This is a genomic window from Nitrobacter sp. MLSD-S21 (genome assembly GCF_058809865.1).
In genome coordinates, this window is the sequence record NZ_JBXASZ010000001.1 from 57672 (window position 1) to 173014 (window position 115343).

At 60.4% G+C, this 115343-nt stretch carries 105 protein-coding genes, 2 pseudogenes and 1 riboswitch (1 of these 108 only partly in view); of the genes and pseudogenes, 64 read left to right on the top strand and 43 right to left on the bottom strand.

What is annotated here, in order from left to right; translation table 11 throughout:
- The first annotated feature begins 193 nt into the window (after nt 1–193).
- The 10 genes from AC1RT6_RS00265 (at nt 194) to AC1RT6_RS00310 (ending at nt 17383) form a co-directional block, all read left to right on the top strand.
- Nucleotides 194–1453, top strand: coding sequence for a Glu/Leu/Phe/Val family dehydrogenase (locus AC1RT6_RS00265; RefSeq protein ID WP_079447312.1), 1260 nt, complete (start codon nt 194–196; stop codon nt 1451–1453).
- Between the two features lie 139 nt (nt 1454–1592).
- Nucleotides 1593–2294, top strand: coding sequence for a TetR/AcrR family transcriptional regulator (locus AC1RT6_RS00270; RefSeq protein WP_472790272.1), 702 nt, complete (start codon nt 1593–1595; stop codon nt 2292–2294).
- Between the two features lies 1 nt (nt 2295).
- Nucleotides 2296–3507 (top strand): efflux RND transporter periplasmic adaptor subunit, encoded by a 1212-nt coding sequence (locus AC1RT6_RS00275; protein ID WP_079447310.1) that lies wholly within the window; start codon nt 2296–2298, stop codon nt 3505–3507.
- 98 nt (nt 3508–3605) lie between these two features.
- A complete protein-coding gene (locus tag AC1RT6_RS00280) occupies nt 3606–6701 on the top strand; it encodes a multidrug efflux RND transporter permease subunit (RefSeq protein ID WP_079447309.1) in 3096 nt (1031 codons plus the stop codon).
- Nucleotides 6702–6895: 194 nt separating this feature from the next.
- Nucleotides 6896–8149, top strand: coding sequence for an NAD(P)/FAD-dependent oxidoreductase (locus AC1RT6_RS00285; RefSeq protein WP_079447308.1), 1254 nt, complete (start codon nt 6896–6898; stop codon nt 8147–8149).
- Between the two features lie 97 nt (nt 8150–8246).
- The gene (locus tag AC1RT6_RS00290) at nt 8247–8495 is read left to right on the top strand and encodes a DUF6489 family protein (RefSeq protein ID WP_079447350.1); all 249 of its coding nucleotides are present in this window, start codon (nt 8247–8249) and stop codon (nt 8493–8495) included.
- 199 nt (nt 8496–8694) lie between these two features.
- A complete protein-coding gene (ppc, locus tag AC1RT6_RS00295; protein ID WP_079447307.1) occupies nt 8695–11481 on the top strand; it encodes a phosphoenolpyruvate carboxylase in 2787 nt (928 codons plus the stop codon).
- A gap of 34 nt (nt 11482–11515) precedes the next feature.
- Nucleotides 11516–12865 carry an amidase gene (locus AC1RT6_RS00300; RefSeq protein WP_472790269.1) on the top strand — a complete coding sequence of 450 codons (1350 nt, stop codon included), beginning with the start codon at nt 11516–11518 and terminating at the stop codon, nt 12863–12865.
- 243 nt (nt 12866–13108) lie between these two features.
- Nucleotides 13109–14692 carry a B12-binding domain-containing radical SAM protein gene (locus AC1RT6_RS00305; RefSeq protein WP_472790267.1) on the top strand — a complete coding sequence of 528 codons (1584 nt, stop codon included), beginning with the start codon at nt 13109–13111 and terminating at the stop codon, nt 14690–14692.
- A gap of 324 nt (nt 14693–15016) precedes the next feature.
- On the top strand, nt 15017–17383 hold the full coding sequence (locus AC1RT6_RS00310; protein WP_079447305.1) for an efflux RND transporter permease subunit: 2367 nt from the start codon (nt 15017–15019) through the stop codon (nt 17381–17383).
- A gap of 41 nt (nt 17384–17424) precedes the next feature.
- Here AC1RT6_RS00310 and AC1RT6_RS00315 read toward each other — a convergent pair whose 3' ends face one another.
- Nucleotides 17425–17925 (bottom strand): hypothetical protein, encoded by a 501-nt coding sequence (locus tag AC1RT6_RS00315; protein ID WP_079447304.1) that lies wholly within the window; start codon nt 17923–17925, stop codon nt 17425–17427.
- A 609-nt stretch (nt 17926–18534) separates the two neighbouring features.
- Here AC1RT6_RS00315 and AC1RT6_RS00320 point away from each other — a divergent pair.
- The 6 genes from AC1RT6_RS00320 to AC1RT6_RS00345 all read left to right on the top strand — a co-directional run bounded on the left by AC1RT6_RS00320 (nt 18535) and on the right by AC1RT6_RS00345 (nt 24811).
- Nucleotides 18535–18804: a hypothetical protein gene (locus AC1RT6_RS00320; RefSeq protein WP_374708853.1), complete on the top strand. Its 270-nt coding sequence runs from the start codon at nt 18535–18537 to the stop codon at nt 18802–18804.
- A 183-nt stretch (nt 18805–18987) separates the two neighbouring features.
- Nucleotides 18988–19866 carry a squalene synthase HpnC gene (gene hpnC / locus AC1RT6_RS00325; protein WP_079447303.1) on the top strand — a complete coding sequence of 293 codons (879 nt, stop codon included), beginning with the start codon at nt 18988–18990 and terminating at the stop codon, nt 19864–19866.
- Nucleotides 19863–20696 (top strand): presqualene diphosphate synthase HpnD, encoded by an 834-nt coding sequence (gene hpnD / locus AC1RT6_RS00330; RefSeq protein ID WP_079447302.1) that lies wholly within the window; start codon nt 19863–19865, stop codon nt 20694–20696. The genes hpnC and hpnD overlap by 4 nt, the downstream gene beginning before the upstream one ends.
- Nucleotides 20696–21949 (top strand): hydroxysqualene dehydroxylase HpnE, encoded by a 1254-nt coding sequence (gene hpnE, locus AC1RT6_RS00335; RefSeq protein WP_079447301.1) that lies wholly within the window; start codon nt 20696–20698, stop codon nt 21947–21949. Before hpnD ends, hpnE begins: the two co-directional genes overlap by 1 nt.
- Before the next feature lie 13 nt (nt 21950–21962).
- Nucleotides 21963–23927 carry a squalene--hopene cyclase gene (gene shc, locus AC1RT6_RS00340; RefSeq protein ID WP_079447300.1) on the top strand — a complete coding sequence of 655 codons (1965 nt, stop codon included), beginning with the start codon at nt 21963–21965 and terminating at the stop codon, nt 23925–23927.
- On the top strand, nt 23924–24811 hold the full coding sequence (locus AC1RT6_RS00345; protein WP_079447299.1) for a phosphorylase: 888 nt from the start codon (nt 23924–23926) through the stop codon (nt 24809–24811). Before shc ends, AC1RT6_RS00345 begins: the two co-directional genes overlap by 4 nt.
- A gap of 168 nt (nt 24812–24979) precedes the next feature.
- Here AC1RT6_RS00345 and hpnH read toward each other — a convergent pair whose 3' ends face one another.
- Entirely contained in the window at nt 24980–26149 is a 1170-nt protein-coding gene (gene hpnH / locus AC1RT6_RS00350; protein ID WP_079447298.1) for an adenosyl-hopene transferase HpnH, read from the bottom strand.
- 45 nt (nt 26150–26194) lie between these two features.
- The gene (gene ispH, locus AC1RT6_RS00355; protein WP_173815992.1) at nt 26195–27121 is read right to left on the bottom strand and encodes a 4-hydroxy-3-methylbut-2-enyl diphosphate reductase; all 927 of its coding nucleotides are present in this window, start codon (nt 27119–27121) and stop codon (nt 26195–26197) included.
- Between the two features lie 467 nt (nt 27122–27588).
- On the opposite strand from ispH, the gene hpnN reads away from it, so the two are divergent.
- Nucleotides 27589–30177: a hopanoid transporter HpnN gene (gene hpnN, locus AC1RT6_RS00360; RefSeq protein WP_079447347.1), complete on the top strand. Its 2589-nt coding sequence runs from the start codon at nt 27589–27591 to the stop codon at nt 30175–30177.
- Here hpnN and AC1RT6_RS00365 read toward each other — a convergent pair.
- Complete coding sequence (locus AC1RT6_RS00365) at nt 30145–30774, bottom strand: DUF2147 domain-containing protein (RefSeq protein ID WP_244553505.1); 630 nt, start codon at nt 30772–30774, stop codon at nt 30145–30147. The genes hpnN and AC1RT6_RS00365 overlap by 33 nt on opposite strands.
- A gap of 133 nt (nt 30775–30907) precedes the next feature.
- Here AC1RT6_RS00365 and hpnO point away from each other — a divergent pair, with 133 nt between their 5' ends.
- Together hpnO and AC1RT6_RS00375 are read left to right on the top strand one after the other, a co-directional pair.
- On the top strand, nt 30908–32299 hold the full coding sequence (gene hpnO / locus AC1RT6_RS00370) for an aminobacteriohopanetriol synthase HpnO (RefSeq protein WP_079447295.1): 1392 nt from the start codon (nt 30908–30910) through the stop codon (nt 32297–32299).
- 60 nt (nt 32300–32359) lie between these two features.
- The gene (locus tag AC1RT6_RS00375; RefSeq protein WP_079447294.1) at nt 32360–33529 is read left to right on the top strand and encodes a M20 aminoacylase family protein; all 1170 of its coding nucleotides are present in this window, start codon (nt 32360–32362) and stop codon (nt 33527–33529) included.
- A gap of 44 nt (nt 33530–33573) precedes the next feature.
- Here AC1RT6_RS00375 and AC1RT6_RS00380 read toward each other — a convergent pair.
- Nucleotides 33574–34060, bottom strand: a pseudogene (locus AC1RT6_RS00380) (UdgX family uracil-DNA binding protein); the annotation flags it as partial.
- A 118-nt stretch (nt 34061–34178) separates the two neighbouring features.
- Between AC1RT6_RS00380 and AC1RT6_RS00385 the strand changes: the two are divergent.
- Genes AC1RT6_RS00385 through AC1RT6_RS00395 form a run of 3 tightly spaced genes read left to right on the top strand, consistent with a single transcriptional unit; the run spans nt 34179 to nt 39866 of the window.
- Complete coding sequence (locus AC1RT6_RS00385; RefSeq protein WP_087881174.1) at nt 34179–34991, top strand: ImuA family protein; 813 nt, start codon at nt 34179–34181, stop codon at nt 34989–34991.
- The gene (locus AC1RT6_RS00390; RefSeq protein WP_087881173.1) at nt 34900–36507 is read left to right on the top strand and encodes a Y-family DNA polymerase; all 1608 of its coding nucleotides are present in this window, start codon (nt 34900–34902) and stop codon (nt 36505–36507) included. Before AC1RT6_RS00385 ends, AC1RT6_RS00390 begins: the two co-directional genes overlap by 92 nt.
- Nucleotides 36504–39866, top strand: a complete 3363-nt coding sequence (locus AC1RT6_RS00395; protein WP_079447292.1) for an error-prone DNA polymerase — start codon at nt 36504–36506, stop codon at nt 39864–39866. The genes AC1RT6_RS00390 and AC1RT6_RS00395 overlap by 4 nt, the downstream gene beginning before the upstream one ends.
- A 139-nt stretch (nt 39867–40005) precedes the next feature.
- Here AC1RT6_RS00395 and AC1RT6_RS00400 read toward each other — a convergent pair whose 3' ends face one another.
- Complete coding sequence (locus AC1RT6_RS00400) at nt 40006–40293, bottom strand: hypothetical protein (protein ID WP_079447291.1); 288 nt, start codon at nt 40291–40293, stop codon at nt 40006–40008.
- 258 nt (nt 40294–40551) lie between these two features.
- On the opposite strand from AC1RT6_RS00400, the gene AC1RT6_RS00405 reads away from it, so the two are divergent.
- Nucleotides 40552–41799, top strand: coding sequence for a threonine ammonia-lyase (locus tag AC1RT6_RS00405; protein WP_079447290.1), 1248 nt, complete (start codon nt 40552–40554; stop codon nt 41797–41799).
- 93 nt (nt 41800–41892) lie between these two features.
- Nucleotides 41893–43740, top strand: a complete 1848-nt coding sequence (locus tag AC1RT6_RS00410; RefSeq protein ID WP_079447289.1) for an acetyl-CoA hydrolase/transferase C-terminal domain-containing protein — start codon at nt 41893–41895, stop codon at nt 43738–43740.
- 42 nt (nt 43741–43782) lie between these two features.
- Here the strand turns inward: AC1RT6_RS00410 and AC1RT6_RS00415 are convergent, their stop codons facing one another.
- The 3 genes from AC1RT6_RS00415 to AC1RT6_RS00425 form a co-directional block, all read right to left on the bottom strand.
- Complete coding sequence (locus AC1RT6_RS00415; RefSeq protein WP_079447288.1) at nt 43783–44562, bottom strand: enoyl-CoA hydratase; 780 nt, start codon at nt 44560–44562, stop codon at nt 43783–43785.
- 213 nt (nt 44563–44775) lie between these two features.
- Entirely contained in the window at nt 44776–45495 is a 720-nt protein-coding gene (locus AC1RT6_RS00420; RefSeq protein WP_079447346.1) for a hypothetical protein, read from the bottom strand.
- A 299-nt stretch (nt 45496–45794) separates the two neighbouring features.
- Nucleotides 45795–46904, bottom strand: coding sequence for a DUF2336 domain-containing protein (locus AC1RT6_RS00425; RefSeq protein ID WP_079447287.1), 1110 nt, complete (start codon nt 46902–46904; stop codon nt 45795–45797).
- Nucleotides 46905–47272: 368 nt separating this feature from the next.
- Between AC1RT6_RS00425 and AC1RT6_RS00430 the strand changes: the two genes are divergently transcribed.
- From AC1RT6_RS00430 to AC1RT6_RS00445, 4 genes are all read left to right on the top strand, one after another.
- Nucleotides 47273–47842 (top strand): sigma-70 family RNA polymerase sigma factor, encoded by a 570-nt coding sequence (locus tag AC1RT6_RS00430; RefSeq protein ID WP_079447286.1) that lies wholly within the window; start codon nt 47273–47275, stop codon nt 47840–47842.
- On the top strand, nt 47839–48531 hold the full coding sequence (locus AC1RT6_RS00435) for a hypothetical protein (RefSeq protein WP_079447285.1): 693 nt from the start codon (nt 47839–47841) through the stop codon (nt 48529–48531). Before AC1RT6_RS00430 ends, AC1RT6_RS00435 begins: the two co-directional genes overlap by 4 nt.
- Nucleotides 48532–48606: 75 nt before the next feature.
- On the top strand, nt 48607–50442 hold the full coding sequence (locus tag AC1RT6_RS00440) for a S8 family serine peptidase (protein WP_079447345.1): 1836 nt from the start codon (nt 48607–48609) through the stop codon (nt 50440–50442).
- 382 nt (nt 50443–50824) lie between these two features.
- The gene (locus AC1RT6_RS00445) at nt 50825–51028 is read left to right on the top strand and encodes a CsbD family protein (RefSeq protein WP_079447284.1); all 204 of its coding nucleotides are present in this window, start codon (nt 50825–50827) and stop codon (nt 51026–51028) included.
- A 3-nt stretch (nt 51029–51031) separates the two neighbouring features.
- On the opposite strand, the gene AC1RT6_RS00450 is transcribed toward AC1RT6_RS00445, so the two are convergent.
- Nucleotides 51032–51475 (bottom strand): hypothetical protein, encoded by a 444-nt coding sequence (locus AC1RT6_RS00450; RefSeq protein WP_244553507.1) that lies wholly within the window; start codon nt 51473–51475, stop codon nt 51032–51034.
- Here AC1RT6_RS00450 and AC1RT6_RS00455 point away from each other — a divergent pair.
- A complete protein-coding gene (locus tag AC1RT6_RS00455; RefSeq protein ID WP_493029245.1) occupies nt 51437–51739 on the top strand; it encodes a TIGR03809 family protein in 303 nt (100 codons plus the stop codon). The genes AC1RT6_RS00450 and AC1RT6_RS00455 overlap by 39 nt on opposite strands.
- Nucleotides 51740–51844: 105 nt before the next feature.
- On the opposite strand, the gene AC1RT6_RS00460 is transcribed toward AC1RT6_RS00455, so the two are convergent.
- The 14 genes from AC1RT6_RS00460 to AC1RT6_RS00525 all read right to left on the bottom strand — a co-directional run bounded on the left by AC1RT6_RS00460 (nt 51845) and on the right by AC1RT6_RS00525 (nt 64251).
- Nucleotides 51845–53212 (bottom strand): TIGR03808 family TAT-translocated repetitive protein, encoded by a 1368-nt coding sequence (locus AC1RT6_RS00460; protein WP_079447282.1) that lies wholly within the window; start codon nt 53210–53212, stop codon nt 51845–51847.
- Nucleotides 53213–53323: 111 nt separating this feature from the next.
- Nucleotides 53324–54586, bottom strand: coding sequence for a multidrug effflux MFS transporter (locus tag AC1RT6_RS00465; RefSeq protein ID WP_079447281.1), 1263 nt, complete (start codon nt 54584–54586; stop codon nt 53324–53326).
- Between the two features lie 117 nt (nt 54587–54703).
- Nucleotides 54704–55339 carry a pyroglutamyl-peptidase I gene (locus AC1RT6_RS00470; protein ID WP_079447280.1) on the bottom strand — a complete coding sequence of 212 codons (636 nt, stop codon included), beginning with the start codon at nt 55337–55339 and terminating at the stop codon, nt 54704–54706.
- A gap of 55 nt (nt 55340–55394) precedes the next feature.
- Entirely contained in the window at nt 55395–56375 is a 981-nt protein-coding gene (meaB, locus tag AC1RT6_RS00475) for a methylmalonyl Co-A mutase-associated GTPase MeaB (RefSeq protein ID WP_079447279.1), read from the bottom strand.
- 58 nt (nt 56376–56433) lie between these two features.
- Entirely contained in the window at nt 56434–56784 is a 351-nt protein-coding gene (locus tag AC1RT6_RS00480) for a HepT-like ribonuclease domain-containing protein (protein WP_079447278.1), read from the bottom strand.
- Nucleotides 56777–57082, bottom strand: coding sequence for a nucleotidyltransferase family protein (locus AC1RT6_RS00485; protein ID WP_079447277.1), 306 nt, complete (start codon nt 57080–57082; stop codon nt 56777–56779). Before AC1RT6_RS00485 ends, AC1RT6_RS00480 begins: the two co-directional genes overlap by 8 nt.
- A 37-nt stretch (nt 57083–57119) precedes the next feature.
- Entirely contained in the window at nt 57120–59285 is a 2166-nt protein-coding gene (scpA, locus tag AC1RT6_RS00490; RefSeq protein ID WP_079447344.1) for a methylmalonyl-CoA mutase, read from the bottom strand.
- A gap of 6 nt (nt 59286–59291) precedes the next feature.
- Complete coding sequence (locus AC1RT6_RS00495) at nt 59292–59756, bottom strand: GFA family protein (RefSeq protein ID WP_079447276.1); 465 nt, start codon at nt 59754–59756, stop codon at nt 59292–59294.
- Nucleotides 59741–61645, bottom strand: a complete 1905-nt coding sequence (locus tag AC1RT6_RS00500) for a methylmalonyl-CoA mutase family protein (protein ID WP_079447275.1) — start codon at nt 61643–61645, stop codon at nt 59741–59743. Before AC1RT6_RS00500 ends, AC1RT6_RS00495 begins: the two co-directional genes overlap by 16 nt.
- Before the next feature lie 150 nt (nt 61646–61795).
- Nucleotides 61796–62287, bottom strand: a complete 492-nt coding sequence (gene folK / locus AC1RT6_RS00505; protein WP_079447274.1) for a 2-amino-4-hydroxy-6-hydroxymethyldihydropteridine diphosphokinase — start codon at nt 62285–62287, stop codon at nt 61796–61798.
- A gap of 8 nt (nt 62288–62295) precedes the next feature.
- Nucleotides 62296–62661, bottom strand: a complete 366-nt coding sequence (gene folB / locus AC1RT6_RS00510) for a dihydroneopterin aldolase (protein WP_079447273.1) — start codon at nt 62659–62661, stop codon at nt 62296–62298.
- Entirely contained in the window at nt 62658–63515 is an 858-nt protein-coding gene (gene folP / locus AC1RT6_RS00515; RefSeq protein ID WP_420799314.1) for a dihydropteroate synthase, read from the bottom strand. The genes folB and folP overlap by 4 nt, the downstream gene beginning before the upstream one ends.
- Nucleotides 63516–63616: 101 nt before the next feature.
- Nucleotides 63617–64024 carry a DUF4332 domain-containing protein gene (locus AC1RT6_RS00520; RefSeq protein ID WP_079447272.1) on the bottom strand — a complete coding sequence of 136 codons (408 nt, stop codon included), beginning with the start codon at nt 64022–64024 and terminating at the stop codon, nt 63617–63619.
- On the bottom strand, nt 64021–64251 hold the full coding sequence (locus tag AC1RT6_RS00525) for a hypothetical protein (protein WP_079447271.1): 231 nt from the start codon (nt 64249–64251) through the stop codon (nt 64021–64023). Before AC1RT6_RS00525 ends, AC1RT6_RS00520 begins: the two co-directional genes overlap by 4 nt.
- Before the next feature lie 313 nt (nt 64252–64564).
- On the opposite strand from AC1RT6_RS00525, the gene AC1RT6_RS00530 reads away from it, so the two are divergent.
- The 7 genes from AC1RT6_RS00530 to AC1RT6_RS00560 all read left to right on the top strand — a co-directional run bounded on the left by AC1RT6_RS00530 (nt 64565) and on the right by AC1RT6_RS00560 (nt 72362).
- Nucleotides 64565–66130, top strand: coding sequence for a helicase HerA-like C-terminal domain-containing protein (locus AC1RT6_RS00530; protein ID WP_079447342.1), 1566 nt, complete (start codon nt 64565–64567; stop codon nt 66128–66130).
- Nucleotides 66131–66252: 122 nt separating this feature from the next.
- Nucleotides 66253–67560 carry a glycosyltransferase family 87 protein gene (locus AC1RT6_RS00535; RefSeq protein ID WP_079447341.1) on the top strand — a complete coding sequence of 436 codons (1308 nt, stop codon included), beginning with the start codon at nt 66253–66255 and terminating at the stop codon, nt 67558–67560.
- 24 nt (nt 67561–67584) lie between these two features.
- Nucleotides 67585–68991 carry a M20/M25/M40 family metallo-hydrolase gene (locus AC1RT6_RS00540; protein WP_472790244.1) on the top strand — a complete coding sequence of 469 codons (1407 nt, stop codon included), beginning with the start codon at nt 67585–67587 and terminating at the stop codon, nt 68989–68991.
- Between the two features lie 294 nt (nt 68992–69285).
- Nucleotides 69286–70071 carry a hypothetical protein gene (locus tag AC1RT6_RS00545; RefSeq protein ID WP_079447269.1) on the top strand — a complete coding sequence of 262 codons (786 nt, stop codon included), beginning with the start codon at nt 69286–69288 and terminating at the stop codon, nt 70069–70071.
- Between the two features lie 129 nt (nt 70072–70200).
- Nucleotides 70201–70614 (top strand): Ros/MucR family transcriptional regulator, encoded by a 414-nt coding sequence (locus AC1RT6_RS00550; protein ID WP_079447268.1) that lies wholly within the window; start codon nt 70201–70203, stop codon nt 70612–70614.
- Between the two features lie 66 nt (nt 70615–70680).
- Nucleotides 70681–71112: a hypothetical protein gene (locus tag AC1RT6_RS00555; RefSeq protein WP_079447267.1), complete on the top strand. Its 432-nt coding sequence runs from the start codon at nt 70681–70683 to the stop codon at nt 71110–71112.
- Between the two features lie 431 nt (nt 71113–71543).
- On the top strand, nt 71544–72362 hold the full coding sequence (locus AC1RT6_RS00560) for a hypothetical protein (protein ID WP_139372896.1): 819 nt from the start codon (nt 71544–71546) through the stop codon (nt 72360–72362).
- Here AC1RT6_RS00560 and AC1RT6_RS00565 read toward each other — a convergent pair.
- A complete protein-coding gene (locus AC1RT6_RS00565) occupies nt 72346–72531 on the bottom strand; it encodes a hypothetical protein (protein WP_139372895.1) in 186 nt (61 codons plus the stop codon). The two genes, AC1RT6_RS00560 and AC1RT6_RS00565, sit on opposite strands and share 17 nt — an antisense overlap.
- A gap of 12 nt (nt 72532–72543) precedes the next feature.
- Complete coding sequence (locus tag AC1RT6_RS00570) at nt 72544–73491, bottom strand: IS1595 family transposase (protein WP_079447265.1); 948 nt, start codon at nt 73489–73491, stop codon at nt 72544–72546.
- Nucleotides 73492–73679: 188 nt separating this feature from the next.
- Between AC1RT6_RS00570 and AC1RT6_RS00575 the strand changes: the two genes are divergently transcribed.
- Both AC1RT6_RS00575 and AC1RT6_RS00580 read left to right on the top strand, forming a co-directional pair.
- A complete protein-coding gene (locus AC1RT6_RS00575; RefSeq protein WP_472790240.1) occupies nt 73680–74063 on the top strand; it encodes a helix-turn-helix domain-containing protein in 384 nt (127 codons plus the stop codon).
- A complete protein-coding gene (locus AC1RT6_RS00580; RefSeq protein WP_079447263.1) occupies nt 74050–74667 on the top strand; it encodes a DUF6456 domain-containing protein in 618 nt (205 codons plus the stop codon). The genes AC1RT6_RS00575 and AC1RT6_RS00580 overlap by 14 nt, the downstream gene beginning before the upstream one ends.
- 85 nt (nt 74668–74752) lie before the next feature.
- On the opposite strand, the gene AC1RT6_RS00585 is transcribed toward AC1RT6_RS00580, so the two are convergent.
- On the bottom strand, nt 74753–75184 hold the full coding sequence (locus AC1RT6_RS00585) for a SufE family protein (protein WP_079447262.1): 432 nt from the start codon (nt 75182–75184) through the stop codon (nt 74753–74755).
- A 76-nt stretch (nt 75185–75260) separates the two neighbouring features.
- Entirely contained in the window at nt 75261–75677 is a 417-nt protein-coding gene (locus AC1RT6_RS00590; RefSeq protein ID WP_079447261.1) for a DUF5330 domain-containing protein, read from the bottom strand.
- A 426-nt stretch (nt 75678–76103) separates the two neighbouring features.
- On the opposite strand from AC1RT6_RS00590, the gene AC1RT6_RS00595 reads away from it, so the two are divergent.
- Together AC1RT6_RS00595 and AC1RT6_RS00600 are read left to right on the top strand one after the other, a co-directional pair.
- Nucleotides 76104–77924 carry a sensor histidine kinase gene (locus AC1RT6_RS00595; RefSeq protein ID WP_493029246.1) on the top strand — a complete coding sequence of 607 codons (1821 nt, stop codon included), beginning with the start codon at nt 76104–76106 and terminating at the stop codon, nt 77922–77924.
- A gap of 22 nt (nt 77925–77946) precedes the next feature.
- On the top strand, nt 77947–78510 hold the full coding sequence (locus tag AC1RT6_RS00600; RefSeq protein WP_079447258.1) for a peptidoglycan-binding domain-containing protein: 564 nt from the start codon (nt 77947–77949) through the stop codon (nt 78508–78510).
- 198 nt (nt 78511–78708) lie between these two features.
- On the opposite strand, the gene AC1RT6_RS00605 is transcribed toward AC1RT6_RS00600, so the two are convergent.
- The 3 genes from AC1RT6_RS00605 to AC1RT6_RS00615 form a co-directional block, all read right to left on the bottom strand.
- Nucleotides 78709–80793, bottom strand: coding sequence for a TonB-dependent receptor plug domain-containing protein (locus AC1RT6_RS00605; RefSeq protein ID WP_079447257.1), 2085 nt, complete (start codon nt 80791–80793; stop codon nt 78709–78711).
- A 113-nt stretch (nt 80794–80906) separates the two neighbouring features.
- A riboswitch (cobalamin riboswitch) is annotated at nt 80907–81101 on the bottom strand.
- A gap of 225 nt (nt 81102–81326) precedes the next feature.
- Nucleotides 81327–82028 (bottom strand): ribulose-phosphate 3-epimerase, encoded by a 702-nt coding sequence (rpe, locus tag AC1RT6_RS00610; protein WP_079447256.1) that lies wholly within the window; start codon nt 82026–82028, stop codon nt 81327–81329.
- Nucleotides 82029–82331: 303 nt separating this feature from the next.
- Nucleotides 82332–83330 carry a P1 family peptidase gene (locus tag AC1RT6_RS00615; RefSeq protein WP_079447255.1) on the bottom strand — a complete coding sequence of 333 codons (999 nt, stop codon included), beginning with the start codon at nt 83328–83330 and terminating at the stop codon, nt 82332–82334.
- 149 nt (nt 83331–83479) lie between these two features.
- Here AC1RT6_RS00615 and AC1RT6_RS00620 point away from each other — a divergent pair, with 149 nt between their 5' ends.
- Complete coding sequence (locus AC1RT6_RS00620) at nt 83480–84214, top strand: cytochrome c biogenesis CcdA family protein (RefSeq protein WP_079447254.1); 735 nt, start codon at nt 83480–83482, stop codon at nt 84212–84214.
- A gap of 101 nt (nt 84215–84315) precedes the next feature.
- Here the strand turns inward: AC1RT6_RS00620 and AC1RT6_RS00625 are convergent, their stop codons facing one another.
- From AC1RT6_RS00625 to AC1RT6_RS00645, 5 genes are all read right to left on the bottom strand, one after another.
- The gene (locus AC1RT6_RS00625; protein ID WP_079447253.1) at nt 84316–85431 is read right to left on the bottom strand and encodes a branched-chain amino acid ABC transporter substrate-binding protein; all 1116 of its coding nucleotides are present in this window, start codon (nt 85429–85431) and stop codon (nt 84316–84318) included.
- Nucleotides 85432–85612: 181 nt separating this feature from the next.
- Entirely contained in the window at nt 85613–86356 is a 744-nt protein-coding gene (locus AC1RT6_RS00630; RefSeq protein ID WP_079447252.1) for an ABC transporter ATP-binding protein, read from the bottom strand.
- Nucleotides 86353–87189, bottom strand: a complete 837-nt coding sequence (locus AC1RT6_RS00635; protein WP_079447251.1) for an ABC transporter ATP-binding protein — start codon at nt 87187–87189, stop codon at nt 86353–86355. The genes AC1RT6_RS00630 and AC1RT6_RS00635 overlap by 4 nt, the downstream gene beginning before the upstream one ends.
- Complete coding sequence (gene livM, locus AC1RT6_RS00640) at nt 87186–88511, bottom strand: high-affinity branched-chain amino acid ABC transporter permease LivM (protein ID WP_173815991.1); 1326 nt, start codon at nt 88509–88511, stop codon at nt 87186–87188. The genes AC1RT6_RS00635 and livM overlap by 4 nt, the downstream gene beginning before the upstream one ends.
- A gap of 70 nt (nt 88512–88581) precedes the next feature.
- Nucleotides 88582–89496: an ABC transporter permease subunit gene (locus AC1RT6_RS00645; RefSeq protein WP_079447250.1), complete on the bottom strand. Its 915-nt coding sequence runs from the start codon at nt 89494–89496 to the stop codon at nt 88582–88584.
- Nucleotides 89497–89952: 456 nt separating this feature from the next.
- Between AC1RT6_RS00645 and AC1RT6_RS00650 the strand changes: the two genes are divergently transcribed.
- Nucleotides 89953–90480: a hypothetical protein gene (locus AC1RT6_RS00650; RefSeq protein WP_087881175.1), complete on the top strand. Its 528-nt coding sequence runs from the start codon at nt 89953–89955 to the stop codon at nt 90478–90480.
- A gap of 53 nt (nt 90481–90533) precedes the next feature.
- Here AC1RT6_RS00650 and pcaD read toward each other — a convergent pair whose 3' ends face one another.
- On the bottom strand, nt 90534–91316 hold the full coding sequence (gene pcaD, locus AC1RT6_RS00655) for a 3-oxoadipate enol-lactonase (RefSeq protein WP_079447249.1): 783 nt from the start codon (nt 91314–91316) through the stop codon (nt 90534–90536).
- Nucleotides 91317–91495: 179 nt separating this feature from the next.
- Here pcaD and AC1RT6_RS00660 point away from each other — a divergent pair, with 179 nt between their 5' ends.
- From AC1RT6_RS00660 to AC1RT6_RS00715, 12 genes are all read left to right on the top strand, one after another.
- On the top strand, nt 91496–91942 hold the full coding sequence (locus AC1RT6_RS00660) for an SRPBCC family protein (RefSeq protein WP_079447339.1): 447 nt from the start codon (nt 91496–91498) through the stop codon (nt 91940–91942).
- 133 nt (nt 91943–92075) lie between these two features.
- Nucleotides 92076–92561 (top strand): (2Fe-2S)-binding protein, encoded by a 486-nt coding sequence (locus AC1RT6_RS00665; protein ID WP_079447248.1) that lies wholly within the window; start codon nt 92076–92078, stop codon nt 92559–92561.
- A gap of 44 nt (nt 92562–92605) precedes the next feature.
- The gene (locus tag AC1RT6_RS00670; RefSeq protein ID WP_079447247.1) at nt 92606–93412 is read left to right on the top strand and encodes an FAD binding domain-containing protein; all 807 of its coding nucleotides are present in this window, start codon (nt 92606–92608) and stop codon (nt 93410–93412) included.
- Nucleotides 93413–93445: 33 nt separating this feature from the next.
- Nucleotides 93446–94351: an AAA family ATPase gene (locus AC1RT6_RS00675; RefSeq protein WP_079447246.1), complete on the top strand. Its 906-nt coding sequence runs from the start codon at nt 93446–93448 to the stop codon at nt 94349–94351.
- Between the two features lie 13 nt (nt 94352–94364).
- Complete coding sequence (locus tag AC1RT6_RS00680) at nt 94365–95594, top strand: vWA domain-containing protein (protein WP_079447245.1); 1230 nt, start codon at nt 94365–94367, stop codon at nt 95592–95594.
- Complete coding sequence (locus AC1RT6_RS00685; RefSeq protein WP_079447244.1) at nt 95578–95901, top strand: XdhC family protein; 324 nt, start codon at nt 95578–95580, stop codon at nt 95899–95901. Before AC1RT6_RS00680 ends, AC1RT6_RS00685 begins: the two co-directional genes overlap by 17 nt.
- Before the next feature lie 235 nt (nt 95902–96136).
- A complete protein-coding gene (locus AC1RT6_RS00690) occupies nt 96137–96829 on the top strand; it encodes an XdhC family protein (protein ID WP_079447243.1) in 693 nt (230 codons plus the stop codon).
- Complete coding sequence (locus AC1RT6_RS00695) at nt 96826–98430, top strand: NTP transferase domain-containing protein (RefSeq protein WP_079447242.1); 1605 nt, start codon at nt 96826–96828, stop codon at nt 98428–98430. Before AC1RT6_RS00690 ends, AC1RT6_RS00695 begins: the two co-directional genes overlap by 4 nt.
- Before the next feature lie 307 nt (nt 98431–98737).
- Nucleotides 98738–99457, top strand: a complete 720-nt coding sequence (locus AC1RT6_RS00700; protein ID WP_087881171.1) for a TetR/AcrR family transcriptional regulator — start codon at nt 98738–98740, stop codon at nt 99455–99457.
- Nucleotides 99454–100242, top strand: coding sequence for an HlyD family secretion protein (locus AC1RT6_RS00705; RefSeq protein ID WP_079447240.1), 789 nt, complete (start codon nt 99454–99456; stop codon nt 100240–100242). Before AC1RT6_RS00700 ends, AC1RT6_RS00705 begins: the two co-directional genes overlap by 4 nt.
- On the top strand, nt 100239–101183 hold the full coding sequence (locus tag AC1RT6_RS00710) for an ABC transporter ATP-binding protein (RefSeq protein ID WP_079447239.1): 945 nt from the start codon (nt 100239–100241) through the stop codon (nt 101181–101183). Before AC1RT6_RS00705 ends, AC1RT6_RS00710 begins: the two co-directional genes overlap by 4 nt.
- Nucleotides 101180–102337 (top strand): ABC transporter permease, encoded by a 1158-nt coding sequence (locus AC1RT6_RS00715; RefSeq protein WP_079447238.1) that lies wholly within the window; start codon nt 101180–101182, stop codon nt 102335–102337. The genes AC1RT6_RS00710 and AC1RT6_RS00715 overlap by 4 nt, the downstream gene beginning before the upstream one ends.
- Before the next feature lie 18 nt (nt 102338–102355).
- Here AC1RT6_RS00715 and bcsS read toward each other — a convergent pair whose 3' ends face one another.
- Nucleotides 102356–103081 (bottom strand): cellulose biosynthesis protein BcsS, encoded by a 726-nt coding sequence (gene bcsS, locus AC1RT6_RS00720; RefSeq protein WP_079447237.1) that lies wholly within the window; start codon nt 103079–103081, stop codon nt 102356–102358.
- A 148-nt stretch (nt 103082–103229) separates the two neighbouring features.
- Nucleotides 103230–104033 carry a DUF72 domain-containing protein gene (locus AC1RT6_RS00725; RefSeq protein ID WP_079447236.1) on the bottom strand — a complete coding sequence of 268 codons (804 nt, stop codon included), beginning with the start codon at nt 104031–104033 and terminating at the stop codon, nt 103230–103232.
- Nucleotides 104034–104305: 272 nt separating this feature from the next.
- Here AC1RT6_RS00725 and AC1RT6_RS00730 point away from each other — a divergent pair, with 272 nt between their 5' ends.
- From AC1RT6_RS00730 to AC1RT6_RS00745, 4 genes are all read left to right on the top strand, one after another.
- On the top strand, nt 104306–105436 hold the full coding sequence (locus AC1RT6_RS00730) for a glycosyltransferase (protein WP_079447235.1): 1131 nt from the start codon (nt 104306–104308) through the stop codon (nt 105434–105436).
- 7 nt (nt 105437–105443) lie between these two features.
- On the top strand, nt 105444–106940 hold the full coding sequence (locus AC1RT6_RS00735) for a glycosyltransferase family 39 protein (protein WP_079447234.1): 1497 nt from the start codon (nt 105444–105446) through the stop codon (nt 106938–106940).
- A gap of 196 nt (nt 106941–107136) precedes the next feature.
- Nucleotides 107137–107730 (top strand): DUF4142 domain-containing protein, encoded by a 594-nt coding sequence (locus AC1RT6_RS00740; RefSeq protein WP_079447233.1) that lies wholly within the window; start codon nt 107137–107139, stop codon nt 107728–107730.
- A gap of 462 nt (nt 107731–108192) precedes the next feature.
- Nucleotides 108193–108840: a VOC family protein gene (locus AC1RT6_RS00745; RefSeq protein WP_079447338.1), complete on the top strand. Its 648-nt coding sequence runs from the start codon at nt 108193–108195 to the stop codon at nt 108838–108840.
- Nucleotides 108841–108874: 34 nt separating this feature from the next.
- On the opposite strand, the gene AC1RT6_RS00750 is transcribed toward AC1RT6_RS00745, so the two are convergent.
- Nucleotides 108875–109108, bottom strand: a complete 234-nt coding sequence (locus AC1RT6_RS00750; RefSeq protein ID WP_139372894.1) for a hypothetical protein — start codon at nt 109106–109108, stop codon at nt 108875–108877.
- A gap of 117 nt (nt 109109–109225) precedes the next feature.
- Here AC1RT6_RS00750 and AC1RT6_RS00755 point away from each other — a divergent pair, with 117 nt between their 5' ends.
- Complete coding sequence (locus tag AC1RT6_RS00755) at nt 109226–109609, top strand: hypothetical protein (RefSeq protein WP_472790223.1); 384 nt, start codon at nt 109226–109228, stop codon at nt 109607–109609.
- Between the two features lie 210 nt (nt 109610–109819).
- On the opposite strand, the gene groL is transcribed toward AC1RT6_RS00755, so the two are convergent.
- A complete protein-coding gene (gene groL, locus AC1RT6_RS00760) occupies nt 109820–111463 on the bottom strand; it encodes a chaperonin GroEL (protein WP_079447229.1) in 1644 nt (547 codons plus the stop codon).
- 40 nt (nt 111464–111503) lie between these two features.
- Nucleotides 111504–111821: a co-chaperone GroES gene (groES, locus tag AC1RT6_RS00765; protein WP_079447228.1), complete on the bottom strand. Its 318-nt coding sequence runs from the start codon at nt 111819–111821 to the stop codon at nt 111504–111506.
- A gap of 400 nt (nt 111822–112221) precedes the next feature.
- Here groES and AC1RT6_RS00770 point away from each other — a divergent pair, with 400 nt between their 5' ends.
- From AC1RT6_RS00770 to AC1RT6_RS00790, 5 genes and pseudogenes are all read left to right on the top strand, one after another.
- Nucleotides 112222–112521 carry an usg protein gene (locus AC1RT6_RS00770; protein WP_079447227.1) on the top strand — a complete coding sequence of 100 codons (300 nt, stop codon included), beginning with the start codon at nt 112222–112224 and terminating at the stop codon, nt 112519–112521.
- A 191-nt stretch (nt 112522–112712) separates the two neighbouring features.
- Nucleotides 112713–113453: a competence/damage-inducible protein A gene (locus AC1RT6_RS00775; RefSeq protein ID WP_079447226.1), complete on the top strand. Its 741-nt coding sequence runs from the start codon at nt 112713–112715 to the stop codon at nt 113451–113453.
- A 100-nt stretch (nt 113454–113553) separates the two neighbouring features.
- Nucleotides 113554–114060 (top strand): xanthine phosphoribosyltransferase, encoded by a 507-nt coding sequence (gene gpt, locus AC1RT6_RS00780; protein ID WP_079447225.1) that lies wholly within the window; start codon nt 113554–113556, stop codon nt 114058–114060.
- 62 nt (nt 114061–114122) lie between these two features.
- Nucleotides 114123–114607 (top strand): annotated as a pseudogene (locus AC1RT6_RS00785) (hypothetical protein).
- 105 nt (nt 114608–114712) lie between these two features.
- Nucleotides 114713–115318: a 2-hydroxychromene-2-carboxylate isomerase gene (locus AC1RT6_RS00790; protein WP_079447224.1), complete on the top strand. Its 606-nt coding sequence runs from the start codon at nt 114713–114715 to the stop codon at nt 115316–115318.
- Nucleotides 115319–115337: 19 nt separating this feature from the next.
- Here AC1RT6_RS00790 and AC1RT6_RS00795 read toward each other — a convergent pair whose 3' ends face one another.
- Nucleotides 115338–115343 carry the 3' end of a hypothetical protein gene (locus AC1RT6_RS00795; protein ID WP_493028907.1) on the bottom strand. 336 nt of this gene lie beyond the right edge of the window, so the window shows 6 of its 342 coding nt (coding positions 337–342); the start codon falls outside the window, past its right edge; its stop codon occupies nt 115338–115340.

The following is a 115343-nucleotide window of genomic DNA, read 5'->3' on the forward strand; positions in this document are numbered from 1 at the left end:
CACCATTCATCGAGCGGCAGTGATACTTTTATACGGCCTATATCTGGGTGGCGGATGTTATCGTTTGGTGGCGTGGCTATACTGTTCACAATCATGAAGTCATAGCAGACGGCAACTCGTCTCTCGGCGAGGCATATCCCGCAAATCAAAGGCCTGGGCACAGTCGCGAACCAGGATCACGAAGGAGAGAACGATGACGGTTTACGCCGGCCCGGTCTTCGACATGGCGGTTCAGCAGTTCGGAGTCATCGCCAATCATCTCTCCATCCCGATGGACGAGCGAGAGCGTATCCTGATGCCGAAGCGGGCCATCACGATTTCCTGCCCGGTTCATCGCGATGACGGATCGATTGCGGTCTTCGAGGGATACCGCGTGCAGCATCATCTCACGCTAGGTCCGACAAAGGGCGGAACGCGCTTTGCGCCGTGCGTGGATATCGGCGAGGTAGCGGCACTCGCCATCTGGATGAGCTGGAAATGCGCGCTGGTCGGATTGCCCTATGGCGGAGCCAAAGGCGGCGTCAGAGTCGATCCCCAATCGATCTCAATCCGCGAATTGGAAGGGCTATCGCGCCGTTACATGCAGGAGATGATTCCGTTCGTCGGGCCGCATACCGATGTAATGGCCCCGGACATGGGCACTAACGAGCAGGTGATGGCTTGGTTCATGGATACCTACTCCATGTATCAGGGCCGCACCGTCACGGAGATCGTCACCGGAAAGCCCGTAAGCTCGGGCGGCACGCTGGGGCGTCGCGAGGCTACGGGCCGCGGCGTCGCTCATCTCACCCGCCGCGTCATGAACGAACTCGGCATCGCGTTCGGTAGTGCGACCGCCGTCGTTCAGGGCTTTGGCAACGTCGGATCCCATGCGGCTCTCGAGCTTTACAACTCTGGCGTCAAAATCATCGCGGTGAGCGATCACACCGGTGCGCTTTATGACAGGAAGGGTCTGGATATTCCCGCGCTACTGCGCCACGCCGGGACGCATGGAAGTATCGCAGGATATTCCAATCAGCTTCAGTACGATCCCGCGGCGATCCTGACGCTACCGTGTGATGTGCTCGTTCCCGCCGCGGTGGAACGCGTGATTGATGCACATATCGCCGAGAACCTGAAATGCCGCGTTTTGGCCGAGGGCGCCAACGGGCCAACGACGCCTGAAGCGGATCTGATCCTGGAGACGCGTCAGCATGAGATTTTTCTGATTCCCGACATCCTCTGCAATTCCGGTGGCGTGGTGGTGAGCTATTTCGAATGGGTTCAGGATCTACAGCAACTGTTTTGGGAAGAAGACGAGGTGACGCGCCGCGAATATCAGATCCTGGATCGCGCCTTCGGGCAGATGGTCGATCGTGCGAAAAAGGACAATATCTCGCATCGCACCGCGGCAATGGCGCTCGGCGTAGAGAAAGTGCGGGCTGCGAAGGCAACGCGGGGACTTTTTCCGTAAACCTCTGACCGGACAGCCGCATCTACAGTCCGGTATCGGGGGACCAAGCCCCTCGATCATTTTCATTTTCGTTTTAATTGAAATGATGCGATGCAACATTTCTCTTGACTAAGATAGAGTGAGTGCTTACTCACGTCCCATGAGCAATCTGCGGATGACCAGCGATGTACGGCGGGAGTTGATCCTGAGCGCTGCGAAACGGTGTTTCGCGCACAACGGGTTCGCCGGTACGACGACCAAGAGCGTTGCGGCCGCCGCCTCGATTTCCGAGGCGTTACTGTTCAAACACTTTCCCACCAAGGCCGCGCTCTATGCCGAAATTCTGGCTGAAGCCTGCCAGGCCGATCCGGCGCTGCATCGCTTGCTTGATCGCGAGCCTTCAACCGAGACGCTCGTCATTCTTATCCGCGGCATGGTCAAGCACTTCCTGAATGCCTCGGCTTCGCCGGATCAACAGGAGGCGCAGCGTCTGCGTCTCATGGTTTCAAGTCAGCTTGACGATGGTGAATTTGCCCGATTGCTATACGAAAAAATCCGAGACCTGATTGGCCAAGCTTTCACGGCCTCACTTGAGCGCGCGATTGCCGCCGGGGATGCGGTGCCGGTCGGGCGCGAGCCGCTCAATCTGTTTTGGTTTGCGCATCATACCGTTCTCATGATGGTTCTAACTAACCTTCCCTCCGTTCCAACCCTGTCATACGGCAGCGGACCCGATCTGGAGCGGCAGATTTGTGAGTTCATTCTTCGAGGGGTCGGTCTGAATGCAGCGGCAATTGCCTTGCATCTGGACCGGGAAGCTGTATTCAACGCCGCCCAAACGTCGGCCGCAGAAAGTGCATGACATGACGGTAAGAAGGGAAGGCAATACCGGCGACAAGACCATCGCACCGCCGCGTGAACTGGACGAGAAGCCTCGCACGCGCCCGGTGCGCATGATGCGCTGGTTTGTCATTGTAGGCGTACTGCTCGCGTTGCTCGTCGGCGGGTTGGTCGGATTCAACGCGTTCCGCGCGCACATGATCGCGCAGTTCTTCGCCAACAACAAGCCGCCGGCGGTGACGATCAGTGCGGTCGAGGCGAAGTCCGAGGTGCTGCCGAACCTGCAGCGTGCGGTCGGCAGTCTGGCCGCGGTGCATCAGGTCAACGTCACCTCCGACGTCAGCGGCCGTATCACCGACATTCTGTTCACCGCCGGCAGTCGCGTCACCAAGGGCACGCCGCTGGTGCAACTGTTCGACAAGCCGGAGCAAGGCGATCTGGCCAATTACAAGGCCCAGGCGACGGTGGCCAGGCTCGCGCTGGATCGGGCGAAGCAACTCGCTGCACGTCAGGTCGGCGCACAGGTAACGGTGGACACGACGCAGGCCGCGTTCGACCAGGCCAATGCCGGCATAGCCAAGACCGAGGCGATCATTTCGCAGAAGCTGGTGCGCGCGCCGTTCGATGGCGTGCTCGGCGTGCGTCAGGTGGAGGTAGGACAATTCCTCACCGCCGGCACACAGGTCGTGTCGCTGACCGATCTGTCGACGCTGTTTGCGAACTTCACCGTCACTGAAAAGGAAAGTGGACGGCTTTCCGTCGGCCAGACGGTGCGGGTGTCGGTCGATGCCTATCCGGGCAAAAAGTTCGAGGGCAGGATCACGACCATCGAGCCTCAGATAGCCACCGAAACCCGCAACATCCGCGTCCAGGCCACTATCGCCAACCCCGACGACATCCTTAAACCCGGCATGTTTGCCGATGTCATCGTGGTGCTGCCGGAGAAGCCGCCGGTTATCACGGTCGCGGAAACCGCAGTCGAATACACCCTGTATGGCGACTCCGTCTATCTCATCAAGGAGAAGAAGGAGGACGACGGCAAGACCAGCTTGACTGTCGAACGCACCTTCGTGCGCACCGGCGATCGGATCGATGGCCGCGCTGTCATTGAGAAAGGGCTGCAGCCGGGCGACAAGGTCGCTGCGGTCGGCCAGCTCAAGCTGCAGTCGGGCGCCGCGGTCGAGATTTCGAAGGATCCGCTGCCGCAGATTCCGGAGAAACCGCCGCTGAACTGATTTCAGAAACGGGTCCGCCAAGGCGGCCCCGCATCGATTGAACGTCTCGCGGTTGTGCTTCGATCCACGGAGCGGCCACGCGTCAACGGAGCGCCTGCATGGCATTCACGGACATCTTCATCAAGCGGCCGGTATTGTCGGTCGTCGTCAGCTTGCTGATCCTGCTGATCGGCATGGCGGCGGCCTACAATTTGCCGGTCCGGCAGTATCCGAAGCTGTCCAACACCGTGATCACCGTCACCACGGCGTATCCGGGCGCGTCGCCGGATTTGATGCAAGGTTTTATCACCACGCCGATCGAGCAGGCGGTCGCGTCGGCCGAGGGCGTCGACTACATCACCTCGTCCTCGACCCAGAGCCAGAGCCAAATCAAGGTCTACGTCAAACTGAACTTTGATCCGAATGCGGCGCTCACCGAGGTTTTGTCGAAGGTCAATTCGGTGAGATACCTGATCCCGAAGGAAGCCAACGACCCGGTGATTTTGAAGTCCACCGGTGAAACTACGGCGGTGATGTATATCGGCTTCTCGAGCGACGAACTCTCTGGTTCTGCTATCTCCGATTACTTGACGCGCGTGGTGCAGCCGATCCTTTCGACCGTGGACGGCGTCGCTTCGGCAGACATCCTCGGCGGCCAGACCTTCGCGATGCGGGTGTGGCTCGATCCGATAAAGATGGCCGGACGCAATGTGACCACCACGGAAGTCGCCCTCGCGATCGCCGCTAACAACTTCCAGGCGGCGGCGGGTCAGACCAAAGGCTACTATACGATCTCCAACGTTTCGACCAATACCGACCTGCAAAGCGTCGAGCAGTTCAAGCGCATGACGGTGAAGGCCAAGGACGGCGGCTTTGTGCGCATGGAAGACATCGCCCAGGTGGAGCTTGCGGCGCAAAGCACGAACGCCAGCGTTGCTTTCAGCGGACAGCGCGCGATCTTTATCGGCGTGCAGGCAACCCCGCAGGGCAACCCGCTGAATATCGTCTCCGGAGTGCGGGCGCTGTTTCCGGACATCGAGCGGAATCTTCCTCCCTCGATGAAGATGAAAGTGGCTTACGACTCGACCAAGTTCATTACCTCCTCGATCCATGAAGTGCAGAACACGCTGATCGAGGCGGTTCTCATCGTTATCGTCGTGATCTTCCTGTTTCTCGCCTCGCTGCGTTCGGTCATCATTCCGGTGGTAACGATCCCGCTGTCGCTGATCGGCGTCTGCGCACTGATGATGGTGGCGGGATTCAGCTTCAACCTGTTGACGCTGCTGGCGATGGTGCTTGCGATCGGCCTCGTGGTCGATGACGCCATCGTGGTGGTGGAAAACATCCACCGCCATCTCGAGGAGGGCAAGACGGCGGTTCAGGCGTCCTTGCAGGGCGCGCGCGAAATCGTCGGCCCGGTCATCTCGATGACGATCACGCTGGCCGCGGTGTATGCGCCGATCGGCTTCCTCGGCGGTCTCACCGGCGCGCTGTTTCGCGAATTCGCTTTCACCCTGGCGGGGGCGGTGATCGTCTCCGGCGTCATCGCGCTAACACTGTCGCCGATGATGTGCTCGGTGCTGCTCAAGCACGGCGGGCAGGGGTGGTTCGCCACCAAGGTCGACAGGATATTCAGCTCGGTTACCGATTGGTACGGCCGGAAGCTGGATCGCGCGCTCGACTACCGGCCGGTGACGGCGCTATTCGCGGTGACGATCCTCGGGCTGGTCGGCTTTCTCTACATGAACACCTCGACGGAGCTGGCGCCCGAAGAGGATCAGGGCATCGTGTTCGCGGTCATCAAGGCGCCGAAATACGCCAACATCGACTACATGGATTTTTACGGTAACAAGCTCGATAAGGCATATGCGGAGTTTCCCGAGACCGACCTGCGCTTCGTGATCAACGGCACCAACGGCATCAACGATGGCATCGCCGGCATGTTGTTGAAACCGTGGGACGAACGCAAGCGCTCCGCAATGACCATCAAGCCGCTGGTGCAGGCTGAAATCAGCAAGGTTGAGGGCGTGAACGCTTTCGCCTTCAACCGGCCGCCGCTGCCAGGCGGTCCGGGCGGTCTGCCGGTCCAGATGGTGCTCTACAGCACATCCAGCTTCCAGACGGTCTATGAGGAGATGATTAAACTCAAGGAGGCGGCGAAGAAGAGTGGCCTCTTCATCGTCAGCGATAGCGACCTCGACTACAACCAGCCGGTAGTGCGCGTCGCTATCGATCGGACCAAGGCGAACGACCTCGGCGTCACCATGCAGCAGCTCGGCGGGACGCTGGCGACGTTGCTCGGCGGCAACTACGTGAACCGGTTCAACCTCCAGGGGCGCTCCTATCAGGTGATCCCGCAGGTGCCGCGCGGCGAGCGCCTGTCGCCGCAATCCCTCGATGGGTATTACGTGCCGGGAGCCGGCGGCCAGCAGATTCCGCTGTCCACGCTGGTCTCGATCAAGACTGAAACCGATCCCAATGCGCTGACCCACTACAACCAGCTGAATGCGGCGACCTTCCAGGCCGTGCCGATGCCGGGCGTGACGGTGGGCAAGGCCGTGGAGTTCCTCGAACAGCAGGCGAAAAACCTGCCGAAGGGATTCAGTCACGATTATCTCGCCGACGCACGGCAATACGTCACGGAAGGCAATCAGCTCGCGATTGCCTTCGGCTTCGCACTCATCATCATCTTCCTGGTGCTGGCGGCGCAGTTCGAAAGCCTGCGTGATCCGCTCGTCATCATGATTAGCGTGCCGATGGCGATTTTGGGTGCGCTGATTCCGTTGTTCTTCGGTATCGCGACGATCAACATCTATACTCAGGTAGGCCTGCTGACGCTGATCGGCCTAATCAGCAAGCACGGCATCCTGATGGTCGAATTCGCCAACGAGCTTCAGCTCAACGAGAAGCTCAGCAAACGGTTGGCCATCGAGAAAGCGGCGCGGGTCAGGCTGCGTCCGATTTTGATGACGACCGCGGCGATGGTTACAGGTCTGCTGCCGCTGCTGACGGCGTCGGGAGCGGGCGCGGCGAGCCGGTTCTCGATTGGCCTTGTCGTCGTGGCCGGCATGATGATCGGAACGCTGTTCACCCTGTTCGTGCTTCCGGCTGTCTATGTCGCGATCGCGACCGATCATCTTAGCGGCACCAAGTCTGAACGTCGCAGGCAGATCGCTGAATTCGACATGGAGTCGAACGCCCTGCGACCGACGTGAGGATCGAAAATGTATCAGCGGTCATGATTTGCCGCGTTCACCGTGTCGATCCCATCATCCCCGGCTCTTTGCATGTTCGCGAGGTCGGAGAACCACTGGCCACAACCGGGCGGTTTGCGCACCTGAACTTCAATACTTAAGTCTGAAGGACAACGTTCGGCAAAGCCGTGCGATTTTTGCGTTCGGAGAGCCGCGTGGCGCTAATCAAATCCGATGTTCTGGTCTTGGGTGCGGGAATTGTCGGCGTTTCCGCGGCGCTGCATCTTCAGAAGCGCGGGCGCGATGTCATCCTTGTCGACCGGCATGAAAGGGCCGGCGAGGAGACGAGCTACGGAAACGCTGGCTTGATCGAATGCGCGTCGGTTTTCCCGTACGTGTTTCCTTACGATCTGCGGCAGGTTCTGCGCTACGCGCTGAACCGGTTTCCCGAGGCGCATTATCGGTTTCGCGATCTGCCTGCTTTTTTGCCGTGGTTGATCCGCTATATTTTTGCATCCTCGCCTGAACGCGCGTTCCGCAGCGCAATGGCGGCGTTACCGCTGATTCAGCGCAGCCTTGTCGAGCATGAAACTCTGATCGCAGAAGCAGGCGTGCCCCAGCTTCTGCGCCGGACCGGCTGGATCAAGCTGTTCCGCTCGAACGCGACGCTGGACAAGGGCATCGCGGACCTCGAGCGCGTTCGTCGGTATGGCGTCGAAGGAGATGTTCTCGATGCCAAGGGGATCGCCGCACGCGAGCCGAATTTGTCGGGAACGTTCGCCGGTGCGATTCACTGGCCGGCGCCGGGCTTTATCCCGGATCCGGGCGCGCTGACGAAAGCCTATGCGGCGTTGTTCATGCGCCGAGGCGGCCGTTTTGTTGCGGCCGACGCGCGTACGCTGACGCAAAGTCAGGCGGCATGGCGCATCGAGGGTCCGAACGGAGGGCTGATGGGGCGCGAGGCCGTGATTGCCCTGGGGCCGTGGTCGGATGATGTCTTCCGCGGATTCGGCTACAATATGCCGCTCGGCATCAAGCGCGGTTATCACCTGCATCTGGCGCCGCGCGGCAATGCGGTGCTCAATCGTCCTGTTCTCGATTCGGATCTCGGCTATCTGTTGGCGCCGATGAATCAGGGCATCCGCCTGACGACCGGTGCGGAGTTCGCGCGGCGCGACGCTCCTCCGACCCCAGTGCAGATTGAACGGGCGCTGCCTCTGGCGCGCGAGTTGTTTCCCCTGGGTGAGGCGATCGATGCGACGCCCTGGATGGGGAGACGTCCGTGTATGCCTGATATGCTGCCGGTGATTGGAAAGGCGGCCCGCCATGCCGGATTGTGGTTCAATTTTGGACACCAGCATCACGGTCTGACCCTTGGTCCGGCAACAGGCCGGCTGCTGGCCGAAATGATGACGGGCACCGCGCCGTTTGCAGACCCGAGACCGTTTGCCGCGGAACGCTTTCGCTGAATATTGTTTGCGCCGCCGCACCGTTGCCGTGATGACTTGCGCCACAGGCGTCTCCATAGCGATACTGCGCCGCGTCGGCACATCTAAGGAGCGCTCCATGAAGGTGAATATAGAGTTCGAGTGTACACCCCTTGAGGCCCGTCAGTTTTTGGGGCTTCCGGACGTCCAGCCGATGCAGAATGCCGTGATGGACCAGCTTCAGCAGAAGATGGCGGAAAACATCGACAAGTTCTCGCCCGAAGCAATCATGCAAAACTGGTTTGATCCCAAGATGGCGGAGCGCTTCCAGGATATGTTCGTTAATATGTCGGGACTCGGGGCCGTACGGACAAAAGATAAAAAGTAGAGAAGCTATCGTATTGGTTTCATTATAATATCGACTGTTGCGACTTCTGCACGCGCCACCATGTTGGGTGAGCATCCTCTCAGTTCGCCGGTCGGACTTAAGATCTGGCCGCTCATCTTTTGTGCATCGAACGGCCAGCATTTCTTGCATCGCAGCACGAAAATTGCGACTGAAGAACCGACTTTTCAGGAGCAGCGCGATGTCCAGTCTGATGCCGTTACCTCGTGCAGGTCAGCCGGAGTCTGACGCCGCTGTCCTTGATGCAAGGCTGCGCGACGATATCCGGCTGCTCGGGCGCATTCTCGGCGATACCGTGCGCGATCAGGAAGGACCGGATGTGTTCGATCTTGTCGAACACATCCGGCAGACTTCGATTCGTTTTCACCGCGATGACGATAAGCCCGCGCGGCGCGAACTGGAAGCCATCCTCGACGGCATGTCGACGGAGGAGACAGTCCTCGTCGTCCGCGCCTTCAGCTATTTTTCGCATCTTGCCAACATCGCCGAAGATCAGAACAATATTCGCCAGATGCGCAGTCAGACCCTTGCAGGCGGGGAGCCGCACCAAGGTCGGCTGTCGCACACGCTTGCTTGCGCCCGTGAGGCCGGGTTCAGCGGGGAGGAATTGCGAGCCTTTTTCGACAGCGCTGTGGTCAGTCCGGTGCTAACCGCTCATCCGACCGAGGTTCGTCGTAAGAGCACCATCGATCGCGAGATGGAGGTCGCGGCGCTGCTCGACCGGCGCGAACGGATGCAGCTCACTCCAGACGAATACGAGGCTAGTGAGGAACAGCTGCGCCGCGCGGTGCTGACGCTGTGGCACACCAATCTTTTGCGGCGAACCAAACTGACGGTGCTCGACGAAGTTGCTAACGGCCTGTCGTTCTACGACTATACGTTCCTGCGCGAGGTGCCGCGGCTGCACTGCATCCTGGAAGATCGTTTGCAGGATCCCTCCGACGGCAGCGCCACGAACGAGATTGCGTCGTTCCTGCGGATTGGAAGCTGGATCGGCGGTGATCGCGACGGCAATCCCTTCGTGACGGCGGACGTTATGCGCGGCACTCTCCAACGGCAGGCCTCGCGGATATTGCGTTATTATCTTGATGAACTGCACGAACTTGGCCGCGAGCTGTCGCTGGCCGCAGATCTCACGGATGTCTCGCCGGAACTACGCGTGCTGGCCGAACGAACGGCCGACACGTCGCCGCATCGCCGCGGCGAACCCTACCGCCTCGCGGTGTCCGGCATCTACGCGCGGCTTTCGGCCACGGCCATAAAACTGAAAGCGGACACGCTGCGCCCGCCGTATGGCGCGGCTCCGCCCTATGCGAGCGCCGCCGAATTTAGTGCTGATCTTGACGTTCTCCACCGCTCACTGACCGAAAATAACTCGGAGGTGATCGCGCGCGGGCGGCTGCGTTATTTGCGCCGTGCAGCCGACTGTTTCGGTTTCCATCTCGCCTGTCTCGACTTGCGGCAGAATTCCACCGTTCATGAACGAACGATTGCCGAACTACTCGATGCCGCCACGCCGGGCACGTCCTATCTGACCCTGGACGAGGAGGCCCGCATCGTCGTGCTTCTGCGAGAACTGCGCAGCGCGCGCCCGTTGACGTCCCCGTTCATCACATACAGCGACGAGACGCTGGGCGAGCTCGCGGTGTTTCATGCCGCCGCAGAGGCGCACAAGACGCTCGGCCCCGATGCGATCCCTCAATGCATCGTCTCGATGACCAAGGGCGTTTCCGACCTGCTCGAAGTCGCGCTGCTGCTTAAGGAATCCGACCTCGTCGACCCCGCGGGACATAGCGCCATCAACATCGTGCCATTGTTCGAGACCATCGAGGATTTGCAGGCCTGTGCCGGCATCATGGACCGGTTGCTATCGCTGCCGGTGTATCGCGCGCTGGTCGACAGCCGGGGTGGCTTGCAGGAGGTGATGCTCGGCTATTCCGACAGCAACAAGGACGGCGGCTTCGTCACGTCGGGTTGGGAGCTTTACAAGGCAGAGATCGGCCTGGTCGATGTGTTCGAGCGCCACGATGTGCGGCTTCGCCTGTTTCACGGCCGCGGTGGATCGGTCGGACGCGGTGGCGGGCCGAGCTACGACGCCATCCTCGCGCAACCCGGTGGTGCAGTGAACGGCCAGATCAGGATCACTGAACAAGGCGAAATTATCTCCAGCAAGTATTCCAATGCCGAGGTGGGCCGCAACAATCTGGAGATCCTCGCCGCTGCAACGCTGGAGGCCAGCCTGTTGCAGCCGCGGCAGAGCGCACCGAGCCTTGAATACCTCGACGCGATGGAGTCACTTTCATCGCGTGCCTACACGGCTTACCGCAACCTCGTCTACGAGACGCCGGGTTTCGAGGACTATTTCTGGGCCTCCACCGTCATCAACGAGATCTCCACGCTGAACATCGGCAGCCGGCCGGCGTCGCGCAAGAAGACGCGCAAGATCGAGGACCTTAGGGCGATTCCGTGGGTATTCAGTTGGGCGCAATGCCGTGTGATGCTGCCGGGCTGGTACGGGTTCGGCAGCGCGATGGAGTCGTGGATAGCGGATCATCCCGACAAGGGCATGGCGTTTCTGCAAGAGCTTTACGGAGAGTGGCCGTTCTTCCGCATGTTGCTCTCCAACATGGACATGGTGCTCGCGAAAAGCTCGATCGCGATCGCGTCGCGTTATGCCGATCTGGTGCCAGACGTGGAACTTCGCGAGGCCATCTTCGGACGCATCCGGCGCGAGTGGCATCTCACCATCGACATGCTGCTCGCCATCACGGGGCAGGAGCGGTTGCTCGCCGGTAATCCGTTGCTCGAGCGCTCGATCCGCAACCGCTTCCCGTATCTCGATCCGCTCAATCATGTGCAGGTCGAACTCTTGAAGGACCACCGCGCGCAGTGTGGGGATGAGCAGGTGCTGCGAGGTATCCAGATCACCATCAACGGACTTTCCGCGGGCCTGCGCAATAGCGGCTAAGACACCATACCATCTGTCCGTCTGCGAGTTTCGCATGTCAAATCACCCGACTCTGGCGACGCTCGCCGCCGATCTCGCGATGGGCCGCACCACGGCACGCAAGCTGGTCGACGATTGCCTTGCGAAGATCGCCGACGAAGCGGGCGAGGGCGCGCGCGTGTTCATCCACGTTGATGCGGACGGTGCAGTAGCTTCCGCCGAGGCCATGGACAGACTACGCAGGGTCAATGCCGAGCCGTCGCCGTTCGCCGGCATTCCGGTATCGATAAAGGACTTGTTCGATATCAAGGGACAGGTGTCGCGTGCCGGCTCGCGCGCGCTCGACGATGCGCCGCCAGCGGCGAACGATGCGCCGGTGGTGGCGCGTCTGCGCCGCGCCGGCTTCGTGGTGATCGGGCGCACCAACATGACCGAGTTCGCCTATTCGGGTCTGGGCATCAATCCGCACTACGGCACACCGAAAAACTGCTGGCGGCGCGACGTCGGCTATGTGCCGGGCGGATCGTCGTCAGGTGCGGCGGTATCGATCACTGATGGCATGGCGCATGGCGCGCTCGGCACCGATACCGGCGGCTCTTGCCGGATCCCGGCGGCTTATGGCGGCATCGTCGGCTACAAGCCAACCGCGCGCCGGATTTCGCTCGATGGCGGTATCCCACTGTCGGTCACGCTGGACAGCTACGGCCCGATCGCGCGCTCGGTCGGCTGCTGCGCCGTATTGGACGCGGTGCTGGCGGCCGAACCCATCGCGCCGGTCGAGCCTCGCCCGATCAAGGGGATGCGGCTCGGGGTGCCGACCACGGTGATGCTGGATGTTCTTGATTCCGCGGTTGCGCGGGCTTTCGAGCGTGCTCTGGACCGACTGGCCGGGGCCGGCGCCGCGATTGAACGCATTGCCGTTCCCGAATTCGCCGAGATCGCGGCGCTGAACGTCGGGGGCGGGTTCTCGGCGGCGGAAAGCTGGGCCTGGCACCGCGCTCTGATCGCGGAAAAGGCCGAGCTCTACGATCCACGCGTCCTCAGCCGCATCCTTCGCGGCGAAAGCCTCAGCGCCGCGGATTATGTCGATCTGCTCCGTATCCGCCGCGCGATCATCGCAGGCTTCGAGCGCCGCGTCACACCCTACGACGCGCTGATCGCGCCGACGGTAGCGATCACGCCGCCGACGATCGCCGATCTCACCCACGACGCGGCTTACACGAAAGCTAACATGCTATCGCTGCGCAATTGCGCGCTGATCAATACCCTCGATGGCTGCGCGATCTCGCTGCCCTGTCATCGCGAGGGTGATGCGCCGGTGGGGTTGATGCTAGCCGCGGCCGGCGGCTCGGATCGCCGGATTTTCGAACTTGCTGCGGTTATCGAGAAGATCGTTCGCGCCTAAACCACTCTGTCTCGTTCCCGCAAAATGCGGAACGCATTTTCGCGGATATCGCAGACCCTGGCTGGCATGGTCGGTAAGCCAGTCTTGGCCTTTTCAGCTTCGTCATATTGTTGAAGAAATTGTCGCTCACGTTTCGTGCCGCGCATTCCATTAGCTCCACCTGGAACCATTGCGAGCGCCAAGAGTTGGTAGGGGTTCTCGCTTGATGCACATTTGCACGGGGAGATGCACGGGGAAGGTGCGATGAGGGGCGTGGGTCAGTATGGCAATCGGCGCATTCTTTGCGTTTTCCCCCGCTACACGTCCTCGTTTGGGACATTTGAACACGCCTATCCGCTGACCGGTGGTGTCCAGGCCTTTATGCCGCCGCAGGGGCTTCTGCTGATCGCCGCCTATCTCCCCGCCGACTGGAATGTCCGGTTCATCGACGAGAATATCCGCTTTGCCACGAATGAGGATTTCGAGTGGGCCGAAGCGGTGTTCGTCAGCGGCATGCACATCCAGCGCCAGCAGATGAACGATATTTGCCGCCGGGCCCACGCCTTCAATCTGCCGGTCGCGCTCGGTGGCCCGTCGGTCAGCGCCTGTCCCGACTACTATCCAACCTTCGACTACCTTCACGTCGGTGAACTTGGCGATGCGACGGACGATCTGATTGAACGACTGGCGCGAGATCCGTCACGGCCCCGGAGTCAGGTCGTCCTCAAAACCGCCGATCGGCTGGACATGGATAAATTTCCCATTCCCGCTTACGAACTGGCGGACATCAAGCGTTACTTCCTGGGAAGCATCCAGTATTCCAGCGGCTGCCCGTATCAGTGCGAATTCTGCGACATTCCCGGCCTGTATGGTCGCAATCCGCGTCTCAAACGTCCCGAGCAGATCACGCGTGAGCTCGACAAGCTGCTGGAATGCGGCATCACCGGGTCAGTCTATTTCGTCGACGACAATTTTATCGGTAACCGGAAGGCCGCGCTGAATCTTTTGCCGCACCTGATCGAATGGCAAAAGAAGACCGGTTTCGTGCTGCGTTTCTCCTGCGAGGCGACGCTGAACATCGCCAAACGCCCGGAGATACTTTCGCAAATGCGTGAAGCATTCTTCGCTACGATCTTCTGCGGCATCGAGACACCGGATCCCGTCGCGCTAAAGGCGATGCACAAGGATCACAACATGATGGTCCCCATCATGGAGGCCATCCAGACGCTGAACGACTACGGCATGGAGGTAGTGTCCGGAATTATCCTCGGACTCGATACCGACAAGCCCGAAACCGGACAGCATTTGCTGGATTTCATCGATCACTCCCAGATACCGCTGTTGACCATCAATCTCCTGCAGGCGCTGCCGAAGACGCCGCTGTGGGACCGTCTGAAACGCGAGAATCGCCTGATCGAGGACGAGGGCCGCGATTCCAACATCGATTTCCGGTTGCCTTACGACCATGTCGTGGCGACATGGCGTGATTGCATGGGGCGCGCGTACGAACCTGAAAAGCTTCTGGAGCGCTACGAGTACCAGATCCGCGAAACCTATCCGAAGCGAATCCAGCCGCGCACGCCGCAGCAGAGGTCATGGCGGAATATCAAGCTCGGCCTGACCATGCTTCGCAACATTTTCTGGAAGGTCGGCGTGCGCGGCGATTACAGGCGCGTGTTCTGGAAATTCGCGCTACGCAGGCTGGCTCGCGGCGAGATCGAATATCTCATCAGCTCGGTACTGGTTGCTCATCACCTCATCATGTTCGCGCGGTCGGCCTCTCGCGGCAAAACCAATGCCTCCTATTATTCTTTGAAACTGCGGGAAGCCGCGGTTCCCGCGGAATAAGCGACAGCGATCGCGCCGACCCCGCAGGCTGACAGCTCGAGCGTTCAGCGGGCCACCGAACGCTTCCCCGGTCTAAGGCGATGCCTGCGATGGCCACAGCGCTCGCTTGGAAGGCCCGCCCTTTCGACATCATTTCGCCGTGAGCGGCGTGGATGGGAGCATAATCGGCCCTTGCTTGTAGTCTATCCGGGAAACGGCTAAACGTTGCGCCCGAAAACCGGTGCATGCTGTCAAGATCGAGCGGATTGCCCGTGGTTTCCGTCAGCTCCAAAGTCTTTCTGGAAATTTGCTAGACGATGGTTTTCACGACAGGACGGACAGCGCATGCATGAGCGAAATCCCGATGCTGCCGATCTGACCAAACCGGCCAAGCGGACGCTCAGCATCGCTTTCGGATTCGAGCGGATCGGGCTGCTTGCCATGCGCGCGCCGATCCTGTCCTGCATCGTTCTGCTGGCCATGGTCGTCGGCGCGGTGTTCGGAATCCAGCGGATCAAAATTGACGATTCGCTTAGCCAGTTGTTCCGTTCCGATACCAGGGAGTATCGTCAGTACGAGGAAGTCACCAAGCGTTTTCCGTCGACCGAGTTCGATGTGCTGGTGGTGGTCGAGGGCAAGACGCTGCTCGAGCGGGACAACCTCGAAAAGCTGCGGGATCTGGTCACCGATCTGCAACTGGTTGATGGCGTGCGCGGCCTGATCTCGTTGTTCTCGGCGCGTCAGGCGCCGGAGCCTGGCAAATTGCCTGCGGCGCTGTTTCCATCTGAATTGCCGGAAGGTGCCGATTACGACAAGTTCATCGAGACGGTGAAGTCCAACGAGATCATTCGCGGCAAGCTGCTGTCCGAGGATGGCACGCTGGCGCTGGTCGTGCTGTCGCTGCAACCGTCGATCGTCGGCGATAGCAAGTTGAAAACGACCGTTGGCCAGATCCGCAAGGTTATGGACGACGATCTCGCCGGCACCGGACTCACCAAAGAGCTGTCCGGCGTGCCGGTGATGCAGCTCGAAATCCGCAACGCGGTGGAGCGCGACGGGATTATCTATAATGTCGCCGGCATTCTGGCTGGCTGCCTGATCGCGATCGTGTTTTTCCGCAAAGTATCCTTCATGGTGATTGCGGCCTTCCCGCCGCTCCTTGCCATCCTGCTGTCATTGGGCGTTCTGGGTTGGGCGAATTTCAGCCTCAACATGTTCCTCAATGTGATGACCCCACTCATCATGGTCATCAGTTTTTCCGATTCGATGCAGTTGACGTTCGCGGCGCGCGACCGCTTGATTGCCGGCGAGGACAAGTATTCCGCCTTCCGCAATGCTGTCCTCGTGGTCGGTCCGGCCTGCGTCCTGACCCATGCGACCGCCGGAATTTCCTTCCTCGCGCTACAGTTTTCCAACTCGGATTTGATCCGCAGCTTCGGCGAGGCCGGCCTGATGGCAACGATCATCGCGCTCCTCGCGGTGCTGCTGCTGGTGCCGGTGTTCGGAGTTTTGCTTGTTCGTGACGAGCGGCGTTTCGCGGAGAAATTCAAAACGGCGGACTGGGGCGTGCAGGCGCTGCGCCGATTCTGTGCCTGGATCGCGGTGCGGATGGTGGGGCGCCCCGGTTTCTTCAGCCTGCTGGCCCTGCTGGTGGTCGGCGGTCTTGCGGTGGTTTACGCCAACCTCGAACCGCGCTATCGGCTCGCGGATCAGGTGCCCGACAAGCAGCAGGCGGTGGCGGCCAGCGGCCGTCTCGATGCAAAGCTCACCGGCGCCAACCCGATCGATATCCTCATCGAATTCCCCAAGGGCGAGACGCTGTATTCGCCGCAGACGCTTGCCACCATCGCCGAAGTCCATAGGCTGGTGGAAGAACAGGCCGGTGTCGGCAACGTCTGGTCGCTTGAAACGTTGCGGCGCTGGCTCGCCGAAAAGGCCGGCAGCCACGACGTCGCGACGCTCAAGGAATATGTCAGCGTCATTCCCAAGCATCTGGTGCGCCGCTTCATCTCGGAAGACCAGACTGCAGTCGTGGTCTCAGGCCGTGTGCCCGACAAGGATTCCAGCCAGATACTGCCGGTGGTGGAAAAGCTCGACCATGCTATGGATGCGGTCAGGACAGCGCATCCTGGTTATGAAATCGCTGTCACTGGCCTGTCGGCCATCGCCGCTCGTAACAGCGCTAGCATGATCGAGAAACTCAACCACGGTCTGACGATCGAGTTTGCGCTGGTCGCGGTGTTCATTGGACTCGCATTCCGTTCGGTTGTCGTGATGTTTGCCTGTGTTCTGCCCGGGATTTTCCCGGTCGTGCTGTCCGGCACGGTGCTGTGGGCACTCGGGGAGGGGCTGCAATTCGCCAGCGTGGTGGCTCTCACGGTGTCGTTCGGCCTGGGGCTTAGCGCAACAATCCATTTCCTCAACCGCCTGCGATCGGAGAGCCAGCCGGGTATCGGCGCTGGTAAAGCGGTTGAGCGCGCGACCGTGCTGATGGGACCGGCGCTGATCCTCACCACCGTGGTGTTGGCCTGCGGTCTGGTCGTGACAGTGTTTTCGGATCTGCCGTCGCTGCGCCTGTTCGGTTGGCTCAGCGCCTTCGCCATGGTTGCCGCTCTTGTGGCGGACTTCCTGATCCTTCGCCCGACGGCGATGTGGTTGATTACCTTTGCTGAGCGTTTCCGCCGCGACAGCCAGGCGAAGCCGGCGAAATAAGTTTATGGTGGCGGATCCAGACACTCTATCAGGTTACGGCCTCAGCTACGTACCATGGTGATGGAAACGTTTCTGATTTCACCTTTAGAGGTGATCCAGACCGATTGCCTTTTGCCCTGGGTGCGTATCGTCAGGTTTGCGGCATAGCCGGCGGCTTGCGCGAACACTTCGATCTCGCCGCCTCCCGCGCGGCCGCGCATGGAGCCGAACAGATTGCGGCTGGCTTCGCTCCATTGTCCGGTAATCTCACTGCCATGGCTGACAACATTGCTGGAGAGATCGAACCTGTAGCTGTCGCTGGCGCAATGCAGGTTCTGGTTCATGGTCGTGCCTGTGCGGTCCACTCTGTAAGACGCTTTGCAGCGAATGTTCTCTTTCGATCCGTCTGACAGCGTGACCGTGCCTTTTCCAGACCAGTTTCCCCCGAAGCCTGTAAACGGAGCAGACTGGCCGAAGCTAGCCGGGGCGGACAATGCAAGGCCCGCGACAAGGCTCGCTGCACTCGCCGATCTCCGAATCAGCTTGATGGAAAACAGCTTCATGCCCGGTTTCCTATCAAAAGGTGCTTGGCAATGATTTCGTACTGTATCTTTAGTCTTACCGCGCCTCACGAGGTTCAATCTTCAAAGCCGAAGTTGCCGCAGTGTAGCCGCTATGAGCAGATTTGAACCGTCACCAAACTGAGCGGATGGCACTTGACTGACCATCGGCAAACCTGCCACGTGATTTTAGTCGATTATTTCAGGCGTGTTAGAAATTATCATTGGGAAAACTGTTGGGCTGCAGCGGTATCCGGCGGTCGCCGCAATTTTAGCCGCATTCGCAGCGCTTTTGGCATGAGGATGTGCTCAGGAATGGCTCAGGTTGATCGTGATGTGTGCCGCAGCAGACAGACGTTGGCAGCGTCGACACCGTTGGCAGCGTCGACACCGTTGGCAGCGTCGACACGTTCGTATCCTCTTGCGAACTCTTTCGATATGGTATCGATAAAGGGTTTGTGACGTGATTGCCCTCCAAGATTTGAAATGCCTGTCATCCGGTATGCGCCGCGTTGTGCAGGATCGAACTCTCCCTCGTTGCAGTGAAGGATTATGATGTCCAAGATTTTATTCTCGTTCGCCCTCCTTTTATCATTCGGCTCGACCGTGGCGATGGCGCAGGTCCGAGGGCAACCGTATGGCGGGCAGTTCCAAGGACAACCGTACGGTGGGCAGTTCCAAGGGCTACCGCCCGGCGGGCAGGTCCAAGGGCAACCGCACAGCGGGACTGAAGCGGAACACCGCGCCTGCGCGCGGGACGTCAGCCGTTTCTGCCGTCCAGTGATGGATCAGGGCGATTTCGCGGTTCTCGCGTGCTTGCAGCAGAATCGCCCGAAAATCTCAAAGACGTGTAACCAGGTTCTGGCGAACCACGGCCAGTAAAGCATATCATCTCGCTTTATCCGTTCCCTTTTGTCGCAGCGCCGGACACTGGGGCTAAAAAGCGAAAGATAGCATTGGTTTAGCCCGCAATTTCCCCTATATGGAGCGCGGGCGACTCTCTGCCCGCCGGTTTCCGAACCGGCGGGAGGCCCGATTGCGATTCAGTCAACGTAACCGGTCCTGATGCCTGCCGCGAACCAACTGCGATCCGGAAAGACCCATCGCGACGAGAATTTTCCCGTCGCGTCATGGGTTATTCATCCGCGTCACCGCGGACTGATCCTCGCGTTCTATAATTTCGTCCGGACAGCGGATGACATCGCCGATCACGCTGAGCTTGGCGAAAAGGACAAGCTTGCCTGGCTCGATTTGTTCGAGAGTGAGCTTCTGGGGCAGGGGGATAGTCAGCCCGAAGCCGTGAACCTTCGCAAGGCGCTGGCGCAACGGTCGATGCCTCCGCGCCATGCCGTCGACGTGCTAAAGGCGTTCCGGATGGACGTCACCAAGCTGCGCTACGAGACCTGGGACGACGTGATCGACTATTGCCGCTATTCGGCGATGCCAGTCGGACGATTCATGCTCGACGTGCACGGCGAGAGCGAAGAGACCTGGGTCGCGTCGGATGCGCTGTGCGCGGGCCTGCAGATCAACAACCATCTTCAGGATTGCGCCAAGGATTACAGAAACCTCAACCGCGTTTATCTGCCGCGCGATGCGCTTGCTGCATCGGGCGCCTCCGCGGAGATGCTCGGGGACGACAAAGCCCCGCCGGTGCTCCTGCGATGCTTGCAAGCGCTTGCCGGACGAACCGAAGCATTGCTCAACCAGGGCCGGCCGCTCGCGAGTGAGATCAGGGATATGCGGCTAGGACTTGAAGTCGCCGTGATCCAGATGTTCGCCGACAGGATCGTCGCGCTGCTGAAGGTGCGCGATCCCTTGAGCGAGACGGTTCATCTGAAGCCCCTGCAATTGCTCGGCTACAGCGTCGCCGGCATCACCACGGAAATGCTCCGCCGTTCGGTTCGGCGGCGGCCGATGTCGAGCCCGGCTGCCGGCGCATGACAATCGAGACGACAGATGCCAGTTCGGGAGCGACTGCCTCCAGCAGTTCGTTCTACGCGGCGATGCGTATCCTGCCGCGCACGCAACGCGAGGCGATGTTCCAGATCTACACGTTTTGCCGTTACGTGGATGACATTGCCGATTCGGATCATCCGCGGCCCGAACGGCAGGCCGCGCTTCAGCAGTGGCGTGACGACATCGATGCGCTCTATCAGGGGCAGGCCCCAGCGCGGTTGCGCGATTACGCCGCCTCCGTTCGCGCCTTTGGCCTGCGCCGCGAGGATTTCCTCGCCGTCATCGACGGCATGGAAATGGACGTGCTGGCGGATATCCTTGCACCCGACGATGCCACGCTCGATCTGTATTGTGATCGCGTCGCAAGCGCCGTCGGGCGGCTATCGGTCCGGGTGTTCGGATTGCCAGAGCAGGACGGCATTCTGCTTAGTCACCATCTTGGCCGTGCACTGCAGTTGACAAACATCCTGCGTGACCTCGACGAGGACGCGGCGCTTGGACGGTTGTATCTTCCGCGCGAAGGCTTGCTTCAGGCCGGTATCAGCAGCTTCAATCCGGCCGCCGTGATATCGAACCCGGCGCTCCCGCAGGTCTGTGCCGAGCTCGTGGAGCGGGCGCGGGGACATTTCGCCAAATCGGACGAAATCATGAATCGCAACCCGCGTCGTGCCGTGCGCGCGCCGCGCATCATGTCGAGATACTATCACGCCATATTGGATCTGCTGGAGGAGCGCGGCTTTCAGTCGCCGCGGTTACCCGTCCGCGTAAGCCCCGCGGCGAAGATCGCCATTGTTCTCCGATACGCGTTGATCTGATGCAAAGAACCGTTCATATCGCCGGTGGCGGCATTTCCGGTCTTTCAGCGGGTGTGCGTCTGGCCGATGCCGGCTATCGGGTTCGCGTGTACGAGGCTGCGCAACAGGTGGGCGGCCGTTGCCGTTCCTACTTCGACGGCGCGACCAATCTCACGATCGATAACGGCAACCATCTGGTGCTTTCCGGCAACCACAGTGTGCTGGCCTATGCACGCAAGATTGGTTCCGAAGCTGGCTTGCAGGGGCCGCCGAAGGCCGAATTTCAGTTTATCGATATTGCCGCCAATAAACGCTGGACCTTGCAGATCAACGACGGGCGGGTTCCGTTCTGGGTTTTCGACCGCAACCGCCGGGTGCCGGATACATCGCTCGCAGACTATTTTGCCCTCGCGCCGCTGATTTGGGCCAATGCCCGTACGCGAGTCGGCAATGCCATCAAGTGCGAAGGCGTGCTTTACAAACGGTTGGTGCTGCCGCTCCTGCTTGCGGCGCTGAACATCGACCCGCCCGACGGATCGGCGGGTCTCGCCGGTACGATCATTCGCGAAACGCTGCTGGCGGGTGGTCAGGCGTGCCGTCCGCTGATCGCGCGCGACGGACTGAGCTCGGTACTGATCGAGCCGGCGATCGACTACATTCGTGCCAGGGGTGGCAGCGTCGATATCGGCCACGAAGTACGGCAGATCACCATGGCGAACGATCGGGTTACGGCGCTCTCGCTGGGCGATCAGACCATCGCGCTCGACCCGGACGATGCTGTCGTGATGGCGGTGCCGCCGCGATCGGCAGCCACGCTGGTGCCCGGCCTGACGGTGCCGACGAAATTCCGCGCCATCGTCAATGCACACTTCCGCTTCGTTCCACCGCCACATCACCCCCCGATGATCGGTGTCGTGAATGGCCTGATCGAATGGCTGTTCGCGTTTCAAGACCGCTTTTCCATCACCATCAGCGGCGGCGACCGGCTGGTGGACATGCCGCGCGAGGAACTGGCGCGGGCAATCTGGAAGGACATCTGCGTGGTCGCGGGTATCGAAGCCGAGATGCCGGCCTGGCAGATCGTGCGCGAGCGCCGCGCCACATTCGAGGCCTCGCCCGAACAGGCAGCCCTGCGTCCGGGAGCGTTGACGGCGTGGAAAAACCTGTTCCTTGCCGGCGACTGGACTGATACGGGGTTGCCGGCAACCATCGAGGGATCGGTTCGCTCCGGAAACCGGGCTGCCGATCACGTTCTGAAAGCCCGTTCAATCTGAGACATCAGTCGCCATGAGTTCCATGAACGCAACGGCCGCGCCGATTGATGACGCCGTCCTCGGGGGCCGCATCGGCGCTGCCACCCGCGGACTGCTGAATTTCGAGCAGCCGGACGGTCATTTTGTGTTCGAGCTCGAGGCCGACGCGACCATCCCGTCCGAATACATCCTGATGCGACACTACCTCGGCGAGCCGGTCGACACAGTGCTCGAAGCCAAGATCGCGGCTTACCTCCGCCGCATCCAGGGCGCGCATGGTGGCTGGCCACTGGTGCATGATGGCCCATTCGACATGAGCGCCAGCGTGAAGGCCTACTTCGCACTGAAGATGGTCGGCGATTCCGTCGACGCGCCACACATGGCGCGCGCGCGCGAGGCGATCCTGTCCCGCGGCGGCGCGGCCAACGTGAATGTCTTCACGCGCTTTCTGCTCGCGTTCTTCGAAGTTCTGACATGGCGCAGCGTTCCGGTTCTGCCGGTCGAGATCATGCTGTTGCCGATGTGGTCGCCGTTTCATCTCAACAAGATTTCCTATTGGGCGCGCACCACCATGGTGCCGCTGATGGTTCTGGCCGTGCTGAAGCCCCGCGCGCGCAATCCGCGCGGCGTCGGCATTCGCGAACTTTTTCTTCAGGATCCGGCCACCGTCCGCACGCCGAAGAGAGCTCCGCATCAGAGCCCGGCCTGGTTTGCGTTGTTCAGCGGTCTTGACTGGATCTTGCGAAAGATCGAGCCGCTGTTTCCCAAGTGGCTGCGTGCGCGCGCTATGAAGAAGGCAATTGGGTTCGTCGAGGAGCGACTCAACGGCGAGGACGGCCTCGGCGCGATCTTTCCGCCGATGGTCAATACGGTGATGATGTACGATGCGCTGGGGTTTCCGCCGGAACATCCACCGCGTGCGGTGACGCGACGCGGCATCGACAAGCTTCTGGTGATCGGCAAGGATGAGGCCTATTGCCAGCCTTGTGTATCGCCGATCTGGGACACCGCGCTGAGTTGCCACGCGCTGCTCGAATCCGGCGGACCCGAGGCCCTGAACAGCGCCGGCAAAAGCCTCGACTGGCTGCTCCCTAAGCAGGAGCTCGTTCTTAAGGGCGACTGGGCGGTGAAACGCCCGGACGTGCGACCGGGTGGCTGGGCATTTCAATATGCCAACGGCCATTATCCCGATCTCGATGACACCGCTGTCGTGGTCATGGCGATGGACCGGGTACGCCGTCACGACGGGAGCGATAAATATGACGAGGCGATCGCACGCGGCCGCGAGTGGATCGAGGGGATGCAGAGCCGGGACGGCGGCTTTGCCGCGTTCGATGCCGACAATCTTGAATACTATCTCAACAACATCCCGTTCTCCGACCATGCGGCGCTGCTCGATCCGCCGACCGAGGATGTCACCGCGCGATGCGTTTCGATGCTGGCGCAACTCGGCGAGACGACTGAAAGCAGCCCGTCCTTGGCGGCCGGAGTTGAGTACCTGCGCCGGACCCAGCTCGCCGAGGGATCCTGGTATGGCCGCTGGGGCCTGAACTACATCTATGGCACCTGGTCGGTTCTCTGCGCCCTCAACGCCGCCGGGGTGGATCGCCAGGATCCGGCGATTCGCAAGGCGGTGGACTGGCTGGTCTCGATCCAGAATGCGGATGGCGGCTGGGGCGAGGATGCGGTCAGTTACCGACTCGATTATAAGGGATTCGAGGGGGCGCCCACCACTGCTTCGCAAACCGCGTGGGCGTTGCTTGCCTTGATGGCTGCGGGCGAGGTCGAAAATCCTGCAGTAGCCCGGGGAATCGAGTACCTGATAGACACACAAGCAAAAAAAGGCCTGTGGGATGAGCAGCGCTACACGGCCACGGGGTTCCCACGGGTATTTTATCTGAGGTACCATGGTTACTCAAAATTCTTCCCGCTCTGGGCGCTGGCGCGGTATCGGAATTTGAGAAGCACCAACAGCAAGGCGGTAGGGGTCGGGATGTGAATTTGGGGGCGGCAATTGACGTATCCGCGGGCAATGCCTTTGACCCGCGGCCGGTATTGATTGTGACCGGTCTGGTTCAGGAAGCCCGCATCGCCGCGGGCCCCGGCATGACTGTCATTTGCAGCAGCAGCAATCCCCGGCAGTTGCGGGCGCTTCTCGCGGGGTTCGATCCGTCGACGGTACGCGGCGTGATCAGCTTCGGCGTCGCCGGTGGGCTTGATCCGTCTCTGAAATCGGGAGACGTCGTGGTTGCCACGGAAGTTGTGAACGGTACTTCGCGGTGGCGGGCAGGCCTTGCGCTCAGCGAGGAATTGATCAACGGCTCCGGTTTAGGCGGCCAGAAAGTGGTCCGCGCCGGGCTTGCCGGCGCCGAGCAGGTCGTCCTGGAGCAGGCCGGCAAGGCAGTGCTCCACGCTACGACCGGCGCTTCGGCGGTCGACATGGAAAGCCACATCGCGGCCGCCTATGCTACCGCGGCGGGTCTCCCCTTTGCCGCCTTGCGCGTGATCAGTGATCCCGCAACGCGGGCGCTGCCGGCGATCGCCCGCAACGCCATTAAGCCAAACGGCAACATCGACTTGAAGAAGGTGCTTCGTGGCCTTGCTCGAAATCCGTTCACCCTGGGCGCACTGGTATCTACCGGAGTCGATTTCAATCGGGCGCTCCGCTCCTTGCGCGGGTGCCGTAATTTTCTGTTAGGCGGCGAGAGTCTCGTTCCGGCGGATTATATGGCAACGCCGTCGGTCGCAAGACCGCGGGGGCCAGGCCATCGAAAAGGTCGTACCGGAGAGTCCGTCCCGGCGCGAGGCTTTTCCGGTTTGCGAGCGAATGTGCCGCAACCCCGTGCGGCTTTGATGGAATTGAAGCCGGGCTCGGCTCTTTAAAGTCAGATTCAAGAAAGTCTGATTTCAACGTCGTTGAATCAGACTCTCTTATTTCTTTTTACTTCTTTGCGATTGAGCATGATCTTGACCGAAAACCGGTTGCCGCTTTTCGGGATCATGCTTTAGCGGCTTCTTGATGCCAACCGGTGCCGCTAACGCTGGATGGCGTCACGCTGCGGTAGAAGCCTTTTGCTCTTTTGCTGCTTCTTTTGCAGCGGCGGCGGCCGCTTCATCCTTGCGGATCTCTGACAGCTTCTTTTGAACCTGCTCGGCAAAGATGTACTGCGCCGGACGCTGCTTGCTGAGATCGATCTCGGGCGCCATCGGGCCCGTCGTCCGGACGCCGCGCAACGCCACCAACATCGTCTTGAGCGGATTGTTCAGAGCGGCGGTGGCGGCGGTCGGCTCGTAACCGCAATGCGCCATGCAGTTGGCGCACTTTTCGTACTTGCCGGTGCCGTAGCTGTCCCAGTCGGTGGTCTCCATCAATTCCTTGAAGGTCTTGGTGTAACCCTCGCCGAGCAGGTAGCAAGGCTTCTGCCAGCCAAAAATGTTGCGCGCCGGCATCCCCCAGGGCGTGCAATGATATTCCTGGTTGCCGGCGAGGAAATCGAGGAACAGGCCGGAGTGCATGAAATTCCACTTCTTGCCCTTGCCGAGCGCGAAGACATCACGAAACAGCTTTTTGGTCTTGGTGCGGTTCAGGAAGTGCTCCTGATCGGGCGCGCGCTCATAGGCGTAACCCGGCGACATCGAGACGCCGACGCCAAGCTCGGCCGTAAAGTCGAGGAACTTTGCGATCTCTTCGGCAGGATAGTTGTCGAAAATCGTGGCGTTGACGTTGACGGTGAAACCGCGCGCCTTCGCCGCCTTGATCGCGGAGACCGCGCGGTCGAACACGCCCGTCTGACACACCGACTTGTCGTGGTGCTCGCGCAGACCGTCGAGATGGATCGAGAAGAACAGGTACGGCGAGGGCTCGAACAGATCGAGCTTCTTCTCCAGTAGCAGCGCGTTGGTGCAGAGCGAGACGAACTTCTTGCGCGCGACAAGGCCGCGCACGATCTCGCCGATCTCCTTGTGAATCAACGGCTCGCCGCCGGGAATAGCAACCATCGGTGCGCCGCATTCCTCGGCTGCGTCCCAGCACTCTTGAGCGCTCATACGACGGTTGAGGATCGCGTCGGGATAGTCGATCTTGCCACATCCGGAGCAGGCGAGATTGCAGCGGAACAGCGGCTCGAGCATCAGCACAAGCGGATAGCGCTTGCGGCCCAGCATCTTCTGCTTGATCAGATATCCGCCGATCTTCAGTTCTTTAAAAAACGGTATTGCCATCACAAGTCTTCTCTCTGGAGTTACCAGCTAAAATTTTGAAGGGGATCAAGCTGAGGTGAGTTCAGACGGGAGCCGGAATTCGATGTTTTCTTCCCGTCCCGGCAGTATCGAGACGGCTATCGGTCCGATGCGCTTCAAGGCCTCGATGACGTCGTCGACAAGGACTTCCGGAGCCGAGGCACCGGCCGTAATGCCCACGGCTTTCGCCCCTTTCAACCACTCCGCGTTGAGTTCGCTGCCATCAGCGATGAGGTAACTTGCAACGCCGACTTCGGTGCCGATTTCGCGCAGCCGGTTCGAATTTGAACTGTTGGCTGCGCCGACCACTAGAATAACGTCCACCAGCTTGCTGAGGTCCCTTACCGCAGATTGCCGATTCTGTGTTGCATAGCAGATATCGCGTGTGTCGGGACCCTGAATATCGGTGAAACGCTGCTGGAGTGCGAGAATGATGTCCTTGGTGTCGTCAACGCTGAGCGTCGTCTGGGTAATATAGGCCACCGGCGTATCGGAAGGCAGTGTCAGGGCCGCGACGTCATCCACATCCTGAACAAGCAGGACGGGGCCTGGAACCTGTCCCATAGTTCCCTCAACCTCAGGATGGCCAGCGTGGCCAATTAAGATCAGGGTTCGCCCCTTGGACGTGTAGCGTTTGCCCTGGTTGTGAACCTTGGTGACCAGCGGGCAGGTGGCGTTGAGCACGGGCAGGCCGCGAGCAAAAGCTTCTTCTTCCACGCTCCGCGCAACGCCGTGAGCGCTGAACACGGTAACGGCCTTCGGCGGAACCTCCGACAGATCCTCGACGAAAATTGCCCCTTTATCTTTCAGGCTTTCCACAACGTACTTATTGTGAACGATTTCGTGGCGGACATACACTGGGGGTCCGTACTTCTCCAGCGCGCGCTCGACGATCTCGATCGCGCGGACGACGCCTGCGCAGAATCCACGCGGCTGTGCCAGCAGAATTTCAATTGGACGAGGATCAGTCAATTTGCACCTTATGCATTATGCTGTAACTCCACATAGAACTGAACGTTCTTCTAAATAATCCCACGCGCCTTCAAGAAATGTCACAGGTATATAATCTGCGGGTCGCGCTCTCTGGATTTCAACGCTATGATATATATGGCCTTTGCGTCAGAACAAAACGTTGCAATGACGCAGGCTTTTTAGCCGACGATTGATCCGGAACTGGAATTTCCGGTATTATGATATGGGGTACCCGCCCGAATGGCCCTCACTGATTCGTCACTTGCCGTCCGCGGAGCCAACGATATCAAAGCGCTTGAATCGTCGGCAAATCTCCCGAACTAGAACCCACCGCAGGTGTTGCGCACCTTATTCTCTGAAATAGCATATAAAAGTCGTTAGATCCGGCAGAAGAACCGGGCCGGGTCCGTTCATGTGCGTATACGTACATGGTAGCAGAAAGAAAGAATGTGCTGACAGGTATTGTTGTTTCGATCGTTAAGGCTTGCACACGGTTTGCTTGGGTTACTGCGTTGGTTGCGATCGTGCTGGCCGCCGGTGCGGTCTTCTATTCGGCGAAGTACTTTGAAATAAACACTGATATCAATAAGTTAATTTCGCCTGATCTGGATTGGCGGCAGCGTGACATTGCTTTCGAGAAGGCGTTCGACCAGGAAAGACTGATCCTTGCGGTCGTGGAGGCCCCCACGGCGGAATTTGCCAGCACTGCCGGTGCCATGCTGGCCGCGAGACTCAAGAACGACCACCGCAATTTCGAATCGGTTCAGCTACTCGGCGGAGGGCCGTTTTTCGAACGGAACGGCCTGTTGTTCCTTCCCACTGAGGAGGTCAAACAGCTCACGGGCCAGTTTGGCGAGGCCGCGCCGCTGGTCGAGATCATGGCCGGCGATCCGAGCTTGCGCGGGCTGACCGCTGCGCTCGAAACGGCGCTGGTCGGCTTGAAGCGGGGTCAGTTCGAGCTGGACAGCACGGCGCGGCCGTTCTCGGCGATTGCCCAGAGCGTTGAGGACGTCCTGACCAAGGGAAGCGGCACCTTCTCCTGGCGTCAGCTCGCAAGCGACCAGCCCCTGGCCGCTTCCGATCTCCGCTCGCTGATCCAGATCAAGCCGTACCTCGATTTCAATGCGCTCGAGCCGGGCAAGGATGCCACCGATGCGATCCGTAGAGCCGCCTTCGATCTGGATCTTGCCGGCAAGTTTAGTGCGCGCGTCCGACTGACCGGGCCGGTGCCGATCGCCAATGAGGAATTCGCCACCGTGCAGGAGGGCGCCATCGTCAACGGCGTGGGTACGGTGGTGATCGTGCTGGTGATCCTTTGGCTGGCGTTGCGCTCGCCGAAAATCATCTTCGCGGTGTTTGCGACGCTGTTCGTCGGACTCGCGGTCACGACGGCGGTCGGCCTCATGATGGTGACATCGCTCAATCTGCTGTCGATCGCCTTTGCCGTGCTGTTTATCGGCCTCGGCGTTGATTTCGGCATTCAGTATAGCGTCCGCTACCGTTCCGAGCGGTTCAAGACCGACGATCTGGAAAAGGCGTTGTTGGTGGCGGCGAAGCGTTCCTCGGTCCCGCTGTCGCTGGCGGCGATGGCGACTGCGGCGGGTTTCCTGTCGTTCCTGCCGACGGATTACAAGGGTGTGTCGGAACTCGGCAGAATCGCCGGCGTGGGTATGTTGATCGCGTTTCTCACAAGCATCACCGTTCTTCCCGCGTTGCTGCGTCTTCTGAACCCGCCGGGTGAGAAAGAGCCGGTCGGCTACGCGTTTTTGGCCCCGCTCGACCGTTTTCTCGAAGACTATCGCGTGGCGATCGTCGGCGGCACGATTGCAGTCGTCATTCTCGGAGCGCCAGCGCTTTACTTCCTGCGCTTCGATTTCAATCCGATCCACCTAAGGAGCTCAAAGGTCGAATCGATCGCCACATATCTGGATTTGCGGAGAGATCCCGATACCGGCGCGAACGCCATCAACGTAATGGTCAAGTCCGAGCAGGAAGCTCAGCGGGTCGAGGCCCGGCTCGCCGAAGTGCCTGAAGTTGCACGCACCCGGTCGCTCGATAGCTTTGTCCCGGCTGACCAGCCTGAGAAACTCAAGCTGATTGCGCGAGGCGCTAAAATTCTTGGTCCAGCGCTCAATCCGGATTCGATTGATCCGCCGCCCTCCGACGAGGAGAATGTCGATGCGCTGAAGAGCACCGCCGATAGTCTGCGGAAAGCGGCCGGCACTCATCAGGGACCGGGTGCCGCGGCCGCAAAGCGGCTGGCTGACGATCTTACCCGGCTGGCCGATTCGAACGAAGCCATGCGTGAAAAAGCGCAAGCCACCTTCGTCGAACCGCTCAAGATCATGTTCGAACAGCTTCGAAATTTACTGAAAGCCGAACCTGTCACCCTTGAATCCTTGCCACCGGATTTCGTGAAGCTCTGGAAGAGCGAAGACGGCATTACGCGCGTCGAAGTGTTGCCGCGCGGAGATCCGGACCACAATGAGACGCTGCGAAAATTTGCCAGCGCTGTGCTCGCGGCTGCGCCCAACGCCATCGGCGGGCCGGTATCGATTCTCAAGTCCGGCGACACCATCGTTAAGGCGTTTATCGAGGCGGGACTCTGGGCTTTGATCTCCATCAGCATCCTGCTCTGGCTGGCACTACGCCGAATTACCGATGTGCTGCTGACACTGGTGCCGCTGCTGGTGGCGGGAGCGGTGACGCTCGAGATCTGCGTGATGATCGGGCTTCCTCTCAACTTCGCCAACATTGTCGCGTTGCCGTTGCTGCTCGGCGTCGGCGTGGCGTTCAAGATTTATTATGTCACGGCCTGGCGATCCGGCAGAACGAACCTGCTGCAATCAAGCCTCACGCGGGCGATCTTCTTCAGCGCTCTGACAACCGCGACCGCTTTCGGTAGCCTGTGGTTGTCGAGTCATCCGGGCACGGCAAGCATGGGTAAGCTACTGGCGCTGTCGCTCATCACCACCCTTGCCGCGGTGCTCTTGTTTCAGCCCGCGTTAATGGGCCGTCCCCGCGATGTCGGGAAGTAGACAGATATCGCCGACAGGATCGGTCGGCGGGGTGGCACTGGTAGCGGACTTTTGACCGATGGTCTTGTGCGCAGACTTCGATGGAGCGGTCTTGGCCATGCCTGCCTTTGGCGCGGTGCTGGCAGGACTGTGACTGTTGGACGGGCTGCTTGGAATCGGGGGGGCGGCGCGGGTCCAGGTCTCGCCGCCGCATAGGATGCCGAGCATGCAACCCTTGATCTCGAGCTTATCAGGGTCCAGCAGACGGATGCTGGCCGTTTGAAGCCGGCCGGTGGTTTTCGCGTCGTAGACCTGCCCCTCCCAAAGATCTTCGTTCGCTTTTTTCTTCATATCAAACAGCAATGGCATGCCGAGCGTGGGCCGGGTTTGCTTGGCGTGGTCGGCATTATTGCTGTCGACGCCCGGCTCTTTTTCCCAGGAGATCGCACCCCACATGCTGCCCTTGCATTCGGCCACCCGGACTTTGGCGACCCCGTCGGCAACCAGCCAATCCCCGGTGGGATCACCCGCGAGAGCGGACCCTAATCCCGCTGTCACCAGAGCGGTTGCGACAAGGGAGGAAATAGCGGAAGTTCTGCAATAATCTAAAATGCGCATGGTGTGTCCTGGGCGCTGCAACATGTTTTCAAGCCTGTGCTTAAGTAGAAGGGCTGGGGATCACTGACAAAGTCAAATACCGTGTTCGTGCTTTTCAGTTGACGAAGCGACCATCAACCGAACTATGTAGCGGATGCTATATCCAAATCTAGACGTTTCCGAGATGTTTGTGGAACGGCAGGCGCAGCGCAGCGCAATGCATGTCCGCCACCTCAATGAACAGCTTGTCAGGGTTCTGAAGACCATCGGCTACGACGTTGGTTTCCAAAGTGGGCAGGGCCAATATCTGGTCGATCGCGAGGGCGCACGTTACCTTGATCTATTGAGCGGATTTGGCGTTTTTGCGATTGGTCGGAACCATCCTGTGTTGCGGAATGCCCTGAAAGGCGTCCTCGACAGTGATCTCCCCAACCTTGTGCAAATGGATGTCTCCACGCTGGCCGGTGTTTTGGCTGAGCGGCTGCTCGTTCACGTTCCCTACCTCGACAAGGTCTTTTTTGCGAATTCCGGAGCGGAAAGCGTCGAGGCCGCCATCAAATTCGCGCGTGTCGCCACCGGACGGACGGGCATTGTTTACTGCGATCACGGCTACCACGGACTGACCTATGGCGCGCTCTCGCTGACAGACGACAAGAATTTCCGCGGCGGATTCGAGCCGCTGCTGCCCGATTGCAAAGTGATTCCCTTTAACGATCTCGCCGCGCTGGAGCAAACGTTGTCGTCGCGCCAGATCGCGGCCTTCATCGTCGAGCCGATCCAGGGCAAGGGCGTCAACATGCCCACCGATGAATTCCTGCCGGGAGCTGCCGCGCTGTGTCGGAAATATGGCACGCTGTTCGTGGCGGATGAGATTCAAACCGGCATCGGCCGGACCGGACGGTTTCTGGCCGTCGAGCACTGGAACGTCGAGCCGGATATGGTGCTGCTGGCGAAGGCGTTGTCCGGCGGTCATGTGCCGATCGGCGTGGTGCTGACCCGGAAGCACATCTTCGACAAAATATTCAACCGGATGGATCGCGCCGTCGTGCACGGCTCGACGTTCGCCAAAAACGATCTCGCGATGGCGGCAGGCATCGCCACGCTTGAAGTGCTGAAGGCCGAGAAACTGGTCGAGAATGCGGCGCGGCGCGGCGCGGAATTGCAATTGGCGCTCAACCGCATGGTGCCGGGTTACGAGCTTCTGAAGGAGGTCCGCGGCAAGGGCCTGATGATCGGCGTTGAGTTCGGGCCGCCGAAATCGCTGCGACTGAGGGCATCGTGGAATCTGCTGGAGACTGCCAACAAGGGCCTGTTCTGCCAGCTTATCACCGTGCCGTTGTTCAAGGATCACAAGATACTCACCCAGGTCGCCGGTCACGGCAGCCATACGATCAAGCTGCTGCCGCCGCTCATCATCAATGATGAAGATTGCAAGTGGATCGAGACCTCATTCGACAGCGTCATTGCCGCAAGCCACCAGGTTCCGGGCGCGATCTGGTCACTCGGCAAGACTTTGATGGATAATGCCGTTCGCAAGTCGGCGTGACGCCCTTTCGTCGGCTGAAAATGCTTTAGCGAAGATCCTCGCAACCCGATCGGAAACAAAATGCCTATCGTCAACCGCGTTGCCGATCTGCAATCCGAAATCGCTGGCTGGCGCAGGGATATCCACGCGCAGCCGGAGCTTCTGTACGACGTTCCTCGCACCGCCGCGTTCGTGGCCGACCGCTTGCGGGAATTCGGCTGCGACGAGATCGTGACCGGGCTCGGCAGGACCGGCGTCGTCGGCGTCATCAAGGGCAGACGCCCCGGTGGCGGGGAAGTCAAGGTGATCGGTCTGCGTGCCGATATGGACGCGCTGCCAATTCAAGAGGAAACCGATTTACCTTACGCCTCGAAGACAGCTGGCAAGATGCATGCCTGCGGCCATGACGGCCATACGGCGATGTTGCTCGGTGCCGCGCGTTATCTCGCGGAGACGCGGAATTTCGCCGGCGAGGCGGTTGTGATCTTTCAGCCGGCGGAAGAGGGCGGCGCAGGTGCTGCGGCGATGATCAAGGACGGGCTGATGGATCGTTTCAGGATCGATCAGGTCTATGGCATGCACAACAATCCTGGACTGCCGCTCGGCGCCTTCTCCATCCGGCCGGGGCCTATCATGGCGGCGACCGACAGCGTCGATTTCAGGATCGAGGGCCACGGCGGCCACGCCGCGCGTCCGCATCTCTGTATTGATCCGGTGCTGGCCGGCTCGCAGCTTGTCGTTGCCCTGCAATCGATCGTGTCGCGCAATGTCGATCCGTTGGAATCGGCGGTGATTTCCGTATGTGAGTTCCACGCCGGCAGTACCAGCAACGTCATTCCCCAAACGGCCGAGCTGCGCGGAACGGTCCGCACCCTGAGGGCGGATATTCGCGACTTGATGGAAAAACGGATTCGAGAGGTCGCCGCCGGCGTGGCGCTGACGACCGGCGCCAGGATCCATGTCAAATTCAGGCGCGGCTATCCGGTCACGGTGAATCACCCCGAGCAGACAGATACCGCGATCAGGATCGCGAAAGAGATTGCTGGCGATAACAATGTACACGGGACGCCGCCGATGATGGGCGCGGAGGATTTCGCCTATATGCTGGAAGCGCGGCCCGGCGCCTTCATCTTCATCGGCAATGGCGATAGCGCGGGCCTGCATCATCCCGCTTACAACTTCAACGATGACGCCATCGTGTACGGCACGTCGTACTGGATCAGGCTGGTCGAGACCACGCTGGCGGCATAAGTGCTTTGCACACAGAACTTGCTACGCGACGCTACAAGCGGCCATCACGCCGCCTTGTCGCGCTGCAGTTGTGTCGCGGCAATTTTCAGATCGCCGACAAAGCGCTCATATTCGCGGGCTCTGGCGTCCTGATCCGGCAGCCGCAGCAGATAGGACGGATGCACCGTCACCAGCGCCTTGCGTCCGTCGGCCATGTCGATCAGCCGTCCACGTGATTTGTTGATTGGCGTGATTTTGCCGAATACGCTTTGCGCCGCGGTCGTGCCCATCGCCACCACCAGCGGCCGGATTGATTGCCGCCAGCTCACGCTCATACCATTGGCGGCACGCCCTGATTTCCGGCGTGTTCGGCTTCTGGTGCAGTCTGATCTTGCCGCGCGGCACGAACTTGAAGTGCTTCACGGTATTGGTAACGTAAACCTTCTTGCGGTCGATTCCGGCTTCCTTGAGTGCGCGGTCAAGCATCTGTGCCGCAGCTCCATGGCTCTCCAATCCTTTGGTTTCACAAACAAAAACGAGGTTGGCGATCTTGGCGAAAGCATCGCCGGAAAGTCCTGGTTGACTCTTGGCTTTGGCCGACATTTACTAGAACATATAGTGAACACTCAGGCTTGTCATCGGCTCTGATGTCACGGACGGATTTTTGATCATGCCTGGAACCGGAAGCAGCGCAGGGAAGCTTGCGCGCCTGCGTGACCGCATCGCGCGCATCGAGACCGATCACGGGGGCGGAATGCCGGACCGGGTGGCGCTCGGTCATGGCGAGGCGGATGCCGTGCTGCAGGGCGGGCTTGCGCAGGGCGCCGTGCATGAGGTGTTCGCGGAGGGGCGGCATAGCACGGCGGCAACAGGGTTCATCGCAGGTCTTGCGCAGCGTGTCGGCAAGGATCGGCCGCTGCTCTGGGTGCGGCAGGATTTTGCGGCGCGGGAATCCGGTGCGCTGTCGATGCGTGGATGGCGGGAGATCGGCCTCGACCCCTGTCTTTTGGTGACGGTCCATGCGCCGGATGTGGAGAGCACGTTGCGGACAGCGGCCGATGCGCTGGCCTGCGATGCGCTCGGTGCCGTGGTCATCGAGATTTGGGGGGAGACGCGTCTGTTCGATCTCGTCGCCAGCCGCAGGCTGACGCTGGCGGCGCGGGCCTCCGGCGTTACCGGGCTGCTGCTACGGGTGGCGGCAAGCCCGCTGCCTTCGACGGCGGAGACACGGTGGATCGTGCGCCCGGCGCGCTCGCCGCCAGGCGCGGCATGGCAGGCGTGGGGCGCCCCCATGCTCGAAACGCGGCTTGTCCGTAATCGTCATGGCCAGACCGGCCAATGGATCATGGAGTGGAAATGTGATGAGTGCCTCTTCCGTGACGTCTCGTTCCATGACTCCGAGACGCATCCTCAGCCTGTGGCTGCCGCGGCTGCCGACCGACCGCATCCGGCGCGAGTTATTGCGCTCCGGCGTGCCGGCTGAAGCAGGAGGGTCACAATCTGGCGCGGCAAAGACAAAGGGAAAGTCGCCCCATATCGTCGTTGCCAAACAAAACAACGCGCTGGTCATCACCGCGCTGGATGATGTGGCTGCACGTCTTGGCCTTGCGGTCGGGCTGCCGCTGGCCAATGCCCGTGCGATCTGTCCCGACATCGACGTGTTCGATGCTGACGAGATTGCGGACGAGCAAACATTGAACGGCATCGCCGACTGGTGCGACCGCTTCACGCCGCTGGTGGCGCTCGATCCGCCGCACGGTCTGCTGCTCGACATTACCGGCTGCGCGCATCTGTTCGGCGGCGAGGCCGCGCTGATGAATGCGCTGTGCGACGCGCTGAGGCGACGTGGCTTTGTTGTGAGCGCGGCGATCGCAGGCACGCCGGTCTGCGCGCGAGCGTTGACGCGCCATGCCCATGGCCGGATTGTCGCGCCTGGCGCGGAGCTGGAAGCTGTTGCGCCGCTGCCGGTGTTCACGCTGGGGGCGGATGATGCGACCACGCGCGGGCTGCGCCGTGCCGGGTTGAAAACCATCGGCGATGTCGCTGCACGCGGCCGCCACGAGATCGCCGCGCGTTTTGGTGTCGCTTTCACAGCGCTCCTGGAACAGGCGCTGGGGCAAGGCGATATGCCAATTAATCCACGCAAGCCGCCGCCGGATTATATCGTCGAGAAGCGGTTTGCCGAGCCGATCACCACCGACGGCGCAATCGCGATGACGCTGGCAGGTCTTGCGCGCACACTCATCGCCGCGATGGAAAAGCATGGCAAGGGCGCGCGGCATCTGGAAGCGAGTTTTTTCCGCACCGACGGCGCGGTGCGAGTCATCGCAGTGGAGACCGGCCGCCCCGTCGCGCGCGGCGAAATCGTCGATCGCCTGTTCCGCGAGCGGCTCGATGCGCTGATCGATCCGCTCGATCCTGGTTTCGGCTTCGATCTGGTGCGGCTGTCCGCAGTGCGAACCGAGTCGGTTGTGCAGGAGCAGCGCGAGCTCGATACGCATGTTCAGGACAATGACGAAGTGTCGGCGCTGATCGACCGCATTGCCGCGCGCATCGGCAGCCATCGCGTCGTCGTGCATCTGCCACAGGATACGCATATTCCCGAACGCGAGGCTCTCTCATTACCGGCGCAACAGCATCTCGTGACGGCCATGCGCGCCGAGTGGCCCGCACGTATCGGGAACGAGCCGCCGCTCCGGCCGTTGCGGATGTTTGCGCGACCGGAGCCGATCGAGGTGAAGTTGGCGGAGGTGCCGGACAAGCCACCGCGTCATTTCATCTGGCGGCGTGTCACTCATACGGTGGTTCGTGCCGAAGGTCCCGAGCGCATTGCGATGGAGTGGTGGCGGACGCAGGAGGCAAGGCCGACGCGGGATTACTTTCGCGTCGAGGATGAAAGCGGATTGCGGTTCTGGCTCTATCGCGACGGTCTTTATGAAGCGGCTGAGAACGACGATACCGTACCGCCAAAATGGTTTGTCCACGGGCTGTTCGCATGAAGCATCCGCGCGACATCCCGTCTTATGCCGAAATCGGCATCGTGACCAATTTCTCGTTTCTGCACGGCGGGTCGCACCCGCAAGAATATGTGCATCAGGCGAGCGAGCTGCGGCTGCCCGTCATCGGTATCGCCGATCGCAACACGCTGGCGGGGGTGGTGCGCGCCTATACGGAGCTGGGAAACCCCGAGGTTCGTTATAAGCCGCGGCTGCTGATCGGATCGCGTCTCGTTTTCATCGATGGGACGCCGGACATTCTTGTCTATCCCAGTGATCGCAACGCCTATGGCCGGCTCTGTCGGTTGTTGACCCGCGGCAAGCGGGCGGCGGAGAAAGGCGAATGCCATCTGAGGCTGGATGATCTGCTGGAGTTTTCCGAAGGCCAGCTTCTCGTGCTGACTTTGCAGCATCGTTTTGAAACGACGAAAGTCCTGAAGGTGCTGGACCGGTTGCGGCAGAGTCGCGCGGACGGCGTCTGGCTCGCGGTAAGTCTGCTCTATCGCGGTGACGACCGGCGCCGTTTGCAGCGATTGCAGCGGATCGCGGCCGCCGCCCGCGTGCCGCTGCTTGCGACCAACGAGGTGCTGTACCATCACCCTGCACGCCGTCCGTTGCAGGATGTCCTCACCTGCATTCGTGAAAAGATCACGATCGATACCGTCGGGCGAAAGCTTGAATTTAATGCCGAACGGTATCTGAAGCCGGCGCATGAGATGGCGCGGCTGTTTCGTGATCTCCCGGAAGCGATCGCCGAAACGGTGGCGTTCGCATCGCGCATCGCATTCACCCTCGACCAGCTCAAATATCAGTATCCCGACGAGCCGGTGCCGCCTGGCAAGACCGCGCAGCGTCATCTCGAGGACCTGACTTGGGCTGGTGTCGCAAGATATTTCCCGGAAGGGTCGGACGACAAATTGCGTGCGGTGCTGCGCAAGGAACTCAACCTGATCGCCGAACTTAAATACGCGCATTACTTTCTCACCGTGCATGACATCGTGCAGTGGGCGCGCAGTCAGAACATTCTGTGCCAGGGCCGAGGCTCGGCGGCGAATTCGGCCGTGTGCTATGTGCTCGGCATCACCGCGGTTAATCCGGCTGAGACCGATCTTCTGTTCGAACGGTTCATCTCGAAAGAGCGGCTGGAGCCTCCGGACATCGACGTCGATTTCGAGCATTCGCGCCGCGAGGAGGTGATGCAGTATGTCTATCGCCGCTATGGCCGCCATCGCGCCGCGATCATCGCCACCGTCATTCATTATCGGCCGCGCAGCGCCATCCGCGATGTCGGAAAGGTGCTGGGGCTGACCGAGGATGTCACGGCGGCGCTCGCCGACACGGTGTGGGGGAGCTGGGGCGATGATGTCAGCGACATGCAGATCAGGCAGGCTGGGTTCGATCCACAAAACCCGATGGTGCGCCGCGCCATTGCGCTTGCCACCGAGTTGATCGGATTTCCGCGTCATCTATCGCAGCACGTCGGCGGCTATGTGCTGACGCAGGATCGGCTCGACACCTATGTGCCGATCGGTAATGCCGCGATGGACGATCGCACCTTTATCGAGTGGGACAAGGACGATGTCGACGCCATGCGGATGATGAAGGTCGACGTGCTCGCGCTCGGCATGCTGACTTGCATCCGCAAATGCTTTGATCTGATCGCCGAGCACAAGGGGAGGCGTTACGAGCTGGCGGACATTAAGTCGAGGGACGACGACGAAGTCTATCAGATGTTGCAGCGAGGCGAATCCCTCGGCGTGTTCCAGGTCGAAAGTCGTGCCCAGATGAACATGCTGCCGCGGCTGAAGCCGCGCACATTCTATGATCTCGTCATCGAGGTCGCCATCGTCCGTCCCGGGCCGATCCAGGGCGACATGGTGCATCCCTATTTGAAACGGCGAGCCATGAAGCCGGAGGATATCGACTATCCCTATCCGAAGGGTGGCGACAGGAATGAACTGCGCAACGTGCTGCACAAGACGCTCGGCGTGCCGTTGTTTCAGGAGCAGGCGATGCGGATCGCCATCGAAGCCGCGAAGTTCACATCTGAGGAAGCTAATGGCCTGCGTCGCGCCATGGCGACATTCCGCAATGTGGGGACCATTGGCTCCTTTCAGGAGAAGATGGTCGGCAGCATGATTGCGCGCGGCTACGATCCGGTATTTGCGAGAAATTGTTTCGAACAGATTAAGGGATTCGGGTCTTACGGTTTCCCCGAGAGCCACGCGGCGAGCTTCGCGCAGCTCGTCTATGTCTCGTCATGGCTGAAGTGTTTCCATCCCGACGCGTTTTGCTGCGGTCTATTGAATTCGCAGCCGATGGGCTTTTACGCACCGGCGCAGATCGTCGGCGATGCCCGCAAGAACGGCGTCGAGGTGCGGCCGATCGACGTCTCGTTCAGCCATTCGCAGAACACTCTGGAAGAGTGTGTGGGCGCGCATCACGCGGTGCGGCTCGGATTCCGTCAGATCGACGGATTCAAGTGGGTTGATAGGGATGAGGAGTATTTGAAACGAGACAAGATTCGGTCCCGGAATAACGAGTTAGACGACTGGGGAGAGCGTATCGTCGCCGCGCGTCAACGTTGTTCGTTCGCCTCCATTGAGGATTTTGCCCGCGACACCAAACTGCCAAAGCGCGCGTTGATCCTGTTGGCCGATGCCGATGCTTTTCGTTCGCTCGGGCTCGACCGCCGTGCGGCGCTGTGGGCGGTGCGCCGACTGCCGGATGACATACCACTGCCATTGTTCGAAAGTGCCGTCGCGCGCGAGTTGCCGGACGAACATGCCGCGCCGCTGCCCGTGATGCCGCTGCCGGAGCAGGTGGTTGCCGATTACCAGACCATTCGATTATCGGTGAAGGGGCATCCGATGGAATTCCTGCGCGCGATGTTCACCCGTGAGCGCCTGGTGAGTTGCGCCGAGATTTGCCATGCCAATGACAGGCGGCGCGTCAAGTGTGCGGGCGTGGTGCTGGTGCGGCAGCGGCCGGGCAGCGCCAAGGGCGTCGTCTTCATGACGCTGGAAGACGAGACCGGAATTGCCAATATCGTGGTGTGGCCGAAGATCATGGAGCGTTACCGCAAGGAGGTGATGGGCGCGCGGCTGATCGAGGTGGAGGGCCATATCCAGAGCAGCCCGGAGCAGGTCGTACATCTTGTCGCAAGCAAGCTGACCGATCGCTCAACCGAGCTGATGCATCTGGCGAACGATGCGCTCGTGCCCAGACATCCGCTGCCGCCGCCGGTCACACCGGCCGAGCCGCTCAACGACGACCGCCGCGAACACCCCGACAATCCGGCACAGAGAGTTCGTCACCCGCGCAACGTGCGCATTCTGCCGCGCTCGCGGGATTTTCATTGAGTTATTCGTTATGCCGGGCATAGCCGCCCGGAAGGAGAACGGCATTGCTTCGCTTGCCTATGACCTCGGCATCATCATTTCCCTATGGATTTCCGCTTCAAGTTCGGCAAATGACGGCCTCAAGCCTGATCGTGCCCTCTCACTCCACCGACGCGCCGACAGGCGGTCCGCCCGGTGGGCGATGCAGGAAGGTGATCGTCGCGAACGCGCCGAGCCAGGAGCCGACCGCGGCGAAGGCCACATAGACCCAGTTCTCGGTATAACTGATCACGGCGAAGGACGAGAGCAGGTACCAGATGCTGCTCCAGGTCGCCGCCGGAACGCGCCGTCGCGCCACCACGGCCGAGGTGAACATCACATAAACGGCATCGGTCGCCGCGGTAGCGAGTACGACACCCACGGCGGTCAAGGGATCAATAGCGGCCATGACAGCTCCTTGCATTCGCATAAACATGAAATAGGGCCGGTGCGCTGTCCCGCGCCGTATCGCATCGGCAGTTGACGTTGGATGGCAAATATTAATGCGCCGGTATGCATTTGCTGGAAATCAACGTTGCGATCGGCGCCGATTGATTATCGTCCGCCTCATACCCGAAAACGAAGACGCCGCCGGTACAAATAACGTATTTCATTTCTTGCGGCGGGTGACATAACCCGCAGTCGGACCATTCACGGAGAAGCAGGTATGAGCGAGGCGGAGCAGGGCAAATCCATCGGAATGGCGGAACTGAAGGCTGCCGCCGCTCGGCTCGCCGGACGAGTGATTCGTACGCCGCTGGTTCATTCGCGCACGCTGTCCGAAATCACCGGGGCCGAGGTCTGGCTCAAGCTGGAAAATCAGCAGTTCGTCGCCTCTTTCAAGGAACGCGGCGCGGCCAACAAGCTCCTCACGCTGTCGGCGGACGAAGCGCGGCGCGGCGTCATTGCCATGTCCGCGGGCAATCACGCCCAGGGCGTTGCCTATCACGCTCATAATCTCGGAATCGCCGCCACGATCGTGATGCCGAAATCAACGCCTTTTGTGAAGGTGTCGCGAACCAGGAAGCTTGGGGCGCGGGTGCGGCTCGAGGGCGAAATGCTGGCGGAGTCCGCCGCGTTTGCCCGGCAACTGGCCGCGGATGAAAATCTTGTCTTTGTCCATCCCTACAACGATCCGGCCGTGATCGCCGGGCAGGGCACGGTGGCGCTCGAGATGCTGGAAGATCAGCCGGCGCTCGATTGTATCCTTACGCCCGTCGGTGGCGGCGGACTGGTCGCGGGTTGCGCGATCGCGGCGTCGGGTCATGCGTCGGCGGTCGAGGTGATCGGTGTCGAAGTGGAGTCGTACGCCGCCGTGGCGCAGCATCTCGCCGGGCATCCGATCTCGGTCGGCGGCGCGACCATCGCCGAAGGCATCGCGGTGCGCGATGTCGGTTCGCTGCCGCTGGCGATCCTGCGCGAGTATGGCATCGAGGTGATGACGGTCGCGGAGCGTTTGATCGAGAAGGCCGTCATCCAGATGCTGGAGATCGAGAAGACCGTGACGGAAGGTGCGGGCGCGGCCGCGCTTGCGGCGCTGATGAGCGATCCCGGGCGGTTCGTCGGGCGCAAGATCGGCTTGATCGTGTCCGGCGGCAACATCGATACGCGGACGCTTGCAAATGTGTTGATGCGCGGGCTGGTGCGCGACGGCCGGCTGATCGATCTCGTCGTGGAGATTTCTGACAAGCCCGGAGCGCTGGCCGAACTCGCATGCGTCATTGCCGAACTCCGTGGCAACATCGTCGAGGTGCAGCACCAGCGTCTGTTCAGCGCTCTGTCCGCCAACATGACCGAGGTCGAGCTGGTGATCGAGGCGCAAGACACCGCGCACGGCAGCGCCATCGTCGCCGGCCTGGAAGCCAAAGGCGTGAGAGCGCGCCGCCGCGACCGGCTGGTGCTATCAAGGGATTGAGAACGCCATTACATTGGATCGTTGCGGCCTGCACCAGAACATGGAAGCGCATGGAGGCGTATCAAACATGACGGACGTGCGGACCACGGTCTGATGCCCAGGATTTTCACCGATCCCGCCGCAATCGTTGATGACATCATCCGCGAGACCGGTTCTCGTCTGGTGGTGGGACTGCCGCTTGGGCTCGGCAAGGCCAATCACATCGTCAATGCGCTGTATCGCCGGGCGGAAGCCGATCGCAATCTCGACCTCACATTGTTCTCGGCGCTGACGCTGGAGAAGCCACGGCCATCGAACGAGTTGGAAAAGCGTTTCATTACGCCAGTGATCGATCGCCTGTTCGGCGATTGGCCGGACCTCGATTACGCCGCCGCTTTGCATAATGGCGCGTTGCCGCCGAACGTCAAGGTCACCGAGTTTTTCTTCCTGGCAGGAAAATGGCTGCGCAACACCTATGCCCAGCAACACTACATCGCCGCTAATTACACTCACGCCGCGTCCTATATCCTCGACCGCGGCCTCAACGTCATCACTCAACTCGTGGCGAAGCGCGTCGTCAACGGTGAGACGCGCTACAGTCTGAGCAGCAACACGGACACCACGCTCGACCTTCTGCGCGCCCGCGCTGCGGGCCGCGCGTCGTTCAAACTGGTGGGACAGGTCAACTCGCAATTGCCGTTCATGCCCGGCGCCGGCGATCTTCCAGCCAGCGAGTTCAGCGCGGTCCTCGATAGCCCCGCCACCGACTTTCCGTTATTCGCGCCACCGTCCGAGCCGGTATCCGACACCAAATATGCCATCGGCCTGCACGCGGCCGGGCTGATCAAGGACGGCGGAAGTTTGCAGATCGGCATTGGCCAGACCGGCGATGCGCTGGCGCAAAGCCTGATCGTTCGTCACCGCGATAACGCGCGCTTTCGTGAGATCGCCGCACGGCTTGCACCAGACAGTGCAATGGCGGAGACCGCGCCGTTTGCAACTGGTCTTTATGGCGTCAGCGAAATGGTTTTCGAGGCGTTTCTCGGGCTGATTAAAGCGGGCGTGTTGAAGCGCGAGATCGACGGTGCGGTGCTGCACGGCGCGTTCTTTCTTGGACCGCAATCGTTCTATCACGCGTTGCGCGAGATGACGCCGGACGAGCGCGCCCGCATCCAGATGACAGCGGTGTCCTTTACTAATGAACTTTACGGCGATGAGGCCGCCAAGCGTCGCGCCCGAGTTGACGCGCGCTTCGTCAACAACGCGATGATCGCAACCCTGATGGGGGCTGCGATCTCCGATGGTCTCGACAATGGTCAGGTGGTGAGCGGCGTCGGCGGACAATACAATTTTGTGGCGCAGGCTTTTGCGCTCGAGGGCGCGCGCTCGATCCTCACTCTGGAATCGACCAGACGAGAGAAGGGCGGCGTGGTGTCCAATATCCGCTGGACCTACGGCCATGCCACCATTCCGCGCCACCTGCGCGATATCGTGGTCACCGAATATGGAGTGGCGGACCTGCGCGGAAAAGCCGATGCCGATGTGATCGCGGCGATGCTCAACGTAACGGACTCGCGTTTTCAGGACCAGTTGATGCGGCACGCGATCGACGCCGGAAAACTGCCGCGCGATCACCGGATTCCCGCAGCGCATTGCGACAACACGCCGACGCGCATCGCAGCTGCGCTGAGCCCCGCGCGAACGGCTGGACTGCTGCCATCGTTTCCGTTCGGCAGCGATTTCACCGAGATCGAGCAGCGGCTGATACCGGCGCTTGAAATCTTGCGCGACGCATCACGTTCGCCGTTGGCGCTCATCAAGTTGCTGATGGAAGGATTGCGCCCCGGCGATGCATCGGTGCAACCCGCGCTTGCACGTATGGGGCTTGATCATCCGAATACGTTTTCGGACAGGCTTTATCGTGCGCTTCTCAACGGCGCGCTGAAGGAGAGCAAGAAGTAAACACAGCGCCATCCTCGTCTCGCACCGAGCGATGACGCTAGGTCATCGGTTCTTGTTGTTCGGCTTGCGCTTCTCGATGAACGCCGCCATGCCTTCGGCGCGATCTTCCAGCGCGAAGGTCGAACGAAACAGGTCGCGCTCGACGTTCACGCCTTCCGACAGCGTCGTCTCGAAGGCGCGATTCACGGCGTTCTTGGCCATGGCCGCGGCAGGACGCGACATCGAAGCGATTTTTTTCGCCGCAGCCATCGCCTCGTCCATCAGTTTGTCAACGGGCACGACCCGGCTGACGAGGCCCGAGCGCTCCGCCTCGGCAGCGTCCATCATCCGGCCGGTGAGGCAGAGGTCCATCGCCTTCGCCTTTCCAATGGCGCGGGTCAGGCGCTGCGTGCCGCCGATGCCGGGAATGGTGCCAAGCGTAATTTCGGGTTGGCCGAATGTCGCGGTGTCGGAGGCGATGATGATGTCGCACATCATGGCCAACTCGCAGCCGCCGCCGAGCGCATAGCCGCTGACCGCAGCGATAGTGGGCTTGCGGCAGGAGGCGATGCGGTCGCCCCCGATCGCTTTGAAGTCCTCGTTGAACATGTCGATGAAACTTTTCGGCTGCATCTCCTTGATGTCGGCGCCGGCGGCAAAAGCCTTTTCGTTGCCGGTGATCAGGATGCATCCGATTTCGCATTCGGCTTCGAATTCATCTACCGCAGCAGCGATTTCGCGAAGTACCGCGAACGACAGCGCATTGAGCATTTTCGGGCGGTTCAATCTGATGACACCGACCTGGTCCTTACTCTCGACGATGATGTGCTCAAAACTGCGCATGGTCCGTCCCGCGTTGTCATTAGCCGGTCGTTAAGGAGACGCGGCAGCGGACAATGTGCCTGCGGTCCAGTCGCGCCGCAAGCTTGCGGCAGCGAACACGAGGTCCACACCACCAGCAGGTCAATATACGCCGGCTTGAAAATCGGCGGCACGCCGTCGGGACGACGGACCATAAAGTCTCGGAGAACGGAATCCTGGCGGCCGTATGTCGGATCAGGCCATAAACATCCGGGCGGCGGACCCGATCGTGAGCAAACCGCCGAAGGCGATGAATATCTTGCCGATCAGAGAGGTATGGTTCCAGGCAGAGCTGTCGCTTGATGCCGCCTGGCCGGTATCGCCACTAGAGGGCGACGTGATGTCAATCGAGGCCAATGCCAGGTGAGGTGCGTCCTGATGGCTGTCGGCCAGGGCGCGGTCAATTTCGTTGAGTTCATCTGAGGGAACGATATCCACGGCGGCCGCAAGGGAGGGGGTGTTGTCGGCGTGTGGCGCTGCATCCCCTTGATTAGCCAGCATCTCGCCGGCGCTATTGGCAAGTGCGCTCGCTTGGACTTTTGGTGACTCGTCCTTGGACAAATCTTCCGTGGTGCCAGGGGAGATATCGGTGCTGGCGTTTGCGTTGGCGACCGTCGGCGGCAGCGGTATGTGCTTGTTGCTATCCTGGATTGCAGAGGCAGTTGTTTCCTCCGCTTTTTTATCGGTTTTTGATTCGGGCTTGGTCGATTTCCGCGTGCGCGTGGCTTGCCGCTTGTGCGGTGGGTGTTTGGCAAGTTTGCCGGACCTGACCGGCGCCACCGCTTTTTCGGTATGGGCGGCGGCTACTCCGGTGGGTTCCGCCACGCTGTCTGTCGCGCGCATTGGCCCCGCGAAACCAAGTAAAAGTCCGGCTGCGATGATCAACGCCGAGCGCCCGCTAGCCCCGATGCTCATGACGATTTCTCTCCGGTATGTCGGTTCCCTGACCGGCAAAAGAAACGCCCGGAGTGGCCACATCGGGGCAAAAAAAGGGAATTTTTCGACCACTACGGGCCAAACCGCGGTGAAAGCACCGAAAATGAGGTAGCACATGCCTGGTTTTGGCTCTGGGCCCGCTGCAGGTGCGCCCGGTTATCGGTCTGGCTAGCCGTGTATCTCGGAAGAAGAAACCGGCTTTCGGATAAGGATTATGCTCGATCAAAGGATACGGGTATCGAAGATACGGCTAAAGAGTAACGCAACTCTATCCGGTTCTAGCCATCGCCCGCAGCGGCCGCTTGTTGCGTTCGATGAAAGCGCAGTACCTGTTGCGCAGTGGACTGGCGCAGACATTCATAGGTCCGCTTCGCGGCATCGATGTTCGTCATCTCAACATGAGTCAGATCGCGGCGCATGTCGATGATGGTTTTCACTGTTGCCCAGGAGAGGCCGCCTACCTTAGCCAGAATAAGTACGCCCTCGGTTTGGGATTCGATCATCATTTTTTCGGCGTCTGCGATCGAGACATTGGCGAGACAGGCAATGGCGGCATTCGTTTCATCGAACTTTCTGGCTTCCGCAAACGCAGCGACTTCTTGCTCGTCCAACCGCCCATCTTCGTACAGCGACCTGACCAGCCCATGTGCGATCGTCGTTTCCCTGATGATGGTCCCGGGCGCCGAACGTGCTCGCCGCGTTACCTCGCTAACGACGACCGAAACGTCGTTTGTCAGATCTGGGTTAGCCGCCGCGAGACGCGCCCGCACCGTGGCGGAGGCCTTTGCGATCAGCTTCAAATAGTGATGCCGCGGGATCGACCGCCGCATTCCGACGCAGGTCGCGATGTCGTCGTTGCCTTCGGCGCGTTCGACCAACTGCGTGAAGCCAAGCTCGGAAAAATCAGCGCCCGGATTGTTAACGGTGCTTTTGACGACTTCGTCGTTGCCTCGCTCGATCAGAACATCGGTGACCGCGACGCTTAAAACTCTCCGCGTGGAGATCGCCAGCAAATGAGCCTGGCTTTTGCTGCGGACGCTCTCGATAAGCACATCATCGCTGAGCCGCTCGGATTGCGACAGCACGGGTGCGGCGACTTCGATCAGATCGTCGAAGGCGAGGACGTGAATGATCTGCGGCGGAGCCTTTGCAACGGGAGCCAGGCGTCTGGCAAGCAGCGCTTTCGCCGAACTCTCGATGTGCTGAATCAAGCAATTAAAAACGTCATCGAAGAGCGTGATTTGATCGTCGGAATAGTCGACCGTGTGGTTCAGGAAAAGGTCGGTGACTCGCTGCAGTGTTTCGATCCGCCGCGCGATTGTGCCATGGGTGAGAACGGTCTGGAGTTCCTCGAGCAGATTTGCCGACCCCGCCGATTTGGAAAGCATGGCTCTATCCTAGAGTTCTGCAGTGACGTTCCGATCGCGCTGATCCAGGATGACTGCCGCGGCAGACCACTGCGGAATCGAGCGATCGGAGCCAAACTATTCAAATGGCCCGTCGATGAGTAGCTGGGCGGGGAATTTACGGCGAAAAGCCTTTAAGTTTGGTGTGTTTTTTTATCGGGATGTGCCTCGGATAGGTTGTTCTACGCGGAACGCTGCTCTTTATCAGATACCCATGGCGCTTGCCCTTTCGCCGATTCGGGCACAACCTAGCCGTGGCCGAACGGCTGATTGCTTGTAATTTGAGAAGATTTTACTTTGCCATTCGAACCTTCTTCCCCGCAAACCCGACCAATTCTACGAGACGGCAAGTGAGTACGACTCAGGCGGCTTCCGATGAAGCTCTAATTGCCAGGATCGCTCAAGGCGACCGCCTCGCCATGCAGGTGCTGTACGGGCGTCATCACGTCAGGGTCTTTCGTTTTGGACTGAGACTCGTGCGGAACGAACAGATCGCCGAAGACCTTATCAGCGAGGTTTTTCTCGATGTGTGGCGTCAGGCCGGCAAATTCGAAGGGCGATCCGCTGTCTCCACCTGGTTGCTGGCAATTATGCGATTCAAAGCCCTCTCTGCGCTTCGCCGCAGGAAGGATGCCGAACTCGATGATGAGACGGCCAATGAAATCGAGGATCAATCCGACGATCCGGAGGTGACGGTACAGAAGAAGGATACGGGAAACGCGCTCCGCAAGTGTCTGATGCAGCTTTCAGCCGAGCACCGAGAGATCGTCGATCTCGTCTACTACCACGAGAAATCGGTGGAAGAGGTCGCTGAGATTGTCGGGATACCCGAGAACACTGTTAAGACGCGATTGTTCTACGCGCGCAAGAAACTGGCCGGTCTGCTGCAGGCAGCCGGAATCGAACGAGGTTGGCCATGACAGCGGCGAAGAGGGTCACGGACGACGAGCCTGGAGATGTCGAGGCGCTGCTACCGTGGCATGCTGCCGGCACGCTGAGCACGCGTGACATCCGTCGGGTTGAGGAAGCGCTCGCGCGCGATCCCGATTTGGCGAAGCAATATGCGGTGATCCGGGATGAATATGTTGAAACCATTTCACTCAATGAAAGCCTCGGTGCTCCGTCTTTGAGCGCGCTGCAAAAACTGTTCGCCGCAATCGACGCCGAGCCGGCACTGAGCGTTCCAATAGCGCGCCTCGGCCTGTGGGCGCGGGTTTCGCAGTTCTTTAGCGACCTGTCGCCGCGCACATTGGCGGCGGCCGGTGCGGTCGGAGCGCTCGTGGTTGTGCTCCAGGCCGGCGTGATCGCCGCGATGCTGACGAAGGACGATGGCGGCCAATCGTTTCGCACAGCGTCTCACAGCGCGCCGGATGCACCATTGACCCGCGGACTGGCCGTGGAAACGGGACCGAAGGCGTTGGTACGGTTCGCGCCGGATGCGCGCATGTCCGACATTAGTGCTTTCCTGGACACCTACCAGGCCACGATTGTTTCGGTGTCCCGCAACGGCCTGTTCCAGCTGCGCTTCGATCAGCATAAGGATTTTCCTGGCCTGTTGGGCAAGCTCCAGAGCGAAGCGATCGTCAATCTGGCGGTTCCTGCCGAGTAGTGGACGTGAACTTTTTCTGACCGCACTCGGTTTCCGCTTTGCGGCGCCAGGGGAGCCACAATGGAGCACAGTGCGATGCGCCAGCGCATGACGGGCATAACGAAATGGAGCGCCGCGCTCTTTGCCCTGACAAGTTTGTGCTGGTTCGCATGCGATGCTTCGACGGCACATGCGCAAGGTTATATGCAAGGATCCAGGGGCTCTCCGGGCTTCGGTACGCAAGGGCGCGCGCCGATGCCCTCGCCGGGCGGCGGACCGCGCGGCATGGGGCTAGGCTCCGGCTTGGGCTTGGGTTACGGGCTAATGCTCGGTGCCATCGGGACTTCCAGCAGAGCACCTTATGTCGAAGCACCTTACCGTGCCATCGAGCGCGACGGCAGTGTGAACAGCCGGTCATCGCGGCCTCAACCCCGCAAAACAGTTATCCGTGAACAGAAACCGCGAAAGCCGGTCATCGGGGTCACGGCGTCAGGCATTTCCTATATTCGCTACGCGTCTAATACATTTCCGGTTTGCACAGGCGGCAATGGCGCGATGAGCGGCGACTGCAACGGCCGTCCGTTCGTGGCCGACCTCGGAGGCAATGGTCCGCCGGCCCAGGATCAGAACGGCGGGCCTCGCCGCAATGCGAGGCAGGCCGCAGTGACGCGCAACTATCTGCCCGGCGAGATTGTTGCTGAGACGGCCGCGATGCCGGATGCGCAACTCACTGCTCTGGCGCGGCGGCATCGGTTGAAGCGTGTCTTCTCTCAGAATTTTTTGCTGACGGGCAGTACGGTCAGTCTGTTTCGCATCGTCGGCCGCCGGCCGGTCGAAGATGTGCAACGTGAACTGCGCGCCGATGCGGCCGTGCGTTCGGCGCAGCCAAATTTCCGCTATATTCTCCAGGATCAGAAGACGGTGGTAGTGACCGAAGGCGATCCTGCGCAGTATGCGCTGGCAAAGCTGCGGCTGCCGGAAGCGCATGGGTTGGCACACGGCAACGGCGTCATTGTAGCGGTGATCGATTCCGCAATCGATGCGGATCATCCTGAACTCGCCGGTTCGATAGCGGCGAGTTTCGATGCACTCGACAGCAAAAGCGAGCCGCACGTGCACGGCACCGGTATTGCCGGTGCGATCGTCGCCCATGCGCGGCTGATGGGGAGCGCTCCGTCCGCCAAGATTCTCGCGATCCGTGCCTTCGGTGTGACGCAGGGCACGGCCGAGAGCGCCTCGTTCACCATCCTCAAGAGTCTCGACTACGCGGCGGCTCATGGTGCGCAGATCATCAACATGAGTTTTGCCGGTCCGAAGGATGCGCTGGTCTCGCGCGGCATTGCTGCGGCCGCGGCGAAAAGCATCGTCATGGTGGCCGCGAGCGGTAATGCGGGTCCGAAATCGCCGCCGCTCCATCCGGCCGCCGACGCGCAGGTGATCGCGGTGAGCGCGACCGACGCCGACGACCGGCTGTTCGCGGCCTCCAATCGTGGCAGCCACGTTGCAGTCGCTGCCCCCGGCGTTGATATTTTTCTTCCTGCACCGAACGGCAAATATCAGATGACGTCGGGGACTTCGTTCTCCGCAGCTTACATCAGTGGTCTTGCTGCACTGGTTCTGGAGCGTCGTCCAACGCTGACACCCGCCGAAGTCCGCGCCATTCTGACGACAAGCGCGCGCGATCTCGGTGTGCCTGGCCGTGACGATCTGTTCGGTGCCGGCGAGGCGGATGCGTGTCGCGCTGTGCAAGCTGTTCCGGAAAACGCGGTTCCGACCGCTGACAAAACCGCGCCCGTCAGGGCCGGGTCTGATCCGGTGCCTGCCGCATCCAGTGCTGTTCCTGTGACGACCAGTGAGGCCGCGCCTTCAAGCGAACCGCAGCCAGCGCCGGTGAGTACGAATCCAGGCGGCACTGATTCGCCCGCGAAATAGCTAGAGCGTTTTGAGCGAAGTGAATGCTGGTTCGCGTGAAGAACACGCGTCAAATCAAAATCATAAAGCTCTGCTTCCGATTCCATCAGAGTCTTTTCAGATCGTTAAAAAAGTTTCTGTCTTCCTTGAACGTTTTCAGGGGACTCGACGACAGAATGAGTGTGGGAGGCCAAACTCCCCTGAGGCTATATTAGGCGCGAGCGCCCATCCACCCCAGCGCCCATATGGCTTGACCCGCCCGGTTGTCCCCCCGGGCGGGTCTTCTCATTTCTGTGTCCTTTTGATGTGCCGGCGTTTGTTCTGCGCTCCTATGCACAAAAGGCACATAGGAACAACCGAGTTGTTTCCGCGTTTCACCCCCCGCAACAACAGGAGATTTGCGATGGATTGGAACCGTGTCGAAGGAAGCTGGAAGCAACTCAAAGGTGCGGTCAAGGAGCAATGGGGCAAGCTGACCGACGATGATCTTGATGTCATCGGTGGGAGGCGCGAACAGCTTGAGGGCAAAATTCAGGAACGCTACGGTTATCAGAAGGACCAAGCGAAGAAAGAAATCGATGATTGGTACGGTCGCCAGAAGTGGTGATCCTCAGCCCCGCCAAAAGGCGGGGCTTTTTATTGTGATTAGCGTTTCGGCGTAGGTCGGCAGCGTGCCATTCATCGCCGGAGCGAGCATAGTTTGTTTCGATTGTACGTTTGTGATCCCGCCACGCAGCATCTCCTTGCCGTTTGCGAGGCCGCCTGTAACACCCGTCCTGTGGACTGCTTCCACAATGGCGTCATATTCACGCCACAAAGCACTGGACTTCGCGCAGGTTTTCCACAGAATATCCCGCAAGCTTGAATGATTCGTTCGTTGCGTCTGCGTCCGTTTCCCTCCCTGCGGACTGTCCCCCCAATGACTCAACGATACGATGCCGGGCGTACGCCCGACCACGCTCAAGATGTCCTCAATCGCTGGTGTGTACTTGCCGAACAGCGGCTCGATTTTCTGATCGAGCTTTATGAAAGCGGCAGGTGGCGACGTTACCATTCCGAAAATGCTTTCATGGAAAACCTGCGGGAGGCAAAGACCGTCGTCGAAGTCTGGCGAATGCTGGCGCGGCGTGAAGCCATGCCGGACAATCGGGCAGTCGACTGGTCGTGGCTCAATCGACCCTCGGACTCTTCCGCTATTCAGGGTGACACCGTGCCGGTTGGAGCTGCGGTGCCCCGTGCAGCGCTGGCGATTGCCGGATCACAAGAGGACTCGATGCTTCGAGCGAACAACGATGTGCCGGCTGGAAAAGCGGCCTAGAGCCTTTCCGTTTCTGTTAGAATCAGAAGCGGGGCCCTGAGGTGACTTGCCGAGGCATGTGTGGCTTGAATCGTTGCCATCACCGCTTCGCTTGCCATCTCGATTTCAACGCACCGCGTTGGCGCCGATAACGATCTGCGCGTATTTCGCAGCGCCATTGGCTGCGAGGTCCGGCGTCACGGGCTTGGCGTGGTCAAGCCCCACCACCGCGCCGCGCGGCGTGTCTGAAATCACATTGGTGTTGACCAGCGCGGTACCAGCGCCGTCCGCGACCGAGACTCCGATGCCAATGAAGGTTTTACGGATCACGTTGCCTGTGATCGCGACATCGCGAAGATATTTGCCCCAGCCTGCCATGATGCCGAACGACGGCGCGTTCTCTATGACGTTTCCGGTCACTGACGTATCCGCCTCGACGTAGATGCCGATGCCGGCATCGTCGTCAGGGGCGGTGCCGATCGGACGCTTCGGCAACAGGTTGCGGATGATGTTGCCCTGAACGACCGCAAGCCGTCCGCCCTCATTGAAGTTGCAGACGGAGACGCCGACCGCCGCACCGTCCACGGTGTTGTTGGCGATCACGGCGCCCTCGAAGGCGAATTCGGAATACAACGCCACCTCGCGCACGCCGCTGATGCTGTTGCCGGTGATCTGGATGTTTGAGGCCGAGTTGCCGCGCACGGCGGAGTAATCGCAATCGCTGATGCGGTTGCCGCTGACAATGACATTGCCGGCGCGAAACGCGTTGATGGCGTTGCCGTACTGGCCCGAGCCGCCTTTGCCGGCCTTGATGTTTTCGATCCGGTTGCCGGTGACGATCGAACCGTCGTCGCCGATGGCCGTGCGCAGGATCTCGATGCCGTTGTCTTTTGTCCCGAGAATGGTGTTGCGCGCGATCGTCAGCCCGAGCGCGTCGAAGGAGACAATCCCCGTCGTTTCAATTTTATCGATGACATTGCCGCTCATCTCACCGGCGACATTTTCGAGCCAGATGCCGTTGCCGCCGCTGCCTGTGATTGCGCAATCCAGAATCCGGACATCGCGCCCGCCAAGGCAATGGATCAAGCCGCGCCGCCCGGGGAGGGGAATGCCGTCTCCATCAAGGGTGAGGTTGTTGAGACCGATGTGGTCGGCACCCTCGGCTGCCAGCAGCGAAGCGCCGCCTGTGAACATCAGTGTGGTCGCGCCGCGCACGCCGATGAGTTGCGAGCCTTTGGCAAGTTGCAGCGGTCCGGTGCGGTAGACGCCGGGGGGCAGCGCGAGCGGCGCGTTGGCGCGGGTCGCCTCATCGATCGCCCGTTGCAGCGCGCGGGTCTGGTCGCCGGTTGCGTTGGGCCGTACGCCATAATGAGTGGCGTCGCGCCCGAGCGTCGATGTCAGCGGAGCCGCACGGACTGCATCCGCCGGCATCGCCACTGCACCGGCGATGCCGGCGGCGGAAGCTCCGAGGATATGGCGGCGATCGATATCCATGGATTGTTGATCCTCTGAAGCCAAAGCAAACGCCTTCGTCTGGATGTAACCCGGAAAACGGGGATGACGGCTGGCGGCGGCGACGAAGGCGAGCGATTGTTGGCGACAGGGTTAATGCGGCGGCGTCGGGACCATTGGATTGTGCGGCACGAACAATCGTCCGCGCTCGACGACGACGACCACGACGAAAGCGGCGATTGTGCAAAGGAAAGCGCCGGTCGCGAACGGCAGCATGGTGCCGTTGAAATCCTGCCCGATCAGGGCGCCGACGCCGCTGCCTAACAACGTTGTGATCGAGCCGAACAGGGATGATGCGGTTCCCGCGATATGGCCTTGCGGTTCCATCGCGAGCGCGGTGAAGTTCGAGAACATCAGCCCGAAAGCAAACATCGTGCCGATCGCGAACATCATATAGATCGGAAACGACAGCCAGCCCTGCCACGCGGTGAGCAGCGTCAGCGCTGCGATCACCACCGATCCCGTCAGAGCGCCGTGCGAGATCACCCGCATGCCGAACCGGCCGACAATGCGCGCGTTCAGGAAACCCGCCGCGGCAAGGCCGGTGGCGATGGCGGCGAAGGCGAGCGGAAAAGAGTCGCCGAGGCCGTAGATTCCGGTGAAGATCTGCTGTGAGCAGAACACATAGGCGAACAACACGCTCTGGATGCCGCCGGCGGCGAGTGCATATCCAATGGTCTGCCGGTTGGTGACAGTCTGGCGGAATGCGTCGAACACGCTTGCAGCGGTCAGCGGCTTGCGTCCCGCGGCCGGCAGGGTCTCCGGCAATCGGATTGCGCACCACGCCAGGGCGAGCAAACCGTAGGCGGTCAGCACCACGAAGATGCCGCGCCACTCTGCGAACAGCAGAATCGCTTGACCGAGTGACGGCGCAAGGATGGGCACCGAGATGAAAATCATCATCGCCAGCGACATCACGCTCGCCATGCGCCGTCCAGCGTAGCAGTCGCGCACGATCGAGGTGGCGATGACGCGGGCGGCCGAACTTCCAACCCCCTGCAGCACCCGCGCCAGCAGCATCATTTCAAACGAGGATGCGATCACCGACAACAGGCCCGCGGCGCTGTAGAGCAGCATTCCACCGATCAGGATCGGACGGCGGCCGAACCGGTCAGACAGCGGCCCCATGATGAACTGGCCTGCGCCGAAGCCGGCCAGATACACCGAGATCACGGCCTGGACGTGGTTGGGATTGGTGATCCCATAGGCATTGCCGACGTCCGGCATCGCCGGCAACATCATGTCTGTCGCAATTGGGTTGAGCGCCATGATGCAGGCGACGAGGGCGACAAACTCAGGAAACCCTCTCGGCTGATGGGCTTGTGATACCCACCCGTCCATATCGGTGTCGGTCATCGATTTGTCTCGGGAGATCGGTAAGCAGCCATATCGATACCGCTGTTGCGCTGCACAATGCCCGTTTCGGACATGGCTGTCCATCGCCGAACGCGGGGGACCATGAGTTTTCGAGGTTTACGCGCGGCGTAACTCCTTCACTAGCTCCAGCAATATAGCCTCGCCGGCATCGGCCAGATGCTCCAGCGTCATGCCGCCGGGGACGCGAGCCGAGCCGTCGCGCCTCAGCGGTGGAACATGAATGAACGCAGCGAGGCGCGGTCCCGTTTGATGATCGGCGGCCTCGATGGCGCGCCAGCAGAGGTAATTGCAAACATAGCTGCCGGCATCGCGCGAGGCGCGGGCGTCGATGCCGGTCAGGCGTGCCGCGCGCAGCAGCCTGAAAACATGCGGTCCGAACGCACGCGCATTCGCCGTGCCTGCGATCGAGCCCTTACGAACCCGCGCTCCGCGCCGGTCCGGCCAGATCGTCGTTATCGCGTTTCGCGCGCGGGTTTCGATCCGCAGCCAGGGTGTGCGCGCCGCAAGGCCGAACATCAAGAGCGCGTGCGGACGATGCGTTGCAAGAAGCTGCGGCAGTTCAAGATCCACCGTGGCGTACGCGACATCGAAGATGTGGGTCGTGATCGTGACGTCGCTCAGCGCGGGTCGACGCAGCTTTGCGAGTCGTTCGACCAGCGGTGGGGTTGGGTTGAACGGCGCGCCAGGAAACGGGCCGAAGCCGGTGATGAGGATGCGGAGACCTTTGCTCATTCCAAACTGGGTCCATTTGCTCTTTTCCCTCTTCCCTGCGGGAGAGGATAATCCGTCATCTCAGCAGTTCCGCGATCTGACTCGCCCCCAGTCCCGGCGTGAGACGACCTTCGGCGACCGCGGTCTCGGTCGCCTTCACTTTTGCGCGGATCGAAGGATCGTTGCGCAGGCGCGCTGTCATGCGATCCTCGAACATCGACCACATCCACTTCACCTGTTGCAGGCTGCGCCGCTGCGTGAACTCGCCGGACGCGTTCATCGCGGCGCGGTGCTCGACGATTGTCTGCCACAGCTCCGGGATGCCTGATCCGGTCAGCCCCGAGTACGTCACGACCGGCGGAGACCAATGCTGCGAGCGGGGCGCGAGAATTTTTAGCGCGGAACGGTAGGACGCGGCCGCGGCATTGGCGCGCGGCAGATTATCGCCGTCGGCCTTGTTGATCGCGATCATATCGGCGAGCTCGACAATGCCCTTCTTGATGCCTTGCAATTCGTCGCCGGCGCCGGGCAGCATCAAAGCGAGGAAGAAATCCGTCATGTCGTACACGGCGGTTTCGGACTGTCCGATTCCCACCGTCTCCACCAGGATCACGTCGAAGCCCGCCGCTTCGCACAAAAGCATCGCTTCGCGCGTCCTCGCCGCAACACCCCCTAGCGTTCCCGCGGCAGGCGAGGGCCGGATGTAGGCCGCCTCGCATGCTGCCAGTCGCGCCATCCGTGTCTTGTCGCCCAAAATCGAGCCCCCGCTGCGCACCGAGGACGGATCAACCGCCAGCACCGCGATCCGGTGGCCACGCGTGATCAGGTCCATGCCGAGCGCGTCGATGGTGGTGGATTTGCCGACGCCGGGTGAGCCAGTGATGCCGACGCGAATGGCATTGCCGGTCGCTGGCAGAAGTTCCTGCACCAGTTCGCGCGCGGTGGCCTTGTGATCGGCGCGGCGGCTTTCGATCAGGGTGATGCCGCGCGCCAGCGCTGCGCGATTGCCGGCGCGGATGTTGGCAGCGAGGAGCTCGGGATTTCCGGCTACGTTCATCCCGCGAGTCTATTCGCGCGGTATGAAGCGATTGGGAATGCGTCGGTGCGGCAACATTTCAAACATCCGGTTTCGCACGATGGAGGAGAAAATCCACTACGCGCTCCAACGGATCAAGATCGTCTGTGTAAATCGCCCATAAAACGTCGAGGTCTATTCGATGATAGACATGGCGGATAAAGTTGCCGAGATCAGCAACTTGCCGCCACGGAATATCCTGGTGTTCACTCTTCCAGTTTTCGGGAATGTGACGCGATGCCTCGCTGAGTATTTCAAGGAATCGTTCGAATGCTGCACGTGTTGCCATATCTGTGGCGACAGCTTCGGGAGTCTTGTCGATTAACAGCTTCCTGATTTCCAGAATTGCATTCTTCATATCCATCAGGCGCCAATAAGTCCGGTCAGTCATTGAATACCTCAATGATTTCCGGTCGAATGGTATTTGCCAGTCCGGGCTCTAAGCTGCGCCGCATAAACATATTTGCGGAGAGGCCGAGTTCGTCGCCGATGATATGCGATATACCGACAAGATCGATTAACGAAAACTTCGTCTCGGGTTTGATATCGACGAGAACGTCAAGATCGCTATCGGGTCTGGGGTTGCCTCGTGCACGTGAACCGAAGATCGCTAGGCGGCTTATCCCACGCTCCCGGAGCCGTGGTTGAAGCCTTCTTAGGCTAAGGATAATTTCTTCGCGATCGATCATTCCACTCGTTTATCACGATTCCGTTGAATCGTCTCCTTCACTCCGTCGCCGCGCTATGGCCGAGCCGCGCGGTGAGCTTGCGGATCAGGTCTTCGGCGGCGTCCGCGATCACCGTTCCGGGAGGGAAGATAGCCTCCGCGCCGGCCTGGTAGAGCGCATCGTAATCCTGCGGCGGCACCACGCCCCCGATGATGATCATGATGTCGTCGCGGCCCTGCTTTTTCAGTGCGGCCTTCAATTCCGGAACTGTCGTCAAGTGAGCGGCAGCGAGCGAGGACACGCCGAGAATGTGCACGTCGTTTTCGACCGCCTGCCGCGCGGCTTCTTCCGCTGTCGCAAACAACGGTCCGATATCGACGTCGAAGCCGATGTCGGCGAACGCGGAAGCGATTATTTTCTGGCCGCGATCGTGGCCGTCCTGGCCGATCTTGGCGACGAGGATGCGCGGGCGGCGTCCCTCGGCCTCATTGAAGGCGTTGATGAGCGCCTGCACCTTTGAAACCTTGTCGGACATGGCGGCAGCCTCGCGCTTGTAGACCCCGGTGATGGACCGGATTTCGGCGCGATGCCGGCCGAACACCTTCTCCATCGCGTCGGAAATTTCGCCGACGGTTGCCTTGGCGCGCGCCGCGTCGATGGCGAGCGCCAGCAGGTTGCCGTTGCCTTCGCCGGCCGAGCGCGTCAGCGCCGCGAGCGCGGCATCGACATCCTCCTGCCTGCGCTCGCTGCGCAACCGTTTCAGCTTCTCGATCTGCAAGCCCCGCACCGTCGAGTTGTCGATCCTGAGCACGTCGATTGGCGTCTCGTGTTCGGGCTTGTACTTGTTGACGCCAATCACGACCTGCTTTCCGGTATCGATTCTGGCTTGCGTCCTGGCGGCCGCTTCCTCGATGCGTAGCTTTGGCACGCCGGCCTCTATCGCCTTTGCCATGCCGCCGAGTTCCTCGACTTCGCGAATGTGGCCCCAGGCCTTCATTGCAAGATCATGCGTGAGCCGTTCGACGTAATACGAGCCGCCCCAGGGATCGACGATGCGCGTGGTGCCGCTCTCCTGCTGCAGGAAAAGCTGGGTGTTGCGGGCGATGCGCGCGGAGAAGTCGGTTGGCAGGGCCAGGGCTTCGTCGAGTGCGTTGGTGTGCAGCGATTGGGTATGACCTTGCGTCGCCGCCATTGCTTCGACCGCGGTGCGGATCACGTTGTTGAAGACGTCCTGCGCGGTCAGCGACCAGCCGGAGGTCTGGCAATGGGTGCGCAAGGAGAGCGAGCGCGCATCTTTCGGATTGAACGGCTTCATGAGCTTGGCCCACAACAGCCGCGCGGCGCGCATCTTGGCGACTTCCATGAAGAAGTTCATGCCGGTCGCCCAGAAGAACGACAGCCGCGGCGCGAACCGGTCGATGTCCAGGCCGGCCTTGAGGCCCGCACGGACATACTCGACGCCGTCGGCGAGCGTATAGGCGAGTTCGAGGTCTTGCGTAGCGCCTGCTTCCTGCATGTGGTAGCCGGAGACCGAAATCGAATTGTACTTCGGCATCTTTTTTGAAGCGTAGGCGAAGATGTCGGAGACGATCCGCATCGAAGGCGCGGGCGGATAGATATAGGTGTTGCGCACCATGAATTCTTTGAGGATGTCGTTCTGAATGGTGCCCGAGAGTTTTTCCGCCGGCACGCCCTGTTCTTCGGCAGCTACAACGAACAGCGCGAGAATCGGCAGCACCGCGCCGTTCATGGTCATCGACACGCTTATCCGGTCGAGCGGGATGCCGGCGAATAGCGTGCGCATGTCGTAGATGGAATCGATCGCCACGCCCGCCATGCCGACGTCACCCGAAACGCGTGGATGATCCGAGTCGTAGCCGCGGTGGGTGGCGAGGTCGAAGGCAACCGACAGTCCCTTCTGACCGGCGGCGAGGTTGCGGCGATAGAAGGCATTGGAGTCCTCGGCCGTCGAGAAGCCGGCATACTGCCTGATGGTCCAGGGCTGGTTGACGTACATAGTCGGGTAGGGACCACGTAAGTAAGGCGCGATGCCGGGCCATGTGTCGAGAAAGTCGATACCGACAAGATCGGCTTCGCTGTAGCTCGGTTTGACCGGGATGCCTTCTGGGGTCGGCCAGAATTCCGGAGATGGTTCGGCGCTGCCGGCTGCGGGAGGCGCGACCGGCTCGAACGCGACATCGGCAAAATTGGGGATGCGGGTCATCATTATTCAGTCTTGGTCCGGATGTTGGTGGCTGATGATGGTCGCCATCTTTTCCGGTCCGTAATTTTCGGTCGTGGTATGGCTCGGCAGGTTGACGATGGTCGCAATCCAGCCGAGCCGGGACTCCGTTCCGTATTGCCCGGTTGGCATCAGCAGGTCGGGCCGGTCGAATGCGCCGGTCATGATCTCGATGCAGGGACCGCCGATGCGGCTGAAACCCAACGGTGTGCCGCAGGCGGCGCAGAAAGCACGCTCCGCGATGGAGGATGATCGAAACGTCGCCGGCGTACTCTTGGTCCAGCGAAAGTTCTCGCGCGGGATCTCGGCAAAAGACGCAAATGGCGCGCCGGCAGCTTTCTGGCACATGCGGCAGTGACAAATGCTGATGCGCACCGGGGGTGCCGTCAGCGCGAAGCGGATGGCGCCACACTGGCATCCGCCGGTCTGTGACGGTTTCATCTTCTCGGCCATGATCGCTCCAGTCGCTGCCAGACGTCGTTCAGCGCCGCCAACGCATTGGTCCCCGCGAAGATGAAATCGAACGCGCCTGCCTGGCGCAAGGCGGGTTCCAGCTCGTTTGGTTGCCCCGCCAGATAGATATGGCTTGCACCTGCGGCATGAAAGGCCTGCACCGCGAGAGCAGCCTGTTCAGCATAGACCTGATCCGAGGAGCACAGGCAGACCATTTGGGCTCCAGACACCTTGAAGGCTTCGGCGAGCGGATCTTTTGCGTTCCCTCCGTTACCCGCCAACCCTGAATCGACCGCCTCGATGCCGCCGGCCTCGAAGAAGCTCCGGGCGAATGTCGCGCGGGCGGCAAAGTCGGCAGGGGCGCCGAGAGTGGCGAGGAAGATTTTTGGCCGCGCGCCGGTGGCCCTGAACCAATCATCGGAACGGTCGCGCAGCTTTTCGAAGGGGGCAGCGAGCCGTATTGGCGCAAGCGCCTCGAAGATGATCTCTGCATCGGCGTAAGGCTCGGGCGTGACCGGCCTGAGGTCGAGCACGTCGGCCGGCTTCTCATGCAGGTTAGGAAATTCGCTGGTGCCGGTGAGCACGTCGCGCCGTTTTGCGACGTTCATTTCGCGTGCAGCGCGCGTCATGGCAACGCTGCGCTGGATCAGGTTCTGTTCGAGTGCGGCGAAACCTCCGCCGGCTTTCTCAATGTCCTGAAACAGCGCCCAGCTCTTCTGACAAAGCTGCTGCGTCAAGGCTTCGATGCCGCCCGAGCCTGCCGCCGAATCTGCGACTTTGGCGAGGCTAGCTTCCTCCAGCAGGATGAGTTGCGTGTTTCGCGCTATGCGTCGCGCGAAGTCGTCGGGTAAGCCGAGTGCCTGCGTATGCGGAAGCACGCAGACGCTGTCGGCGCCGCCGAGACCCGCCGAAAATGTTGCGACCGTGGCACGCAGCATATTCACGTAAGGGTCGCGCCGGGTCAGCATCCGCCATGCGGTTTCAGCGGCGATGAGCAAGGGCTTTGGCATGAGACCGCAAGCCTGCTCGACCCGCGCCCACAACAGCCGCAGCGCGCGGAATTTGGCCAGGGTCAGGAGCTGGTCGGCATCGGCGCTGAGCCGCGCGTAGATCAGGCAGCGCGCCTCATCGAGGGCAATGCCGGCGCTTTCAAGAGCCCGAAGATAGGCCACCGCCGCCGCCAGGACGAAGGCAAGCTCCTGAGCTTCCGATCCGCCGGCGTCGTGGATCGCACGGCCATCGGCGACAAAGAATGGCCCCTTGAAGCCCCTGTCGGCGAGCACCTTAGCGGCATCCGTCACCGCCGGAACGATCTCAACCCACGCGCCCGTGCTCGATCCGGATGTCGCGCAGGCGCCGAGCGGATCGAAACCAAAGCGGATATCGCAAGTGGTCGGACTAATTCCCTTCGATCCGATGTAGTCGGCGATTTGGAATGCGACCGCGCGCGATTGCGGGCCGATCTGCAACTCCATGGAGATGCCTGCATCGAGAAAAACACCGTCCAGCACTTTGGCAACGGCTTCTGCGGTCGGCGGCAGTCCGAAGCCACGCGCGCCGTTGGCGCCCGCGAACACCAGCGTCAGGCCGCCAGCGCCGTTGTCGAGGTCATGCAGCGCCTGTGCGTTGGCCTGTGCGGGATCGGGATGATCGATCCGCTGCATGATCTGCCATGGTGCCGCCGCCGCGCGGCCGCCAATCGCGGACGCGCCTTTCGCCCGGGTATAGATCGGTTCGATCCTGAGACCGTCATAGGTCTTTCCAACCAGCTTCTCGAAGGGGGGGCCCTTCAGCACGTCATCGACCAGCTTGCGCCAGTCGGCTGCTATAGCCGGCGCGAAATCGGCTGCCAGCGGCGGATTCATAAACTCGTCGGAAGCAGCGGGCATTCGTGCGCTCGTTTCCGGGAAATCTACAGCGTTTTCGAGCGAAGTGGATACCGGTTCGCGTGAAGAAACGCCTCAATCAGAAGCGAAAATGCTCCGGGTTTTCAAAATGCCACGCGGCGGCTGACAAGCCAAACGGTCGTTGCGGATCGGTCAGTGGAGGTCGGGGAGGCGCTCGATTCCGGCGGTGGAGATGTTGGCCAGCGCCTTGGCCGCCGTTCGCCCTGCAATCACGCGGTCCGGCGCGATTTCCGCCAGCGGAACCAGAACGAACGCGCGTTCGAACAGGCGGGGATGTGGCAGCGTCAGTTCCGGTTTGTCGAGGACAGCGTCGTCATAGGCGATCAGATCGAGATCCAGCGTGCGCGGTCCCCAGCGCTTTTCGGTGCCGCGGTCGCGACCGAATTTCTTCTCGATCTTGTGCAGCGTGAACAGCAGCGCGTGCGGGTCGAGGCGGGTGTCGATCTCGATGCAGGCGTTGACGAAGCGAGCCTGGTTCTCGTCGCCCCATGGCGGCGTGGTGTAGTCGGACGAACGGGCAAGAAGTTCGGCCTGCGCCATGCCGCAGATGTTGGCGATAGCCTTGCGAAAAGTCTGCCGCACGTCTCCGACGTTTCCCCCGAGTGCGATCAGGACGCTGGCCATCGCGACAGCTATTCCCTGCTGCGGGTGAGCGAAATGCCGACGTCGTCGAAAATCGCCGGGATCGGCGCGTGCGGCTTGTGCACGGTGATTTTGATCGTGATCACGCGCGGAAAAGTAGCCAGAACCGCATCGGCAACAGCCCCTGCGGCACGTTCGAGCAGCTTGTAGTTGGCATCCTTGAACGCGGCGCTGGCTGTCGCCACCACGCCGGCATAGGACACCGTATCGGCGAGACGATCAGTGTGGGAGGATTCGGAAAGGTCAGTCGATAGTTCGATGTCCATCACGAAGCGCTGGCCGACTTCGGTCTCGTGCTCCATGACGCCGTGCTGCGCGTGAATTACGAGGCCGCGGATAAAGATCGTGTCGGTCATGGTCCGGTCATCCCGACTGTTGTGGACTCGATGGCGTGCGCCACCCGCAGCGCCTGCACCGTGTCCGCCACGTCATGTGTGCGGATGATGCGCGCGCCGCTTCTTGCCGCGATCAGATGCGCAGCGAGCGAGCCGCCTAGCCGTTCCTGCGGCTCTGACTGCACTACCGTGTTGATGAAGCGCTTACGGGACGCGCCCACGAGAATCGGAAATCCGAGTGTCTGCAATTCATTGAGCCGGGCCAGCACGACCATGCTCTGTTCCGGCGTTTTGCCGAATCCGATACCCGGATCGAGGACGATGTGACCGGCAGGTATGCCGGCTTTCGCCGCGATCTTCAGCGATCGTTCGAAGAACTCGACGATGTCCCGCATGATGTCGAGCGTATCGTCGGGCTTGTCCCGGTTATGCATGACAATGACGGGCGCATTGTGCGCCGCCACCACGCGGGCCATGTCCGGATCGCGCTGTAATCCCCAGACGTCGTTGGCGATTGCGACCCCGTTCTCAAGCGCCCACTCGACAATCGAGGACTTCATGCTGTCGATGGATATGGGGGCTCCAAGCGCGACCACTGCCGCGAGCACCGGCTTCAGCCGCCGCATCTCCTCATCGTGCGAGACCGGCTGAGATCCGTAGGGGCGGGTGGATTCCGCGCCGATATCGATGATGTCGGCCCCTTCCGCGATCATGCGGCGCGCCTGCGCCAAGGCCCGGTCGGGCGTCATGAACTGACCACCGTCGGAAAATGAGTCGGGGGTGATGTTCAGGACTCCCATGACCGCCGGATACGGCCGCGACAGCAGCGCTTCGAGCGTGGGATGACGCGTCTCGTCCGCCACAGGTCTGGACATGGTATCTGCCGACGTCATGCGGTGGCTTTGCGCGGTCCAGCACATGCTGTCAAGGCTCGAAAAGCCCATTCAGAGGGTCGGGCCGTGCAGCAGCGGGCGGCTTAATAGGTGATCTTGAGTGGAAGCTTCCGCGCTTGCGCAATCAGCGTGCCGATCGACTTCTCCGAAGGAAGAACGCTGACAAGTCTGCGCTTGGTATTCACATCTTTCATGGCTTGAGCCAGACGGGCCGGGTTACGATGCGTCAATTCACGCACGGTGGTAACGCCCGCCGCGCGCAGCAGCTTGGTCTTCCCGTTGCCCATCCCCGGAATGCGCATGTAGTCGGCAAGATTGGCCCACTCCAGGAGTTGCTGTTCGCTGATGCCGGTCTTGGCGGAAAGCGCCTTGCGGCCTTTCGGCGTGCGCGCCGCCTCGAGATAAGCATCGGTTGTTCTAATGCCGATAGATCTCAGCTTTTTGGCGTCGGGGGCGCTCAGCCCTTCGAGCTTGGAGATTGGATATGTCATGACGTTCGGCGGTCTAGCGATGCGTATTGAGGACCGGCGAACGCCGAGCGGCCTATCCAGTTACGGGAAACCGCAATCGAGCTTTTCGTGTCGGTTTTCGTACCGATCACTGATAGAACCTTGTCGCCAGCACCTTCTTTGCTGCGAAAGTCCGGGATCGCGCCGACGACTGCTCCCGCGACAGCGGTGCCAACTGTCGCGGCACGCCGCTCCACCAGTTCGTTCATGGTACCCCGCCTCCACCGGTTGCTCGCCGGCTCGTTATTTATGTTTTCATCTTGATACCCTCGGGATGCGAAAGACAAGTCAGCAGGCAGAACAAACGCTCGTTGACCTGCAATCGCACGACGAGTGTTGCCGAGATGCAAGACCTGTGTACTCGATTATGCCGAAAACATCGCGGTCGCCGGTCATTTGCGAGTTAGAAAGCTTCTGCTCCGTTAGAAGATTTCGAGCGCCGCGTTGGGGTTCGCCGGTTTCAATCGGCGCGGAACTTGAAGTAGAATGATGGATCGACGACGGGATCACGAAGAGGCGCTCATGGCGAAGACCGCGACCGGGATCGGCGATACCGATCAAGGTATCTTCATCGGCAAAGGTGAGCAGCCGGTGTGGCTGACGCTGGGCCTCGCCAACCGACACGGTCTTGTCACCGGCGCCACTGGAACTGGAAAAACCGTGTCGCTCCAGGTGATGGCGGAAGGATTTTCTCGCGCGGGTGTGCCGGTATTCGTCGCCGATATCAAAGGCGATCTGTCCGGCATTTCAGAGCCTGGCGCAGCCAAGGACTTCATACTCGAGCGCGCCAGGACGATGGGCCTTGGGTTCCAGCCTGATCAGTTCTCGACAATTTTCTGGGATGTTTTCGGTGAGCAGGGCCATCCGGTACGCTCCACCGTGTCGGAAATGGGTCCGTTGCTGTTGTCCCGCATGATGGATTTGAGCGAGGCTCAGGAGGGCGTGCTCAACATCGCCTTTCGAGTAGCAGACGAACAGGGGCTGCTTCTGCTCGATATGAAGGATCTTCGTGCCATCCTTTCCTTCATTGCCGAACATGCGGCAGAATTGACGACGCAGTACGGCAATGTGTCGAAGCAAAGTGTGGGAGCCATCCAGCGCCAGCTTCTGGTGCTCGAAAATCAAGGCGGCGACAAATTTTTCGGTGAGCCGGCATTGGATTTGAACGATTTCATGCGCACCGATCGCGACGGCCGCGGCATGGTCAACATCCTGGTCGCCGACAAGCTGATGCAGAGCCCGCGGCTTTATGCGACGTTTCTGTTGTGGATGTTGTCGGAGCTGTTCGAACAGTTGCCAGAGGTCGGCGATCCGCCAAAACCGAAGCTTGTGTTCTTCTTCGACGAAGCCCACCTTCTGTTCAACGATGCGCCCAAAGCGTTGATGGATAAGATCGAGCAAGTGGTGCGGCTGATCCGCTCCAAGGGCGTCGGGGTTTATTTCGTCACTCAAAATCCGATCGATGTCCCGGACAAGGTGCTGGCCCAATTAGGAAACAGGGTTCAGCACGCGCTGCGCGCATTCACGCCCCGCGACCAGAAGGCCGTCGCGGCCGCGGCGCAGACGTTCCGGCCAAATCCGAAGCTGAACACGGCGCAGGTCATTACCGAACTCGGCAAGGGCGAGGCTCTGGTGTCGTGCCTTGAAGGCAACGGAACGCCGGCTATGGTCGAGCGTGTGATGGTACGGCCGCCGTCTGCGAGGATCGGCCCGATCACTCCTGAGGAACGTAAAGCGATCATTGCCGGCAGCCCGGTAAAGGGAAAGTACGACACCGCGATCGATTCCGAATCGGCTTACGAGATGCTTCAGAAGCGGGTCGAGGGCACCGCGGCGACCGGCGCTGAGTCGAACGGCGGAGTTCTTGATCAGATCGGATCGATCGTCGGCAGCGTATTCGGGACCAACACGCCCCGCGGCAGACTGTCGACCGGGCAGGTGATCGCGCGCAGCGTCACCCGCTCCGTCACCAACAAGGTTGTCGGGGGGGTCGTCGCTGATATCGGCAAGTCGCTCGGCGGCTCGCTTGGCGGTTCGGTCGGTCGTGCGCTGGTGCGTGGCGCGCTCGGGGGGCTGCTGCGGCGTTGATCGCCCAGGCTGCTGTTTGGCTTTATGGTTGCGTCTTGGCAGAAGTGCGAGACAGTTTGCAGCCGGAAGCGCATCTGATAACGCAGTGCGCGCGGACGATGCCGCCGCGTGACAACGGAAAAATGCTCGTGCTGAGATGGCCATCGCTCCGGCGCCCGCTGGATGTCCTGTTTCTCGTGGCCTGCATCCTGCTGACTGCCGATGTTCTTGTCCCGGAAATCTGGGGACACGGCAAAACCAAGGATTATCCGTTGTGGTACTGGGCCGGGCAGCAGATCCTGCACGGCGGCGATCTGTATCCGCAAGGGCCGAGCGAAGGCTTCGCCTTCCTTTACCCGCCATTGTCCGCCATTCTGCTTGCCATACCGAGCGCCTTCGGAAAGATTCCGCTGTATCTTGGACTGTGCCTTCTCAATGCCGCCGCATGGTGGATGACGGCGCAACTTTCCAACGTCATGACAGGGTCGGGCACGACGCCTCGCCCTTGGCTTGAGGCTTTGCCGGGCATTGTGACGATCCCCTTCGTCTTCGATATGTTCGATCTCGGGCAGCCCAACCTCGTTCTTCTCGCGATGATGCTGTTCGGATTCTGGTGTCTGTGGCAGGGACGCGGGTGGCTGTCGGGAAGCATGTTTGCGCTCGCGGCGGCTATCAAGGTCTTTCCCGTCGCCGTGCTGCCGTATCTGCTTTGGCGCCGCCATTGGACGAGCGCGATAAGCATGGTCGCGTTCCTGGGCGTTTTGCTGTTTCTGGTGCCGGCTCCGATCCGTGGCTTCGACCGTAATGTTTCTGAGCTGACCACGTGGTACCGCGGAATGATCGGATCGAATTCGGAGCATGGGTTCGGGCAGCGTGACGCCCAGAACTGGTCCTGGGTCAATCAGTCGATCATCGCCGTTACGCATCGGCTTGTGCGTCCGGTCAATTATAACCAGATCGATCCAGCTAAACCCGCGCAATACATGAACGTGGCCAATGTCGATTACAAGACGGCGAACGGGATCGTGCTGGCTGTCTTCGCCGCGATAGGGCTGGGCTTTATCGCCATCATTCCGGCGCGCGCGAAAATGACGCAGCGATCGATCGCCGAGGAGGTCGGGATTCTGTTCTGCCTGATGACGCTCGCATCGCCGCTGGCGCGTCAGTATTACTTCGTTTGGCTGTTCTTTCCATTAACGATTCTGTTTCATCGTGCCGCGCTCGATTTTCGGCCAAAGGCGCGGGCGATCTCGCGTCTGGCGCTCGGCGCATCGTTTGCGCTGATGGCGCTGTCGCTGCCCGTGTTTCCGAAAATTCTTCAAGCCGCCGGAAACAACCTTGCGGCGACGTTCGTACTGATCGCCGCATTGGCGTGGCACATCCGTCACCCGTCATTGGCGAGTGGTCCGCATTCGGTCGCTTCGCCAGAAAAAATTCAAACGGTCGTTTAACCCGCAACTCAGGGGACAACAAAAATGTCCGGCACGTCGCAACTGCAAGCCATCGTCGATCACATCGACGCCGATTTCGACAACAGCCTGAACCGGCTGTTCGCGCTGCTCCGCATCAAATCGATCTCAGCCGATCCGGCATTTGCCGGCGATTGCAAGGCCGCGGCCGATCATCTCGCAGCCGATATCGCGACACTGAAATTTTCCGCGGAGGTCCGCCCGACGGCTGGCCATCCCGCGATCGTCGCCAAGAGCAACGGCAATACCGGGTCGCGGCCGCATGTCCTGTTCTACGGCCACTACGACGTTCAGCCGGTCGATCCGCAGAATTTGTGGCATCGCCCGCCATTCGAACCAGTCGTCACGAGCCATGCGGATGGCCGCAAGATTATTGTGGCGCGCGGCGCGGAAGACGACAAAGGTCAGTTGATGACGTTCGTCGAGGCTTGTCGCGCCTGGATGTCGGTGACCGGTTCGTTGCCGCTCGACGTCACGATTTTGATCGAAGGTGAGGAGGAGGTTGGCTCGAAAAACTTCGTGCCTTTTCTCGAACAGAACAAGAAGGACCTTGCCGCGGACTTCGCGCTCGTTTGCGATACCGGCATGTGGGACCCCGACACGCCGGCGATCACGACGTCGCTGCGCGGTTTGGTCTATGAGGAAGTGGTCATCAAGGCCGCGAACCGCGACCTGCATTCCGGCCTTTTCGGCGGCGGCGCTCAAAACCCGATCCGGGTTCTGACCCGAATCCTTGGCGGCCTTCATGACGATGACGGCCGCATTACAATTCCCGGTTTCTACGATGGCGTGAAGGATTTGCCGTCCGACATCCGCGCTCAGTGGGCTCAGCTCGATCTGACGCCGGATCGATTTTTGAAGCCGATCGGACTCTCGATTCCTGCCGGTGAAAAGGATCGTCTGTTGATCGAGCAGGTCGTGTCGCGACCGACCTGCGACATCAACGGAATTGTCGGCGGCTACACGGGAGAAGGGTCCAAGACGGTGATTCCGGCACAGGCGTCGGCGAAAATTTCGTTCCGTCTCGTCGAGGGTCAGGAGCCCAAAAAAATACGTGACGCTTTCCGTGCGTTTGTGAAGGAGCGCGTACCGGCGGACTGCTCGGTCGAGTTTCTCGATCATGCCGGCGCGCCCGCGATTGCGCTCGACTGGAACATGAAGCCGCTCGCGGCCGCGAAGCAGGCGCTGACCGATGAATGGAATAAGGAGGCGCTGCTGATCGGCTGCGGCGCGTCAATTCCGATCGTTGCCGATTTCAAGACCTCACTGGGTCTCGACACGGTGCTGGTCGGTTTCGGTCTCGAGGACGACAACATCCATTCGCCCAACGAGAAATACGACCTGAAAAGTTTTCACAAAGGTATCCGGTCGTGGGCGCGGATTCTTGCTGCGCTTGCGGAAGCGCCGCGCTGAAGCCAGCTTCGGGCTTCATGTGCAAACGCCGCCCGGAATTGGGCGGCGTTGGATTGACGTGTAGAGGATGGTAACTAAGCCTTACACCAAATCCGACGTCAGACAAGTTCGAACAGACCTGCTGTCCTGATCGCTGCTTCTAGCGTTCTTCTGCCGCTGAATTGAACCATTCCCGTCGTTTGCAGTTGACCTCATCGCCATCGTGTTGTCGGTAATGGGGACCGAATTGGCGGGCGGCGAGGCCGATAGTTGGCTATCAGGTGCTGTCGTCTCCTTGGGGGACGGAGCTTTTCGATGAGCGTGCTTTTAGTCGCCGGGTTCGTTGTATTCGTGGCCGGTCTGGTGACGATCGCCTTGGGGATTCCCATCAAGGAGTTCAGCTTCGGCGATACCCTGGTCGTATCCGGCGCGGTCGTGACCGGCACGGGCCTGATTATGATCAGCCTGTCGGTCGTCGTCCGCGAATTGCGAAGGGTCGCGGACCAACTCGGCTCCAGAGCGTTTGCTGATCGCGATGATAGTGCCCACGCGCCCATTCTGCCGGGCAGGCACATCGAAGAGCGCCCACCTTCGCTGTCTGACAGCGATCGGTTCGCTCCAAGCCTGGGCGATCGGAACGCCACGCCCTCCGTCATGTCGCCACGCCGGCAAGCGGACGTGTTCGACCGCGACCGCGAGACCGTTGTCGCGGTCGAGGATGCGGAGTTTCCGGCATCCTCCGACGAGCCATCGCAGCCGAAACCACGACGCAATCTTCTCTTTGCGTCCATGATGAAGGAGCGCGAGCGGGTAGTCGTGGACCAAGCCGGGCCGGTTGGCTCATCCGCGCCCGCGAGACATGCGCGTGATCCTGAGGCGCCCCGGCCAGCATCAAGAGTCGATCGCCCGTCCGCCCCTCCGGACCACAACGCGTCCTCCGTCACGGTGCTGAGGTCCGGTGTGGTCAACGGAATGGCCTATTCGCTTTATTCCGACGGTACGATCGACGCCCAACTGTCGGAGGGCACGATGCGCTTCGCCTCGATTGATCGACTGCGCGCCCATCTCGATCAAGGCTCCGACCGCCCGTCTCCCAAATAAAGTTCGGCGTGCGCGCCCGCCGTTCTTGTCATGCCGGCAGCAATCCGGTCATATTCCTTGGGGCGCAAAGGCCGATTCTGATCGCATTCCGAGCGTATCGATGCTTTACGATCCGGAAAATTTGAGATCATGAGCGATTCAGCGGGTAAAAGTTTTCTCGACCTCACGGCGGAGATCGTGTCCGCCTACCTTAGCAACAACACGACGCCGGCCTCGGAAATTCCCGCCCTCATCAGCCAGGTACATGCCGCGCTGCTGCGCGTGTCGTCCGGGCGGGGCGAATTACCGTCGGAACCGACCAAGCCGGCCGTGCCGGTCAAGAAATCGATGACGGCCGACTACCTGATCTGCCTGGAGGACGGGAAGCGCTTCAAATCGCTCAAGCGCCATCTGCGGTCTCAGTACAACATGAGCCCCGAGCAGTATCGGGACAAATGGAAACTCCCTGCCGATTATCCCATGGTGGCCCCCAACTACGCGGTCACGCGGTCGCAACTGGCCAAGAACATGGGCCTTGGCCAGCAGCGCCGGCGCCGGAAATAGCGCGAGCGGTTTCGGCTACCGAATGTTGGGGCTCTTTAGTATTGGTCGTCTTTTTCGGGATTCGCCATGGTGGACGAAACGCCGGCCGAACCGTTTTTATTTCGATTGAACGTCGAACATACGCCTTCATCAAATGATCCAGAAGGGGCCGATGAGTTCTACAGGGCTATCGGGATCATGGTGGTTTCCTGGGGCAGCCTAGAGGGTCACTTCGTGGCCTCTTTGCTCACAATGATGACGATTGCGCCGTCTGAACTTGGCGTAAAGCTCCCGATGAATTGGAAAGCGCGGGCTGCCATTTGGCGTAAGGCTTTCGATGTGGTGTCCGATTTTTCTATGTACAGAGCCAGTGCATTTCACTTTCTGGAAAAGATGGAATCGGTGGCGCTACAAGACCACGTCGCTGTCTATTGGAGCGGTTCTTATTCGTGCCAAAAACAATACCCCGGACGGATTAGACATCAAACGCGGGCAAGTAACGGTCGAAAATGTGCTTGAGGTCGGTGAGCGCGCAAACGAGCTAAACCAGAGGCTCATGCCTCTGAGTAAATTTCTGACTGGATACAGGAATGCTCAGCCGCCGCCGCCGGCAAATATTCGTATAATATAGCGACGAGGCTGATAGCCCGAAAACGCCATGCTCGCCCATGTCGTCGTTCCTCAGTCAATCACCGTTGACCGGCGCGCGTACTAAATCGTCGAAAGCCAGATCCTTCGGGACGAACAATCGCGGTTAATCGAAAGCCTCGGAGGTGCTGGCGCGCAAGACATGGGAATCTCCCTCCTTGTCTGGACGGCCTATAATCTTAATTGTGGCGCTATAGATAATTAGGAATATTATCCCAATATTGTACTTTACGGACCCTTGGTGCATCATGAGTAGCGCCGGGCGACTTTTTCAACCCGGACGGCTCTGGAGCCTCTGGGATATGTTCGAATTTAATGCTCGCGCGTTATCTGGCGCGATAGTTGAAGTCTCTAGCTTTAAAAATCTTCTTGAAAATCACGGAGTGGGAATCGGGCGATTTACCGCGCACGGCATCCAGGATGTGATGCACAGTGTGCGAGACCTCTCCGAATTATTTGTTCGCCTCGGACTACACGGCACCCCAGACGAATGTGCCCACATTCTAGAAATCCTCGGTCCGTCACTCGGCAAAAATGCCTCCGCACTGCGGCGCGACTTAAAGCGAGTTATTGTTGAGATATCAGCCCAAGAGATGGGCGATCTGCGCCTGCATTTTCAGTCGCTCGTTACATTGGTGAATGCTGAACTGAAGGGCCGAAAATTCTTCGCCTTGGAAGTCCACGGGTCGTATTTCAATGACCCACGTTTGTTCGGTCAAGAAGTTTTTAACAATTTTTCGTCTGCTACGGATGACATTACTGAGGCTGGGTCTTGCCTGTCTTTGAACCGACCAACGGCTTGCGTTATGCACCTAATGCGAGTGCTTGAAGTGGGGCTTGCCAGCCTCGCGGCGGAGATGGGTATCAAGAAGCAGAACGATTGGGGTAGCTACCTTCGTGAGATAGACAGGGAATTGGAGCGTCGCATCAAAGCATCGGGCGCGCGCTCTCCCGATGAGCAGTTTTTTGCAGAAGCATCGAAAAACATTGATGACATGAGGCGGGCTTACCGCAACCCGACGATGCACCCTGACAAATCGTACTCTGTAGAACGAGCGAACGATATTTTACAGTCAGTGCGGTCGTTTATGCGCCATCTCGCTACTAAGCTCCACGACTAGATGTCTTCTTGGACGGAACTATCTTTTTAATTGCCCGTTCAAACTCTTTCCCGCTTTCATCAACGCCAATTTCCCGCGCGGCCTTTATGAACCGCGCGGATTGCTCTTTTTGCTTGCTCTCATCATCTGTTTTAGCCGGAGCTTTTCGAGCTTTTGGCTTCTTAGCCATCGCAGGCCTTCCTCAATTAGTCGTTCGATAGGTTAGGCGCTTCCCAACGATACCTTTAAGCGCGATGTCAGCGCGCGCCACATCGTCAATGCCCAACTTGACGCGGTTGTTGTAACGGAAATCGAATTCCGCAAGATAACGATGCAGATGCTTCTCTTTACAGTGCTGGTAGTTACCCTTCATGCCGCGCTTGAAGATAGAGAACACGCCTTCAATGGTATTGGTGTGAACGTCACCGCGAACGTATTCTTTGGCGCTGTGCTTCACGGTTTCGTGCGAAGCGAACGCGGTCCCAACCTCAACATAAAGGCGGCTTTCGTCGGTGTGCAGACGGGTCTCGTGAGCGATATTCTCAGCGACGATCTTCGCCACGGTGCTCTTATCGGCGTTCTCAACGTGGAATGACCGGACCTTACCGCCGCGCTGTACAAGTGAGACAATTGCGCGCTTGCTTGATGGGCCGGTACGACCACCCTTGGTGAAGGGACGCCCCTTTCGCTGCGGCGACATCTTCTTTTCCTCGGTCGGGCCGAAGTAGGTTTCGTCAGCTTCAACTATCTGGCCAGCGCCGCCCATTGGTGCAAGATCGCCGTCGCGCATCGCCTCTCGGATGCGATGTCCCATGAACCACGCGGTCTTGAGGGACACGCCAAGAATGCGGTGGAGTTGGTTCGCACTCATGCCTTTCTTGGAGGCCGAAAGCAGCGCAACAGCCTGAAGCCAGATGTGCAATTTAACGTGGCTGGACTCAAATACGGTGCCGACCTTTACGCTAAACTGCTTACGGCAGGCGTAGCACTTGTAAACGCCTATCCGGGTGCTTTCGCCTTCCATTTTCGAACTGCGATCCACAACCCCGCAATGCGGGCAGGAGCGGCCATTAGCCCAAATGCGCGCCTCAAGATATTTGTAGGCAGCGGCTTCATCGTGGAAATGCTTGGCGGATAGGACGGAAGTCATGGCTCAACCTCTTGATTGAGCTAATCCTACCCTAGAAAAGTGGGTCCGTAAAGTACAATATTGGGAATATTATCCAAAACCGTTCCTTGGCGATACCTTCGGCTTTCAAATTTTACCGAAAAAATGCTATCCCCGGGTAGAGAACAACCTCTAGGATATGTGATTATTTTCCTAGAGGGGCCTGCTCCATGCTTTTGACCTATCCGTCCACTCCACCCACATCCCGCCGGCGGTCGCGAACCTCGGCAAGGCTGGTCTGTCACGATATCGCGCGACTGGTCGCCGGAGAATTTGGTCTCGATGCTGCGGCGATGATATCGCCGACCCGCGGCGCGCCGCACGCCGCCTATGCCCGACAGGTCGCCATGTATCTGGCGCACGTTGGTTTTGCGTTGAGTTTCGAGGCAATCGGCCGCGCCTTCGATCGTGATCGCACCACGGTCTCGCATGCATGCCGCGTCGTGGAAGATAGCCGCGATGACCTCAGACTTGATCGCCGGCTCGCAGCGCTCGAAGCGATGTGCACGGTTTGCGGCGAACGCCTCGACGGACCATCCGATGACGGCATCTAATCGCGGCAGTAGTAAATCGTCGCGTCGCCCGAAAGAGCGGCCGGTTGAAATCGTGGACCGGTTTCGCGCGCAGCATCTCGCGCTCGCCGAGCGCGAGATCGTGACCGACGCAGGCATTGCGACCGTGATGGCCAACGACAGCGAGAGCCCTCTCGCCTGGCTGGCGCGCCGTAAGGGTCGCGATGGACGCGCCATGATCAGCCCCAATCAGTTCGCGGCCGGCGAAAGATTGCGCGCGGATTTTACGCGGGGGAATCTCACGCCGCGGGTGACCTCGAACTGGTCGGCGCCGACCGGAGGGCGCGGGTCCGGAGCCGGCGCCTGTGAGATGACCGATCTGATCGTTGCTGCGCGGCAGCGCGTGCGGCTGGCGCTGGAAGCATGCGGACCGGAATTTTCCGGCTTGTTAATGGACGTCTGCTGCTTTCTTCGCGGTCTCGAAGATGTCGAGCGTGAACGCGGGTGGCCCCCGCGATCGGCGAAAGTCGTGCTGCAACTGGCACTGGACAGGCTGGCGAGGCACTACGGTCTCCACGCGCGTGCAGAAACGAGCGCCCACGTCCGGACGTGGCTGGCAAGCGATGCAAGGTTCACGAGCGGTTAGAGCGTTTTCGAGCGAAGTGGGATCGCGCGTCGTTCGCGCGATCCGCATTTCCTCTTGCCCGAAATTCGAAAGGCGAAAACCAGCCTCAGGCTGCGGCAGCCAGCGCTTCGCGCGCGTCCCTGCGAATGCGCTCAACCATCGCGCGCAGCCCGTTGGAGCGTTGCGGCGTGAGATGCTCGCGGAAGCCAAGGCCGTCGAAGACGGCGATCGCGTCGGTGTCCAGAATGTCCTGTGGCTTCCTGCCGGAAAAAAGCGTGAGCAGGATCGCAATCAGCCCGCGCACGATATGCGCGTCGCTGTCGCCGACATAGGTCAGCACCGGGTGGCTGTCAGCGCCGCGACCGGCTTTGAGCGACAGCCAGACCTGACTGGCGCAGCCCTGCACCTTATTCGCCGCGGAGTGCTCGGCCTCGCTCATGGGCTCAAGGGTGCGTCCGAGTTCGATGACGTACCGGTAGCGGTCGTCCCACTCTTCCAGAAGCTCAAAGTTGTCCCTGATCTCGTCGATCGTCGTCATCACGGCTCATGTGTAATGTGTCCCAGCCGACTAATATAAGGCCATGGAGACATAAAATCGATATGGACCCGGCGATCTATGGGAATTGTTCCCTCGGGACGGTTTTCGGAGCAGCGAGACGCCATTCCGCCTGCAGATCCTCCGGCGTCAAGGTGTCATGCTGCACGTCGCCGGAATCCGCCGTTTCGACGGAGGGAACGCCGTCGATCGACCCCGTATGGTCGGGAGGGCGTTTCTCGGTGATGATCCGGTAGAGCTTTCTCGCGCCGTCCTGCGCGCGCTGGCCGATTGCGGAGGCAGCCTGGCCCCCGACCTCGCAGACGCCCGGCTGACGTGTGCAGAATTGACTCATATCCGATACGGCGGCTGTGGCGGCCGATACAGCGTCGGAAGCCCCAATCTTGGGTGCCTTGTTCGCCTCGGGCGCCTCATCCCTCGGCAGCAGCACGAGCACGAGCCCGAGCCAGAATGCCATGCGAAGCAGGAAAAACATGTCGCGTCCCTATGCGTTTTTGATCTTCGTCACGTTGCGTTGAATTCCGCAATCTGTCCTTTCCCTATCAAATGGTCCTGAATCCCCCGTTTGCTCGACGCGTCCGGGCAAACAAAAATCCCGCAAACGGCGGCAGAATTTGATTCGGCGTAAATTTTCGATTGATGCGTGTGCGAAACGCGGTCGCCAGACGCGACGCCGATCCTCGGCGTCGTCCGTATATGGTGGCGGAAACCTTGCGTTCACCATTCGCACCGATGAAGGCGTTGCAAGGCGACAAAGAGCCATCCGTGTGTGCTGTTTCGTGACGCAGAGAGCTGCACTTTAGTGTTCGCTTAAGTTCACTCTGACACGTTGAACCCACAAATGGAGGCGTTCCGGCGCGTCGGATACGACGTCAGCTGAAGCGCAAGCAACGTGACCGCATTGACCATTATCCAGGACCGTCTCGACGCGTTGCTGCATCCATCGGCGCGATACGACGCGTTGACGCGGGCGCGGCATCGAACCTTCATGGGGCCGCGGCTGCTCGGCAGCCTCGTCGCGCTCGCGGCGTTTCCGATGTATCTGGCGATCCGCGGTGCACCGACGGCACTGGAAGTGGTGGCTTTCGCCTGGCTCGTCGTGCCGATTTTGTTGTCCTATTTCCTGTCACGCACCGGCCGCTACGAAGGCGCCCACGTGCTGTCGTCGATCGCGCTCGCCGGTCTCGTCATGATGATCGCGCTCCCGACCGGTGGGATTGAATCGTTCGCTGCCGTCTGGCCCGTTGTGATTCCGCTGGAGGCGGCGCTGTCCGCGTCCCGCCGTGTCGTCGCCTTCGCCGCGATGCTTGCAGTGTCGTGCGTGCTCGCGCTGATCGCGATGAGTTATTTTGATGTTTTGCCACTGCCCGATGCCGGCGTGGCGGCGCATAGTGTTTTCATGGCGTTCGGTATTGCGTCCGCCATGCTTTATGCTGCCGGAGTGGCGTTTGGTTACGAAGCGCTGATGCGTACCGGCGCCTCACTGCTGAACGTCGAGGAAGACCGTTATCGCCTGCTGGCGCGCCACATGTGCGACGTGATTTCGCGTCACCGGCGCAACGGCGCCGTGCAGTTTATTTCGCCGGCCGCGGAAGCCCTGCTTGGCGTGCCGGTGTCGGAGTTACAGGACCATGGTCTGTTCGATCGGGTCCACGTCGCTGATCGCCCAGCCTATCTTACGGCGCTCGCGGCGGCTGCACTTGGCAAGGATGCCCAAAGCGTCGAATTCAGACTCAGGCGCGACGTCGCATCTGGTGCGAAATCAGAGGCGCGATCTTCGGGGGATTTCATATGGGTGGAAATGCGGTGCCGACCGCTTGAGCCGTCCTCCTTGGCCGAACCCGAAGTCGTCGCGGTGATGCGGGACGTCACCGACCGGAAGCAGCAGGAGCACGCGCTGGATATGGCGCGCACCACGGCCGAACGTGCTGACGCTGCCAAGACACGGTTTCTCGCGACAATGAGCCACGAACTGCGAACGCCGCTCAATGCCATCATCGGATTTTCAGAGATGATCGTTCAGGAAGCGAGGTTGTCGCTCGATGCCACGCGCCGCAAGGAGTATGCCCAGCTCATTAACGACTCCGGCCAGCATCTATTATCGGTGGTCAACAGCATTCTCGATATGTCGAAAATGGAGTCCGGGAATTTCGAGATATTGCCCGAGCCGTTCACGCCGCGCGAGGTGCTGCTCAACGGGAGCAATCTGCTCGCGCTCAAGGCGCGCGACAACGGTATTGAACTGGTCACGCGCGTTCCGGAAAATTTGCCGCAGATGATTGGCGATCCGCGCGCGTTCAAACAAATCGTTCTGAATCTGGTATCGAATGCCATCAAATTCACGGAGCGGGGCGGCCGCGTCACGATCTCGGCCCGCGTCGAAGGATCGCGCATGGCGCTGCGTGTGATGGACAACGGCGTCGGCATCGCGCAGGAAGATCTTAAGAGGATCGGCGACCCCTTCTTCCAGGCGGGGAAGACCTATCAACGACGTCAGGAAGGGACTGGACTTGGATTGTCGATCGTCAAGAGTCTGGTTGTGTTGCACCAGGGCGAGATCGATGTGCAGAGCAAGGTACAAGAGGGGACCACGGTAACCGTCATGTTGCCGCTGATACTCGTGCCCGACGCGGAGTCGTCATCGAATAACATCGCGACGCTGACGCCGGCCTCCCGCTCCGGCAAGCAGGATCAAGATTACCGGGTGAGGAAGAGTGCCTAGAAAAATTGTTGAAGAGGGTGTGATGCGGCCACGCCGCCGCAGCGTGGCAACCAGGAAGAGCGAAGTTGACGAGGAACGCGGTCTCGCGATGCGCGTGCTCCTGCATAGCCCGAAAGATCTGGTTGCCGGGTGCCTGGCTTTTACCGCCATCGGTGCGATCGTCACGAACGCCATGTTCCTGCAGGCCGGCCATCATCCGTCGCCGATATTTGGATCGGCTGTCACCATGCCACTGGTGCAACAGAGCAATCCGCTGCCGCGGCCTCGACCAGTCGAGGCGGATCAGACGGGGACAACAGAACAGCACGCGAGTGCGGGAGAAGCGCCCACCAATCCCGTCAAAACGACTGGGTCGCATAGCGATCCCGTCGCCGATCTTATCAATGCGAATCGCCGCGTCGCCGCCGTGCAGCGGATATTGACGGAATATGGCTATGGTCAATTTAAGCCGACAGGAACGGCCGGGCCCGAAACCCAGGCGGCGATCCGGAAGTTCGAGCAGGCTCGCCGGATGCCGGTGACCGGCCAGATGTCCGATCGTCTCGTGCGCGAGCTCGTTGCCCTGACTGGACGGCCGATCGATTAGACTACAGCGTTTCGAGCGAAGCATATCCTCGGGCTTGACCCGAGGATGAATGACCTGTTCGTGTAAAGAAAGCACGTCAAAACAAAAAGCTAAAGGCCCGGCTTTGATTCATCAAAGCCGGAATAGTTTTAGCGAACCCCTTTGTTGCGTGGACTCCCGCCGCCTTTTCACTTCTCCTCGTCGGGAAGAGGTCGAGAGTTATCGCACCCCGTAACTTGCCACCCGGATGCCGCCAAAAATCGCAAGGCCCGGCGCAAGGAACCCGGTCGGATTTTGGTAGCGGGCATCAAAGAGATTATCGATCCGCCCGAATACCTTGACCTGGTCATTGACGGCATAGTCGCCACGCAAGTTCACCAGCGTATAGCCCGGCGCTACAATTCCGGAGATTGAACCGTCGCGGGTGACATCAATCCAGTCGTTGACGCGGAGCACGGTCGCCGACAGTGTCAATGCATCGAGGGGGAGCCAGGTCGCGGTTGCGCTCCACTTTTCCTTCGGTCGGCGCAGCAGCTGCATGCCGGTGGCGGCATTGACGGCACGGGTGAAGGTGTAATCCGCGCGAATTCCGAAACGCTCGGTGATCTGTGCCGAAACGAAAGTTTCGGTGCCTTCGGTCGTCGCGCTGTTCACGTTCACCAACGATGTGAACGTGGCATTGTAGTCGATCAGGTTGGTGATGTCGTTATGGAAGTAAGTCGAGCCGAACCGCACACGATCGTTGAACAGAGGTTGCTCGAAACCGGCATCGTAGCCGCGGCTATCTTCCGGTTTCAGGTTGCGATTGGCGAAGAAATTGAAGGTTGGAAAGTCCCGGAATAACTGGCTCAGCGAAGGCGCCTTGAATCCCGTGCCGTAACTTGCTTTCAGTTTCGTTTCCGTGATTGGAACAATGATCGCCGGTGCGACCCGGTAGGTCATACGCTCGCCGAACAGGTCGTTGGAATCTTGGCGGACATTCGCAACGAGGAAAAGGCGGTTCGCGAGAGCTGATTGCAACTCGATGAAGCCTGCCTTGTTGCCGTTCTTGGCGGCAAGATCGGTGGTGTCGATGCGATCGGTCTGATGCTCGGCGCCGAAGACCAGATGGTTGTCACGCGCAATTTCGGCCACCGTGCGCCAGTCAAACTTGAGGCGCTCGCCCGTGGTGGTCGTGACCGGACTGCCGGGACCTGCGTCGTAGCCTCTGCTGTTGGTGTAATTGACACCGAAGTAGCTTTGGACGCGCCCATCGAACAGAGACCACACGGCTTCTTCGCGGTTGAAGAGTTGCTGGACGGCGTGTGTGCTCTGGGTGGCGTTGGGCGTGCTTGGAAATCCACCGTCGCCCGTGAACAGCAGCATCGCGTCAGTATAGCGGACCACCGAATTGACGGTCAGATTCTCATTGAGATCGACGCCGAGCTTGGTCGAATAGGTCATGTTGTCATAGTTGTTTCCGATCGCTTGCCGTCCGGGCGGGAGAAGCTCCGGCGGTGTGACAGGAACATCTCCGGCATGGAGATGGGCGACGTTGACCGCGTAGTTGAAGTTCTTTTCGGAGCCGCTCAATCCGAGCGTCTGGTTGAACGTTTTGAACGAGCCGGACTCGATTGACGCGGTGGCGCGCGGCGGACCTTCGCCCTTTTTTGTGATGATGGAGATCACTCCGCCGATTGCGTCGGAACCATAGAGTCCGCTTTGCGGGCCCCGAAGAATTTCCATCTGCTGAATGTCCGCCGCAAGAAGATGCGCATAGTCGAATGCGCCATTCGCGTTGCCGGGATCGCCGATGTCGATTCCGTCGAGGATCACCTTGGTGTGGTTGGCGTTCGTGCCTCGCATGAAAACCGAAGTCTGGGCGCCCGGTCCGCCGGCTTGCAACACATTCAGACCGGGAGCCGTCCTCAGGATATCCGGAACGGTGCGGTACTGCTGGGTCTGTATATCCTTCTCGGTGACGATGGTGATGGAGCTTGCCAATTGCCTTGCAGGCGTCACCACTCCCGTGGGGCTGACCACGGTCGAACCCATCGTGCCCGGAACGGGCGTCTCAGTGACAGGAGGGTGTCGAGGAGCGGAGCGGGCCACACGGCGCGATCGCGACGCCGCGCGGTGAGATGGCGGCCGTGAATCTGTCGTTCTATCCGGCGGCGGCGCGATCCGGATCGGAGGCAGCAGATTGGGAGAGGCGGATTGCTGCGCGCACGAAGGCGTCGTCAGGCCGACCGATCCCAGCGAGGCGAGGACGGTGGAGGCAAGCAGGCTTCTGCGATAAACCCCGGACAAGGAGGAGGCGGACATGGAGGGAACCTCGGCAGGACGTCGGTGGCACGTCACAGCGAACGAGGTTTCACGGGAGCCTATGCCGGCGCCGATGAAGCGGATGTCTGTAGTCCCCGACTGACATCTTCGCGTGTGACCACGGGTTGACGGCAGGTCTCCTGGCTCGCGGGTCGTTACCTGGCGTCGCCTTCCCGGGGCCGAGATATCCCAGTGGCGTGTGACGCAGATTCACCGCTTACAGTTGCGGGGGCAGCCGTGGCGTTAGGATGATCCCGCACCACGTTCCCTTTTGATCTCCCGAGGGAGAACCGTCGCCGATCTGTTTGAGGGGGAACAAAGTCGATGTCAATCGACGGAGCGACTCAGCTACGGCTTTTCCTCGTGGCGTTGCATATCCGCAGCAACAAGTTGCCGCCGGCGAGATCTGCTTTGTCTGCATTCTCGAGGCTGTATGTTGCCGATGCGAGCAAGCCGTCGGGGCAGGCGGACTTGCAACCCTTCCTGCTCCGGGCGCGGGCGAGAACTATACGCTGCCGGTACCGGCGTTTGCGTCAGACCACTTCGCCCCGTGCTGCCGCGGCGGCGCTGCGGATCGCGTCCATGTTCGCCTTGTAGGACTCCATGGTGCCGCCCTTGAACACCGCGGAGCCCGCCACGAAGGCATTGGCGCCGGCGGCGCCAAGTTCGCCCGCAACGTCGGGTCCGACTCCGCCGTCAACCTCGATATCGATCGGCCGTCCAGCGATCATCGTACGCAAATCCCGAATCTTGCCGACCGCCGAGGAGATGAACTTCTGGCCACCGAAACCGGGGTTGACCGACATCACCAGCACCAGATCGACCATGTCGAGCACGTATTCGATGGTGGAGAGCGGCGTCGCGGGATTGAGTGTGACCCCCGCCTTCTTGCCGAGCGCGCGAATGGCCTGCAGCGAGCGGTGCAGGTGCGGCCCCGCTTCGACGTGAACCGTGATGTGATCACAACCGGCCTTGGCGAAGGCTTCGAGGTAAGGATCGCACGGCGAGATCATCAGATGGGCATCGAAGATCTTCTTCGTGTGCGGGCGCATCGCCTTGATGACATCGGGGCCGTAGGAGATGTTCGGCACGAAATGGCCGTCCATCACGTCGAGGTGGATCCAATCGGCACCCCCCTGATCGACGGCGCGAACCTCCTCGCCAAGCTTCGAGAAGTCGGAGGCCAGGATCGACGGTGCGATAACGAGAGGACGCGGCACAAAAGTCTGGGACATGAACGTTTCCGAAAATTTCTGCGGAGCTTGAGAGAGCCCCGCGTAACATGAGCCGCGTCCGGGGGCAATGAGCGGCGTTAGCACCGGGTCGGGGGACGGAACGCGAGCACGAGGATTCTCTTCATGACGTTTCTCCATTGCTGAGATGCGCGACAGTGCGCACGAGGAGTATCCGCCGGTCAGATTGTCTAAATCTATACTTGAAACTAACCTTAAATACACAAAATAATACAATTATTTACACTATACATGAATTACATGCCGTCCTCGGTGGCGGAAAGACCTATGCACGCCAGATTGGAATCATCGATCAAACCGGTCCTTCCATGCCGGCAATGCGTTCAGAAACGGAAGTGCTTTTGCTTCATAGACGCCGCGTGCGATCGCGCGAGCCACCGTGTTGGCTGCGATCATTCCGAGTTCGGTCAATCCGATGAGCGGATCGATTCGCTTGGCTCCGGTGGCGGCAGCGAACACGATATCGCCGTCCAGGGGAGCGTGAACTGGATAAATCGCCCGCGCGAAACCGGTTTGGGCGATGATCGCAAGCCGTCTGGCTTGCGGTTTGGTAAGCACCGCATCGGTGATGACGATGGCGAGCGTCGTGTTTTCGCCAGCGTTTGCTGTCCCGCCGCCCTTCAATCGCATCGCCAGCATCTCCGGCGTGAACGACGGCGGCAACCCGCGTCCGCCGTATTCGTCACCGGATTCAAATGGCGCCGCCCAGAACCAGGGGCCGTCTCCGACTGTGACGCTGCCGACCGCGTTCACCACGGCGAGCGCCGCCACCCGCACGCCACTTGGCGTGGCGGCCGAAGCGGAGCCGACGCCGCCCTTCAAATTGGCGGTCGTAGCGCCGAGCCCGGCACCGGTGCTGCCGAGTGCGAAATCGTTTCCCGCAGCCGCTGCGGCGGCGTAGCCGAGATCGCGATAGGGCGCAAAACGACCCCATTGCTTGTCGCCGCCGTTCAAGAGATCGAACACGACCGCGCCGGGCACAATGGGTATGACCGCGTCGCCGATCGCAAAGCCGCGCCGCTGTTCGGCGAGCCAGGCCTGAACGCCGCCGCCGGCCTCGATCCCGAAAGCGGAGCCGCCTGACAGCGCGAGAGCGTCGATCCGCTCCACCGTATTGACCGGGTCGAGCAGGGTGCTGTCGCGCGTACCCGGGCCCCCGCCACGCACGTCCATCGCCGCGACGACTGGGGTATCGAAAAGCACCGCCGTGACGCCCGACGCCAGCTTCGTGTCGTCTGCGTGGCCGACACGGACCCCGGAAATGTCGGTAAGAAGGTTCTTCATGGTTCGGTCTCGTTTGCGGCGATGGGAAACGGCCGACCGTCAGATGACGGCACGGGCGTGTCGGGGTCAATCGATCACGCCTGATCACAAATGTCGCGGAAGGAAGCGAAGCCCTTGCATCGTGGCGCGATGGTAGGGCAAGTAGCCGCATGATTCACGACGTTTCCTTTCCCGCCGCCATGGTCGCGGGCCTTGTCAGCTTCCTGTCGCCCTGCGTTCTTCCGCTGGTGCCGCCTTATCTGATCTATCTCACCGGCACTACCATCGAACACGTTTCTCACGACGAGACAGTGAAGGCCTCGAAGCGGGCCGTGATGCTCGCCGCGTTGATGTTTGTGTTCGGCTTTTCCACGGTCTTCGTCGCGCTAGGCGCCAGTGCGAGCTTCATCGGCAGCCTGATCCGGGCTTGGTCGGCGCAGTTGTCGATCGTTGCCGGCATCGTCATCATCATCATGGGCCTGCACTTTCTCGGACTGACGCGAATCGGCTTTTTGATGCGCGAAGGACGGCTCACGGCGCCGAAGCCGGTCGGGTTATGGGGCGCCTATGTGATGGGGCTTGCGTTCGCGTTCGGGTGGACGCCGTGCATCGGGCCGATCCTGGCGGCGATCCTGTCGGTGGCGGCGGCAGAGGACACCGTCGTGAAGGGAGCGGGTTTGCTTGCGGTGTATTCGGCTGGGCTCGGCCTTCCGTTTCTGCTGGCGGCATTCATGGTTGAACAGTTTTCTTCGCTGCTCAATCGGATGAAACGTCATCTCGCTAAGATAGAGCGTGGAATTGGCGTACTCATGGTGCTGACCGGCATCGCGTTTCTCACCGGAACGATCTCCAACGCTAGTATCTGGCTGCTGGAGACCTTTCCGGCGTTGCAGAATTTCGGATGATTGGACGAGACACCTGGCTTTACTCTCGCTCGGTAGGATGACGCGCGCAGTCTTCCCCGCGTTCGAGGGGACGATGCCAAGGATGAGATGAATGTCGCGGCTCAGATGGCGGGGTCGATCTCGGCATAGTTGCCCTTGTCGTCCCATTTGTAGATGACATAGCCCATCTGCTTGATGTCGCCCTTCGCATCGAATTCCAGCTTGCCGAGAATGGTATCCCACGCGCCTGCCTTGATGACTTTCATCACCTTCATAGGATCCGTCGTGCCCGCTTTGGCAGCGCCCTGTGCCCACACCTGCATCGCCGCATAGGTGTAGAGCGTGTAACCTTCTGGATCGACGCCCTTGGCCTTGAATTTCTCGACGATCGCCTTGGCTGTCGGCTTCTTGCGCGGGTCCGGACCGAAGGTGAACAGTGTACCCTCGGCAAGAGGGCCGGTAATGGATGCGAACTTCTTGTCGTTCATGGCGTCGCCCGCCATCAGGATGGTCTTGAGGCCCTGATCACGCATCTGGCGCAGGATTAGTCCGGCCTCCTGATAATAGCCGCCGACGAAAACCAGATCGATGCTGTCGCGCTTCAGCCGCGAGACGATGGAGTTAAAGTCCTTGTCGCCCTTATTGTAGGACTCAAACATCTTCTCCTGAAATCCGGCCTTGTTCAGCGCCTTCTTGGTCTCGTCGGCGAGGCCCTTACCGTAGGTTGTCTTGTCGTTAAGGATGGCGATGTTCTTGCCTTTGAAGTTTTCGACGATGTATTCAGCGGCGGCGACGCCTTGCTGGTCGTCGCGGCCGCAGACACGCAGCACGTTCCACAGCTTGCGTTCCGTGAACAGCGGGTTGGTCGAGGCCGGCGTGATTTGCAGTACATTGCCGTCGGCGTAAGCTTCGGAAGCCGGAATAGATGACGACGAGCAGAAATGCCCGGCGACGAACGGAATACCCCGGCTTGCGATTCTTTCAGCGATGGAGCGCGCTTGCTTCGGTTCGCAGGCATCGTCGCCGATGAACAGCTTCAGCTTCTTGTTGAGCACGCCACCCGCATCGTTGGCATCGGCAACGAACTGTTCGGCGCCGTTCTGCAACTGGCGGCCGAAAGCGGACTCGCTGCCCGTCATCGGGCCGGCCACCGCCACTGTGATATCCTGGGCGAAGGTCGTGGCCGAAAGCGCCAGCGAGGCGAAAAGGGTCAGACCGATCAGCTTCAATGATTTCATTCGAGCAGTCCTCGCGGAGGCGGATCAGGTGCCATGTTTGCCATTGTGCAGGCATTGTCCGATGATTTGCGGTCGGTGTCATGGACAAATTTCGAGCGCCACTCCGTGACCGCCACTTGGTCTCATCGGTCAGGGGAGCGATTCGGCATGCGCGCCATCGCCCAGCAAACTCGCGCTCACCTCAGGCGTGGCGGCCGCCTTCGAGATAGGCCGCGCGTATTTCCGGTCGTTGCAGCAATTCCATGCCGGCGCCGCTCATCGTGATCAACCCGTTGACCATCACATAGCCGCGATGGGCGAGGCGAAGGGCGTGATTGGCGTTCTGTTCGACGATCAGTACTGTGAGATGGTCCTCGCGGTTCAGCGTATGGATAGCGCTGAAAATCTGCCGGGTGATCAGCGGCGCAAGACCAAGTGAGGGCTCGTCCAGCAACAACAGGCGAGGTCGGCTCATCAGCGCGCGGCCGATTGCCAGCATTTGTTGCTCTCCGCCGGACAGCGTGCCGCCCCGCTGCGACATACGCTCCTGCAAGCGCGGGAACAACCTAAGCACGCGCTCCTGGCTGACAGCTCGCTCAGCCTTGCTGCCGGGCGTGGCGTCCGCGCCCATCTGCAGGTTCTCCGCGACTGTCATGCGCGGAAAAATGCGCCGTCCCTCCGGGGATTGCGCGATGCGCAACCGGGCCACCTCGTGCGTCGGCATGGAGCTGATGTCCTGGCCATCGAACAGGATCTGGCCGGCGCGGGCGCGGGGGCGACCGAAGATGGTCATCATCAAAGTCGATTTTCCTGCGCCGTTGGCGCCGATCAACGCGACGATCTCGCCGGCCTTGATGTCGAGATCGATGCCCTTCAGTGCTTCGATCTTGCCATAGGCGGCGTGAAGCCCTTGAATGGCGAGCAGGGGCGTCGAGTCGGCGCTCATACGCCGCCCTCCATGACCGCGGTAGCCGTATCCTCGTCGGCGCCGAGATAGGCCGCGACAACCTTCGGATCGTCGCGCACCGCGCGTGGCGTGCCGTCGGCGATCTTGACGCCGTGGTCGAGCACAACGATGTGGTCGGAGATTTCCATCACCACGCTCATGTCATGTTCGATCAAAAGGATCGAAGTACCGAAGTCCCTGCGGATCGACAGCAAGAGCTCGCTCAAACTGGCACTCTCGTTGGCATTGAGCCCCGCGGCCGGCTCATCAAGGCAGAGCAGCGCGGGATGCGTGCACATTGCGCGCGCGATCTCCAGACGGCGCTGGTCGCCATAGGGCAGATTGCCCGCGGCGTCATCGGCGCGTTGCAGCAGGCCAATGCGGTCGAGCCAGTCGCGAGCTGAGTCGATCGCCTGCTTCTCCGCGGACCGGAACGACGGAGCGCCGATCAGGCCAAGCAGGCCGAAGCCGGACGCCCGCATCAAGGCATTGTGCTGCGCGACCATCAGGTTTTCCAGCGCCGTCATGCCGGGAAACAAGCGGATGTTCTGGAAGGTGCGCGTTACCTTGGCATATTTGCAGATGCGAAAGTCGTGCAGGCGATCGAGCCGGAAGGTTGCGCCGTCGTCGTGCACCAGGCGCATGGTGCCTCGCGAGGGCCGATAGAATCCGGTGACGCAGTTGAATACCGTGGTCTTGCCAGCGCCGTTCGGCCCGATCAGCGCAGTGATGTGGCCGCGCTGCGCGGCGAACGACAGTTCGTTGATGGCAAGGATACCTCCGAAGCGCATCATCAGTCCATCGACGGCGAGGATGGGAACAGGCGTCGTCATCCCTGACCTTCCTTCACCAGCGACGACGATATCTCTGTCCGTTTTTGCAGGAACACGGTTGGAGCGCGATGGCTGACCAGACCTCGCGGCCGCCAGACCATCAACAGCACCATGACTCCGCCGAACACCAGCATGCGAAACTGGTCAAGGCCGCGAAACAACTCAAATCCCCCGATCATTGCGATCGCGGCGAGCGCCACGCCGAGTTGCGAGCCCATACCTCCGAGCACGACGATGGCGAGAACCAGTGCCGATTCCTGAAAGGTGAAGGATTCAGGACTGATGAAGCCCTGGCGGGTTGCGAAGAACGCGCCCGCAAAGCCGCCGAACATCGCGCCTATGGCGAAGGCCGAGAGTTTCGTCGTGGTGATGTTGATGCCGAGCGCCCGACAGGCGATTTCATCCTCGCGCATCGCTTCCCAGGCACGACCGATAGGTAGCCGTCGCAGGCGGATGGTGACCCAGTTCGTAAGTAGTGCCAGCGCCAGGATAAGATAGAACAGGAAAACCAGACGATGCGTTGGCGAGAACGGCACGCCGATCAGCGCCGCGAAACCATCTTCGCCCGGCGTTAGGGGAATGCCGAACACGGAGGGGCGCGGGATGCCGCTGATCCCGTTCGGTCCGCCGGTGAGTTCCTGCCAGTTGAGAATGACCATCCGGATGATCTCGCCGAACGCCAGCGTGACGATCGCGAGATAATCGCCGCGAAGTCGCAACACCGGGAAGCCGAGCAACACGCCCCAGAACGCGGCGAGCAGACCGGAGACCGGCAACAGCACCCAGAATGCCCACGGCCCGAGTTGCAGGAAGTCGATCGCGACGTAGGGATAGGTTTCCATGAAATGCGGAAACGGCAAGCCGCTTTGCGCCAGCAGCGCATAGGAGTACGCGCCGACCGCATAGAACGCGACGTAGCCGAGATCGAGCAGCCCGGCGAGACCGACCACGATGTTGAGACCCCAGCCCAGCATCACATAGGTCAGTACGAGGATCCCAAGGTCGAGCAGGTAACGCTGATTGTAGAAGATGACCGGCACCAGCAGAGCGAAAATCAGAAGTGCCGGCGTCAGCAGGCGACCCAGCATCGAGAACGTACGACGCACGGTTGCTGGCAGTTCGACACTTCCGACGGGTCCGATCCAGCGCTTTAGCGTTTCGACAATGATGCTGCCGACGAACACCGCGCCGACTGTGGCCGCGAGTTCGCCGAACCGGGTCCAGTAGGTCAACTGTCCCGAGGAGCCGGATTCTGTACGAATGCCGATCATGAGCGAGAACAGCACCAGCGCCAGGACCGCGCTCACGACCGCTTTCTTCATGATGAAGACGACACCACGATCGCGCGCCGCGGTTTGTTGGCTCAGAGCGGGCGCTGACACGTCCGGGCCGTCAGACTTTTTCGACTTCGGGACGGCCAAGCAGGCCGGTCGGCCTGAAAATCAGGACGACGATCAGGATCGAGAAGGCGGCGACATCCTTGTACTCGATCGAAAAGTAAGCTGACCAAAAGGTCTCGATCAATCCGATCGCGAGACCGCCGAGCATCGCGCCAGGCAGCGAACCTATGCCGCCAAGAACCGCGGCGGTAAATGCCTTGATGCCGGCGACGAAGCCCATGAAGAAATCAACCAGACCATAATACAACAAGTACATCATGCCGGCGACGGCAGCGAGCGCCGCCCCGATCACGAAGGTCATTGAGATGGTGCGATCGACGTTCACGCCGAGCAGCGCCGCCATGGTCTGATCCTGTTCGCACGCGCGCATATCGCGGCCGAAGCGCGTGCGCGACACAATGAAACTGAAGATCGCGAGCAGAACGATGGTGGTAACCACCACCACGATCTGGACATTGGATAGTTGGACTGCGAAATTTCCGGAATCGTGAAGCGTGTAGCCGCCGGTGATGAGCGGCGGAATGGGCTTAGCCTGCGCGCCTTGCGAAACCTGAGAAAAATTGAAGAGCACGAACGACATGCCGATCGCCGACAAGAGCGGCGCGAGTCGAAACGATTGACGCAGGGGCCTATAGGCAAGGCGCTCGACAACCCAGCCGTACACGGCAGTAACGGCCATTGAAACGAGGAGCATAACGAGCAGGATCAGCGGCACGGCGGAGAGGCCCAACGATATCAGGATGAGGAAGGTGATCATCGCGATGAAGCCGCCGATCATGAAGATGTCGCCGTGAGCGAAATTGATCATGCCGACGATGCCGTAAACCATCGTATAGCCGATCGCGATCAGCCCATAGATCGAGCCGAGTACGACGCCATTGATGAGTTGCTGGGCAAAATAGTCCATGCGCTGCCGTGATCTGCGTATCCGAATGCGACTATATCAGACGCGATGCTAGGCTCCGGCAGCCGGACCGGCGCGTCTTGAATCAATGTCTAACAGTGGGAATCGAGGGCGGCAACCGCGGCAATTTCAGCGGGACCGGCGGCTGTGTATTTCTTCGGCGTCGTTTGCTCAGCGGAAGCAGCTCGTCGCGCGGGTGGGCGTTAAAAAGGCCAGTCTAACGGCAATTTGGCGGGCAAGCCGGCTGGAAAGCCGTCAAATCAGAGTTCCCAGTCTCCCGAAATCCAATCGATGCGGCCGGATTGTGCCTCCGTTCGCGTCGGCGTTGTCCACAGGGCTGGCGGGACTGTTAAGGTAAACAAAGGGTTTCCGTTGCGCCGCTCGGTTTACCCGACGTTAATCACCGTCAAGGCCGCGCTGGTTCCCGACGCGGCGGCCACGCGATTAGCGGGATGGCGCATGACCAATTCCTGGCGCATCAGCACCGTCAACGGAGCGTTGCTGGCGCTCTATTTCGTTCCTGCCTGGACCTTCGTCGCTTTCAAGATCGTGGCGTCGCCGGTGCACGGACTTTACGACCTGGCCAATGTGTCGGTTGCGTTGTTTCTCAGCGACCACCTCCATTTCGCGGCGATGGACCTTGTGCGTTTGGCCTGGCTCCTGGCGCTCGGCAAGATGACCGTCGTGGCGTTCTTCGCGGTGTTCCTGGTGATGACCACGCGCGCTTCGGTCCGGAAGTCAGGCAGCTTCGATGAGGTACTAGCGCTCGCGCTCGGCATCGGCAGCCTCATCGCCTTCGCCAGCATGGTGATGGCGTCACGAGTAGGCGAAATGGCCGCGGTGCGCCTGCATGCGACCGAACTGCTATTGCTACTTGGCGGTGCCATCCTGATGGCGGCCGAGCCGCCGTTCCAGCGCGATCCGCCGCCGGTGAGACGATGGCCTTCGCAACCGGAAGTCTATCCTTCGACCAATGCCAGTTCCTGAACGATCGTGCTGGTTTCCTTGACCGCGTGATCGGTTGCAGGGCGTTCATTTGACTACTGCTGCATCAGGAAGCCGGCCACTGCCTCTGTGAAAGCGTGTGATTGTTCGACGTTAGAGATATGTGCGGCGTCAAGGATGGTCATGTTGGCGGAAGGAATCTGGCTGCGGATGTATTCACCGGCCGCGACAGGCGTCGACAGGTCGTGCCGTCCGGCGATGACGAGCGTAGGGCTTTTGATGCGCGGCAGCAACGCGCGCTGATCCAGGGTACTCAACGCCTGACAGCAGGCGATGTAACCCTCCACCGGAGAGGCGCTCAGCATGGCTTTAATCTTCGCCGTGACCTGAGGTTCGCGTTCGCGAAAGCTTGCGGTCAGCCAGCCGCTGATTACGGTGTCGGCGATTGCAGCGAGACCGCCATCCTTCACTGCCTTGATGCGGGCGTGCCAATTGGTCGGATCGGGATAGTAGCAATTCGTATTGGCGAGAATGATCCGGTCGAACCGCTCCGGCGCATTTGCTCCGAGCCATTGGCCGACCATGCCGCCCATGGATAATCCGCACCAGTGCGCTCTTGCGATGTTGAGGTCGTCCAGAATTGCCAGCACATCCCGGCCAAAGCGCTCCATCGAATAGGGGCCGGGTGGCGCACCGGACTTGCCGTGGCCGCGCCGGTCATAGCGGACGATTCGGAACAGCTTCGACAGCGTCGCCATCTGCGGCTCCCACATCTGCAGCGTGCAGCCGAGTGCGTTCGACAGCATCAGCGTCGGGCCGCTGTCGCGCCCGTCGACGGAAACATTCAGCAGGCAGCCGTCGGCATCGATCATGGGCATTGTCGTTTCTCCTGCCAGACTCAAGCGTTTTAGTCGGGAGCGATCGGTTTCACCATCGAAAATCGCCACGCTTATGCGTGAGCTCTCCACCGCTGTCCTCTTTCTTTTGCGGCCGTCGTACTCTACGTCAGGGGTGAGCGCTTTCGAACAGTGTGGCCGCCGATCAAGGAGGCAAGCTCATGGCGATGACAATGAGCGGCGAAGTCGAGCTCGCAGCCTCTCGCGATCGCGTGTGGGCCAAGCTCAACGATCCCGAGGTCTTGAAAGCCTGCATTCCCGGTTGCGAGGACTTGATCAAGACCGACGCGAACCAATTCCATGCTGTCGCCAGGATGAAAATCGGTCCGGTATCCGCCCGCTTCAAGGGCAAGGTGACTCTTAGCGATCTCGACCCGCCGAACGGATACAAGATTGCAGGGGAGGGGGAAGGCGGCGTCGCCGGATTTGCAAAGGGTGAAGCAACCGTGGTGCTGGTCGATCACAATGGCGGCACACTTCTGAAATACGAAGCCGCGGCGCAAACTGGCGGCAAGCTGGCGCAACTGGGTCAGCGGTTGATCGGCGGTACGGCCAAAAAGCTGGCCGACCAATTTTTCGCGAACTTCGCCGAAGTCGTTCAGGGATAAAGGCGGTTCAGAGCCTATCTAAAGACCCGCTTCGGCGTGACCGGCGTTGCCGTGTATGAACCCATTATCGGCATCGCTCATATCGTGTATTGTAAAGAGCGACCTTCCGACGTGCGACCGTAGAGAGTGTCAAATGGCCAAGATTTCGCTGATCGTGAACGGCAGGCCGGCCACTACCGATATCGATCCCCGCACGCTGCTGGTGCAGTTCCTGCGCGAGAACCTGCACCTCACCGGCACCCATGTCGGATGCGATACCTCGCAGTGTGGCGCTTGCATTGTGCATCTCGATGGGAAAGCGGTGAAGTCATGCACTACGCTGGCGGTGATGGCCGATGGGCACGAGATCAAGACCATCGAAGGTCTCACAGCTGACGGGGCCTCGCTGCATCCGATGCAGGAGGCGTTCCGCGAGCATCACGGCTTGCAATGCGGCTTCTGCACACCGGGCATGATTATGACCGCGATCGATATGGTCCGCCGCAAGGGTTACGATCTTGACGATCGTACCATTCGCGAGGAACTGGAGGGTAACCTCTGCCGCTGCACCGGCTATCAGAATATCGTCACATCGATTGCGGCCGGCGCGATGGCGATGGCCAAATCGGATCTCGCATGAGCTTGGAGTTACACGCCGCAAGACGAGACCAGAGAACCTGAGCGATGTACGAATTCAAGTATCATCGACCGGCGACCTTGCAACAGGCTGTCAACCTCCTGGCTGAGAGCGAGGACGCCATGTTGATCGCGGGCGGCCACACGCTGGTGCCGGTCATGAAGCAGCGGCTCGCAAGCCCCGCACATCTGATCGATCTTACGCATATCGAAGGTCTTGATAGCATCGAGATGAGGGAGGGCCTGCTGGTGATAGGTGCGACCGCGAAGCACGCCGATGTTGCCGACTCGCCGATCGTGGGCGAGGCTATCCCGGCGCTCGCCGAACTCGCCGGGATGATCGGCGATCCCGCTGTGCGTCACAAGGGTACTATCGGGGGCTCGCTGGCCAACAACGATCCCACCGCGGATTATCCAGCAGCCTGTCTGGCGCTCGGCGCCACCATCGTCACTAATAAGCGCCGTCTGAAATCAGATGACTATTTCCAGGGAATGTTCTCCACCGCGCTGGACGCGGATGAGATCATCACCCAGGTGATGTTTCCGCTGCCGAAGAAGGCAGCCTATCAGAAATTTCGCAATCAGGCCTCCCGCTACGCTTTGGTGGGCGTGTTCGTTGCCGAGCGGCCGCCGGATGTGCGTGTCGCCGTTACGGGCGCCGGGGCCGACGGCGTGTTCCGCTTGGCGGCGTTCGAAGAAGCTCTGAAAAAAAGCTTCACAACGAAATCGCTCGAGGGGCTGTGCGTTTCCCCCGACGGCCTCAACAGCGACTTGCACGGCAGCGCGGAATATCGCGCGCATCTGATCGGTGTGCTTGCGCGGCGAGCAGTCAATGGCGCGAACGGTAAGGCATGACATGCGGATGCTCGCCGCGCTGGGCCAGATATCATGACGGCGGTACTGCCATCTTCCGTCGATGCAACGCTCGCTCTGCTGGCGAAGCATGGCTATTTCGCCGAGCGTTCCCTGGCGACTGTCGTGTTTCTTTCGCTACGCATGGCGCGGCCGCTGTTTGTCGAAGGCGAGGCAGGCGTCGGCAAGACCGAGATCGCGAAAGTGCTATCGGCTGCACTGGGCCGCAGATTGATTCGACTGCAATGTTACGAAGGATTGGATGTTGCCTCCGCCGTCTATGAGTGGAACAGCCACGCTCAGATGATTGCGATTCGGCTGGCCGAAGCGGCGGGTGATACCGATCGCGAGCAGCTTTCCAGCGACATCTTTGCCGAGAGATACTTGATCAAGCGGCCGTTGCTCCAGGCCCTGGAGCCGGATGTCGGCGGCCCGCCGGTACTCCTGATTGACGAACTCGATCGCGCCGACGAAGCTTTCGAAGCCTTTCTTCTGGAAATCCTCAGTGATTTCCAAGTGACGATCCCCGAATCCGGCACCGTCAAGGCGGTGACACCGCCGATCGTTATCGTGACTTCGAACAGGACGCGTGAAGTTCATGATGCGTTGAAGCGCCGCTGTCTCTATCACTGGGTGGACTACCCTTCCGCCGAGCGCGAACTTGCGATCGTCCGATCACGGGTAGCAGGTATCTCCGCCGCATTGTCGCAACAGGTCGTCGGCTTTGTGCAGGCGCTGCGCAACCGGGATTTCTACAAGAATCCGGGCGTCGCCGAGACCATCGACTGGGCGACGGCGCTGACCGAGCTCGATACCCGTTTGCTGACGCCGCAGGTCGTCGGCGATACCATCGGCGCGCTCTTGAAATATCAGGATGATATCGGCCGGATGCAGGGCGACGCTTTGCAAAACCTATTGAAGGAAGCAGCCAGCAACCAATAAAAGCGGGATTCGCATGGCCATCCATCATCTCGATTCGCCGACCGGCCGTATTGCGGACAACGTTATCGGCTTCGCCCGCACGCTGCGCGCCTCCGGTCTTCCCGTGGGTTCGGCCGCCGTCATCGACGCGCTGAACGCATTGCGCTTGATCGACATCGGCAATCGCGCGGACGTTTTCAGTACGCTTCAGGCGGTTTTGCTGACTCGCCACGAACATGCGCTGATATTCGCCCAAGCCTTCGAGCTTTTTTTTCGTATCGCGGAGCAACGGAACAACATGCTGGACTCGGTCCCGCTGCCGGACCAGGCCAGGAAACCGCCGCCGTCTGCGTCTCGGCGCGTTCTCGAGGCATTGTCGCAGCCTGCGATCACGGGTGAGCGCGAGATGCCGCGGGAGCATGAGATCCGGCCTTCTGTCTCCGACCGCGAGGTGCTGCAAAGGAAGGATTTCGCCCAGATGAGCGCAGCCGAGATGGCCGAAGTGATGCAGCTGATCGCGAAGATGGAACTGCCGCAAGCCAAGCTGCGCACGCGACGCACCCGGCCCGATTCACGAGGATCGTCGCTGGATCTGCGCCGCACGCTGCGCGGCGGCCTACGCACCGGGGGCGAGATCGTCGATATTCATCGCCTCGGCAGGGCCGGCAAGTCGGCGCCGATCGTAGCCCTGCTCGATATCTCAGGCTCGATGAGCGAATATACGCGACTATTTTTGCATTTTCTCCATAGTCTCACAAATGAGCGTAAGCGCGTTTCGGTCTTTCTGTTCGGAACGCGGTTGACTAATGTGACGCGCGCTTTGCGTGCGCGCGATCCCGACGAGGCGCTGGCCGCTTGTTCCTCGGTGGTGGAGGATTGGGCGGGGGGAACGCGGATCGCGACCTCGCTGCACAACTTCAACAAGCTGTGGGGCCGGCGCGTGCTGGCGCAGGGCGCCATTGTACTGCTGATCACCGATGGGCTGGAGCGGGAAGCCGACTCCAAACTAGCGTTCGAGATGGATCGGCTGCACCGATCCTGCCGTCGGTTGATCTGGCTCAACCCGCTATTGCGCTATGACGGCTTTGAGCCCAAGGCGCAAGGAATTAAGATGATGCTGCCGCACGTTGACGAATTTCGTCCGGTGCATAGTTTGTCATCTATCGAGGGGCTAGTTGCTGCGCTTTCCCGGGCGCCGAGACCAACGGCCGTGGTCCCTCCGTCCCGCAGCTTGAACGAGTGGCATCATGCTGGATCGCGATGAAGACATTCTGAGGGCGGCGGAAAACTGGAGGAGAGCGGGCAAGGGCGTCGCGCTGGCAACGGTCGTTGAAACCTGGGGCTCTGCACCGCGTCCAGCCGGTTCGAGTCTCGTCATCAACGAAGACGGCACGTTTCTGGGCTCGGTCTCGGGCGGCTGCGTCGAAGGCACCGTAGTGACCGAGGCGCTGGACGTGATCTCTAGTGGGGCGCCCAGGATGCTGGAGTTTGGTGTCGCGGATGAGACCGCGTGGACTGTCGGCCTCTCATGCGGGGGCAGGATCCGCATCTTTGTTGAGAAAGTCGTTTAGTGTCATTGGTGTAAAGTTTCTTCCGTTATGATGGGATATGATGGGAGGCCCATCCGGGGACTTCGATCGAAAGGGCACTAGTGGTCCGATTCTAACATTTGGTTCGTGGGCTCGCTTGAGGTGGGCACCAAATGTCAAATCCACTCCACTAGTCTTGTAGTGCGAGAGTACCCCTGTTTTCCGAGTTCGAACGGGGGGCTGTGGATGTTTACGATCTCGGTCTCAGGCGTTTGTCGTGAAGCTTGCCACACTTTCAGCGATCAATATCGAGCGGGCCGCGCGGAGGCCGGTGATCGTGGTGACCGATATCGATAATGGCGAGCAGCGCCTTATAAACGCCGCTGACATTGCCAGCGATCCTTTGCATATCGAATTGGAACGACATCTGCGTATGGGCAAGAGCGGCACCATTGAAGTCGCGGGCCGGAAGCTGTTCCTGAACGTCTATGCGCCGACCGCCAAGCTTGTGATCGTCGGCGCGGTTCACATCAGTCAGGCGCTGGCGCCGCTGGCGCGTTCGCTCGGCTATGATGTCACCGTGGTCGATCCGCGCTCCGCATTTGCAAGTCCTGAGCGGTTTCCGGACGTGACGCTGATCGCCGAATGGCCAGACGTTGCACTGCCGCCGCTCAACATGGATCATTATACAGCCTTCGTTGCTGTCACTCACGATCCGAAGATCGACGATCCTGCGTTATTGCACGGGCTGAAGTGCGATTGCTTCTACATCGGGGCATTGGGCTCGCGGAAGACCCACGTTCAGCGTGCCCTCCGCCTGAAAGCACAAAACATTTCTAATGCCGACATCGAGCGCATCCATGCGCCGATCGGCTTGGAGATAGGCGCGATTTCGCCCTCCGAGATCGCCGTGGCCATCATGGCGGAAATCACGGCGCAGCTACGGCTGCCGAAAGCGAGCGCGGCATGAAATTTGGTCCCGCTACCCCGGACGATGCCATTGGCGGCGTCACTGTTCATACCCTGCGGCAGGGTACGTTTGTACTCAAGAAGGGCACCATCATTGGGCCAGTGGAGGTCGAGGCGCTCAACAGGGCGGGTGTGAAGGAAGTTGTCGTCGTTCGCCTCGATGATGGAGATGTATCGGAGGACGAGGCAGCGGCGGATGTCGCAAAAGCGGTTGCCGGCGATGGTGTCACGGTGGAACGGGCGTTTACCGGCCGGGCTAATCTGTTCGCGTCGCGGGCCGGCGTGCTGGTGATCGATCGCGTGGCCGTCAACCGGATCAACAATGTCGACGAAGCGATCACCTTTGCGACGCTTTCGGCCTACAAGCCGGTAGTCCAAGGCGAAATGATCGCCACCGTCAAGCTGATTCCGTTCGGCGTTGAAGCGAAGCTGCGCGATGCCGCGATTGCGGCGGCAGGCGGTGGTGTGTTGCGGGTTGCGCCTTACAGCATCAAGCGCGTTGGCATTGTCTCGACCATGCTCCCTGGCCTTGCGCCGAAGGTGATCGACAAGACATTGCGCGTCACCGCCGAGCGTATCGCGCCAGCGGGTGCGACGATCATCGCCGATCGTCGCGTGACGCATGACCAAACCGTACTGTCGGCGGCGATCACGGAGATACTCGATCTCGGCGCCGAGTTGGTTATCGTATTTGGTGCATCCGCGATTGCGGATCGCCGCGATGTCATTCCCGCCGCCCTCACCGATGCGGGTGGCGTGGTCCAACATTTTGGTATGCCGGTCGATCCGGGCAACTTGCTTCTGATCGGAAAAGCGCGTGGTGTGCCGGTGCTGGGTGCCCCGGGTTGCGCGCGGTCTCCCGTTGAGAACGGGTTCGATTGGGTACTGATGCGGCTGCTCGCTGGATTGAAGGTCGCGCGACGTGACCTGACCGGCATGGGAGTCGGCGGCCTGCTGATGGAAATCGTGACGCGACCGCAACCGCGTATCTCGCCTGCGACCGACACCAACAGCAATATTGCAGCGGTGGTCCTCGCCGCAGGGCGATCAACCCGCATGGGCGGCCCCAACAAGCTTTTGGCGGAGCTGAACGGCAAGCCGCTGGTCCGTATCGTGGCCGAGCAGGTGCTGGCGTCAAAAGCATCGAGCGTTACGGTCGTAACCGGCCATGAAGCAAGGGAAGTCGAGCGCGCACTGCGGGGGCTCAACGTTACCTTTGTGTACAATCCGGATTTCTCTACGGGTCTCGCCGGCTCGGTCAGAACCGGTATCAGCACGGTTCCTAAAGAAGCCGGCGGCGCCTTGATCTGTCTCGGCGACATGCCGCTGGTCGATGCGCAACTCCTCGATCGGCTGATCGCTGCGTTTGCTCCGGATCGGGGTATGCTAATAGCCGTCCCTGTCAGCGACGGCAGGCGCGGCAATCCGGTCTTGTGGTCGCGGCGCTTTTTCGGCGAACTGATGTCGCTCGAAGGTGACGTCGGCGCGTGCCATCTGCTCGCGCGTCACGCCGAGGCGGTGGCGGAAGTCTCAGTCGATGCTCACGGCGCCTTCTTCGACATTGATACGCCTCAAGCATTGGCGGCGGTTCAACGCGGCTGACAATGAGCTCCTGGACCGGCGCGCTGTCCGGACTTCAGAGAGGGCGCTGACGGACGACGTCAGGCCCACGACCTGCATCGGAGAATTGTTCAGGACGCATCGACTTGCAAAGCGGTGCGGTCCCGCTTTCAATCCGGTTGGCTTGCGATGCATCAATGAGATTTCCGCTCCAGGCCGGGTCCGCCGGCACTTCGGCTTCTCTAGATTTGCAAACTAGTTCAGACAGATAGGTTACATCACGGCGGATTGACTGCCCGGGGCAAAGTTTTATCTTTATTATGACTGACTGGTCAGTCATAATAATCTGATGAAAGCTGCAAAAACCAAACGACGAAACGCCGCCACTGCGAACTCCGCCAAAGGCCGATCTGCCACAAGCACAGTCGGTGCGACTTCCTCGCAGACGGGCAGGGTGGCCAACCCCCCGAACCGCGCAGCACGCGCAGCGCAGCGACGCGCGGCGATCATCGCGGCGGGACTCGATGAATTCACCGCGCGTGGTTTTGCTGCAACCCGTCTGGACGACGTGGCAAAGCGGGCAGGCGTCGCCAAGGGTACCATCTATCTGCACTTCAAGGACAAGGAGGCGCTGTTCCAGGAGCTTGTGCGCACGGCGCTCGTGCCGCTGATCGGAAATCTGATGACCGTGCCTGCCGCTGGCGGATCGGTACGCGAGATCCTTGAACGCTTCGCTGAGACTTTTGTCCGCGACGTTGCCGGGACCAAGCGCGGCGATATCGTTCGCTTGATCATGGCGGAGGGCACGCGCTTTCCGTCGCTCGCCGACTTCTACTTTCGCGAAGTCGTTTCGCGTGGCCTCGCGGGCATGCGCAAGCTGATCGAATACGGCATCGAGCGCGGAGAAATCCGCAATGCGCGCCTTGCCGACTTCCCCCAGATCGTCATTGCGCCTGCCATGGTCGCCGTGATGTGGCAAGGCCTGTTCGGCCGGCATGCGCCGCTCGATGCTGTGGCAATGTTGAAGGTCCATCTCGATCTGATCTTTGGCGAACGGAGAGCTTCATGACCGCGCTGCGTACAGTCGCGCGTGCCGGCACCGCGTTGGCGCTGGCGGTTCTCGTTGCCGGCTGCGGCCAGAAGCTGCCGCCCGGCTATCAGGGCTGGGTCGAGGCCGACATGATTTTTGTCAGTCCCGACGAGAGTGGTCGCGTCACCAAACTGAATGTGCGCGAAGGCGACGCTGTCGAGGTCGGCGCGCAGCTCTATTCGGTCGACGATGACCTGCAACAGGCTGATCTCAATCAGAACAAAGCGACGCTGGCGAATGCGCAGCAGACTTACGATCGTGCGGCCTCGCTGAGGAAAACCGGGGCCGGTACGCAGGCGACTCTGGATTCCGCCGTCTCGGCGTTGCGTGTCGCCGAGGCGCGGGTCAACACCTCGCAGACGCGGCTGTCGCGGCGCAAGGGCTTTGCGCCGGTCGCAGGGACCATACAGCAAATCTATTTCCGCGAAGGCGAGATGACGCCGGCGCAACGGCCGGTGCTGTCGATCATGCCGCCGGGTAACATGAAGGTCCGGTTTTTTGTGTCGGAGCCGGATTTACCGAAACTCAGGATCGGGCAGGATGTTCACATCACCTGTGACAACTGTGCGCCCGATCTGACGGCAAAGATCTATTTCATCGCCACTCAGGCCGAATACACACCGCCGGTTATCTACAGTCTCGAGGAGCGCAATAAGCTGGTGTTCCTGGTTCAGGCGCGGCCCACCAGGCCGGACAGTCTCCGCGTCGGGCAGCCGGTCACCGTGCAGATCGACGCCGCGCCACCCGGAGGGGTAGCACCATGATCCAGGCAGCCGTGAAAGCGTCCGACATCGCGATCGAGGTTTCCGGCCTATCGAAATCGTTCAACGGCCGCGAGGTCGTGCACGACCTGTCCATGCAGGTAAAGCGCGGAATGATCTACGGCTTCCTTGGTCCCAATGGGTCGGGCAAGACCACCACCATCCGCATGCTCTGCGGACTGCTGACGCCCGATAGCGGCGAGGGTACCTGCCTCGGCTACGATATCCGCCGCGACGCCGACAAGATCAAGCGCCGGGTCGGCTACATGACCCAGCGTTTCAGCCTGTATCAGGATCTGTCGGTGCGCGAAAACCTGGAGTTCGTTGCACGGCTCTACGGCATTCGCGGTGCGCCCGGCGCGGCGCGGGCCATGATCAAGCGGCTCGGTCTTAACGGCCGCGAGGAGCAGCTTGCGGGTGAATTGTCCGGTGGCTGGAAGCAGCGCCTCGCGCTTGGCGCCTGTACGCTGCCGAACCCGCAACTTCTATTGCTCGACGAGCCGACCGCCGGTGTCGATCCGAAGGCGCGGCGTGAGTTCTGGAATGAGATTCACGCGTTGGCTGCGGACGGCCTGACGGTACTGGTCTCTACCCACTACATGGACGAGGCCGAACGCTGTCACGAGATCGCCTATATCGCCTACGGCCATCTGCTTGCGCATGGCACCGTAGACGATGTGATCGCGAAATCGGCGCTCACCACTTACACAGTCACGGGCGGCGACCTCAATGGGCTGTCGGCCGAGCTCGCAGGCAAGCCGGGCATCGACATGGCCGCGCCGTTCGGTACCAGTTTACATGTCTCCGGCCGCGACAAGGCCGCGCTCGAACAGACGATCGCGGCCTATCGCAGTCGTGGCGATCTGCATTGGCAGCAGAGCGAGCCATCGCTGGAGGACGTGTTCATCGAACTGATGAGTCGTTCGAAGGATAATTTCCAATGAGTGCCGCGAATGACCATTCCGCCGAAAGGGAAATGCCGTTCGGCTTCTGGCGGCGCAGCTACGCTATGCTGGTGAAAGAGTTCATCCAGCTCCGGCGCGACCGGGTATCGTTCGCGATGATCGTGATGATTCCGGTGATGCAGCTCATGCTGTTCGGCTATGCGATCAACACCACACCGCGCCATCTGCCTACCGCGGTTCTGCTGCAGGAAGACAGCGACCTCGCGCGCTCGATTCTGAAGGCATTGGAGAACACGTCCTATTTCCGTTTCACGCAAGAGGTGCATGACGTCGATACGTTCGACAATCTCCTGAAATCCGGCACGGTGCTGTTCGGTGTCGAGATTCCGCGTGGCTTCGAGCGCGGGGTGCGGCGTGGTGATCGTCCGGCGCTGCTGGTTGCCGCTGATGCCACCGATCCCGTCGCCGCCGGTTCTGCGTTGAGCGCACTCGGCTCGGTCGTGCAGACCGCGCTCGCGCATGATCTGCATATTGGCGATCCACCCGATCCGCCATTCGAAATCCGGGCGCATGCGCGGTACAATCCGGCGGCGTCGTCGCGGCTGAACATTGTGCCCGGGCTCGTCGGCACCATTCTCACCATGACCATGCTGATTTTCACGGCCTTGTCGGTCACGCGCGAGATCGAACGGGGTACCATGGAGAGCCTGCTGTCGATGCCGATCACGCCGGTCGAGGTGATGATCGGCAAGATCTTGCCTTACGTGCTGGTCGGATTTATTCAAGCAACCCTGATCATCGGCATCGGCGTGCTGCTGTTCGGCGTCCCCGTCTATGGTAGCCTGACGTTGTTGGCGTTGCTCTCGACTTTGTTCATCACAACCAATCTCGCCGTCGGATACACATTCTCGACCATCGTGCAGAATCAGCTCCAGGCCATGCAGATGTCGATGATGTTCTTCCTGCCAAGCATCCTGTTGTCCGGTTTTATGTTTCCCTTCGCCGGTATGCCCGTGTGGGCGCAGCGTGTCGGGGAGTGCCTGCCACTGACGCACTATGTCAGGATTGTCCGCGCCATCATGCTGAAGGGCGCGACCATGCAAAACCTGAAGTACGACACGCTCGCGTTGCTGGCGCTGATGCTGGTGGCCATGGCGATCGCGGTGACACGATTCCGCCGCACGCTGGATTAGCCGAGGCTAATGGAAACATCACTTTCGAAGCAAAGCGCTGACGCGCCCGTAGATGCCACTGCGGTCGAAACTATCTTCCACCAAGCCGGCGCCGACCGACCATTCCAGCAGCCCCGTCTTGAAGCCCGTGAGGTGCGTGCCGATCCGGTATTGGGTGCTGAACCGATCGGTGGATACGGAGACTTCGGGTCCGATCCAGAACCGGTCGAACAAACGCCAGCCGGCCGCGGCGCGGGCGCTATACACCGAGTAGATGGTGGTGATCGCGCCGGAAGCAGCCACCATCATCGCTGGCGTGGGCTCCCACCATAGCTCGCTCGCTAACTGGCCGCCGAAGCGGCTTCCGCTCAGCTTGCCGGTTTGAACATCGGGTTTGACCCCACGAATTTCCAGGGTTGGACCGGCAAACACCCTGATCTCGAGGTCACCGCGCTTGATCCGCCAGCCGGGCAGGGCCGAGGCGTGGAAGATGTTGGTGGTGAAGCGCTGCGTCGCAGTGTCGTACCGTTCGAGATTGTCGGACATAAACAAACGAACCAGAAAACCATCGTTGTTCAAGTCACCTTTCGGCGCCAGCAGCATTCCGTTGTAGCCGGCCAGTCCGTTGCTCCAGAGATCAATGCCGCTGAAAAACAGGAATCGTTCGGGTCTGGAGCCACCGCTGAGATTATCGGTCAGCGGCGGGGTTACCGCAGGCTGGGCCATTGACCGACCAACGGCCGCCCACACCAATAAGGCGGCCATGCCAAATGCGCGCACGCTCCCCAACGTACCCGAGCCCCCACAAGCCCCAAACGCCCATACGTACAACTACTGATAGCAGGCGGGCAGGCAGTCGCGTAGGGAACAATATGGAAACACCCTCAAGGTTTTTTTAACCAACCGTTCTTCGTCACCTCAACCGTGCGATCAATTCCATCGCGCCCGCAGGTGCGCGGACCTTCCCTTCGTGGATCACGTAGGCGAACACGTCGCGCGCCACTTTCTTCGGCTGGGCCTCGCCCACGCGCGGCAGATCGTCGGGTTCGCCCCCTGTGGCCCAGCATCGAAAGCGCTTCGCCCAGGTATCGAGCTGCTTCGGAGGATAGCAAGTCTTGATCTCGTCGCTGCCTCTTTGCAGGCGCGCATAGACGAAATCCGCAACGGTATCGGCGATCGCCGGATACTTGCCGTGTTCGGCGAATACGACCGGCACTTGGAACTGCCGAAGGAGCGAAATGAAGGCCGGTGTGCAGAAGCTGTCGTGGCGAACTTCGACCACATGCCGCAGCGCACGTCCGTCCAGCTTCTTCGGCAAGACTTCGAGAAACTTGCCGAAATCGGACTCGTCGAAAGTCTTGGTCGGCGCAAACTGCCACAGCACCGGTCCGAGCCGGTCGCCCAGTTCCAGCACGCCCGAATCATAGAAACGTTTTACCGAATCGCCGGCTTCGGCCAGCACCCGGCGATTGGTGGCGAAACGCGGACCCTTCAGAGAGAATATAAAACCATCCGGCACCTCCCGCGCCCATTTGCGAAAGCTTTCGGGCTTCTGCGATCCGTAATAGGTGCCGTTGATCTCGATCGAGGTGAGCCTGGAGGCGGCGTATGCCAGCTCCTTCGCTTGCGCCAGCTTGTCCGGGTAGAAAGCGCCTCGCCAAGGGGCGAAAGTCCAGCCGCCGATTCCGACGTAGATATTGCCTGCTTTGCCCATCATATGGGACCTGCCTCTTGCGGATGTTCCGACCGTACCTACCTTAATGACAACGGCGATGTTGAAGCCCGCTCCGTCGCCGGAACGACCACGGGATAACTGGGTTGCGCCGGATGTACGCGCGCTCCGTTGTTCGTGGTCGTTGACTTCGGTCTGTTTCCCTACATTTCCGGCTTTTAGCAGGATTCCCGGCTCGCGCCTGTTAGGGCTTCACGCCGGCTACCTTGATGCGCTCATCTTGGCATCGGCGGTCGCCACAGATATATGCTGGCGCCATGAATGAAGCCATGAGACCGGAGCCGGTCGAGCTATCAACCGGAATGCCGCGTCAGCTTTCGGTTGTCGTGCCCACCTTCAACGAGCGCGACAACGTGGTTGCGCTGTACCGAAAACTGTCCGCGGCGCTGAAGGGAATTGCGTGGGAGGTCATCTATGTCGATGACAATTCCCCGGACGGAACTTCGGACGTAGTGCGCGAGCTGGCTGCGGCGGATCCGCGTGTTCGCTGTATCCGGCGCATCGGCCGGCGCGGGTTGTCCGGCGCATGCATCGAGGGCATTCTGGCATCGAGCGCGCCGTGCGCCGCGGTGATGGATGCCGATCTTCAGCACGATGAAACCCGGCTGCCGGAAATGCTCGCGCTTCTGGAAAGCAACGTCGTCGACCTCGTCGTCGGCAGCCGCTACATCGAAGGCGGCAGTGCCGACAGCTTCGACAAGCAGCGCGCAGGCTTCAGCATGCTGGCAACCTCGGTCGCGAAGAAGTTGCTGCGCATCGAAATCGCCGATCCCATGAGCGGCTTTTTCATGATCCGCCGCGACCGCTTCGAACAGCTTGCGCCTGAGCTTTCAACCCAGGGCTTCAAGATCCTGCTTGATGTGATCGCAACTGCGCGCGGCGCATTGCGTGTCAGAGAGATTCCCTACACCTTCGGCTCGCGGTTGCACGGCGAGAGCAAGCTGGATTCGATGGTCGCGCTCGACTTTCTGGGCCTCGTACTGGCGAAGCTGACGCATGACGCGGTATCGCTGCGGTTTCTGCTGTTCGCGCTGGTGGGATCGGTCGGTGTCGTCGTCCATTTCGCTGGTCTGTTTGTCGCGCTCGAAGTGTTGGGATGGCCGTTTCCGCACTCCCAGGCCTTCGGCGCGATCCTGGCGATGACCAGCAATTTCCTGTTCAACAATTTCCTGACCTATCGCGACCTGCGCCTGAAAGGGCTCGGGATCTTGCGCGGCCTCCTCGTTTTCTATCTCGTGTGCAGCGTCGGCCTGCTCGCCAATGTCGGCGTTGCATTTTCGGTCTACGATCAGAAGCCGATCTGGTGGCTGGCAGGCGCGACCGGCGCGCTGATGGGCGTGGTCTGGAATTACGCGGTATCCAGCCTATTCGTCTGGCGCAAGCGATAGCAGGGCGATGCATCCGGCCGAGACGCGGTCCGTCCGCGCCGTTGTTCTCACGGTCCTTGCGCTGGTGGCGCTGCGGCTCGTCTGCGCGGCGCTGACGCCGCTGACATTCGACGAAGCCTATTACTGGACGTGGTCGAAGCATCTGGCCGGCGGCTATTACGATCATCCGCCGATGGTGGCGATCGTGATTCGTCTCGGCACCATGATCGCTGGCGATACCGAATTCGGCGTCCGGCTGGTGTCGGTCCTGTTGGCGCTGCCGATGAGCTTTGCGGTCTACCGCACAACGGTGCTGCTGTTCGACAGTGCGCGCGCGGCGGCGTCGGCAGTCGTTTTTCTCAACCTCATGTTGATGGTTGCTGCGGGAACCGTGATCGTGACTCCGGACGCGCCGCTGATGGTGGCATCGAGTTTCGTGCTGCTGTGTCTCGCGAAGCTGTTCGTGACCGGGCGCGGGGCCTGGTGGCTCGGGGTGGGGGCAGCCGTCGGCGCGGCCCTGCTGTCGAAATACACCGCGCTGGTCTTCGGTCCGGTGATTCTGATCTGGCTGTTGGCCGTGCCGGAGCTGCGGCGCTGGCTGCGGACGCCGTGGCCTTATCTCGGGGGTCTGGTGGCGCTGGCGATCTTCTCGCCGGTCCTGATCTGGAACGCCGAACACCATTGGGTGTCGTTCGCCAAGCAGTTCGGTCGCGCGCGTGTCGACCAATTGACCCTTCGCTATATCATTGAGTTGATCCCGACTCAGATCGCCTTTGCGACGCCGCCGGTGTTCGGTCTCGCCGCGATGGGGCTGTTTGCATTGGCGAAACGCGGCGAGGGCACGCTGGCGGCGCGAGTGCTGATCAATGCGATGGTGTGGACGCTGACGATCTATTTTGTCTGGCATTCGTTGCATGGTCGCGTCGAGGCCAACTGGTTCGGACCGATCTATCCGGCGCTGGCGATCGCGGCGGCGGTGGCTTCCGATGTCGCGCGCTGGCAGCCGCGTGGTAGGCACTTCGCGGATGCCTGCCAGCGCTGGGCGCTGCCGGTGGGTGTTGGAATATTCGTGGCGCTGGTGGTGCAGGTGAACACTGGCCTACTCTCGGGCTATCGGCGCGATGCTTCGGTGCGTAGCGTTGGCGTTGGTTTTCCAGAGCTTGCCGCTGAGATTGAGACGATGCGCGCGAGAAGCGGCGCGCGCTGCGTGCTCGCTCAGGGTTATGGCGTAACGAGCTGGCTTCAGTTCTATCTGCCGAAGGGCACTTGCGTGGCGCAACATTTCGAGCGCATTCGCTGGATCAATGCTCCGCCACCGGATGCGTACCAGCTGACTGGCAAGCTGCTATATGTCGATGACGGATCGGCCAACTGGCCGCGCGTCGCGCAGTTTTTCAATCACGTCGAGAAGGTCGCGACTCTCGAACGCAAACGCGGGCCGCTGACGATCGAGACCTTCCAGATCGACGTGGTGGCGGACCCGAAAGGCGATGTGCTCGCGCCACTGCCGCCGGAATTGAAGTAGCTGAATTCAGTTACAGGTGGCCGGACGGCTGACTCGATCTGAAAGATCGAGAGGACATGCAACCAACAAACCTGTTGACAGCGTCGGAACCACGCTGCGCGCCAGCCGTTGTCGCTCAACGAGCGCTCCGGAACCGTAATTTCGTCATGCGGCCGAGCGGGGGCTGTTCCATACACAACCAAAAAGGATCCGCGACATGAAAAAGATTCTGATCGCTCTCGCCGCCACCACAATGCTGACCGGGGTGGTATCTGCGCAGTCCATCAGCGAAAGAACCGGCGTTAACTCTGTGCTCGGCGTCGCGCCGTCCACCGCCGACTTCGTCAAGGAGGTCGCAACCAGCGACATGCTGGAAATCGAGGCTGCCAAGATCGCGCAGCAGAAGGGCAATGACGCGGAAAAGAAGTTTGCCGAACGAGTGATCGCCGATCACACCCAGACCTCGAACGACCTCAAGGGTATGGTGAAAAGCGGCGACCTGAAGGCCGAGTTGCCGACCGCGCTCGACAGTTCCGCGCAAAGCAAGCTCGACAAGCTCAGAGTCGCGACACCTCAGGAATTCGCCGCGCTTTACGATCCGATGCAGGTCGATGCCCATGAGGATGCTGTGTCGCTGTTCGAGCGCTATTCCAAGAGCGGCGATAACGCCAATCTGAAGAACTGGGCCGGCAAGACACTGGAGACGCTCAAGAGCCACCTCGTCATGGCAATCAAGATGAATGAGGATCGGCGTTCGACGGTCGGCAGTTCGAAATCGGCGCCCGCGCCGATGCGGATGGACCGCAAGTAGGCGGCACGACCGTCTCGCAGGAGCAGCGCCGCGCGCGACGTGCGCGCGGTCAGACACGCGTCATCGCCCCTGTTGTTTATCGGCGCGGGGACGCCGTCGTGTTACGCCTCAAGTTCGCGCCATCGAAGACGCGCGCTTGAGGTGTTCCTCGTTCGCGCCGTCGAAGAAGCGCGCTTGAGGTGTTCCTCATTCGCGCCATCGAAGAAGAGGGCGCGCGGAACGCCGGGTGCCCGATGCACCCGCGGCCTCGTGTGCGAAAGTGAAAAGCACACGAGCGTAGTCACCACGGTCACCACGGTCACACCGGCTTCATCCGGCGTTCCGCGGCCGAGGGTCAGGGGACGCTGCTGCCGTTGACAATTTACCGTCCGGACAGGCATCATGTAATAGTTGCAGTAGGGCGCATCGGCTGAAGCCGAAGGGGCAATGCCCACCTACGATGTGCTAACCGTAGTTGCGCCCATGCCTAGCCTTGAAAACCTGAAGAAGCAGGCCAAACAGTATCTGCGCTGGCATCGTGAGCGGTATTATCCAGTTGCCGCCGCGATCAGAGCTGCGCTGCCTCGATTTCAGCAGCTTGACGATCATCAAGTGCTGGAAGCGAAGTTCAGGCTCAGCGATGCACAAGAGCTTGTGGCTCGCCAATTGGGGTTTGAGGAATGGCAGGCGCTCAAGGCAGGAGCTCTAGCCATGAGCACGCAAGTCAAACAGGCAATGACAATTCCAAACCTCAGCGGAACGGCAGCTCAACTCTATGTCGCTGACGTCAAGGCGTCGTGCGATTTCTTTACTTCCAAACTCGGCTTTGCAATCGACTTTGTGTACGGCGATCCGCCGTTTTATGGCGCGGTCAAGCGCGACCGTGCGCAGCTTTGTGTGCGGCTTGTTTGCGAGCCAGTCTTTGTCGGAGACATTCGCCAGCGCGAGCAACTGCTTTCGGCGTCGATCACCGTCGACACCGCAGCAGAGATCAAGCAACTTTTCTTGGAATTCCAATCCGCAGGTGTGAGCTTCCACCAAGAACTGAAGAAAGAACCTTGGGGTGCACGGAACTTCATCGTCCTTGATCCAGACGGCAACCTCATTTTGTTTGCGGGTCCTGCCGATTGAGCGCTGGTCCCGCTCTTTCGACGGGCTTTGACGATCAGGCGAACAGAGTGGCGATCACAAACAAAAAGACCCGGTTTTTTGCACCGGGCCTTTCGCATTCGCATTCAGCTTCGAAGGGCTGATGGACTTTAGAAATCCATGCCGCCCATGCCGCCGCCCTGCATCGCCGGGGCGCACGGGTGTCCTTCTTCGACAGTTCTGCGACCATCTTTTTGCTGGTGATGAGCGAGCCGGAAAGAGATGGATGGCCGATAACAGACTCGGCCACAACGTTTGATCGGCTTTCGCGATAGCGGCCGATCGCGCGATAACCGGCTGAACCCGTGACGCCCGTCGGCAGACTCATATGAGACACTGTTAGCCAAGGGAAACCGGAACGAACACCATGCCATACATCTTACTCGTCGCCGTGGTCGGCATCCTGCTGCTTTACGTCAGCGACGCGATTCCGCTGTCGAGTGTCGGCGGGCCGATGGTGATCGCGCTGGCTGTCTTTGTCGCGGCGCTGGCCGTCGCGATCCACGAGGCATGGACGAAAAGGCGGGGCGTGCTCGGCTGGATCGTCAATATCATTTCCTCATTTCTCGGGACGTTTGTGGCTGCCCAGGTTGGCGGGATGATAATGGTCATGATCCTCAGTTCGTTTATGGATGGGTCGTCGCTCGCGGCTTCGGGAGGGGCCGTGATGGCTGTCTCGCTGGCCGGTGCCATGGCCGCTGCGGTGCTGGGATCGTGGGGTGCGTTGGCGATCGTGAACCGTTGGCGGTAAGCGTCACACCTCGCGCGCGTATAAAAAAGTCGGGCCAGACAAATTCGCGGGGTTTGTACCGCAAACAAAAACCCCGGCATCGCTGCCGGGGTTTTGCATTTCGTAACTGACTGAGAAGCGTGGATCAGAAATCCATGCCGCCACTGAAAGCCGGGCTTGCCCGGCTTTCAGCAGTTTAGATTCAGGGGCGACGACTTCTGACGCTGTGCGTCAGAAATCCATGCCGCCCATGCCGCCGCCGCCGCCCGGCATCGCCGGGGCAGCGGTGTTCTTCTTCGGCAGCTCTGCGACCATCGCCTCGGTGGTGATCAGCAGCGCCGCGACCGAAGCCGCGTTCTGGATCGCAGTGCGAACGACCTTGGTCGGGTCGATGATGCCCTTGGAGATCAGGTTGCCGTATTCGCCGGTCTGCGAGTCGAAGCCGTGCGAATACTGCTCCTTCTCGAGGATCTTGCCGACGATGACGCTGCCGTCTTCGCCTGCGTTGATCGCGATCTGGCGGGCCGGCGCGGACAACGCCTTGCGCACGATCTCGACGCCGGTCTTCTGGTCGTCGTTCTGAGTCTTGATACGCTTGAGCTGCTCGGAAGCACGGAGCAGGGCGACGCCGCCGCCCGGTACGATGCCTTCCTCGACGGCCGCGCGGGTCGCGTGCATCGCGTCATCCACGCGATCCTTGCGCTCCTTCACCTCGACCTCGGTCGCGCCGCCGACGCGGATCACCGCAACGCCGCCGGCGAGTTTGGCCAGACGCTCCTGCAGCTTCTCGCGATCGTAGTCCGAGGTTGTCTCCTCGATCTGCGCCTTGATCTGCGCCACGCGCGCCTCGATGTCGGCCTTCTTGCCGGAGCCGTTGACGATCGTGGTGTTTTCCTTGTCGATCATCACCTTCTTGGCGCGGCCGAGCATCTGCAGCGTGACGTTCTCGAGCTTGATGCCGAGATCTTCGCTGATCGCCTGACCGCCGGTCAGGATAGCGATGTCCTGCAGCATGGCCTTGCGGCGGTCGCCGAAGCCCGGAGCCTTGACGGCCGCGACCTTGAGGCCGCCGCGCAGGCGGTTGACCACCAGCGTCGCAAGCGCTTCGCCTTCGACGTCTTCGGCGACGATCACCAGCGGCTTGCCGGTCTGCACCACGGCCTCGAGCAGCGGCAGCAGCTCGTTCAGCGAGGAGAGCTTCTTCTCGTTGATAAGGATGTAGGCGTCGTCCATCTCAACGCGCATCTTTTCGGCGTTGGTGACGAAGTAGGGGGAGATGTAGCCGCGGTCGAACTGCATGCCCTCGACGACGTCGAGTTCGGTCTCGAGCGATTTGGCTTCTTCAACCGTGATGACGCCCTCGTTGCCGACCTTCTTCATGGCGTCGGCGAGGAATTTGCCGATTTCGGAATCGCCGTTGGCCGAGATGGTGCCGACCTGGGCGATTTCTTCGTTCGAGGTGACCTTCTTGGAATTCCGGACGAGGTCAGCGACCACGGCGTCGACGGCCAGATCAATGCCGCGCTTCAGGTCCATCGGGTTCATGCCGGCGGCGACCGACTTGGCGCCTTCCCTCACGATCGCCTGAGCCAGAACCGTCGCGGTGGTGGTGCCGTCACCGGCCGCGTCAGCGGACTTGGAGGCGACTTCGCGCACCATCTGCGCGCCCATGTTCTCGAACTTGTCGTCAAGCTCGATTTCCTTGGCGACGGTGACGCCGTCCTTGGTGATGCGGGGCGCGCCAAATGACTTTTCGAGCACCACGTTGCGGCCCTTCGGACCGAGTGTCACCTTCACCGCGTTGGCGAGGATGTCCACGCCGCGCAGCATCTTGTCGCGAGCTTCGACGCCGAATTTGACATCTTTGGCTGACATATTGGATATTTCCTTTGAATGATTTTGAAGGGGATGGCGCTCAGGCGGCCTTTTTCTTGGCAGGCGCGGCGTCGGTGAGGACGCCCATGATGTCGGACTCCTTCATGATGAGAAGATCCTGGCCGTCGATCTTCACCTCGGTGCCGGACCACTTGCCGAACAGCACCTTGTCGCCGACCTTGAGATCGATCGGGATCAGCTTGCCGGACTCGTCGCGGCCGCCGGGGCCGACGGCTACGACCTCGCCCTGCGAGGGCTTTTCCTTGGCCGTGTCGGGAATGATAATGCCGCCTGCGGTCTTCTCTTCAGCGTCGATGCGCTTGACCACGACGCGGTCGTGAAGCGGACGGAATTTCATGCAGTCCTCCTAAGATATTGAAAATTTGGGATGTTCTGAGTTTTAGCAGTCAACACAAGCGAGTGCTAGCTAACCGGACAGGACATAAGCCCGGTGCAGGGTGTGGGCAAGGGTCCGAGACGTATTTTTTAAGCAATCAAAGATGGAGACTGCCAGCGCCTGGTCGTCAATTTAACCCACCGTGCAGAGCATTGTTAGCAGATGCAGTAAGCTGCTGCTAGAACTTGGTTAATTGCTGGTTTCTTTATTTTTTTCATTTGTGATTCCGGCTTCGTATGTCACATTTTCCAGATGATCCGCGCATCAAAACCAGTCCAGACCGCGGATTACGGAGGAATGGAGCGTTATCGGGGAACCGGCCCGTCACTTCGCCGATAGCGCAGCCTTCAAGGAGGTTGAGATGGTCACGAAGCATGACGTGCAGTCCCGCGGCGTTTCGGATGATTTTCGTAAGCAAGTGCTCGGCTATGGCCTGACGACGGCCGAGATCCTGTACCGCCGCCCCGATCGCCAGTGGTTATTGCAGAGCTACGTCTGGCAGAATTACGACATGTTCCCGAAATTTCCGGTGTTGTGCGACTTCCTCGCTTTTTGGGAGAAGCAACTCGATGGACCGCTGGTTTCGGTGACGGTCGCGCATTCGAGGCTGATCAAGCCTGCTGAATTGCGCGCGGTGGATGGCGTGTTCTGTCTGCATTGAGGGCCTTGACGATGGAGCGCTGCGGCCTCTGTTGTTGCGCAGTCAAGGCGCACGTCTTGACGCTGGCGCGGCTGCGCGTCATGTGATGATCCCGAATGCGCGCCGTACGCTCCGCAATGATGCGGCGGGTTCGCCATGAAGCGGCAGGTTCCGGGCGAGGGACAAGTACCTGCTGACGGCGAGGAGAGGTGATGGGTGATATTGTCACCGCGGGCGTTTTAGTGATCGGAGACGAAATCTTGTCCGGCCGGACGAAGGACAAGAACATCGGATTCATTGCGGAATACCTGACCAATATCGGAATTGACCTCAAGGAGGTACGCATCGTTGCCGACAATGAGTCCGATATCGTCGCGGCGTTGAACGCGCTTCGCGCGCGTTACACCTACGTCTTCACGACCGGAGGCATCGGCCCCACGCATGACGACATCACCGCCGACAGTATCGCGAAAGCCTTGGACGTCAGCATCGATTATCATCCCGAGGTGGTGGCGCGTTTCAAGGAGCGTTACCAGAAGCCCGGCGAGTTGAATGAGGCGCGGTTGCGGATGGCGCGCCTTCCCCGGGGGTCCGAACCGATTCAGAGCGCAACCATTCTGGCGCCCGGTTTCAGGATCGGCAATGTCATTGTCATGGCGGGAGTGCCATCGATCATGCAAGCGATGATGGATATCGTCGCGCCGTCGCTGCAGGTGGGCGAGCGGATGCTGTCGGAATCGGTGCGCGGCAATTGCCGGGAAGGTGACATCGGCACGCCGCTGCGCGAGATCGCCGAGGCGCACCCGGACACCACCATCGGCAGTTATCCCTTCCTCGACGAAAACGGCAAGCCGAACACGAGCCTTGTGGTGCGATCCCGCGATCAGGCCAAGCTGACGGCGGCAATGGACGCAATCAGAGCGATGCTGACGGCACTCAAAGTGCCTCAGTAAATGGCCCATCGGTTTGGCGTCTCGCACTCAGACCAAAAATTCTGGATATGATGAGCGAGATTTCTGCTCTTGCAAAAAGACTTGTGACGGAAACCACCAAGTGACTGCTAACAAAACGCCCAACAAGGCTTTTCCGGTGTCCTGGGACCAGTTTCATCGTGACTGCCGCGCGCTGACCTGGCGGCTGAACGAGACAGGACCCTTCCATGCAGTGGTCGCTATCACCCGCGGTGGTCTCGTCCCGGCAGCGATCGTGGCGCGCGAACTCGGCGTCCGCGTGATCGACACGGTGTGTGTCACAAGCTACGACCATATCCGCAAAGGCGAACTGAAAGTGCTGAAAGGCATCTCAGATGCGACCGCGAAACTCGGCGGCGGCACCGGCAAGGATCTTCTGATTGTCGACGATCTTGTCGATACCGGCGCTACAGCGCGAGTCGTGCGGAGCATGATTCCGGACGCACATTTCGCTACCGTCTACGCCAAGCCCCTCGGCAAACCGTTGGTTGACACGTTTATCACCGAGGTTTCGCAGGACACCTGGATTTATTTCCCGTGGGATCTCGACCTTGCCTTCGCCCCGCCGTTGCGTGACGGCGCAGCATAGAATTCTTCATCGTTCTCGCCGGCAACAGGTCAAGAAAACTCACGTCATGGTTCGAAAGGTTCATGCATCCTTTGCAAAACCGTGTCATGCCTTCAGGCGACATTGTCGCGGTGTCGCAGCGCGGCGCCTTCACCGGCAACCGTGGAATCATTCACGATCCGGCGGACACCGCCCGTGCTTCCATTGCCGGCGCGCGGATGCAAATGCGTTTCGTGCCGCGTGGAAACGAGGCAATCGTGCCCGCTATGCGTCAGCGCCTTCAATAGACGCAGTTCTTCACGTGGAACGGCTCGATGGCCGCACGAAGCGACTGCATTCGCTTTCGATGCCGATCAACGAATTGCCGGACGGAGCGATGGTGCGCGCGGGTGAACAAAATTATTTGATTGTGGGTGCACGACCGTTGCTGTGGAGCTTTGATGGCTATTGCGAGGCGAGCTTGCCGCTTGCAGGCCCCCGGTTGATCACGCCACCATCCACCATGCGCGCATTGCAGGCCGGCTATCGTGTGAAGCTGCATGAAAGTGTGACGATTCAATCCTATTGATCAATGTTGTGACATCATGTCCGCCTTCACGTTGATCTTGAGCCATAGTTGACAAGACAGGGATGGTCGGGCCAAGCCGTGGCACGAAAATAAAGGAAGCAGTCCATGATCGAATTCTTCTTCGATTGCTCCAGTCCCTGGACCTATCTCGCTTTCCACAACATCCAGCCGCTGGCAAAGGAGTTCGGTGAGCAGATTTCGTGGCGGCCGGTTTTGGTCGGCGGAATATTCAATGCCATCAACCCGAGCGTCTATGCCTCGCGGGAAAATCCGGTGGCGGCGAAGGTTCGCTACATGAAGAAAGATCTCGCGGATTGGGCGCGGTTGGCGGGACTTGCGATCAAGATACCGCCGACTGTGTTCCCCGTAAACAGCATCAAAGCCATGCGCGGCTGTCTCTGGCTTGGCAACGACGCGATGGTGCCGTTCGCCAGATCGGTGTTTGAAGCCTATTGGCGCGATGACAAGGACATCTCGCGTGAGCCGGTGCTGGCCGAGATTTGCAGGTCGCTCGACATCGACCCTGAAAAGCTTCTGACCGGCATTGGAGATGAGGGCATCAAGAACGAACTCAAGGCTAATACCGACGAGGCGATCGCGCGTGGCGCGTTCGGATCGCCGACGATCTTTCTTAGCAAGACCGATATGTATTTCGGCAACGACCGCCTGCCGCTTGTCCGCGAGGCGCTGCAACGAAAGAGCGCTGCGTAACACCCGCGACGCTTTTTTGTTATTT

Coding starts and splice junctions, on each gene's coding strand:
- AC1RT6_RS00265 (WP_079447312.1), top strand. CDS start 194: ATGACGGTTTACGCCGGCCCGGTCTTCGACATGGCGGTTCAGCAGTTC.
- AC1RT6_RS00270 (WP_472790272.1), top strand. CDS start 1,593: ATGAGCAATCTGCGGATGACCAGCGATGTACGGCGGGAGTTGATCCTG.
- AC1RT6_RS00275 (WP_079447310.1), top strand. CDS start 2,296: ATGACGGTAAGAAGGGAAGGCAATACCGGCGACAAGACCATCGCACCG.
- AC1RT6_RS00280 (WP_079447309.1), top strand. CDS start 3,606: ATGGCATTCACGGACATCTTCATCAAGCGGCCGGTATTGTCGGTCGTC.
- AC1RT6_RS00290 (WP_079447350.1), top strand. CDS start 8,247: ATGAAGGTGAATATAGAGTTCGAGTGTACACCCCTTGAGGCCCGTCAG.
- ppc (WP_079447307.1), top strand. CDS start 8,695: ATGTCCAGTCTGATGCCGTTACCTCGTGCAGGTCAGCCGGAGTCTGAC.
- AC1RT6_RS00300 (WP_472790269.1), top strand. CDS start 11,516: ATGTCAAATCACCCGACTCTGGCGACGCTCGCCGCCGATCTCGCGATG.
- AC1RT6_RS00305 (WP_472790267.1), top strand. CDS start 13,109: ATGAGGGGCGTGGGTCAGTATGGCAATCGGCGCATTCTTTGCGTTTTC.
- AC1RT6_RS00310 (WP_079447305.1), top strand. CDS start 15,017: ATGCATGAGCGAAATCCCGATGCTGCCGATCTGACCAAACCGGCCAAG.
- AC1RT6_RS00315 (WP_079447304.1), bottom strand. CDS start 17,925: ATGAAGCTGTTTTCCATCAAGCTGATTCGGAGATCGGCGAGTGCAGCG.
- AC1RT6_RS00320 (WP_374708853.1), top strand. CDS start 18,535: ATGGCGCAGGTCCGAGGGCAACCGTATGGCGGGCAGTTCCAAGGACAA.
- hpnC (WP_079447303.1), top strand. CDS start 18,988: ATGCCTGCCGCGAACCAACTGCGATCCGGAAAGACCCATCGCGACGAG.
- hpnD (WP_079447302.1), top strand. CDS start 19,863: ATGACAATCGAGACGACAGATGCCAGTTCGGGAGCGACTGCCTCCAGC.
- hpnE (WP_079447301.1), top strand. CDS start 20,696: ATGCAAAGAACCGTTCATATCGCCGGTGGCGGCATTTCCGGTCTTTCA.
- shc (WP_079447300.1), top strand. CDS start 21,963: ATGAGTTCCATGAACGCAACGGCCGCGCCGATTGATGACGCCGTCCTC.
- hpnH (WP_079447298.1), bottom strand. CDS start 26,149: ATGGCAATACCGTTTTTTAAAGAACTGAAGATCGGCGGATATCTGATC.
- AC1RT6_RS00365 (WP_244553505.1), bottom strand. CDS start 30,774: ATGCGCATTTTAGATTATTGCAGAACTTCCGCTATTTCCTCCCTTGTC.
- hpnO (WP_079447295.1), top strand. CDS start 30,908: ATGCTATATCCAAATCTAGACGTTTCCGAGATGTTTGTGGAACGGCAG.
- AC1RT6_RS00375 (WP_079447294.1), top strand. CDS start 32,360: ATGCCTATCGTCAACCGCGTTGCCGATCTGCAATCCGAAATCGCTGGC.
- AC1RT6_RS00385 (WP_087881174.1), top strand. CDS start 34,179: ATGCCTGGAACCGGAAGCAGCGCAGGGAAGCTTGCGCGCCTGCGTGAC.
- AC1RT6_RS00390 (WP_087881173.1), top strand. CDS start 34,900: ATGACTCCGAGACGCATCCTCAGCCTGTGGCTGCCGCGGCTGCCGACC.
- AC1RT6_RS00395 (WP_079447292.1), top strand. CDS start 36,504: ATGAAGCATCCGCGCGACATCCCGTCTTATGCCGAAATCGGCATCGTG.
- AC1RT6_RS00400 (WP_079447291.1), bottom strand. CDS start 40,293: ATGGCCGCTATTGATCCCTTGACCGCCGTGGGTGTCGTACTCGCTACC.
- AC1RT6_RS00405 (WP_079447290.1), top strand. CDS start 40,552: ATGAGCGAGGCGGAGCAGGGCAAATCCATCGGAATGGCGGAACTGAAG.
- AC1RT6_RS00410 (WP_079447289.1), top strand. CDS start 41,893: ATGCCCAGGATTTTCACCGATCCCGCCGCAATCGTTGATGACATCATC.
- AC1RT6_RS00415 (WP_079447288.1), bottom strand. CDS start 44,562: ATGCGCAGTTTTGAGCACATCATCGTCGAGAGTAAGGACCAGGTCGGT.
- AC1RT6_RS00420 (WP_079447346.1), bottom strand. CDS start 45,495: ATGAGCATCGGGGCTAGCGGGCGCTCGGCGTTGATCATCGCAGCCGGA.
- AC1RT6_RS00425 (WP_079447287.1), bottom strand. CDS start 46,904: ATGCTTTCCAAATCGGCGGGGTCGGCAAATCTGCTCGAGGAACTCCAG.
- AC1RT6_RS00435 (WP_079447285.1), top strand. CDS start 47,839: ATGACAGCGGCGAAGAGGGTCACGGACGACGAGCCTGGAGATGTCGAG.
- AC1RT6_RS00440 (WP_079447345.1), top strand. CDS start 48,607: ATGCGCCAGCGCATGACGGGCATAACGAAATGGAGCGCCGCGCTCTTT.
- AC1RT6_RS00445 (WP_079447284.1), top strand. CDS start 50,825: ATGGATTGGAACCGTGTCGAAGGAAGCTGGAAGCAACTCAAAGGTGCG.
- AC1RT6_RS00450 (WP_244553507.1), bottom strand. CDS start 51,475: ATGGTAACGTCGCCACCTGCCGCTTTCATAAAGCTCGATCAGAAAATC.
- AC1RT6_RS00460 (WP_079447282.1), bottom strand. CDS start 53,212: ATGGATATCGATCGCCGCCATATCCTCGGAGCTTCCGCCGCCGGCATC.
- AC1RT6_RS00465 (WP_079447281.1), bottom strand. CDS start 54,586: ATGACCGACACCGATATGGACGGGTGGGTATCACAAGCCCATCAGCCG.
- AC1RT6_RS00470 (WP_079447280.1), bottom strand. CDS start 55,339: ATGAGCAAAGGTCTCCGCATCCTCATCACCGGCTTCGGCCCGTTTCCT.
- meaB (WP_079447279.1), bottom strand. CDS start 56,375: ATGAACGTAGCCGGAAATCCCGAGCTCCTCGCTGCCAACATCCGCGCC.
- AC1RT6_RS00480 (WP_079447278.1), bottom strand. CDS start 56,784: ATGACTGACCGGACTTATTGGCGCCTGATGGATATGAAGAATGCAATT.
- AC1RT6_RS00485 (WP_079447277.1), bottom strand. CDS start 57,082: ATGATCGATCGCGAAGAAATTATCCTTAGCCTAAGAAGGCTTCAACCA.
- scpA (WP_079447344.1), bottom strand. CDS start 59,285: ATGACCCGCATCCCCAATTTTGCCGATGTCGCGTTCGAGCCGGTCGCG.
- AC1RT6_RS00495 (WP_079447276.1), bottom strand. CDS start 59,756: ATGGCCGAGAAGATGAAACCGTCACAGACCGGCGGATGCCAGTGTGGC.
- AC1RT6_RS00500 (WP_079447275.1), bottom strand. CDS start 61,645: ATGCCCGCTGCTTCCGACGAGTTTATGAATCCGCCGCTGGCAGCCGAT.
- folK (WP_079447274.1), bottom strand. CDS start 62,287: ATGGCCAGCGTCCTGATCGCACTCGGGGGAAACGTCGGAGACGTGCGG.
- folB (WP_079447273.1), bottom strand. CDS start 62,661: ATGACCGACACGATCTTTATCCGCGGCCTCGTAATTCACGCGCAGCAC.
- folP (WP_420799314.1), bottom strand. CDS start 63,515: ATGTCCAGACCTGTGGCGGACGAGACGCGTCATCCCACGCTCGAAGCG.
- AC1RT6_RS00520 (WP_079447272.1), bottom strand. CDS start 64,024: ATGACATATCCAATCTCCAAGCTCGAAGGGCTGAGCGCCCCCGACGCC.
- AC1RT6_RS00525 (WP_079447271.1), bottom strand. CDS start 64,251: ATGAACGAACTGGTGGAGCGGCGTGCCGCGACAGTTGGCACCGCTGTC.
- AC1RT6_RS00530 (WP_079447342.1), top strand. CDS start 64,565: ATGGCGAAGACCGCGACCGGGATCGGCGATACCGATCAAGGTATCTTC.
- AC1RT6_RS00535 (WP_079447341.1), top strand. CDS start 66,253: ATGCTCGTGCTGAGATGGCCATCGCTCCGGCGCCCGCTGGATGTCCTG.
- AC1RT6_RS00540 (WP_472790244.1), top strand. CDS start 67,585: ATGTCCGGCACGTCGCAACTGCAAGCCATCGTCGATCACATCGACGCC.
- AC1RT6_RS00545 (WP_079447269.1), top strand. CDS start 69,286: ATGAGCGTGCTTTTAGTCGCCGGGTTCGTTGTATTCGTGGCCGGTCTG.
- AC1RT6_RS00550 (WP_079447268.1), top strand. CDS start 70,201: ATGAGCGATTCAGCGGGTAAAAGTTTTCTCGACCTCACGGCGGAGATC.
- AC1RT6_RS00555 (WP_079447267.1), top strand. CDS start 70,681: ATGGTGGACGAAACGCCGGCCGAACCGTTTTTATTTCGATTGAACGTC.
- AC1RT6_RS00560 (WP_139372896.1), top strand. CDS start 71,544: ATGTTCGAATTTAATGCTCGCGCGTTATCTGGCGCGATAGTTGAAGTC.
- AC1RT6_RS00565 (WP_139372895.1), bottom strand. CDS start 72,531: ATGGCTAAGAAGCCAAAAGCTCGAAAAGCTCCGGCTAAAACAGATGAT.
- AC1RT6_RS00570 (WP_079447265.1), bottom strand. CDS start 73,491: ATGACTTCCGTCCTATCCGCCAAGCATTTCCACGATGAAGCCGCTGCC.
- AC1RT6_RS00575 (WP_472790240.1), top strand. CDS start 73,680: ATGCTTTTGACCTATCCGTCCACTCCACCCACATCCCGCCGGCGGTCG.
- AC1RT6_RS00580 (WP_079447263.1), top strand. CDS start 74,050: ATGACGGCATCTAATCGCGGCAGTAGTAAATCGTCGCGTCGCCCGAAA.
- AC1RT6_RS00585 (WP_079447262.1), bottom strand. CDS start 75,184: ATGACGACGATCGACGAGATCAGGGACAACTTTGAGCTTCTGGAAGAG.
- AC1RT6_RS00590 (WP_079447261.1), bottom strand. CDS start 75,677: ATGTTTTTCCTGCTTCGCATGGCATTCTGGCTCGGGCTCGTGCTCGTG.
- AC1RT6_RS00600 (WP_079447258.1), top strand. CDS start 77,947: ATGCGGCCACGCCGCCGCAGCGTGGCAACCAGGAAGAGCGAAGTTGAC.
- AC1RT6_RS00605 (WP_079447257.1), bottom strand. CDS start 80,793: ATGTCCGCCTCCTCCTTGTCCGGGGTTTATCGCAGAAGCCTGCTTGCC.
- rpe (WP_079447256.1), bottom strand. CDS start 82,028: ATGTCCCAGACTTTTGTGCCGCGTCCTCTCGTTATCGCACCGTCGATC.
- AC1RT6_RS00615 (WP_079447255.1), bottom strand. CDS start 83,330: ATGAAGAACCTTCTTACCGACATTTCCGGGGTCCGTGTCGGCCACGCA.
- AC1RT6_RS00620 (WP_079447254.1), top strand. CDS start 83,480: ATGATTCACGACGTTTCCTTTCCCGCCGCCATGGTCGCGGGCCTTGTC.
- AC1RT6_RS00625 (WP_079447253.1), bottom strand. CDS start 85,431: ATGAAATCATTGAAGCTGATCGGTCTGACCCTTTTCGCCTCGCTGGCG.
- AC1RT6_RS00630 (WP_079447252.1), bottom strand. CDS start 86,356: ATGAGCGCCGACTCGACGCCCCTGCTCGCCATTCAAGGGCTTCACGCC.
- AC1RT6_RS00635 (WP_079447251.1), bottom strand. CDS start 87,189: ATGACGACGCCTGTTCCCATCCTCGCCGTCGATGGACTGATGATGCGC.
- livM (WP_173815991.1), bottom strand. CDS start 88,511: ATGAAGAAAGCGGTCGTGAGCGCGGTCCTGGCGCTGGTGCTGTTCTCG.
- AC1RT6_RS00645 (WP_079447250.1), bottom strand. CDS start 89,496: ATGGACTATTTTGCCCAGCAACTCATCAATGGCGTCGTACTCGGCTCG.
- AC1RT6_RS00650 (WP_087881175.1), top strand. CDS start 89,953: ATGACCAATTCCTGGCGCATCAGCACCGTCAACGGAGCGTTGCTGGCG.
- pcaD (WP_079447249.1), bottom strand. CDS start 91,316: ATGCCCATGATCGATGCCGACGGCTGCCTGCTGAATGTTTCCGTCGAC.
- AC1RT6_RS00660 (WP_079447339.1), top strand. CDS start 91,496: ATGGCGATGACAATGAGCGGCGAAGTCGAGCTCGCAGCCTCTCGCGAT.
- AC1RT6_RS00665 (WP_079447248.1), top strand. CDS start 92,076: ATGGCCAAGATTTCGCTGATCGTGAACGGCAGGCCGGCCACTACCGAT.
- AC1RT6_RS00670 (WP_079447247.1), top strand. CDS start 92,606: ATGTACGAATTCAAGTATCATCGACCGGCGACCTTGCAACAGGCTGTC.
- AC1RT6_RS00675 (WP_079447246.1), top strand. CDS start 93,446: ATGACGGCGGTACTGCCATCTTCCGTCGATGCAACGCTCGCTCTGCTG.
- AC1RT6_RS00680 (WP_079447245.1), top strand. CDS start 94,365: ATGGCCATCCATCATCTCGATTCGCCGACCGGCCGTATTGCGGACAAC.
- AC1RT6_RS00685 (WP_079447244.1), top strand. CDS start 95,578: ATGCTGGATCGCGATGAAGACATTCTGAGGGCGGCGGAAAACTGGAGG.
- AC1RT6_RS00695 (WP_079447242.1), top strand. CDS start 96,826: ATGAAATTTGGTCCCGCTACCCCGGACGATGCCATTGGCGGCGTCACT.
- AC1RT6_RS00700 (WP_087881171.1), top strand. CDS start 98,738: ATGAAAGCTGCAAAAACCAAACGACGAAACGCCGCCACTGCGAACTCC.
- AC1RT6_RS00705 (WP_079447240.1), top strand. CDS start 99,454: ATGACCGCGCTGCGTACAGTCGCGCGTGCCGGCACCGCGTTGGCGCTG.
- AC1RT6_RS00710 (WP_079447239.1), top strand. CDS start 100,239: ATGATCCAGGCAGCCGTGAAAGCGTCCGACATCGCGATCGAGGTTTCC.
- AC1RT6_RS00715 (WP_079447238.1), top strand. CDS start 101,180: ATGAGTGCCGCGAATGACCATTCCGCCGAAAGGGAAATGCCGTTCGGC.
- bcsS (WP_079447237.1), bottom strand. CDS start 103,081: ATGGCCGCCTTATTGGTGTGGGCGGCCGTTGGTCGGTCAATGGCCCAG.
- AC1RT6_RS00725 (WP_079447236.1), bottom strand. CDS start 104,033: ATGATGGGCAAAGCAGGCAATATCTACGTCGGAATCGGCGGCTGGACT.
- AC1RT6_RS00730 (WP_079447235.1), top strand. CDS start 104,306: ATGAATGAAGCCATGAGACCGGAGCCGGTCGAGCTATCAACCGGAATG.
- AC1RT6_RS00735 (WP_079447234.1), top strand. CDS start 105,444: ATGCATCCGGCCGAGACGCGGTCCGTCCGCGCCGTTGTTCTCACGGTC.
- AC1RT6_RS00740 (WP_079447233.1), top strand. CDS start 107,137: ATGAAAAAGATTCTGATCGCTCTCGCCGCCACCACAATGCTGACCGGG.
- AC1RT6_RS00745 (WP_079447338.1), top strand. CDS start 108,193: ATGCCTAGCCTTGAAAACCTGAAGAAGCAGGCCAAACAGTATCTGCGC.
- AC1RT6_RS00755 (WP_472790223.1), top strand. CDS start 109,226: ATGCCATACATCTTACTCGTCGCCGTGGTCGGCATCCTGCTGCTTTAC.
- groL (WP_079447229.1), bottom strand. CDS start 111,463: ATGTCAGCCAAAGATGTCAAATTCGGCGTCGAAGCTCGCGACAAGATG.
- groES (WP_079447228.1), bottom strand. CDS start 111,821: ATGAAATTCCGTCCGCTTCACGACCGCGTCGTGGTCAAGCGCATCGAC.
- AC1RT6_RS00770 (WP_079447227.1), top strand. CDS start 112,222: ATGGTCACGAAGCATGACGTGCAGTCCCGCGGCGTTTCGGATGATTTT.
- AC1RT6_RS00775 (WP_079447226.1), top strand. CDS start 112,713: ATGGGTGATATTGTCACCGCGGGCGTTTTAGTGATCGGAGACGAAATC.
- AC1RT6_RS00790 (WP_079447224.1), top strand. CDS start 114,713: ATGATCGAATTCTTCTTCGATTGCTCCAGTCCCTGGACCTATCTCGCT.